The organism is Nonomuraea sp. B1E8 (assembly GCF_039871515.1).
Lineage (GTDB): Bacteria > Actinomycetota > Actinomycetes > Streptosporangiales > Streptosporangiaceae > Nonomuraea.
The window spans coordinates 1-113,578 of record NZ_JBDPLS010000010.1 but is presented as its reverse complement, the minus strand read 5'-3'; the positions used below and the strand labels follow the sequence as shown (position 1 = coordinate 113,578).

Annotated in this window: 102 protein-coding genes and 1 pseudogene (1 of these 103 cut by a window edge); 49 read left to right on the top strand and 54 right to left on the bottom strand. The window is 70.3% G+C overall.

Annotated elements, in window-relative coordinates:
* The 3 genes from rho to thrC form a co-directional block, all read right to left on the bottom strand.
* A protein-coding gene (rho, locus tag ABGA98_RS29980) for a transcription termination factor Rho (protein WP_347621762.1) crosses the window boundary here: on the bottom strand, positions 1–690 show its 5' portion. 1,359 nt of this gene lie to the left of the window's left edge; 690 of the gene's 2,049 nt are visible here — the first part of the coding sequence; it begins with the start codon at positions 688–690; its stop codon lies off the left edge, out of view.
* A gap of 457 nt (positions 691–1,147) precedes the next feature.
* Positions 1,148–2,056, bottom strand: a complete 909-nt coding sequence (gene thrB / locus ABGA98_RS29975) for a homoserine kinase (protein ID WP_347621761.1) — start codon at positions 2,054–2,056, stop codon at positions 1,148–1,150.
* 52 nt (positions 2,057–2,108) lie between these two features.
* A complete protein-coding gene (gene thrC, locus ABGA98_RS29970) occupies positions 2,109–3,167 on the bottom strand; it encodes a threonine synthase (RefSeq protein WP_347621760.1) in 1,059 nt (352 codons plus the stop codon).
* Between the two features lie 300 nt (positions 3,168–3,467).
* Here thrC and ABGA98_RS29965 point away from each other — a divergent pair, with 300 nt between their 5' ends.
* The gene (locus tag ABGA98_RS29965) at positions 3,468–4,877 is read left to right on the top strand and encodes a glycosyltransferase (RefSeq protein ID WP_347621759.1); all 1,410 of its coding nucleotides are present in this window, start codon (positions 3,468–3,470) and stop codon (positions 4,875–4,877) included.
* A 39-nt stretch (positions 4,878–4,916) separates the two neighbouring features.
* On the opposite strand, the gene ABGA98_RS29960 is transcribed toward ABGA98_RS29965, so the two are convergent.
* The 6 genes from ABGA98_RS29960 to ABGA98_RS29935 all read right to left on the bottom strand — a co-directional run bounded on the left by ABGA98_RS29960 (position 4,917) and on the right by ABGA98_RS29935 (position 13,268).
* Positions 4,917–6,629 carry a glycosyltransferase gene (locus ABGA98_RS29960; RefSeq protein ID WP_347621758.1) on the bottom strand — a complete coding sequence of 571 codons (1,713 nt, stop codon included), beginning with the start codon at positions 6,627–6,629 and terminating at the stop codon, positions 4,917–4,919.
* Positions 6,626–7,678, bottom strand: a complete 1,053-nt coding sequence (locus ABGA98_RS29955) for a family 2 glycosyl transferase (protein WP_347621757.1) — start codon at positions 7,676–7,678, stop codon at positions 6,626–6,628. The genes ABGA98_RS29960 and ABGA98_RS29955 overlap by 4 nt, the downstream gene beginning before the upstream one ends.
* A 311-nt stretch (positions 7,679–7,989) precedes the next feature.
* Positions 7,990–9,279 (bottom strand): homoserine dehydrogenase, encoded by a 1,290-nt coding sequence (locus ABGA98_RS29950; protein ID WP_347621756.1) that lies wholly within the window; start codon positions 9,277–9,279, stop codon positions 7,990–7,992.
* On the bottom strand, positions 9,276–10,661 hold the full coding sequence (lysA, locus tag ABGA98_RS29945; RefSeq protein ID WP_347621755.1) for a diaminopimelate decarboxylase: 1,386 nt from the start codon (positions 10,659–10,661) through the stop codon (positions 9,276–9,278). Before lysA ends, ABGA98_RS29950 begins: the two co-directional genes overlap by 4 nt.
* Positions 10,662–10,786: 125 nt before the next feature.
* Positions 10,787–11,410, bottom strand: a complete 624-nt coding sequence (locus ABGA98_RS29940) for an anticodon-binding protein (protein ID WP_347621754.1) — start codon at positions 11,408–11,410, stop codon at positions 10,787–10,789.
* Positions 11,411–11,420: 10 nt separating this feature from the next.
* Positions 11,421–13,268, bottom strand: coding sequence for a hypothetical protein (locus tag ABGA98_RS29935; RefSeq protein WP_347621753.1), 1,848 nt, complete (start codon positions 13,266–13,268; stop codon positions 11,421–11,423).
* Between the two features lie 71 nt (positions 13,269–13,339).
* On the opposite strand from ABGA98_RS29935, the gene ABGA98_RS29930 reads away from it, so the two are divergent.
* Both ABGA98_RS29930 and treS read left to right on the top strand, forming a co-directional pair.
* Positions 13,340–14,974, top strand: coding sequence for an asparagine synthetase B family protein (locus ABGA98_RS29930; RefSeq protein ID WP_347621752.1), 1,635 nt, complete (start codon positions 13,340–13,342; stop codon positions 14,972–14,974).
* Between the two features lie 261 nt (positions 14,975–15,235).
* Positions 15,236–16,969 (top strand): maltose alpha-D-glucosyltransferase, encoded by a 1,734-nt coding sequence (treS, locus tag ABGA98_RS29925; RefSeq protein WP_347621751.1) that lies wholly within the window; start codon positions 15,236–15,238, stop codon positions 16,967–16,969.
* 9 nt (positions 16,970–16,978) lie between these two features.
* Here the strand turns inward: treS and ABGA98_RS29920 are convergent, their stop codons facing one another.
* From ABGA98_RS29920 to ABGA98_RS29910, 3 genes are read right to left on the bottom strand one after another with little or no spacing between them, the layout of a single operon-like run.
* Positions 16,979–19,246 carry an FtsX-like permease family protein gene (locus ABGA98_RS29920; RefSeq protein ID WP_347621750.1) on the bottom strand — a complete coding sequence of 756 codons (2,268 nt, stop codon included), beginning with the start codon at positions 19,244–19,246 and terminating at the stop codon, positions 16,979–16,981.
* Positions 19,247–19,253: 7 nt separating this feature from the next.
* Positions 19,254–19,982 (bottom strand): ABC transporter ATP-binding protein, encoded by a 729-nt coding sequence (locus ABGA98_RS29915; protein WP_347621749.1) that lies wholly within the window; start codon positions 19,980–19,982, stop codon positions 19,254–19,256.
* A complete protein-coding gene (locus ABGA98_RS29910) occupies positions 19,979–20,485 on the bottom strand; it encodes a PadR family transcriptional regulator (RefSeq protein ID WP_347621748.1) in 507 nt (168 codons plus the stop codon). Before ABGA98_RS29910 ends, ABGA98_RS29915 begins: the two co-directional genes overlap by 4 nt.
* Positions 20,486–20,614: 129 nt before the next feature.
* On the opposite strand from ABGA98_RS29910, the gene ABGA98_RS29905 reads away from it, so the two are divergent.
* The 9 genes from ABGA98_RS29905 (at position 20,615) to ABGA98_RS29865 (ending at position 29,584) form a co-directional block, all read left to right on the top strand.
* Positions 20,615–21,862: an ABC transporter substrate-binding protein gene (locus ABGA98_RS29905; protein WP_347621747.1), complete on the top strand. Its 1,248-nt coding sequence runs from the start codon at positions 20,615–20,617 to the stop codon at positions 21,860–21,862.
* Between the two features lie 7 nt (positions 21,863–21,869).
* The gene (locus tag ABGA98_RS29900) at positions 21,870–23,192 is read left to right on the top strand and encodes an ABC transporter substrate-binding protein (RefSeq protein ID WP_347621746.1); all 1,323 of its coding nucleotides are present in this window, start codon (positions 21,870–21,872) and stop codon (positions 23,190–23,192) included.
* Positions 23,193–23,204: 12 nt separating this feature from the next.
* Positions 23,205–24,581: an ABC transporter permease subunit gene (locus tag ABGA98_RS29895; RefSeq protein WP_347621745.1), complete on the top strand. Its 1,377-nt coding sequence runs from the start codon at positions 23,205–23,207 to the stop codon at positions 24,579–24,581.
* 59 nt (positions 24,582–24,640) lie between these two features.
* Positions 24,641–25,540: a carbohydrate ABC transporter permease gene (locus ABGA98_RS29890; RefSeq protein ID WP_347621981.1), complete on the top strand. Its 900-nt coding sequence runs from the start codon at positions 24,641–24,643 to the stop codon at positions 25,538–25,540.
* Positions 25,541–25,638: 98 nt separating this feature from the next.
* Positions 25,639–26,316, top strand: coding sequence for a uracil-DNA glycosylase (locus tag ABGA98_RS29885; RefSeq protein WP_347621744.1), 678 nt, complete (start codon positions 25,639–25,641; stop codon positions 26,314–26,316).
* A gap of 10 nt (positions 26,317–26,326) precedes the next feature.
* Entirely contained in the window at positions 26,327–26,647 is a 321-nt protein-coding gene (locus tag ABGA98_RS29880; protein WP_347621743.1) for a hypothetical protein, read from the top strand.
* Positions 26,648–26,808: 161 nt separating this feature from the next.
* A complete protein-coding gene (locus tag ABGA98_RS29875; RefSeq protein WP_347621742.1) occupies positions 26,809–27,099 on the top strand; it encodes an MTH1187 family thiamine-binding protein in 291 nt (96 codons plus the stop codon).
* Between the two features lie 341 nt (positions 27,100–27,440).
* The gene (locus ABGA98_RS29870; protein ID WP_347621741.1) at positions 27,441–28,628 is read left to right on the top strand and encodes an FAD-dependent oxidoreductase; all 1,188 of its coding nucleotides are present in this window, start codon (positions 27,441–27,443) and stop codon (positions 28,626–28,628) included.
* Between the two features lie 59 nt (positions 28,629–28,687).
* Entirely contained in the window at positions 28,688–29,584 is an 897-nt protein-coding gene (locus tag ABGA98_RS29865) for an RNA polymerase sigma-70 factor (protein WP_347621740.1), read from the top strand.
* A 49-nt stretch (positions 29,585–29,633) separates the two neighbouring features.
* Here the strand turns inward: ABGA98_RS29865 and ABGA98_RS29860 are convergent, their stop codons facing one another.
* Positions 29,634–29,849 (bottom strand): heavy-metal-associated domain-containing protein, encoded by a 216-nt coding sequence (locus ABGA98_RS29860; protein WP_347621739.1) that lies wholly within the window; start codon positions 29,847–29,849, stop codon positions 29,634–29,636.
* Positions 29,846–30,283, bottom strand: coding sequence for a nuclear transport factor 2 family protein (locus ABGA98_RS29855; protein ID WP_347621738.1), 438 nt, complete (start codon positions 30,281–30,283; stop codon positions 29,846–29,848). Before ABGA98_RS29855 ends, ABGA98_RS29860 begins: the two co-directional genes overlap by 4 nt.
* A gap of 75 nt (positions 30,284–30,358) precedes the next feature.
* Here ABGA98_RS29855 and ABGA98_RS29850 point away from each other — a divergent pair, with 75 nt between their 5' ends.
* Together ABGA98_RS29850 and ABGA98_RS29845 are read left to right on the top strand one after the other, a co-directional pair.
* Complete coding sequence (locus ABGA98_RS29850; protein WP_347621737.1) at positions 30,359–30,943, top strand: TetR/AcrR family transcriptional regulator; 585 nt, start codon at positions 30,359–30,361, stop codon at positions 30,941–30,943.
* A gap of 105 nt (positions 30,944–31,048) precedes the next feature.
* Positions 31,049–32,644, top strand: coding sequence for an FAD-dependent monooxygenase (locus ABGA98_RS29845; RefSeq protein ID WP_347621736.1), 1,596 nt, complete (start codon positions 31,049–31,051; stop codon positions 32,642–32,644).
* 32 nt (positions 32,645–32,676) lie between these two features.
* Here the strand turns inward: ABGA98_RS29845 and ABGA98_RS29840 are convergent, their stop codons facing one another.
* Together ABGA98_RS29840 and ABGA98_RS29835 are read right to left on the bottom strand one after the other, a co-directional pair.
* The gene (locus tag ABGA98_RS29840) at positions 32,677–33,627 is read right to left on the bottom strand and encodes a hypothetical protein (protein ID WP_347621735.1); all 951 of its coding nucleotides are present in this window, start codon (positions 33,625–33,627) and stop codon (positions 32,677–32,679) included.
* Between the two features lie 149 nt (positions 33,628–33,776).
* The gene (locus ABGA98_RS29835; protein WP_347621734.1) at positions 33,777–34,187 is read right to left on the bottom strand and encodes an ATP-binding protein; all 411 of its coding nucleotides are present in this window, start codon (positions 34,185–34,187) and stop codon (positions 33,777–33,779) included.
* A 165-nt stretch (positions 34,188–34,352) separates the two neighbouring features.
* Here ABGA98_RS29835 and ABGA98_RS29830 point away from each other — a divergent pair, with 165 nt between their 5' ends.
* Both ABGA98_RS29830 and ABGA98_RS29825 read left to right on the top strand, forming a co-directional pair.
* Positions 34,353–35,165 carry a helix-turn-helix transcriptional regulator gene (locus ABGA98_RS29830; RefSeq protein ID WP_347621733.1) on the top strand — a complete coding sequence of 271 codons (813 nt, stop codon included), beginning with the start codon at positions 34,353–34,355 and terminating at the stop codon, positions 35,163–35,165.
* Positions 35,155–35,367 (top strand): DUF397 domain-containing protein, encoded by a 213-nt coding sequence (locus tag ABGA98_RS29825; RefSeq protein WP_347621732.1) that lies wholly within the window; start codon positions 35,155–35,157, stop codon positions 35,365–35,367. The genes ABGA98_RS29830 and ABGA98_RS29825 overlap by 11 nt, the downstream gene beginning before the upstream one ends.
* Before the next feature lie 79 nt (positions 35,368–35,446).
* On the opposite strand, the gene treZ is transcribed toward ABGA98_RS29825, so the two are convergent.
* The 3 genes from treZ to glgX are packed head-to-tail and all read right to left on the bottom strand — an operon-like array spanning position 35,447 to position 41,391.
* Positions 35,447–37,171, bottom strand: a complete 1,725-nt coding sequence (treZ, locus tag ABGA98_RS29820) for a malto-oligosyltrehalose trehalohydrolase (protein WP_347621731.1) — start codon at positions 37,169–37,171, stop codon at positions 35,447–35,449.
* Positions 37,161–39,305 (bottom strand): malto-oligosyltrehalose synthase, encoded by a 2,145-nt coding sequence (gene treY / locus ABGA98_RS29815; protein WP_347621730.1) that lies wholly within the window; start codon positions 39,303–39,305, stop codon positions 37,161–37,163. The genes treZ and treY overlap by 11 nt, the downstream gene beginning before the upstream one ends.
* Positions 39,298–41,391: a glycogen debranching protein GlgX gene (gene glgX, locus ABGA98_RS29810; RefSeq protein ID WP_347621729.1), complete on the bottom strand. Its 2,094-nt coding sequence runs from the start codon at positions 41,389–41,391 to the stop codon at positions 39,298–39,300. Before glgX ends, treY begins: the two co-directional genes overlap by 8 nt.
* A gap of 190 nt (positions 41,392–41,581) precedes the next feature.
* Between glgX and ABGA98_RS29805 the strand changes: the two genes are divergently transcribed.
* Positions 41,582–42,154 (top strand): hypothetical protein, encoded by a 573-nt coding sequence (locus tag ABGA98_RS29805; RefSeq protein WP_347621728.1) that lies wholly within the window; start codon positions 41,582–41,584, stop codon positions 42,152–42,154.
* 19 nt (positions 42,155–42,173) lie between these two features.
* Complete coding sequence (gene pip, locus ABGA98_RS29800) at positions 42,174–43,133, top strand: prolyl aminopeptidase (protein ID WP_347621727.1); 960 nt, start codon at positions 42,174–42,176, stop codon at positions 43,131–43,133.
* On the opposite strand, the gene ABGA98_RS29795 is transcribed toward pip, so the two are convergent.
* On the bottom strand, positions 43,099–43,647 hold the full coding sequence (locus ABGA98_RS29795; protein WP_347621726.1) for a phosphatase PAP2 family protein: 549 nt from the start codon (positions 43,645–43,647) through the stop codon (positions 43,099–43,101). The two genes, pip and ABGA98_RS29795, sit on opposite strands and share 35 nt — an antisense overlap.
* A gap of 193 nt (positions 43,648–43,840) precedes the next feature.
* On the opposite strand from ABGA98_RS29795, the gene ABGA98_RS29790 reads away from it, so the two are divergent.
* Positions 43,841–44,635, top strand: a complete 795-nt coding sequence (locus tag ABGA98_RS29790) for a universal stress protein (RefSeq protein WP_347621725.1) — start codon at positions 43,841–43,843, stop codon at positions 44,633–44,635.
* On the opposite strand, the gene ABGA98_RS29785 is transcribed toward ABGA98_RS29790, so the two are convergent.
* On the bottom strand, positions 44,632–45,747 hold the full coding sequence (locus ABGA98_RS29785; RefSeq protein WP_347621724.1) for a glycosyltransferase: 1,116 nt from the start codon (positions 45,745–45,747) through the stop codon (positions 44,632–44,634). The genes ABGA98_RS29790 and ABGA98_RS29785 overlap by 4 nt on opposite strands.
* Before the next feature lie 142 nt (positions 45,748–45,889).
* Here ABGA98_RS29785 and ABGA98_RS29780 point away from each other — a divergent pair, with 142 nt between their 5' ends.
* On the top strand, positions 45,890–47,089 hold the full coding sequence (locus tag ABGA98_RS29780; RefSeq protein ID WP_347621723.1) for an RNA-guided endonuclease TnpB family protein: 1,200 nt from the start codon (positions 45,890–45,892) through the stop codon (positions 47,087–47,089).
* A gap of 14 nt (positions 47,090–47,103) precedes the next feature.
* Here ABGA98_RS29780 and ABGA98_RS29775 read toward each other — a convergent pair whose 3' ends face one another.
* Positions 47,104–48,078, bottom strand: a complete 975-nt coding sequence (locus ABGA98_RS29775) for a glucosyl-3-phosphoglycerate synthase (RefSeq protein WP_347621722.1) — start codon at positions 48,076–48,078, stop codon at positions 47,104–47,106.
* 24 nt (positions 48,079–48,102) lie between these two features.
* The gene (locus tag ABGA98_RS29770) at positions 48,103–48,348 is read right to left on the bottom strand and encodes a hypothetical protein (protein ID WP_347621994.1); all 246 of its coding nucleotides are present in this window, start codon (positions 48,346–48,348) and stop codon (positions 48,103–48,105) included.
* Between ABGA98_RS29770 and ABGA98_RS29765 the strand changes: the two genes are divergently transcribed.
* Positions 48,241–49,161 (top strand): Gfo/Idh/MocA family oxidoreductase, encoded by a 921-nt coding sequence (locus ABGA98_RS29765; protein WP_347621980.1) that lies wholly within the window; start codon positions 48,241–48,243, stop codon positions 49,159–49,161. The two genes, ABGA98_RS29770 and ABGA98_RS29765, sit on opposite strands and share 108 nt — an antisense overlap.
* Positions 49,158–50,264, top strand: coding sequence for a zinc-binding dehydrogenase (locus ABGA98_RS29760; RefSeq protein ID WP_347621721.1), 1,107 nt, complete (start codon positions 49,158–49,160; stop codon positions 50,262–50,264). Before ABGA98_RS29765 ends, ABGA98_RS29760 begins: the two co-directional genes overlap by 4 nt.
* 1,181 nt (positions 50,265–51,445) lie before the next feature.
* Here ABGA98_RS29760 and ABGA98_RS29755 read toward each other — a convergent pair.
* Positions 51,446–52,231, bottom strand: a complete 786-nt coding sequence (locus tag ABGA98_RS29755; RefSeq protein WP_347621720.1) for a sugar phosphate isomerase/epimerase family protein — start codon at positions 52,229–52,231, stop codon at positions 51,446–51,448.
* On the bottom strand, positions 52,228–53,262 hold the full coding sequence (locus ABGA98_RS29750) for a zinc-binding alcohol dehydrogenase (RefSeq protein ID WP_347621719.1): 1,035 nt from the start codon (positions 53,260–53,262) through the stop codon (positions 52,228–52,230). Before ABGA98_RS29750 ends, ABGA98_RS29755 begins: the two co-directional genes overlap by 4 nt.
* Positions 53,263–53,654: 392 nt before the next feature.
* Here ABGA98_RS29750 and ABGA98_RS29745 point away from each other — a divergent pair, with 392 nt between their 5' ends.
* The gene (locus ABGA98_RS29745) at positions 53,655–54,827 is read left to right on the top strand and encodes an ROK family transcriptional regulator (RefSeq protein WP_347621718.1); all 1,173 of its coding nucleotides are present in this window, start codon (positions 53,655–53,657) and stop codon (positions 54,825–54,827) included.
* Between the two features lie 4 nt (positions 54,828–54,831).
* Here the strand turns inward: ABGA98_RS29745 and ABGA98_RS29740 are convergent, their stop codons facing one another.
* A complete protein-coding gene (locus ABGA98_RS29740) occupies positions 54,832–55,581 on the bottom strand; it encodes a helical backbone metal receptor (RefSeq protein WP_347621717.1) in 750 nt (249 codons plus the stop codon).
* A 67-nt stretch (positions 55,582–55,648) separates the two neighbouring features.
* Between ABGA98_RS29740 and ABGA98_RS29735 the strand changes: the two genes are divergently transcribed.
* Entirely contained in the window at positions 55,649–56,560 is a 912-nt protein-coding gene (locus ABGA98_RS29735) for a TIGR03619 family F420-dependent LLM class oxidoreductase (protein ID WP_347621716.1), read from the top strand.
* On the opposite strand, the gene tpx is transcribed toward ABGA98_RS29735, so the two are convergent.
* Together tpx and icmF are read right to left on the bottom strand one after the other, a co-directional pair.
* Positions 56,530–57,030, bottom strand: a complete 501-nt coding sequence (tpx, locus tag ABGA98_RS29730; RefSeq protein ID WP_347621715.1) for a thiol peroxidase — start codon at positions 57,028–57,030, stop codon at positions 56,530–56,532. The genes ABGA98_RS29735 and tpx overlap by 31 nt on opposite strands.
* Before the next feature lie 193 nt (positions 57,031–57,223).
* A complete protein-coding gene (gene icmF, locus ABGA98_RS29725; protein WP_347621714.1) occupies positions 57,224–60,436 on the bottom strand; it encodes a fused isobutyryl-CoA mutase/GTPase IcmF in 3,213 nt (1,070 codons plus the stop codon).
* 104 nt (positions 60,437–60,540) lie between these two features.
* On the opposite strand from icmF, the gene ABGA98_RS29720 reads away from it, so the two are divergent.
* The gene (locus tag ABGA98_RS29720; RefSeq protein WP_347621979.1) at positions 60,541–61,590 is read left to right on the top strand and encodes a glucose 1-dehydrogenase; all 1,050 of its coding nucleotides are present in this window, start codon (positions 60,541–60,543) and stop codon (positions 61,588–61,590) included.
* A 49-nt stretch (positions 61,591–61,639) separates the two neighbouring features.
* On the opposite strand, the gene ABGA98_RS29715 is transcribed toward ABGA98_RS29720, so the two are convergent.
* Together ABGA98_RS29715 and ABGA98_RS29710 are read right to left on the bottom strand one after the other, a co-directional pair.
* Positions 61,640–62,542, bottom strand: a complete 903-nt coding sequence (locus tag ABGA98_RS29715) for a CHAP domain-containing protein (protein WP_347621713.1) — start codon at positions 62,540–62,542, stop codon at positions 61,640–61,642.
* 217 nt (positions 62,543–62,759) lie between these two features.
* A complete protein-coding gene (locus ABGA98_RS29710; RefSeq protein WP_347621712.1) occupies positions 62,760–63,530 on the bottom strand; it encodes a protein phosphatase 2C domain-containing protein in 771 nt (256 codons plus the stop codon).
* A 76-nt stretch (positions 63,531–63,606) separates the two neighbouring features.
* Here ABGA98_RS29710 and ABGA98_RS29705 point away from each other — a divergent pair, with 76 nt between their 5' ends.
* The 8 genes from ABGA98_RS29705 to ABGA98_RS29670 all read left to right on the top strand — a co-directional run bounded on the left by ABGA98_RS29705 (position 63,607) and on the right by ABGA98_RS29670 (position 73,750).
* The gene (locus tag ABGA98_RS29705) at positions 63,607–65,541 is read left to right on the top strand and encodes an N-6 DNA methylase (protein ID WP_347621711.1); all 1,935 of its coding nucleotides are present in this window, start codon (positions 63,607–63,609) and stop codon (positions 65,539–65,541) included.
* A gap of 326 nt (positions 65,542–65,867) precedes the next feature.
* Positions 65,868–66,758, top strand: a complete 891-nt coding sequence (locus ABGA98_RS29700; RefSeq protein ID WP_347621710.1) for a serine/threonine-protein kinase — start codon at positions 65,868–65,870, stop codon at positions 66,756–66,758.
* Between the two features lie 168 nt (positions 66,759–66,926).
* Complete coding sequence (locus tag ABGA98_RS29695; RefSeq protein ID WP_347621709.1) at positions 66,927–68,225, top strand: ABC transporter substrate-binding protein; 1,299 nt, start codon at positions 66,927–66,929, stop codon at positions 68,223–68,225.
* Positions 68,222–69,184, top strand: coding sequence for a sugar ABC transporter permease (locus tag ABGA98_RS29690; RefSeq protein WP_347621708.1), 963 nt, complete (start codon positions 68,222–68,224; stop codon positions 69,182–69,184). Before ABGA98_RS29695 ends, ABGA98_RS29690 begins: the two co-directional genes overlap by 4 nt.
* Complete coding sequence (locus ABGA98_RS29685) at positions 69,181–69,984, top strand: carbohydrate ABC transporter permease (protein WP_347621707.1); 804 nt, start codon at positions 69,181–69,183, stop codon at positions 69,982–69,984. Before ABGA98_RS29690 ends, ABGA98_RS29685 begins: the two co-directional genes overlap by 4 nt.
* On the top strand, positions 69,981–71,351 hold the full coding sequence (locus tag ABGA98_RS29680) for a GH1 family beta-glucosidase (protein WP_347621706.1): 1,371 nt from the start codon (positions 69,981–69,983) through the stop codon (positions 71,349–71,351). Before ABGA98_RS29685 ends, ABGA98_RS29680 begins: the two co-directional genes overlap by 4 nt.
* Positions 71,352–71,386: 35 nt before the next feature.
* Entirely contained in the window at positions 71,387–72,382 is a 996-nt protein-coding gene (locus ABGA98_RS29675; protein WP_347621705.1) for a LacI family DNA-binding transcriptional regulator, read from the top strand.
* A gap of 78 nt (positions 72,383–72,460) precedes the next feature.
* On the top strand, positions 72,461–73,750 hold the full coding sequence (locus ABGA98_RS29670; RefSeq protein WP_347621704.1) for a phospholipase D-like domain-containing protein: 1,290 nt from the start codon (positions 72,461–72,463) through the stop codon (positions 73,748–73,750).
* Here ABGA98_RS29670 and ABGA98_RS29665 read toward each other — a convergent pair.
* The gene (locus tag ABGA98_RS29665; RefSeq protein WP_347621703.1) at positions 73,747–74,313 is read right to left on the bottom strand and encodes a carboxymuconolactone decarboxylase family protein; all 567 of its coding nucleotides are present in this window, start codon (positions 74,311–74,313) and stop codon (positions 73,747–73,749) included. The two genes, ABGA98_RS29670 and ABGA98_RS29665, sit on opposite strands and share 4 nt — an antisense overlap.
* Positions 74,314–74,373: 60 nt before the next feature.
* On the opposite strand from ABGA98_RS29665, the gene ABGA98_RS29660 reads away from it, so the two are divergent.
* Positions 74,374–75,843 (top strand): nitrilase-related carbon-nitrogen hydrolase, encoded by a 1,470-nt coding sequence (locus ABGA98_RS29660; protein ID WP_347621702.1) that lies wholly within the window; start codon positions 74,374–74,376, stop codon positions 75,841–75,843.
* Between the two features lie 4 nt (positions 75,844–75,847).
* Here ABGA98_RS29660 and ABGA98_RS29655 read toward each other — a convergent pair whose 3' ends face one another.
* The 5 genes from ABGA98_RS29655 to ABGA98_RS29635 all read right to left on the bottom strand — a co-directional run bounded on the left by ABGA98_RS29655 (position 75,848) and on the right by ABGA98_RS29635 (position 81,629).
* Entirely contained in the window at positions 75,848–77,362 is a 1,515-nt protein-coding gene (locus ABGA98_RS29655; RefSeq protein WP_347621701.1) for a glycoside hydrolase family 13 protein, read from the bottom strand.
* 4 nt (positions 77,363–77,366) lie between these two features.
* Complete coding sequence (locus tag ABGA98_RS29650; RefSeq protein ID WP_347621700.1) at positions 77,367–78,302, bottom strand: carbohydrate ABC transporter permease; 936 nt, start codon at positions 78,300–78,302, stop codon at positions 77,367–77,369.
* Complete coding sequence (locus ABGA98_RS29645; RefSeq protein WP_347621699.1) at positions 78,299–79,156, bottom strand: sugar ABC transporter permease; 858 nt, start codon at positions 79,154–79,156, stop codon at positions 78,299–78,301. Before ABGA98_RS29645 ends, ABGA98_RS29650 begins: the two co-directional genes overlap by 4 nt.
* 13 nt (positions 79,157–79,169) lie before the next feature.
* Positions 79,170–80,519: an extracellular solute-binding protein gene (locus ABGA98_RS29640; RefSeq protein WP_347621698.1), complete on the bottom strand. Its 1,350-nt coding sequence runs from the start codon at positions 80,517–80,519 to the stop codon at positions 79,170–79,172.
* 93 nt (positions 80,520–80,612) lie between these two features.
* Entirely contained in the window at positions 80,613–81,629 is a 1,017-nt protein-coding gene (locus ABGA98_RS29635) for a LacI family DNA-binding transcriptional regulator (RefSeq protein WP_347621697.1), read from the bottom strand.
* Positions 81,630–81,867: 238 nt separating this feature from the next.
* On the opposite strand from ABGA98_RS29635, the gene ABGA98_RS29630 reads away from it, so the two are divergent.
* A complete protein-coding gene (locus ABGA98_RS29630) occupies positions 81,868–85,140 on the top strand; it encodes a discoidin domain-containing protein (protein WP_347621696.1) in 3,273 nt (1,090 codons plus the stop codon).
* Between the two features lie 12 nt (positions 85,141–85,152).
* On the opposite strand, the gene ABGA98_RS29625 is transcribed toward ABGA98_RS29630, so the two are convergent.
* Complete coding sequence (locus ABGA98_RS29625; protein WP_347621695.1) at positions 85,153–86,028, bottom strand: sugar kinase; 876 nt, start codon at positions 86,026–86,028, stop codon at positions 85,153–85,155.
* Positions 86,029–86,219: 191 nt separating this feature from the next.
* On the opposite strand from ABGA98_RS29625, the gene ABGA98_RS29620 reads away from it, so the two are divergent.
* The 4 genes from ABGA98_RS29620 to ABGA98_RS29605 all read left to right on the top strand — a co-directional run bounded on the left by ABGA98_RS29620 (position 86,220) and on the right by ABGA98_RS29605 (position 88,808).
* A complete protein-coding gene (locus ABGA98_RS29620; RefSeq protein WP_347621694.1) occupies positions 86,220–86,954 on the top strand; it encodes a hypothetical protein in 735 nt (244 codons plus the stop codon).
* A 141-nt stretch (positions 86,955–87,095) separates the two neighbouring features.
* Entirely contained in the window at positions 87,096–87,800 is a 705-nt protein-coding gene (locus ABGA98_RS29615) for a DUF4344 domain-containing metallopeptidase (RefSeq protein ID WP_347621693.1), read from the top strand.
* A 17-nt stretch (positions 87,801–87,817) separates the two neighbouring features.
* Complete coding sequence (locus ABGA98_RS29610; RefSeq protein ID WP_347621692.1) at positions 87,818–88,522, top strand: maleylpyruvate isomerase N-terminal domain-containing protein; 705 nt, start codon at positions 87,818–87,820, stop codon at positions 88,520–88,522.
* Positions 88,523–88,553: 31 nt separating this feature from the next.
* Positions 88,554–88,808 (top strand): DUF6343 family protein, encoded by a 255-nt coding sequence (locus ABGA98_RS29605; protein WP_347621691.1) that lies wholly within the window; start codon positions 88,554–88,556, stop codon positions 88,806–88,808.
* Here the strand turns inward: ABGA98_RS29605 and ABGA98_RS29600 are convergent.
* Entirely contained in the window at positions 88,779–88,982 is a 204-nt protein-coding gene (locus tag ABGA98_RS29600; RefSeq protein ID WP_347621690.1) for a DUF3040 domain-containing protein, read from the bottom strand. The genes ABGA98_RS29605 and ABGA98_RS29600 overlap by 30 nt on opposite strands.
* Before the next feature lie 463 nt (positions 88,983–89,445).
* Positions 89,446–89,856 (bottom strand): DUF6463 family protein, encoded by a 411-nt coding sequence (locus ABGA98_RS29595; RefSeq protein WP_347621689.1) that lies wholly within the window; start codon positions 89,854–89,856, stop codon positions 89,446–89,448.
* Positions 89,857–90,078: 222 nt separating this feature from the next.
* On the opposite strand from ABGA98_RS29595, the gene recQ reads away from it, so the two are divergent.
* On the top strand, positions 90,079–91,887 hold the full coding sequence (gene recQ, locus ABGA98_RS29590; protein WP_347621688.1) for a DNA helicase RecQ: 1,809 nt from the start codon (positions 90,079–90,081) through the stop codon (positions 91,885–91,887).
* Between the two features lie 446 nt (positions 91,888–92,333).
* Here the strand turns inward: recQ and ABGA98_RS29585 are convergent, their stop codons facing one another.
* Positions 92,334–92,939, bottom strand: coding sequence for a TIGR03086 family metal-binding protein (locus tag ABGA98_RS29585; protein WP_347621687.1), 606 nt, complete (start codon positions 92,937–92,939; stop codon positions 92,334–92,336).
* 95 nt (positions 92,940–93,034) lie between these two features.
* Here ABGA98_RS29585 and ABGA98_RS29580 point away from each other — a divergent pair, with 95 nt between their 5' ends.
* The 3 genes from ABGA98_RS29580 to ABGA98_RS29570 all read left to right on the top strand — a co-directional run bounded on the left by ABGA98_RS29580 (position 93,035) and on the right by ABGA98_RS29570 (position 95,284).
* Positions 93,035–93,616: a hypothetical protein gene (locus ABGA98_RS29580; RefSeq protein WP_347621686.1), complete on the top strand. Its 582-nt coding sequence runs from the start codon at positions 93,035–93,037 to the stop codon at positions 93,614–93,616.
* A 321-nt stretch (positions 93,617–93,937) separates the two neighbouring features.
* Positions 93,938–94,504, top strand: a complete 567-nt coding sequence (locus ABGA98_RS29575; protein WP_347621685.1) for a TetR/AcrR family transcriptional regulator — start codon at positions 93,938–93,940, stop codon at positions 94,502–94,504.
* A gap of 27 nt (positions 94,505–94,531) precedes the next feature.
* Positions 94,532–95,284: a cupin domain-containing protein gene (locus ABGA98_RS29570; protein WP_347621684.1), complete on the top strand. Its 753-nt coding sequence runs from the start codon at positions 94,532–94,534 to the stop codon at positions 95,282–95,284.
* A gap of 6 nt (positions 95,285–95,290) precedes the next feature.
* Here ABGA98_RS29570 and ABGA98_RS29565 read toward each other — a convergent pair whose 3' ends face one another.
* From ABGA98_RS29565 to ABGA98_RS29550, 4 genes are read right to left on the bottom strand one after another with little or no spacing between them, the layout of a single operon-like run.
* Positions 95,291–97,051 (bottom strand): SUMF1/EgtB/PvdO family nonheme iron enzyme, encoded by a 1,761-nt coding sequence (locus tag ABGA98_RS29565; RefSeq protein WP_347621683.1) that lies wholly within the window; start codon positions 97,049–97,051, stop codon positions 95,291–95,293.
* 10 nt (positions 97,052–97,061) lie between these two features.
* Complete coding sequence (locus tag ABGA98_RS29560) at positions 97,062–97,937, bottom strand: putative Ig domain-containing protein (RefSeq protein ID WP_347621682.1); 876 nt, start codon at positions 97,935–97,937, stop codon at positions 97,062–97,064.
* A gap of 4 nt (positions 97,938–97,941) precedes the next feature.
* On the bottom strand, positions 97,942–99,009 hold the full coding sequence (locus tag ABGA98_RS29555) for a hypothetical protein (protein WP_347621681.1): 1,068 nt from the start codon (positions 99,007–99,009) through the stop codon (positions 97,942–97,944).
* Entirely contained in the window at positions 99,006–100,664 is a 1,659-nt protein-coding gene (locus ABGA98_RS29550) for a BTAD domain-containing putative transcriptional regulator (RefSeq protein ID WP_347621680.1), read from the bottom strand. The genes ABGA98_RS29555 and ABGA98_RS29550 overlap by 4 nt, the downstream gene beginning before the upstream one ends.
* A gap of 149 nt (positions 100,665–100,813) precedes the next feature.
* Between ABGA98_RS29550 and ABGA98_RS29545 the strand changes: the two genes are divergently transcribed.
* A complete protein-coding gene (locus ABGA98_RS29545; protein ID WP_347621679.1) occupies positions 100,814–101,029 on the top strand; it encodes a DUF397 domain-containing protein in 216 nt (71 codons plus the stop codon).
* 81 nt (positions 101,030–101,110) lie between these two features.
* Here ABGA98_RS29545 and ABGA98_RS29540 read toward each other — a convergent pair whose 3' ends face one another.
* Positions 101,111–101,989 (bottom strand): helix-turn-helix transcriptional regulator, encoded by an 879-nt coding sequence (locus ABGA98_RS29540; protein WP_347621678.1) that lies wholly within the window; start codon positions 101,987–101,989, stop codon positions 101,111–101,113.
* 132 nt (positions 101,990–102,121) lie between these two features.
* Between ABGA98_RS29540 and ABGA98_RS29535 the strand changes: the two are divergent.
* Positions 102,122–102,304 (top strand): annotated as a pseudogene (locus ABGA98_RS29535) (LysR family transcriptional regulator); the annotation flags it as partial.
* 16 nt (positions 102,305–102,320) lie between these two features.
* Here the strand turns inward: ABGA98_RS29535 and ABGA98_RS29530 are convergent.
* Complete coding sequence (locus tag ABGA98_RS29530; RefSeq protein WP_347621993.1) at positions 102,321–102,725, bottom strand: hypothetical protein; 405 nt, start codon at positions 102,723–102,725, stop codon at positions 102,321–102,323.
* Between the two features lie 325 nt (positions 102,726–103,050).
* A complete protein-coding gene (locus tag ABGA98_RS29525; RefSeq protein ID WP_347621677.1) occupies positions 103,051–103,440 on the bottom strand; it encodes a hypothetical protein in 390 nt (129 codons plus the stop codon).
* A 170-nt stretch (positions 103,441–103,610) separates the two neighbouring features.
* On the opposite strand from ABGA98_RS29525, the gene ABGA98_RS29520 reads away from it, so the two are divergent.
* Together ABGA98_RS29520 and ABGA98_RS29515 are read left to right on the top strand one after the other, a co-directional pair.
* On the top strand, positions 103,611–105,053 hold the full coding sequence (locus ABGA98_RS29520) for a protein kinase (RefSeq protein ID WP_347621676.1): 1,443 nt from the start codon (positions 103,611–103,613) through the stop codon (positions 105,051–105,053).
* Positions 105,054–105,382: 329 nt separating this feature from the next.
* Positions 105,383–106,198: a hypothetical protein gene (locus tag ABGA98_RS29515; protein ID WP_347621675.1), complete on the top strand. Its 816-nt coding sequence runs from the start codon at positions 105,383–105,385 to the stop codon at positions 106,196–106,198.
* Between the two features lie 26 nt (positions 106,199–106,224).
* On the opposite strand, the gene ABGA98_RS29510 is transcribed toward ABGA98_RS29515, so the two are convergent.
* Complete coding sequence (locus tag ABGA98_RS29510; protein WP_347621674.1) at positions 106,225–107,073, bottom strand: alpha/beta hydrolase; 849 nt, start codon at positions 107,071–107,073, stop codon at positions 106,225–106,227.
* Between the two features lie 79 nt (positions 107,074–107,152).
* Here ABGA98_RS29510 and ABGA98_RS29505 point away from each other — a divergent pair, with 79 nt between their 5' ends.
* A complete protein-coding gene (locus ABGA98_RS29505; RefSeq protein ID WP_347621673.1) occupies positions 107,153–107,740 on the top strand; it encodes an ABATE domain-containing protein in 588 nt (195 codons plus the stop codon).
* Positions 107,741–107,807: 67 nt separating this feature from the next.
* Here ABGA98_RS29505 and ABGA98_RS29500 read toward each other — a convergent pair whose 3' ends face one another.
* From ABGA98_RS29500 to ABGA98_RS29485, 4 genes are all read right to left on the bottom strand, one after another.
* Positions 107,808–108,137, bottom strand: a complete 330-nt coding sequence (locus tag ABGA98_RS29500; RefSeq protein ID WP_347621672.1) for a hypothetical protein — start codon at positions 108,135–108,137, stop codon at positions 107,808–107,810.
* Positions 108,138–108,357: 220 nt separating this feature from the next.
* Positions 108,358–108,939 (bottom strand): HAD-IA family hydrolase, encoded by a 582-nt coding sequence (locus tag ABGA98_RS29495; protein WP_347621671.1) that lies wholly within the window; start codon positions 108,937–108,939, stop codon positions 108,358–108,360.
* Positions 108,940–108,962: 23 nt separating this feature from the next.
* On the bottom strand, positions 108,963–109,235 hold the full coding sequence (locus ABGA98_RS29490) for a CPBP family glutamic-type intramembrane protease (protein ID WP_347621670.1): 273 nt from the start codon (positions 109,233–109,235) through the stop codon (positions 108,963–108,965).
* Between the two features lie 142 nt (positions 109,236–109,377).
* A complete protein-coding gene (locus tag ABGA98_RS29485; RefSeq protein WP_347621669.1) occupies positions 109,378–110,775 on the bottom strand; it encodes a hypothetical protein in 1,398 nt (465 codons plus the stop codon).
* A gap of 520 nt (positions 110,776–111,295) precedes the next feature.
* Here ABGA98_RS29485 and ABGA98_RS29480 point away from each other — a divergent pair.
* Positions 111,296–111,655, top strand: a complete 360-nt coding sequence (locus tag ABGA98_RS29480; protein WP_347621668.1) for a metalloregulator ArsR/SmtB family transcription factor — start codon at positions 111,296–111,298, stop codon at positions 111,653–111,655.
* A 257-nt stretch (positions 111,656–111,912) separates the two neighbouring features.
* Here ABGA98_RS29480 and ABGA98_RS29475 read toward each other — a convergent pair whose 3' ends face one another.
* Together ABGA98_RS29475 and ABGA98_RS29470 are read right to left on the bottom strand one after the other, a co-directional pair.
* On the bottom strand, positions 111,913–112,593 hold the full coding sequence (locus tag ABGA98_RS29475; protein ID WP_347621667.1) for a helix-turn-helix domain-containing protein: 681 nt from the start codon (positions 112,591–112,593) through the stop codon (positions 111,913–111,915).
* Positions 112,594–112,700: 107 nt separating this feature from the next.
* A partial coding sequence (locus ABGA98_RS29470) for a reverse transcriptase domain-containing protein (RefSeq protein WP_347621666.1) occupies positions 112,701–113,578 on the bottom strand: 878 nt, incomplete at its 5' end.

The window sequence follows — 113,578 nt, the reverse complement described above, 5'->3', positions numbered from 1 at the left end:
ACGACCACCGTCACGGCTGCTCTCCGAGCGGTCGCCGCCGGAGCGGTCTCCCCGGTCGCCGCGTTCTCCCCTGTCGCGCCGCTCGCCGCGGCTGCGGCGCTCGCGGCGGCTCTCGCCGCGGCTGCGGCGCTCGCGGCGGCTCTCGCCGCGCTCGGAACGCTCGGGGCGGGTGTCGTTCTGGCCGGTCTCCGCGGGCTGCGCCTGCTGCTGCTCGACGACCGGCTCGGCCGGGGCGGCGACAGGCTCGGGCGCGGCGGCGGTCACGGGGCTCGCGGAGTTCGCGGCCACGGGCTCGGCGGCGGCGGGCTGCTGGGCGGCCTGCGGTGCGGGCTCCTCCGCGGTCTTGCGCGACCGCTCTCTGCGCGTCCGCGTGGGCCGCTCCGCGGCGGGCGTCGCCTCCGCCGGGGCCGAAGCGGACGCCTCGGACACGGCCGCGGGAGCCGATGCGCCTTCGCCGGAACCGCCACCCTGCTTCTCCTGGATGGCCGCGATGAGCTGGCTCTTCCGCATGCGCCCGGTCCCGCTGATGCCCAGCTCGGCCGCCATCTTCTGCAGCTCGGGCAGCACCTTGGCCGACAGGCCGGTGCCGGAGCGACGCGCACGCGGCTTGGCCGGAGCGCGGGTGGGGGTGTCGCCGGACGCGGGCTCAGCGCCTGATGCGTCGGAGAGGAGTTCGGTGGTGTCGCTCAACTAAAAGGTCCTTCCCAGGGGTCGGGCGCCGGTTTTGTTCTGCCGGGCGTCCCGGAGGTGCTTGCGATCCGGCGGGACAGACCGGGTCGGGGTGCACTCTGCGATCTTCGGCTGTCGCTGGAGACGGCCGCCACTCTTGGGGAGGGGCTCGTCCAGGCCGCCACAGGACCGTGGCGCGTGGCTGACACCCCCCAGATTGCTGTCGCCAACCAGATGTCGAGATGATTCGAACGCGCAGGTCCCCGTCGTCGCCACCTCGCGTTGAGCCAACCGGGTGTGGGCCAACCGGAGGCAACGGATTCCGGGGAGACAGCCGCGCTGCTCACGCCTCGCGACGTGAAGCATGATGCAGCGATGTGTGGCTGACAAGCACGCACCCACCAAGGGGGCATCTGGTGCGGCTATCAGCCTAACATCACCAGCGCACACGGCTATTCCCTGAAGGTCTAAAGAGGCATCAGCGTGTCTCGGGGAACTGAACGTTCGCACCAACCGGGTCGACGTCCATTTGCTGGATGTGCCAGTCATTACCCACTTCTGGCGCGATCAAATCCTGCGAATCCGAGGTGGAGAACGCAAGAACCGCGGGACCCGCTCCCGAAACGACCGCGGGCACACCCACCGCACGGAGACGTTCTACCAGATCCGCGCTCTCCGGCATGGCAGGCGCGCGGTAAGGCTGGTGGAGCCGATCTTCTGTCGCGGCGAGCAGAACCTCTCGCTCGGGCCGTCGGGTCAGCGCGGCGATCAGCAACGCGGCCCTGCCGGCGTTGAAGGCAGCGTCCTTGTGGGGCACGTCCTTCGGCAGCAACCCCCGTGCGGCCTCCGTGGACAGCCGGGTCGACGGGACCACGACCACCGGACGGATGCGCTCGTCGGGAGCCAGTTTCACCATACGCGGCACCCCCGTGTGGTCGCACCAGGCCACGGTCAGCCCGCCGGCCAGGCAGGGGGCGACATTGTCGGGATGGCCCTCCATCTCGGTGGCCAGCGCGAAAACCTGGTCGTCGGAGAAACCTGTCACGCCGGCCAGCGCCCGCGCGGCGAGGATGCCCGCGCACACGGCCGCCGACGACGACCCGAGCCCGCGGGCGTGCGGAATCCTGTTACGGCACCGCAGGCGGATCCCGGCCGGTTGGGGCACGCCCATGCGGGCGAACGTCGTGCGCATGGCTTTGACGATCAGATGGCCCTCGCCGAGGTCGACCTCACCCGCGCCCTCGCCCTCGACGGTGACGGCGACCCCCGGCTCCTCGGTGAGCGCGGCCTCGACCTTGTCGTGCAGGCTCAGTGCCAACCCGAGCGTGTCGTAGCCCGGCCCCAGGTTGGCCGATGTGGCGGGCACGCGGATCTGAACAGTGCTCACGTTTGCCTCATGATTCCTCACTTCCCCCGTGGTCCCCGCGCCTGGTGTGGCGTCAGGCGAGGTTGAGCGCCGCCGCCGCGGCGTGGACGTCGATGGGGATCACCACGGGCGCCGGCGCGCCCGAGATGGCCCAGTCGGGGTCTTTCAGGCCGTTGCCCGTGACCGTGCAGACGACGCGCTGCCCTGGCTCGACCATGCCCTGCGCGTGAGCCTGCAGCAGGCCCGCCACGCTGGCCGCCGACGCCAGCTCGACGAACACGCCCTCTTCCTGCGCCAGCAGTTTGTACGCCGCCGCGATCTGCCGGTCGGTCACCGCCTGGATGGCCCCTCCGGACTCGTCACGGGCCGAGGTGGCCAGCGACCAGGAGGCCGGGTTGCCGATGCGGATCGCGGTGGCGATCGTGTGCGGGTGGGTGACGGGCGCCCCCGCCACGATGGGCGCCGCCCCGCTGGCCTGGAAGCCGAGCATGCGCGGCCGCTTCGCCGCCACCCCGTCGTCGGCGTATTCGCGGTAGCCCATCCAGTAGGCCGAGATGTTGCCGGCGTTGCCCACCGGGATGCAGTGGATGTCGGGGGCGTCGCCCAGCGTGTCGACGATTTCGAACGCCGCCGTCTTCTGCCCCTGCAGCCGGTACGGGTTGACCGAGTTGACCAGCGCGATCGGGTAGTTGGACGACAGCTTGCGGGTCATCTCGAGACAGTCGTCGAACGACCCCTCGACCTGCAGCAGCGTGGCGCCGTGCACGAGCGCCTGGGCCAGCTTGCCCATGGCGATCTTCCCCCGTGGCACCAGCACGGCGCAGGTCAGCCCGGCGCGGACGGCGTAGGCCGCGGCCGAGGCCGAGGTGTTGCCGGTGGAGGCGCAGATGACCGCCTTGGCGCCCTCTTCGACCGCCTTGCTGATGGCCATGGTCATGCCACGGTCCTTGAAGCTGCCGGTCGGGTTGGCGCCCTCGACCTTGAGGTAGACATCACACCCCGTCAGGGCGGAGACGCGGCGCGCGGGCACCAGCGGCGTGCCGCCTTCGAGCAGCGTGACGACGGGCGTCTTCGTGGTCACGGGAAGACGCTCTCGGTATTCCTCGATGAGGCCACGCCACGACCTGCTCATGATGGACTCCCTACCTGCGGTGTTCGGCACAGAGTGTACGGGGTGCGGACGACCGTCGCGGAGCCGCGTCCACGGGACGGACACAAGGACGGGCACGGGACGGGCACAACACGGACGCAGGCCACGTACCCCTGCCCCGAACAGTCGTTGGACAGGGGCACTATTCAGGAAATTCTCAGCATCTCCCGATAAGGTCTCGGCCAGGGGGTCACCACCATGAACGCGCGTCCTGCTCTGAGGCAGAACGACTATTCACCAGTAGCGGTTCCGCGGCTCGGCGCCTGGTCACCGGATCTGTCCGTGAGCGTGGTGATACCGGCTCACGGCGGGCAGGGGCTCGATCTGACGCTGGCCGCTCTGGCCGCGCAGACGTACCCGGACCATCTCATGGAGGTTCTGGTCGTCGACGACGGCAGCGATCCGCCGATCCGGCTGCCCGAGATCAGGCCGGTCAACACCCGCGTCGTCCGCGTGCGCGACGGCTGGGGCATCTCCAACGCCGTCAACACGGGCGTCAAGGCCGCCGACGGCGAGATCATCCAGCGCCTCGACGCCGACATGGTGGCCTGCCGCGAGCACATCGAGGCCATGGCCCGCTGGCACCACGTGACCGACTATCTGGTCAGCATCGGCATGAAGAAGTTCGTCGACACGCCGCCGGTCACGCCGCGCCAGGTCTTCGCGGCGCGGCGCCTGGACGAGGTGTTCGACCTGGCCGAGGCCTTGCCGAGCTCCACCGAGGCGACGATCGCCAAGACCGACGGGTTGCGCAAAAGCCGCAACCCCTACCACGTGTGCACGGGTCCGACCTTCGCCCTGCCCAGGGAGATCTTCCACGCCGTGGGCGGTCTCGACCCGAACGTGGTGCGGGGCGAGGACACCGAGTTCTCCTACCGGCTGGCGATGCACGGCGTGGTGTTCGTGCCCGAGATGGAGGCGCAGGCCGTGCACCTGGGGCTGCCCTCGCAACACCGTGACAGGGAGCGCGCCGTGCGGGCGGTCGAGCCGTATCTGGCGCACCGGATCCCGCTCCGCAGGGACCTGCGGAAGGACCGCGGGCGGCGGTGGCTGGTGCCGTACGTCGAGATCGTGCTCGACGTGACCGACACGTCCGAGTCCGTGGTGCGCCGGGCGGTGGCGGCGGCGCTGGACGGCAAGCTGCAGGACGTCGTGGTGACGCTGGTCGGGCCGTGGTCGCGGCTGGACGACGAGCGGCGCGTGAGGCTGTCTGACCCGTGTTTCGAGCTGCGGCTGATGCGTGATCTGTTCGCGCACGACGAACGCGTGCGCCTCATCGACGAGGCCGCCCCGACGCCCGCGCCGACGCCGTTCCGCTACCGAGGGCCGGTGGACGTGCCGCTGCACCGGGCGACGCTGGAGCGCATGATCGAATCGGTGCAGAAGGACCTGGCGGGCATTCTGATCGTGGATCTGCCCGACGGGCGCTCCGCCCGGCTCGAACGCACCTCGGCGCTCGGCCGCGCCGTGCTCCTGACGCCATCGGTGGCCTGGGCGGGCGCGGACCTGGACGAGGTGATCGACACCACCCATGGGGTACGCCACGAGCCCTCGGACCGCTACTGGCCCGCGCCGCCCGCGCCCGCGCCCGCGCCGGAGCCGGTCACCATTCCCGCCCAGGTGACGGTGCCCGCGGAGCCGTCCGAGAAGACCCTGCTCAGACGCCTGAAGTCGGCCCTGCGCCCCGGCTGACCGCGCGGAGTGCCGCTCGGCCCCGGTCGCGCGGGGCGGTCAGCCGCGCAGGCGCTTGCGGAGGGCGCGTCTCATGGTGGTGGACACCATCGCGCGCAGGCTCTGCTGGGCGCGGTTGGCTGCGGCGATCTGGCGGCGCAGGGTGCCGACCTCGCGGCGCAGCTCGACGGTGCTCTTGCGCCAGCGCCCCGCCTCCTCTTTCCACTTCGCCACCTGCGCCCGCAGCCGCTCGTTCTCGGCGGCCCGCCTGGCCGCCTCGGTCTGCGCCTCGACGCGGGCCTTGTACGCCGCCCGGCGCCTGGTCGGCGGCTCGGGCTCGGCGGTGAACCCGTAGGTCTCGCCGTCGACCCAGGCGACTCCCGACACCGCGTCCACCACGTCGTCGAGATCCTCGTCCGGGACCGCCACGATGCGGGCCCTGGCGAAGGCCGACGTACGTTCCAGCCGGGCCGCGACGACGCCGTCCGCCGACTCTCGCAGCAGCACGTTCACCAGGCCGAGGCCCTCGTCGCGGGCCAGGTCGAGCAGGCGGGCGAGGGTGTCCTCGCCGGGCGCCCAGCCGGGCGGCAGGCGCAGCACGAAGGGCACGGCCGGGTCGATCTCTTCCGCGGACGCCAGGCGCACCCGGTGTTCGTGCTCGTAGTGGCCGCGGACCAGCACGAGTTCGAGATCGGGGTCCTTCAGCGGAGCGCGGCGCTCGCCGCCGAGCCGCTCCCAGGGGCCGACGAGGAGCACGGAGAGGTCGGGGACGGTGCCGGCGAGCAGGGCGTCCACCGCCGGCCGCACGGTGTCGTAACCCACGGTGCCGTCCATCACCGCGGTGACGTACGGGATCTTCCAGCGCCGCGCCGGATGGCCGCGCAACCAGCGGTAGGCCGGGATGCGGTCGGCCACGAAGGCGTGGCTCACCCGGTCGATCGGCTGTTTGTCGCGCATCCGCATGGTGGGCCCGAGGTGGTAGGCGCGGGCCCGCGGCTCGGGGACGAACACGGCTCCGGCCTGGTGGAGGCGGTAGCCCAGCTCGGTGTCCTGGCCGAGGATCAGGTCGTCGTCCATCGGGCCCGCCGCCGCGATCAGGCGGGCGTTGACGGAGGTCGCGCCGCCGACGTGCAGGCTGAACGGGCGTTGCGGGTTGGCGGTGAGCCCGTCGGTGCGCTCGACCAGGTCGACGATCCAGGCGTGCGGCTCGGCCGGCTCGAACGCCGCCTCCAGGTCCTGGGGCAACTCGGCGGGCGGTTCGGCGTCGGTGAACCTGATGTAGCCGGTCACGACGGCGTAGGGGGCGGCGTGGTGCCAGCGCATGTGCGCCTCGATCGCTCCCTGTGTGAGCACCACGTCGGAGTCGAGCCAGAAGATCACGTCGCCGGTGGCCTCGGCGAGCCCGGCGTTGCGGGCGGTGGCCCGGCCGGGCTTGTCGCAGACGACCAGCCGGGCGGCCGTGTCCCCGGGCAGGCGCAGCGGGGGCGAGGTGCCGTTGTCGACGACGATGATCTCCGTCAGCTCCGCCGGGTACGTCTGCCGCGCCAGGCCCTGCAGCACCAGGTCGAGCTTGTCCTGGCCGCCGTAGGCGGGGATGACGACGCTGACCGTGAGCTCCGGGGTGACGTTCTCGGGAGGGCCGAGAACCCGGTAGTCGTTGCCGCGCACCCTGACGTGACCGGCGGCCGCGTGGCGGGTCGCGTGCGTGGGCTGGGGCGTGGGCTGGGGCGTGGGCTGGGCGGACGCGCCGGCGGCGCCCCCTGGAGGCGTCATGCGGCCTCCAACAGCAGGCTCGGCCGGAAGCCGCGCCACTGGTTGGCGGCGACCTTGAGGAAGTGGGCGAGATTCAGTTGCCAGGTGTGGTCGGCGCTGAGCCCTCTGCGCAGGACGTAGCCCAGCCCGTGGGTGCGGTAGATTCGCGCGCCGGCCTTTTGCGCGGCTTTCAGAAACTCGAGATCAACAGCGCGAGGCACCGCAGGAAATCCCCCTATTTCCTCAAATTTTGAACGAGAAACCATGATGGTTCCTCCGGCCACGTGATCGGACCACACCTCGCTCGGATAGCGCGCCCCGCTCGCGAACGTCGTACGCCTGATCGTCGCCTTGAGCGGCTCCAGGTAGAAGAACTCCGCGGTCGTGCCCACCACGTCGGCGCCGGCGTACGACATCGCCATGAACAGGTCGGCCAGGTGGCGGGGTCCGTACCAGTCGTCGTCGTCCCACTTCGCCAGGTGGTCGCCGCCGGCCATCGCGGCCGTGCGGTTGAGCACCTCGCCGAACGGCACCGACGCCTCCGCCTCGATCCACCTCACCGGCAGCGAGCAGGACTCGACCGCCTCGCGCACCTGCTCGAACCCCACCCCGTGCAACCCGAGCAGCACCTCGGCCTCGACCTCACGCTGGCGTTCCATCCGCGCCAGCGCCGCGCCGATCAGGCTTGCCCGTTTGCTCGACATGACGATGCTGATCTTCGGGGGGATCGTGACCGGGTGCGCCAGCCGGCGCAGGCGTACGCTGTGCTCCTCGCGCCGGAGGTCGGCCAGGGAGCGCGCGGTGCCGTCGGCGGCATGGCTGAGCCAGTCGCGGTCGGTGAGCAGCTCGGCGAGGCCGGCCGGCACCCAGGGCGCCGCGCGTTCGGCCGTCAGCGGGACACCGGCGGCGGCCAGGCTCAGCACGCCGTCGAGCGGCACGTCGGCGGCGGGCCACTCGACCTCCAGGCCGCGCAGCGGGCGTAGCGCGGGAACGTCGGGCGGCTGCCCGTCGACCAGCCAGCTCCCGTCGGCCCAGTGCAGGCGGCCCAGCCCTTGCTCCGGCGTGCGCACGAAGCCGCTGGGGGTGGCGGGGCCAGCGGATGGCCCAGTAAACGGCCCGGTAGACGGCCCGGTGGACGGCCCAGCGGCGGACCCAGTGGATGCCGGGGCGGCGGACATGAAGGGTCGCTCCTCGAACGCTCGGGACTCAGTCGGCGCCTACCCTACGCCCGATGTCCTGGTCAGGTAGCAACTATCCGGCACAATCGGCAGCCCCTATGGCTTGAGGGATAAGCACGATATTTCCAGATTTGGTCTGTGCCGCCGGTGGACGAGCACCTGGTGAAGCCACGCGATGACCGTTCTTCGGGAAGTGAGGTGCGCTAGTCGTCGCCCTCCACCCGCATGACGCTGGCCACCGCGCGGACGATGTCGAGCTCGCGCAGCCCCTCCATGGTCGCCGACAGCGCGGCGTCGGTGGCGCGATGGGTGACGATGACGAGCTGGGCGTCGTCGCCGTGACCCTCCTGGCGCACCGTCTGGATGGACACGTCGTGCTTGGCGAACAGCTCCGCCACCCGCGCCAGCACGCCGGGCTTGTCGGCCACGTCGAGCGCCACGTGGCAGCGCGTGACGGTCTCCCCTATGGGGTGCACGGCCAGGTCGGCGTAGGTGGACTCGTCGGGCCCGCGGGTGCCGGCCAGGCGGTTGCGGGCCACGGCCACGAGGTCGCCGAGCACGGCGGAGGCCGTCGGCGCGCCACCGGCGCCCTTGCCGTAGAACATGAGCTGCCCCGCCGACTCGGCTTCGACGAAGACCGCGTTGTACGCCTCGCGCACCCCGGCCAGCGGATGCGACCTCGGGATCATCGCCGGGTGCACCCGCACCCCGAAGGAGCGGCCGTCGTCGGAGCGGGCGCAGATGGCCAGCAGCTTGATGACGTAGCCCATGTCCTTGGCGGAGGCGACGTCGGTGGCGGTGATCTCGGTGATGCCCTCGCGGTGCACCTCGGCGGCCGTGACGCGGCTGTGGTAGGCGAGCCCGGCCAGGATGGCGGCCTTGGCGGCGGCGTCGAAGCCCTCGACGTCGGCCGTCGGGTCGGCCTCGGCGTAGCCGAGGGTCTGCGCCTCCTCCAGGGCGTCGGTGAAGGACGCGCCCGTGGTGTCCATCTTGTCGAGGATGTAGTTGGTGGTGCCGTTGACGATGCCCAGGACCCGCTTGACGTGGTCGCCCGCCAGCGACTCGCGCAGGGGGCGCAGCAGCGGGATGGCGCCGGCCACGCTGGCCTCGAAGTAGAGGTCGCCGTTGCCCTGGCGGGCGGCTTCGTACAGGCTCGCGCCGTCCTCGGCCAGCAGCGCCTTGTTGGCGGTCACCACCGACTTGCCGCCCGAAAGGGCGGCGACGATCAGTGAGCGGGCCGGCTCGATGCCACCGATGACCTCGACCACGATGTCGACGTCGTCGCGGGTCACCAGCGCCTCGGCGTCGGCGGTGAACAGCTCGGGGCCGACCTCGACGTCGCGCTTGCGGCCCAGCCGCCGCACGGCGACACCGGCCAGCTCGAGCGGGGCGCCGATGCGGGCGGCCAGGTCGTCGGCCTGCTCGTGCATGAGCCGGATGACCTGGGTGCCGACGACGCCGCAGCCCAGCAGCGCCACTTTCAGCGGTTTCACAGCTGCCCCCTCAACAGGTCGTCCTCGGTCTCACCCTGCACGATCACGCGGGACTCGCCGCGCGACACGGCCACCACGGCGGGTCGGGGCAGGTAGTTGTAGTTGCTGGCCAGCGAACGGCAGTAGGCGCCGGTCGCGGCCACCGCGATCAGGTCGCCGGGGGCGAGGTCGGCGGGCAGGTGGCAGTCGCGCACGATGATGTCGCCGCTCTCGCAGTGCTTGCCGACCAGGCGGCTGAGCATGGGCTGGGCCTGGCTCTCGCGGCTGGCCAGCACGGCGGTGTATTCGGCGCCGTAGAGTGCCGTGCGCACGTTGTCGCTCATGCCGCCGTCGATGCTCACGTAGGTGCGCAGGCCCTCGACGTCCTTGACGGTGCCGACCTCGTAGAGGGTGATGCCGCCTGGGCCGACGATCGTGCGGCCGGGCTCGACCGTGAGGCGGGGCACGGGCAGGCCCGCGTCGACGCAGACCTTGGTGACGATCTCGCGCAGGCCGTCGGCCAGCTCCTTGATGTCGGGCGCCTCGTCGCCGTCGACGTAGGCGATGCCGTAGCCGCCGCCCAGGTCGAGCTCGGGCAGCACCACGCCGTGCTCGTCCTTGATCTGCACGAGGAGGGTGGTCAGCCGGCGCGCGGCCACCTCGAACCCGGCGGTGTCGACGATCTGGGAGCCGATGTGCGAGTGCAGCCCGACGAGCTCGAGCTGCGGCAACGCGAGGATGCGGCGCACGGCCTCCGCGGCGGCGCCGGAGTTGAGCGACAGCCCGAACTTCTGGTCGTCGTGGGCCGTCGCGATGAACTCGTGGGTGTGCGCCTCGACCCCGGTGGTCACCCTGACCATCACCTTGGGCCGCTTGCCGAGCCGCTCGGCGTGGTAGCCGAGGCGGGCGATCTCCTCGAACGAGTCGACCACGATGTGCCCGACCCCGGCCTCCAGCGCCCTGGTCAGCTCGGCGGCGGACTTGTTGTTGCCGTGCATCGTGATGCGCCCTGGCGGGAACCCGACGCTCAGCGCGACGGCCAGCTCACCGCCGCTGGCGACGTCGAGCCCGAGACCCTCGTCGCGCAGCCAGCGCACGATCTCCTTGCACAGGAACGCCTTGCCGGCGTAGTGGACGTCGGAGTCGGCGAACGCCGTGGCGTAGTCGCGCATGCGCGAGCGCACGTCGTCCTCGTCGAGGACGTAGAGCGGGGTGCCGTGCTCGCGGGCCAGGTCGCGGACGTCCACGCCGCCGACGGTGAGCGCGCCTTGCTCGGCGCGCGTCGACGTTCGGGACCAGATCGCGGGATTGATGCGGTTGATGTCGGCGGGCGCCAGCGGCGGGCGCTCGTGGGGCATCATCTCGGCGTGGCGGTCCCCGGCGGGATGGGCGTATCGACTCACCCGATCGAGGCTATCGGAACCGCCACACCTCCCAGGACTCGTGACCACGGATCGAGACGCGATCACGCCCTAGAAGGGATATTTTTACGCCATTTCGCCGTTTGGCCGGATATTTTTGTGAGCCATCACAACCGATCAGGCCCGATGAGCACCCTGCCGACCGCCTCCGCCAGCCTCACCCGCGCCGTGTGGACCGGCTCCGCCGGGGCGTCCCCCATCGGAACGGCGGGCGCGCGCTCGTGCGCGTCGTGATAGGCCAGCGCCAGCCGCATGAGGTACGCCTCCCACCGCGGATCCCTGCTCACCAGCCGCCCGGGCAGCTCGGCCAGCACCCGCAGCACCCTCCGATCGTACGGGTCGGCCGGCAGCCCGGCGGGGAAGCCACCGGACGGCACTCCCAGCTCGCGGGCCCACCGCCGCACCGCGCAGGTCCGCGCGTGGCCGTAGCGCACCACGAAACCGGGGTTGTCCCAGGTGCGCGGGAAGTCGGGCCACCCGGGATCGGGGATGTCCAGCGGCTCCACAGTCTCGACCAGCTCACCCGGCACGCTCACGACGATCCGCAGGAACCCGTCCTCGCGCACGTCCACGCGCGACACCCCGCCGAGCTCGCGTACCCGGGCGGCGAGCGTCGCGGGCGGGACGCGCCGCCGCAGCGCGGCCGCCGAGACGTACGCGGCCTCCCGCTCCCACGTCCCCTCGGGCTCCGGCGGCTCCCCCAGCACCTCGGCCAGCTCGCCGGGCGTCATGACGACGGCCTCAGATGAGGGCGTGCGGCTCGGCGGAGCCGTACTCGACCAGGAGGGCGGCGCCCAGCAGCCAGCGGTCCTCGTCGCGCACGCGCACGTAACCGAACCGGTCGGCCGAGAACACCTTGATCCCGTCGGTGCGGCACTGCCGCATCAGCACCTCGTCCCATCCGTCGGTGAGGTCGGCGAACCGCAGCTCGCGCAGCGTGTTCCTGCGCGCGAGCAGGGTCGCGCCGGCGATCTCGGGAAGGTAGGAGTATTCGGCGTCCGGCTGCTTGAGCAGCGTGGCCTGCGGCTTGCGCAGGTGGGCGTAGTAGGCGGCCTTGCCGACGATGTCGGCGGTGCTGAACAGGAACGCCCGCCGCAGGTCGGACAGGTAGTGGGCGCTGTAGACGTCGCGCGGGTCCATGACCGCCACCAGGTCGGCCTCGCACAGGTCGATGCCGGCGTTGAGCATCGCGCCCTCGGTCATCGACGGCTGCGGCCTGCGGTAGATCACGTCCACGTCGGGCAGCACGTCGCGGGCCCGCAGCTCGGCCTCCGGCGGCCCGATGACGATGAGCTGGTCGACGCCCGACTGCTTGGCGACCTGCGCCAGCGCGTGCTCCATCAGGAAGGGGTCGAGGATGGGCAGCAGCACGGAGGTGTTGAGCGTGGCGCGGGCGCTGGGCAGGCCGATCGCGTCGAGCATCTCGTCGATCCGCTCGGTCATCGTGCCCATCTGGTACGCCCTGCGCAGCGCCACGTGCGCCCGCCGCGCGTCGGGTTCGGTGCCGATGGGCGTGCCGCAGGCGGCGATCTCGGCCAGCCGCCACTGGGGCGTGCCCGGCGGGCAGTCGGCCGCGGCCGGCCAGCGGTAGGAGGTGAGCACGTCGGGGTAGGCCAGGTGGCCGGGCAGGAGCTGGTCGAGCGTGAGCACCCGGTCGATGCGCCCGCCCGCCAGCGGCAGCGGGTTGTGCACCCGGGGCTGCACCCCGAACTGCAGCCGCGGCCACGCCACGGTCAGGTCGGTCGTGAAGCGGTGCTCGAACAGTTCGGCCGCCGCGGCGTAGGCGGTCACGTCGCCCCCGGTGTGCCAGAAGACCGTGCGGATGCCGCGCTCGGCGCACCAGGCCAGCAGCGCCTTGAGGCCGTCGCCGGGCTCGCCGGTGATCTCCTCGGCCCACGGGCCCTGCGTGACGGACTCGACCACGAGCAGGTGGGGCACCTCCAGTGGGAGCACCCTGGCGAAGTCACGCGGCGTGAAGCCGGTCGTCTGCCGCCACTCGTAGCGCAGCAGCGCCTCGGCGTGCGGGTCGGCGATCACCGCCGCCGTGAGGTGCGGCCGCGTGTTGGGACCGGTCGGCACCCGGAACGGCTTGAGCTTGAACGAGGCGCCGCCGAGCGTCCTGGTGGTGCTAGTGGCCTGGAACGCCGCTCCAGGGCGCTCGTCCTTGGCCTTGCCCGCGCCGGCGACGGGCTTGCGCTTGGGCGCGGACGGCCGCTTGACCGGCTTGGCGGCGCCCCTGAGACCCTTGGCCAGCCGCATGGGGTTGTTCTTGCCGCTCTTGATGGCGTCGCCGAGCCGGTTCCACCGCGCGACCTTGATCGAGGACAGTTTCCAGTTGGCCACCTCGGCCTGGAAGCGCTGCTCGGCCAGCTCCTTGCGGAGCTTGTCGGCCGCCGCCCGCTCGGCCTCCAGTCGTTCCTCGGCCTCGCCCAGTTGCTCGGCCAGCGCCCTGGCCTCCTCGGCGCTCTGCTCGGCCGCCGCCAGCTTCGCCTGGGCGGCGTCCAGCAGCCTCGCCAGCTCGGCGGCGCGCTCGGCCTGCGCCACGGCATCCCGCAACGCCCTCCGCGTGCTCTCCAGCTCAGTAGTCAACCGGCCCTCCGCTCTCTCGGCCCGGCAAAGGATACTCTTTTGCAGCAAGCGTCTCGAAGGGATGAGATCCGGTGCAGTTCAACGTGCGGCCCTACGTATGCGGCGCTCTCGGCCGGATCGACACCGCCATGCTCGGCAAGCTGACCGCCGCGGGCCCGAAGGTCCGGCCGGCCCTCCAGACGCCCGAGGCCGCACTGTTCAGCTCCACGCCGCTGCCGCCCTACCACCGCGCCGACGGGAGGTTCGCGTTCTCCTGGGGCGAGCGCAAGCCCGCCGGGCCGGACGACTGGATGGCGGTCGCGGAGACGTACGAGACCCCGGGCCTGATCGGCGACGGCCGCCGGGTGACGCTCCACACGGGGGCGCTGGGGCTGGTCGACGTCTACTACGTGCGCCACGGCGACGCGGTCTACTTCTCGTCCCTGATCCAGCCGCTGCTCAGCCTGGTGCCGATCGAGATCGACTGGGCGGCGTGGGCCTCGATCATCCAGGTGACGTTCCCGATGGGCGAGGCGACCCCGTACACCGAGGTCAAGCGGCTGCCGGGGTCGAGCGCGCTGGTGTTCGAGCACGACAGGCCGATGATCGAGCGCAGGCTGCCGCGCTGGCTGCGCACCGAGCCCTACGAGGCGTGGATCAGCCCGCACGAGATCGTGGAGTTGCTGCGCGACGTGTACTCCGGCTACGAAGGGCGCAAGCTGCTCGTGCCGGTCAGCGGCGGCTACGACTCACGCCTGCTGGCGAGCGTGGCCAAGGCCCGCGGGGCCGACGTCGAGTCGTGGACCACCAGCCCCGACGACGGCACCGACACCGACATCGCGTTCGCCCAGTCGATCACCAGGGAGCTGGGCATCCCGCACCGGGTGATCACCCAGGACGCCGCCGACTATCCCGCCGACGCGGTCGACGTGGCCCGCAGGCTCGAATACCTGACGCCCCACCACGCCTGGTACGCCCCCTTCGCCAAGGAGGTGCACGGCTCCGGCCGCATGCTGATCGACGGGCTGGCGGGCGGGCCGCTGCTGAAGAACTTCATGGTCAGCGGGGCGGCCCTGGAGGCCAGGACCCAGGCCGAGCGCTCGGCCGCCGTGCTGAGGTCGCTGTCGCTGGGCGCGCCGTCGCAGCCGTTCCTGTCCAAGGCGGCGGCGGAGTGGATGGAGGAGACCGTCCGCGAGCAGTTCCTGGCGGCCACGTCCATGCTCCACGGGCACCGGGCCGAGCTGCCGCTGTCGGTGCTGCACACCAGGACCGTGCGGGGCATCGCGCGCTCGGTGGTCAACCTGGTGGGCCCCGAGGCGTCGTTCGCGGCGCCGTTCATCCATCCGGCCTTCTTCGACGCGGCGCTGTCGGTCGGCGTGGCCCGTAAGGACAAGGGCCGCTTCTACCGCGAGGTGCTGCACGCCGCCAACCCGCGAGTCGCCGCGCTGCCGTCGACCAACGTCGTCAAGCAGCCGCTGCGGCGGGTGCCGCTGCGGTCGACGGCCGTTCCTGCCCGAAATTATTCGCACCGGATGCTGGAGACCCTGGTGAGCCGGGTCCCGAGTCTGCTGTCGGATGAGCTGCACGAGGTGATCGCGGGCGGCCCTGACGCGCTGACCAGGTTCAACGGGTGGAACGATCGCTTCTGGGTGCGCGGTTTGGTGCTGTTCGGGCTCTGGCTGAGCGACTTCGAGAACGACCTCTCGGACGTCGCTCCACCTTTTTAGTGAACTCTGGGTAACAGGGCGATTACGTACGGATCTCTCGGGTATGAACCCGGCACAGCAGAAGCGGGTTCCGGAAAGCCAACGGGCTGGTAGTGTTCGGCCCGTAAGCGCCGCACAAACGGGCACCAGATCACAAATCCGGTCTCGTTCATGGGCATGGGGTTCGCAGGGATGACGACTCCAGGCGGCGCGGTCACCAGATAAGAACGCCGGGGTAACCGGTGACTTCGTCCTGCCCACATCTCTTCCTGTGAGCGACATATGATCAACGCATCCCCAACACCGGAGCCGATCTCCGAGGCGTTCGTCTCGGAGGATCCAGCCTGGTACAAGCGGGCGGTGTTCTACGAGATCCTCGTCCGGGGGTTCAAGGACTCCAACGGCGACGGCACCGGCGACCTGCGCGGTCTCATCGAGAAGCTCGGCTACCTCGAGTGGCTCGGCGTGGACTGCCTGTGGCTGCTGCCGCTGTACGAGTCGCCGCTGCGCGACGGCGGTTACGATATTTCGGACTATATGAAGATCCTGCCGGACTTTGGGGATCTGGGCGATTTCGTCCAACTGATCGAGCGGGCGCACGAGCGCGGCCTGCGGATCATCACCGACCTCGTGATGAACCACACCAGCGATCGGCACCCCTGGTTCCAGGCGTCCCGGCACGACCCCGAAGGGCCGTACGGCGACTTCTACGTGTGGTCCGACCACCCCGGCGCCTATCCGGACGCGCCGATCATCTTCATCGGCGCCGAGGAGTCCAACTGGACCTACGACCCGGTGCGCAAGCAGTACTACTGGCACCGTTTCTTCCACCACCAGCCGGACCTGAACTATGACAATCCGGCCGTGCAGGAAGCGATGCTGGAGGTGCTGCGCTTCTGGCTCGACCTGGGCATCGACGGGTTCCGGCTGGACGCGGTCCCCTACCTGTTCGAGCGCGAGGGCACGGCCTGCGCCGGGCTGCCGGAGACGCACGCCTACCTGAAGAAGATCCGCGCGGAGGTCGACCGGCTCTACCCCGACCGGGTGCTGCTGGCCGAGGCCAACGGCTGGCCCGAGGACGTCGTCGAATACTTCGGCGACCCCACCACGGGCGGCGACGAGTGCCACATGGCCTTCCACTTCCCGCTCATGCCGCGCATCTACATGGCGGTGAAGAAGGAGACCCGCGAGCCGATCTCCGAGATCATGTCGCGCACGCCGAAGCTTCCCGAGTCGGCCCAGTGGGGCATCTTCCTGCGCAACCACGACGAGCTCACGCTCGAGACGGTGACCGAGGAAGAACGCGACTACATGCACAGCGAATATGCCAAGGACCCGCGCATGCGGGCCTACCTCGGCATCCGGCGCCGGCTCGCCCCGCTGCTCGACAACGACAGGGACCGGATCGAGCTGTTCACGGCGCTGCTGCTGAGCCTTCCGGGCTCGCCGGTCATCTACTACGGCGACGAGATCGGCATGGGCGACAACATCTGGCTGGAGGACCGCGACTCGGTCCGCACGCCGATGCAGTGGAGCCCCGACCGCAACGCCGGGTTCTCCAGCGCCGACCCCGGACGCCTCTACCTGCCCGCGGTCATGGACCCGATCTACGGCTTCCAGGCGGTCAACGTGGAGGCCCAGCAGCGCCATGAGGGCTCACTGCTGCACTTCACCCGCAAGATGCTGGAGATCCGGCGCAAGCACCCGGTGTTCGGCGTCGGGGCGTACACCGAAATGTGGTCGTCGAACCCCTCGGTGCTCACCTACGTGCGCGAGGACCGCGACGACGCGATGTTGTGCGTCAACAACCTGTCGAAGTTCCCGCAGCCGGTCGAGCTCGACCTGCGCCGTTTCGAGGGCATGGTCCCCGTCGAGGCGCGCGGCGGGGTGCGGTTCCCGCCGATCGGCGAGCTGCCCTACCTGCTCACGCTGCCGGGGCACGGGTTCTACTGGTTCGCGCTGAAGCGGGAGGAGTCCGCGCGGCCGGGCGCGGTGAGCGGGCCCTCAACGCGGTGAGCGGGCCCCTCAGCGCGCGGTGACGGGCACCTGGGCGCGGGCCGCGCGGCGGGCCGGGATCAGCGCGACCGCGAGGGCCGCGCCCACGGCGATCACCACGGCGACGGCCAGCGTCAGCGGCGAGGGCGGCCGGCCGATGCCGGCGCCCACGCCGCTGGTGTGGCCCTGCAGGTCGATCAGCCCTGTGACGACGGAGGCGCCGGCGGCGGCGCCCGCGCCGACGCCGAGCACGACCAGCAGCCCGGTGCCGGTCACGAGGGTGGCCATGACCTGCCGGGGCGTCAGGCCCATGGCCTTCAGCACGGCCAGGTCGAAGGCGTGGTCACGCAGGCCGAGCGCGCTCGCGGTGAGCAGGTTGGCCAGGCCGATCAGGGCCAGCACGGCGATCAGCGCCACGATCACGACCCTGATGATCGACAGGCGGTCCGCGGGGTTGACCGCGGCCTGCACGTCCAGGCCCTCGGCCGACTCGGCCAGCAACCGGCCGCGCACCTCCGCCCGGTCGGCGCCCGGCCTGAGCGCGAGCGCGTAGTATTCCGGCGGCACGGAGTCTTTCGCGGCCAGGCTGTCCAGCCCCACCGAGAGCACCACGCCGTCCTGGTCGGGCTCGACGGTCCTGCCGACGATCCTGACGATCAGCGGCGAGCCGCCCACCGTCAGCCGTACCCGGTCGCCGATCTTGATCCCGAGCAGGTCGAGCAGGCCCTGCCCGGCGACGGCCTCGCCCTGACGGGCATATCTGCGGCCCTCGACCACGGGGAACGGGTAGGGCTCCGTGGAGCTGCCGACGGCCCGCACCCGCACCGAGCGGGCCTCCCCCGGCGCCAGGGCGTTCACGTCGGTGCCCGGATAGACCGCGGCCACGTCCTTGTCGCGCCCGGCGATGCGCCCGGCCTCCGACGCCTCCAGCTTGCCCGGCCTGACGTACAGGCCGGCGTGCTGGCCGACCTGCTCGGGATGGCTGAGGAAGTTGTCGAGCGTGGCCCACACGCCGAGGCCGATCGTGATCATCATCATCGGCACGGCCAGCCCGAACGCCGTCAGGAACGCCGGCACCCGCCTCGTGAAGGCGTCCCTGGTGCCGAGGACGAGGGCGGGCGGGAGGCGTACGAGAAGGGCGAGCCTGGCCAGCCTGGACAGGTGGCCGCGCGGCGGCGAGGCGGGCGCCGCGGGGATCGGCGGAGTGCGGCCACCGCGCCACGCGGGCAGCCCCACCGCGGCCAGCACCACCAGCGCGGTGCCCGCGACGATGGCCAGCACCGGCACCGGCGCCACGGAGGTCGGGCCGAGCACCGCCGCCATCACCCCCCAGCCCGCCAGCGCGCCGAGCGCGACCCCGAGCAGGCCGAGCGCGCCGTGCTCGACCACCAGCAGCAGCGTGATCTGGCCCCTGGTGAAGCCCATCGACTTGAGCGTGGCCAGGTCGCGCAGCTGGCCGAGCACCCGGCCGCCGGCCGCGTTGGCCAGCGCGAGCGCGGCCGCCACCAGCCCGACCACCCCGAACAACGCCAGCAGCGTGCCGAGCAGCCGGTTGTCCAGCTCCATGGCGCTCCTGACCTCGCGCCAGGTGTAGACGCGCTGGAGCCGGTCCTCCAGCATGACGACCACGCGCTGGGAGACGACCTGCGCGGCGTCGGGATCGGCCAGGCGCAGCCCGGTCACCCACTCGCTGCGGCCCATCATGGGCTCGATCCGGTCGAGCATCTCGGGCAGCACGTAGGCCAGCCCCGGCGTCCACTCGGGGTAGAAGCCGTGCTCGGCGGTGTCGGCGATGCCGCGTACGTACAGGGTGTGGCGCTCGCCGCTGAGCGCGACGATCGTAAAGGGCGCGCCGACCCCCAGCCGCAGCGACGACGCGAAGGACCGCTCGACGACCACGCCGTCCGGCTGGGCGGGGTCGAGCCAGTGGCCCTCGGCCACCAGCGGGCGCGCCACCCCCGCCGGCCGCGCCGGCATCGCGCGCAGCGCCGCGGGCTCCCGCTTGCCGTCCTGGCCCACGGTCACGGGCGCCGAACGGTAGGGGCCCGCGATCTGCGTCACGCCGTCGATGCCCCCAAGAGCGACCTCGGGGCTGTCACCGGTGTAGAACCACACATGGGCGCCGTCGGTCTGGGCCGACAGGCTCCGCCACGGGTTGGTGCCGTCCTCCAGCAGGGTGGCCGCGGTGATCAGCGCGGCCACGATGCCCGCCACGGCCAGCACCGTCAGCACCGCCTGGCCCTTCCTGGCCCGCAGGTCGGCCTTGATCCACCGGCTGCCCGCCAGCGCGGTGCTCATCGGTCGCTCACCGGAGGTCGATCACTTCGCCGGCGGTGCCCGTGCGCCTGCGGGAGATGCGGCCGTCGTCGACGATCTCCCCGTCGAACAGCGAGACCACCCGGTCGGCCAGGGCGGCCACGCGGGCGTCGTGGGTGACCATGACGATGCTCTGGCCCTCCTTGTGCACCTTGCCGAGCAGGCGGAGCACGTCGCGCGTGTTGCGGCTGTCGAGGTTGCCCGTGGGCTCGTCGGCCAGCAGCAGGCTGGGCTCGTTGGCCAGTGCCCTGGCCAGCGCCACCCGTTGCTGTTCGCCGCCGGAGAGCTGGGCCGGCGCGGCGTCGGCCCTGTCGGTCAGGTCGAGCGCGCCGAGCAGGCTCTCCCTGCGCTCGCGGGCCACCTTGGGCGAGACCCCGGCCAGCAGGGCGGGCAGCTCGACATTGTCGCCGACGGTCATGTTGGCGACGAGGTTGAAGAACTGGAAGACGAACCCGATCTTCCTGCGCCGCAACAGCGCCCACGCGCTCTCCGAAAGGGTGTCGACGCGCTTGCCGTCGAGCCAGATCTCGCCGCTGGTCCTGGCGTCGAGCCCGCCGAGCATGTGGACGAGCGTGGACTTGCCCGAGCCGGACGGACCCATGATGGCGACGAACTCGCCCGGCTCGACCTGCAGATCCACCCCGCGCACGGCGGGCACGGGAATGGCACCATCCTGGTAGATTTTGACCAGATTGACCGTTTTCAGCACGGTGCTCATGCCAGATCCTCCTGGCAACGTTCGAGCCAGTCAAGATCCGCCTGGAGGTGGAGCATGGCGCCCTCGATGAGCAGCGTCGCCACCCGGTCGGACGGGGAGGTGCGGTCGAGGAGGTCGTTGAGGTCGCTCATCAGCGACAGGTAGTGGCGGCGCTGCCTGTTGATCAGCGCCATGCGGTCGGCGATGCCGGTCAGCGGGGCGAGCACGAGCTTCATGAAGAACTCGTCGCGCACCCTGGGACCCTCGGTGGGCTCGTCGACCCAGGTGGTGAGGTGCTCGCGGCCCTTGGCCGTCAGGTAGTAGACCTTCTTGTTGGGCCGGTTGGACTGCTCGACGTCCACCGCCCTGACCAGGCCGTCCTTCTCCAGCCTGCCGAGGGTCACGTATATCTGGCCGATGTTGGGGGAGGGGTAGGCGCCGCCGAAGGTCTGCTCGAGAGCTTGTTTGAGCTCGTAGCCGTGAGCCGGCTCCTTGGCCAGGAGCGCCAGCAGGTGAAGCCGCACCGCCCCACCTCCCCGCTGTGTTACGCATGCGTTACGAAGATATCCGTTGACCTACAGATTACCGCTGTGCATAACATGAATGCATCTACCTAACACGTATGTAAACCCTCTGAACACCCGGAGGAAACAGTGCTCCGCCCGCTCGTGCTCCTGCTGGCCGTGGTCCTCACGGCCGGATGCGCGGCGGCGAGCGACGAGGGCGGCGGCGCGACGGGGACGGGCGGCACCGGGCCCATCACGTTCGCCACCGGACGCGACACCACGGCATACCTGCAGCCCCTGCTGGACCGCTGGAACCAGGCCCATCCGGCCGAGAAGGTGACGCTGCTGGAGCTGCCCGAGGCCGCCGACGAGCAGCGCGCCCAGATGGTGGCCAACCTCCAGGCCCAGAGCAGCCGATACGACGTGCTCGGGCTCGACGTGGTGTGGACCGCCGAATTCGCGGAGAACGGCTGGATCATCCCCCTGGAGCGCGGGTTGTTCCCGCTCGACAGGTTCCTGCCGCCGGTCGTGGAGACGGCTGTCTACAAGGGCAAGCTCTGGGCGGTCCCCTACACGAGCAACGCGGGGCTGCTCTACTACCGGACCGACCTGGTCGGCAAGCCGCCGAGGACGTGGGCCGAGCTTCGCGACCAAGCACGAAAGATCACGAAAAAGCATGACATAGACGGCTATGCCGGGCAGTTCCTGGCGTACGAAGGGCTCACGGTCAACTTCAGCGAGGCCGTGCAGTCAGCCGGCGGCCAGATCGTCAGCCGCGACGGCAAAGAGGTGACCCTCGACCCCGCCCAGGGCGCGACCGCCCTCGGCTTCCTGCTCCAGGGGCTGCGCGAGGGCTGGATCCCCGAAGAGTCGCTGAGCTACAAGGAGGAGGAGTCGCGCCTGGCCTTCCAGGAGGGCAGGCTGGCCTTCGCCCGCAACTGGCCCCACGCGTACGGCCCCGCGAAGGCCGAGCTGGGCGACAAGGTCGCGGTGACCAGGCTGCCCGGGCTCGACGGGCCGGGGTCGAGCACGCTGGGCGGCGCCAACCTGGCCGTCAGCGCCTTCTCCAAGCACCAGCACACCGCGCAGGAGTTCATCCGCTATTTCACGAGCCTGGAGAACGAACGCCGGGTGCTCACCGAGGGTTCGTTCCCGCCCGTGTGGACCGAGCTCTACGACGACCCCGCCCTCATCAAGCGCTTCCCCTACCTGCCAGTGCTCAAGGAGAGCATTCTCGCCGCCAAGCCACGGCCGGTCAGCGCCAACTACAACCAGCTGAGCCTGGTGATCGCCAGTTCGGTCGCCAAGGCCCTCGCCAACCCTGCCACCGAGTCCGCCGACGACGTCGCGGCCTCCATGAAGTCCGAACTCGAAGAGATCATCAGAACCCAGTGAGGCAGCCATGCGAAGAAGCAGAGCAGCAGCGATCCTGGCCGGGCTCGCGGTAGCCGTCGCCGCCTGCGGCAACGCGCCGACGACGACGGAGCCCGCCGCCTCGGGGTCGGCGCCGGCCACCGGCGGCGACAAGACGCTCGAAGGCGTGACGCTCGAGGTCGCGGCCAAGTGGACCGGGGCCGAGCAGAAGAACTTCGAGCAGGTGCTCAAGGCCTTCACCGACAAGACGGGAGCCAAGGTCACCTACGCCTCCACCGGCGAGGACACCGGCGCCTACCTCGGCCCCCGCATCCAGGGCGGCAACCCGCCCGACGTGGCGATCCTGCCGCAGCCCGGCCTGGTCCAGCAGTACGCCGACCAGGACGCGCTCAAGCCGCTGAACGACGCCGTCATCAAGGAGATCGACACCAACTACACCCCCTACTGGAAGGAGCTCGGCTCCGCCGACGACAAGGTCTACGGCGTGCTGATCAAGGCGGCGCACAAGTCGCTGGTCTGGTATCGCTCGCAGGCGTTCGAGGACGCGGGCGTACAGGCGCCGACCAACTGGGACGAGCTGGTCAAGGCCGCGCAGACCGTCGCCGACTCCGGCACGCCGCCGTTCTCCTTCTGCGGCGCCTCCGGCTGGACGCTGACCGACCTGTTCGAGAACGTCTACCTCTCCACCGCGGGCCCGGAGAACTACGACAAGCTCTCCAAGCACGAGATCCCGTGGACCGACCCCACCGTGGCCACCGCTCTGGAGAAGATCCAGCAGATCGTGAGCAAGCAGGAGTTCCTGGTCGACGGCGTCTCCGGCACCATGCAGACCGACTTCCCCACCTGCGTGAGCAAGGTCTACGGCACCAAGAAGGCTGCCATGGTCATCGAGGCCGACTTCGTGGCCGTCGAGGCCGACCAGTCGGGCGCCAAGGTCGGCGAGGAGGCGAAATACTTCCCGTTCCCCAAGGTCGGTGACACCGCCCCGGTCGTGCTCGGCGGCGACGTCGCGGTGGCCATGAAGGACTCCCCCGGCGCCATGGCCCTGCTGCAGTTCCTGGCCTCCAAGGAGGGCGGCGAGGTCTGGGCCAAGCTGCCCGGCTACCTGTCGCCCAACAAGAACGTCTCCCCCGACAACTACCCCGACGAGCTGACCAAGCAGCTCGGCCAGACGATCGTCTCGGCCGGTGACACCGTCCGCTACGACATGTCCGACCTGGCGCCGAGCGCGTTCGGCGGCACCGACGGCAAGGGCGAGTGGAAGGTGCTGCAGGACTTCCTGCGCGACCCGAGCGACGTCAAGGGCGCCCAGGAGGCGCTCGAAGCCGAGGCCAAGAAGGCCTGGAAGTAAAGAGGTAAGGCCGTGACCGAACGGTTGGACGGCCCGCAGGGCCCGCCCGCGAACGCCGCGGGCGGGCCCTCCACCGGACCGGCTGAAACCCCCCTACGCAAGCGACGCCTCGGCCCTTCCCCGGCGGTCGCCATCGCCTTCCTCCTCCCCGCGGCGCTGCTGCTGGGCATCTGGGTGATCTATCCGATCGCCTACTCCATCTTCAGGAGCCTGTTCGACGCGACGGGCACCGGATTCGTGGGGCTGGGCAACTACACCACGATCTTCACCGACGCCGGCACCCTCACCACCATCCGCAACAACCTGATCTGGGTGGTGGTCGCGCCCATCGTGGTCACCACGATCGGCCTGATCTTCGCGGTGCTGACCGAGCGGATCAGGTGGGCGACGGCGTTCAAGCTGATCGTGTTCATGCCGATGGCCGTCTCGCTGATGGCGGCCGGCGTGATCTTCCGGCTCGTCTACGAGGAGAGCCCCGACAAGGGCCTGGCCAACGCCGTGCTCACCACGGTGCACGACACGTTCTCCTCCTCGCAGGGCTACCCGGAGGCCCGCCCACGCGGGGGCGACGAGTCTCCGGTCGCCGAGCAGGGCGGCGCGGTCGTCACCAAGCAGCCCGCCCAGGCAGGCCGGCCCGTGCTGATGCCGATCGTCGGCGTCAAGCCGGAGCTGGTGCCGGGCGACGCCCAGCCCGCCAAGGCCCCCGCGGCCGGCGACGGGCTCTCGGGCACCGTGTGGTTCGACTTCACCCCCGGAGGCGGGGGCACGAACAACGCGGTCGACACCGCCGAGAAGGGCCTGCCCGGCATGGCCGTCGAGGCGGTGCGCGACGGCCAGGTCGCCGCGACCACGACGACGGCCGACGACGGCTCCTTCAGCTTCGAGGGGCTGCCCGCCGGCTCCTACGTCGTACGGCTGCCCGAGTCGAACTTCGAGGCCGCCTACGGCGGGCTGAGCTGGCTCGGCCCCACGCTCATCACCCCGGCGATCATCGGCGCGTTCGTCTGGGTGTGGGCCGGCTTCGCCATGGTGCTGATCGCGGCCGGGCTGGCGGCGATCCCGCGTGACGCGCTGGAGGCGGCCCGCATCGACGGCGCGAGCGAGTGGCAGGTGTTCCGCAAGATCACGGTGCCGCTGCTCTCGCCCGTGCTGCTCGTCGTCTTCGTGACGATGATCATCAATACGCTGAAGGTGTTCGACCTGGTCTTCATCATCGCGCCGGCCTCGGTCCAGCCCCAGGCGAACGTGGTCGCGCTGGAGATGTGGCGCGTGTCGTTCGGCGGCGGCAACAACCAGGGCCTGGGCAGCGCGCTGGCCATCTTCCTGCTCATCCTGGTCCTTCCCTTCATGATCATGAACATCCGCAGGTTCAGGAGGGAGGACACGTGAGCGAGCCCATCGACAGGCCCGGCACGCCGGACGCCGCGGGATCCGACGGGGAGGGGCACATGACCACGGCAACGGTCACGGCGCCGACCGGAACGAACGCGGGAGCGCCGCGCAGGAGCCTCGCCGGCAGGCTCGTCGACCGTCTCGGCGGCGGGGCGGTCCAGGTCGTGATGGTGCTGCTCGGCATCTTCTGGCTGGTGCCGACGCTGGGCCTGCTCGTCGTCTCGATGCGGACGTCGGAGGTCAACAACGCCGAGGGCTGGTGGACGATCTTCACCAAGCCGGCCGAGCTGACCATCGACAACTACGCCAACCTGCTGGGCAGCGGCTTCACGGCATCCTTCTGGAACACCGTGCTGATCACGGTGCCGACCACGGTCCTGGTGATCGGCATCGCGGCGATGGCGGCGTACGCGTTCGCGTGGATGGACTTCCGCGGCCGTGACACCGCGTTCCTCGTCGTCGTCGGGCTGCTGATCGTGCCGATCCAGATCGCGCTGATCCCCGTCGCGTCCCTCTATGGCGCCGCCGACATGTTCGGCTCGATCGCCGGCGTGGTGCTGTTCCACGTGGCGTTCGGGCTGCCGTTCGCGATCTTCCTGCTCCGCAACTTCTTCGTCGGCATCCCCAGTTCGCTGCTGGAGGCGGCGCGGATGGACGGCGCGTCGGAGTGGAAGATCTTCGCGTCGGTGGTCTTCCCGCTGGGCAAGCCCGCCATCGCCTCGCTGGGCATCTTCCAGTTCCTGTGGGTGTGGAACGACATGCTCATCGCGCTGGTCTTCGCCGACACCGGGAACCAGCCGATGACCAAATATCTGCAGTCGCAGATGCGGCAGTTCGGGTCGAACGTCGACATCCTCTCGTCCGGCGCGTTCCTGTCGCTGATCATCCCGCTGGTGCTGTTCTTCGCGTTCCAGCGGTACTTCGTCCAGGGCATGATGGCCGGCTCGGTCAAGTGACCTCGCGGGCGCCCGCCGTACCGATGTGATCATTCCGGTACGGCGGGCGCCCGCGTTTTGCCCGCAAGCCGTACCAGACATGGCTAAGCTTCACGGCCATGGCTGGTCGTCCCCTTCATGAAGTCGTCGAGGCCGGATGGGCGCGGGCGCTTGAGCCCGTCGCCGCGCAGATCGCCCAGATGGGCGAGTTCCTGCGTAAGGAGATCGCGGAGGGCCGGCAATATCTCCCGGCCGGCGCGCACGTGCTGCGCGCCTTCAGCCAGCCCTTCGACGACGTCAAGGTGCTGATCGTCGGCCAGGACCCCTATCCCACGCCCGGCCACCCCGTCGGGCTGTCGTTCTCGGTCGCGCCCGACGTGCGGCCGCTGCCGGGCAGCCTGGTCAACATCTACAAGGAGATGGAGAGCGACCTCGGCCTGCCCCGGCCGGCCAACGGCGACCTCACGCCGTGGGCCGAGCAGGGCGTGCTGCTGCTCAACAGGGTGCTGACCGTGATGCCCGGCAAGCCCGCCTCCCACCGGGGCAAGGGCTGGGAGCAGGTCACCGAGCAGGCCATCCGCGCCCTCGTCGCGCGCGACAAGCCGATGGTCGCCATCCTGTGGGGCCGCGACGCGCGCAACCTGGCGCCGATGCTCGGCGACGTGCCGCGCGTCGAGTCCGCTCACCCTTCGCCCCTGTCGGCCCGCAGCGGCTTCTTCGGCTCGCGGCCGTTCAGCCGCGCCAACGAGTCGCTCGTTCAGCAAGGTGCGACGCCTGTGGAGTGGAAGCTCCCCTAACATCATCGCCATGAGTGATGAACCGAAGTTCCTGCGTCTCACGGTCGAGCTGACCGTCGAGGTGCTCGATGTGGACGCATTGCAGGCGGCGGCGCTGGCCGAGGTCCGGCACCCCGACGCCGATCTCACCGAGGAGGAGCGCACCGAGCAGGCCGAGCTCGTCTCCTCCGACGACTCCGGCGCCTCCGCGCTGCAGTGGCTGATCGAGCCCGACCACGTGCTGCAGCTCGTCGACCACATCACCGAGATCGAGCCGCGTGAGGCCGTGCTCGGCGTGGAGCCGTCCGAAGGGCCGAGCGAGGAAGAGGAAGAAGAGCACGACCACGGGTGACGTCCGGCGGCATGGTCAGCGGCGGCCACGGCGTTCGACGGCGTCGTGGCTCTTCGCGAAGCTGCCGCTACGATCGAGAGCCCCGGCATGCCGGGCGCGGAGGAGCGGGAGCGACTGAGCGGCTCCTGCTCGAATCGGTCGTTCACCGCAGGAGGCACGTAGTGATCGTCGCATTCTCCATCACCCCGCTGGGCGTCGGCGAAGGGGTCGCCGAGCCCGTCGCCCGCGCCGTCCAGGTGGTCCGCTCCAGCGGGCTGCCCAACCGTACCGACGCGATGTTCACCACGATCGAGGGCGAGTGGGACGAGGTGATGGACGTCGTCAAGCGCGCGGTGGACGCGGTGGCGGAGGTCGCGCCCCGCGTGAGCCTGGTGCTGAAGGCCGACCTCAGAGAGGGTGTCACGGACGGCATGACGTCCAAACCGGAGTCCCTGGAACGCCATCTCTCCTGATCTCACTGGGGGCGGCCGGGGTCACCCAGGCGAACGCGTACAGACGAGGTTGAACGCGGACGGCGGCGGTTTGCCGGGAGTTTGTGCCGCTGGCGTGGTAATCGGAAACCCCACTCGTCCCTCAGCCTGATGGACGTCACCTCGCGCAGTGCTACGGGTAGCACATCGCATCGGCGGCTCAGGCAGGAGGGCAGCCCCGCATTTCACGCGGCGACCGGCGTCACGCAGCGATACAAAGACTCAGGGGGCTATTTCTTATGGTGTGATCTGCCTCACATGCTGTTACAACGATCGGTCACTCGGTGTCTTGATGCCAAACCCCGAGAAACGAAAGAGGCACCATGACCGAGAGCATCGATGCGGTCGTGATCGGCGGCGGATACGCCGGCGTCATGGCGGCCAACCGCTTGACGCAGCGTAACGATGTGACCGTGACCCTGATCAACCCGCACCCGGCCTTCGTCGAGCGGCTTCGCCTGCACCAACTGGTGGGCGGGTCCCACGACGCGGTCGTCGACTATAAAGACGTCCTGGCCAGGGGCGTCCGGCTGGTGGTCGACACCGTGACCAGGATCGACGCGGCCGGGCGCTGTGTGAGCTTGGCGAGCGGCGGTACGGTCGGTTACGACTATCTGATCTACGCCGTGGGCAGCGGCAGCGCCCACCCGCGTGTGCCCGGAGGGGCCGAGTTCGCCTACCCGATCGCCACCCTGGAAGAGGCACAGCGGCTGCGGCCGGTCATCGACGCCGCACCTGCAACGGCTGCGGTGACGGTGGTCGGGGGTGGTCCGACTGGTATCGAGACCGCTGCAGAGCTGGCGGAGGCCAACCGGACCGTGACTCTGGTGTGCGGCGGGATGCTGGGCCCGTACCTGCATCCCCGGGTTCGGCGCTCGGTTGCCAAGCAGCTGGCCAGACTCGGCGTGACCGTGCTCGTCGGGCCCAAGGCGAAGGTGACGGCGGTGACGCACGACACCGTGCAGCTCGGTGACGGCCGCGAACTGCCGAGCGAGGTGACCATCTGGACCGCAGGGTTCGGCGTGCCGGACCTGGCCGCGCGCAGCGGGCTGAGCACCGACGCCGTGGGCCGTCTCCTTACGGATGAGACGTTGACCAGCGTGGATGATGCGCGCATCGTCGCGGCCGGGGATTCGGCGGCACCGTCGGACCTGCCGTTGCGGATGAGCTGCCAGACCGCTCGTCCGCTGGGTGCGCACGCCGCCGACACGGTGCTCAGCCGGATCGCGGGCGAGCAGCCTGGGGCCATCAACGTGGGCTACTTCGGCCAGTGCATCGCCCTGGGTCGTCGTGTCGCCACCGCCCAGCTCGCCTCCAGGGACGACACCGTGAACAGGTTCTCCATCGGTGGTCGCCTTGGCGCGATGATCAAGGAGGGCAGTTGCAGGGGCATGGTCAAGGAGCTGGCGCGCGAGGGACGTAAGCCAGGAGCGTTCACCTGGTGGTTCAAAGATGACAAGCGCCAGCAGTTGCTGCAGGCAAAGCGCGGCGAGGCGCTGGCCACCCGCTGAATGAGCAGCTTCAAGGCGTCCGGCGGCCAGGGCCGGCCACGAAGAGGAGGGAGCCAGATATGAGCGATCCTGCCACTGACCCGGCGACCGAAGCTTTCGTCGCCCACCGCAAACTGCTCTTCACCGTCGCCTACGAGATGCTCGGGTCGGCGACCGACGCAGAAGACGTCCTGCAGGAAACCTGGCTGCGGTGGGTCAAGGTCGACGTGGGCCAGGTGCGCGACCAGCGCGCCTACCTGGTCCGGATCACGACCCGGCAGTCGCTCAACCGGCTTCGCACAAAAAGGCTCCGTAAGGAGGCCTACGTCGGGCCCTGGCTGCCTGAGCCGTTGCTCACCTCGCCGGATGTGGCTCAGGACATCGAGCTCGCTGAGAGCGTCTCGATGGCGCTCATGATTGTCCTGGAGACGCTGTCACCTACCGAGCGCGCCGTGTTCGTGCTGCGCGAGGCCTTTGACGTCGGCTACGACGAGATCGCGGCCGCCGTCGGCAAGAGCCCCGCGGCCGTCCGCCAGATCGCGCATCGTGCCCGCCGGCACGTCGATGCCCGCCGCCCTCGTCAGGCGGTCTCCCCGAGCCAGACACGAGCGGTGTTGGAGTCGTTCCAGCGAGCGCTCGAAACCAGGGACCTGCAGGGGCTGCTCGACGTACTCGCCCCGCAGGTCGTCCTCATCGCCGATGGCGGCGGCGCCAAGCAGCAAACACCGCGGCCCATTACGGGCTCCGAGAAGGTGGTCCGCTTCATCGTCGGCGGCCTGGGCAAGGCCGACGTCTCCCTCGCCTGTGACCCCACCGTCGTCAACGGCAACCCGGCACTCCTCGTACGCGTGGACGGCGAGATCGACGGCGCCCTGGCGGTCCGCGTTGAGAACGCCCGCATCACCGGCCTCTACTACGTCCGCAATCCGGAGAAGCTGACCCACGTCGAATCCGAGACCCCACTCACCCTGCGATGAACACCGGCGGCGGAACAGCCGCGGCCCGGCCCAGACGTGCGCTTGCGCGCTAGGCACGGGGGTCGGTGAGCTCGTAGCCCGCCTCCTCGACGGCGGCGCGCACATGCGCGAGGTCCAGCTCCCGGTCGCTGGTCACCGTGACCCGGTCCGCCTCGACGTCCACTCTCACGGCGGTGACGCCGGGGACACGTTCGAGTTCCTCGGTGACGGCGTCCGCGCAGTGCCCGCACGCCATGCCGATCACGGTGTAGGTGCTGGTGGTCACGCCGGCGCCTCCTGGTCGCTGAGCGCCGTCGCCTGGTCGGCCTTTCCTCCTGCGGGGACGGTGCGGGTGAGCATGTGTGCCCTGCGCATCCGCCCGTCCTCGGTGAACTGCCCGAAGAAGTACACCTCCATGGCGAACTCTTTCTTGCGCTGCTGCACGTGCAACGTGTAGCGCGCGGCGATCCGGTCGCCGTCCGCCACTGCTTCGTGCACCTCCATACGGCTGCTGGGCCGGTTCTTGCGCACCGGGCGGGTGTGCGCAATGAGTTTGTCCCGGTCCATCCGGTGGCCGTCGGCTATCTCGATGATGTCCGTTGTGTGGTAGCGGTCCACGATCGCCGCTGGATCCTCGTCGTCGCGCAGGAGCTCTTCGGAGAGGGAGGTGAAGAACTCCGTGATGAACTCTGCGGGGTTGCTGTCGCTCAATGGACGCATGGGGACTCCTGTCCGCGATAACTTTGACAGGATGTAAGCTATGCACAAGTGGTTAACTTTGGCAAGGTGTAAGAAATGAGTTCACCCCCGGGCCGCACTCGCCGTGCCGACGCCCGACGCAGCAGGGCGGTCATCCTGGACGCGGCGATCCGGCTGCTCAACGCCCGGCCCGACGCCAGCGTCGACGCCATCGCCACCGCCGCGGGCGTGACCCGCCAGACCGTCTACGCCCACTTCCCCTCGCGCCAGCGGTTGCTGGCGGCGGTGCTCGACCGGCTCACCGAGGAGACCGTGGACGAGATGGACGCCGCCGACCTCGACACAGGGCCGGCCGCCGACGCGCTGCTGCGGCTGATCGACGCCGGCGCCAGGACGGCCGGGCGCCATCCCGCGCTGATGCAGAAGCTCAGCACGCTGCCCGTTCCTCCAGGAGAGGACCAGGCGCGGCACACGGCGGTCGCCGACCGGCTCAAGCGCGTCATCGAGCGCGGCCTGCGGACCGGGGAATTCGACGATCGCCTCCCACCGGACTGGCTGGTCGCGGCCACCATCACGCTGAGCCACGCCGCGAGCGAAGAACGGACCGCCGGACGCCTGTCCGCCGCGGAGGCCGACGAGGCTCTCCGCGTCAGCCTGCTCCGGTTGCTCGGCGCGAAATGATCGCTACAGCCGGATCATTTCGAGATATATCTTGACCATCGCCTGGGACGCGACATATCGTGTTGCCCGTCAACGCGATAGTACGTGTTCTGGAGGTGGCGGGCAATGGAGCAAGAGCGGGTGCCGATCCTCGTGGTCGGCGGCGGGTATGCGGGGCTGAGCGCGGCGGCGCTCCTGGCCTGGCGGGGTGTGCCGGTCATCCTGGTCGAACGGCACCCGGACACCTCCATCCAGCCCAAGGCCTTCGGCGTCGGACCGCGGGCGATCGAGCTGCTCCGCCCCGTGCCGGGCATCGAGCAGGAACTGAGCGACATCTGGGCGGGCATCGGCGACAACCTGCGCATCGCCATCGCCAAGGACCTCGCCGACCCGGACCCTCACATGATCATGGAGGACGAGGCCGAGGAGCTGGCCTTCCTCACCGACATCACCCCCGTCGCCGTCGTGGGCGCACCCCAGGCCGAGATCGAACGGGTGTTGCGGCGCAGGGCCGAAGCGCTCGGCGCCGACCTGCGCTTCTCCACCGAGCTGGTCTCGCTCGACCAGGACGAGGACGGCGTGACGGCGCTGATCCGCGGCGAGGACGGGGAGCGCCTCGTGCGGGCGGACTACGTGGTGGCCGCCGACGGCTGGCGCAGCCCCGTACGCCGGATGCTCGGCGTGCCCACCTCGGGCAAGGGCGAGCTGGGCACCATGTGCTCGATCATGTTCGACGCCGACCTGACCGGGCTCGTCGAGGACCGTATGGTCACGCTCTGGTATCTGCAGAACGACGTCTTCACCGGCGCCATCCTCACCGGCACCGGAGTGGGGGCGCACGTGCTGGGCGTCAACCACGCCGACGGCGAGAGCGCGGCCGACTTCACCGACGAGCGCTGCGTCGAGCTGGTGCGGATCGCGACCGGGCGGCCGGATCTCGACGTGCGCATCCTGGACAAGACGACGTTCGCCCTGGGGCACGTGCTCGCCGACACCTATCGGGCCGGCCGGGTGTTCCTCGCCGGCGACGCGGCCCACACCATGCCGCCCACCGGCGGGCAGGGCGGCAGCACGGCGCTCCAGGACGGCTGCGACCTGGCCTGGCGGCTGTGGCTGGTGGTCACGGGCCAGGCCGGTCCGGACTTCCTCGACACGTACGACGCCGAACGCCGCCCCATCGGCGCCATGACCGCCGACGCCCAGCTCGCCAACCTGGGCGTCCGCATGCCTCCCGGCGCCCGCGAGGGCTATCCGGAGCCCCTCGAGGACCCCGCGGCCTGGCTCATCGGACACCGCTATCACTCCACGGCGATCCTGAACGAACCCGGCGACGACGGCTCGATCCTGGAGGATCCCCGCGTCCCGCAAGGGCGCCCCGGCAGCCGGGCCCCGCACGTGGTGCTCGACTGGGAGGGGCAGCGCATCTCCACCATCGACCTGTTCGGCTCCGGCTTCGTGCTGCTGGCCGCCAAGGAGGAGGGCCAGGCCTGGGTGGACGCCGGCCGCCAGGTCAAGGAACGGCTCGGCGTGCAGCTCACGCGGCTGCTCGTCGATGCCGAGCTCATGGACGTGAAGGGACGCTTCCAGGAGGTGTACGGCGTCAACAGGGGCGGCGCCGTACTCGTCCGGCCCGACGGATATGTGGCCTGGCGCTCGCCCGACCCCGTCGAGGACCCGGCAGCCACCTTGGAGAGGGTCATGCGCCAGATCCTCAGCCGCTGACCCGCCACAGCCAGGCCACCCGGCGAGGGTCGTCACGCGGCGAGGGTGGAGGACGGAGGGTGCATGCCCGCCAGGGAGGCGTGGGCGGGGCCCTGGGTGGCGCAGAGCCAGTCGTTGGTGGAGCCGGTGAAGCCCAGGGGCGGCCCGACCTTGAGGCAGGTGATCTGGCCGGTGCCGGGCGCGGGACCGACCTTCAACCGCCGGACGCCCGTGGGGCTCACGGCGTCGGCCTCGTAAGGGGTCAGCCGGACGCCGAAGGGGAGACCGCCGTCGGGCTGGTCGCACGGCTGGATCTGGAGGAAGTCGTCGATCCGGCGCTCGGTTGCCTCCGGATGGGCGGTGAGGTGGGCCAGGTGGTCGGCGACCAGGCGGCTGGCCACCGTACGCAGGAGGTTGGTGGCGCACAGGTTGTGAGCGCAGGCGGCGCCGTCAAGGGTGATCTCGGGCAGGGCGAAGCGGCACAGGCCGCGCGAGGTCACCCGGAGGCAGGAGCTGTCACCGGAATCCCAGGGCGCGCAGGCGGCGACCTCGTGGGTGCGGACGTCCCAGGCCAGCCAGTCGTCGTTGAGGTGGAACGTCGCAGGCTCGCCGGCGCACTGCCCGCAGGTGAGGATGGCGGCACCGGTCAAGGGGTCGATCAGCAGCCCGTCGCACTCGCGCGCCAGGGCTCTGGCCGCGGCCCTGGCCGCCTGCGCACTCGCGGGCAGCAGGTGCGGGGGCGCCGTGGCGGACACCACGACATGATGTTTCGCCCGCCGAAGGCGACGCCTCTCCTCGTCGCCGAGGTTGGCGCCGGTCGGTTTCCACGGGGTCGGATGGTACGTCGCGGTCAGGGCCCGGCTGCGCATGGCGCTGACCACGGCCTTCCTGTGAGGGCCGGCGACGCGCCAGGGCAGGAACGCGTCGACGTCGAACCGCAGGTGCTCCATGGCCACGACGAACCGGGACGTCAGCGCGCGGGGCAGGGGCAGGGTGATCTTCATGGCGACCTCCGGACGTATCGAAACGGTGAGGCGCTCAGGATCGATGAGGCCGGGAACCCTGTGGCAAGTAGAGCGACGTTCTGTGGATGACGCAGGGTTGTCCACAGAACAGCGGACGTCCACGCGCGGAACCACGCCGTGGCACGACATCAACGCAGCAGAGCCCACACCACGCGCTCGTTCACGCCGTTGACGTAGTGACCCCAGTTGCCGCACGTCATCCTGTCCACGATCAGAAGACCACGCCCTCCGTCGTCATCCGGCTCCCGTAGCGCCGGGACTGTTTCGCCATGACCCGGATCGGCGACCGAGAGAATGAATCCGTCGTGTTCCATGAATAGGCTTATCCGCACCCATCGATGCTCGTCGCTCATGCCGTACTCGATGGCGTTGGTGACCAATTCGTCAACGATCAACCTCAGATCGTCGACGCGCGGGTGCCGTGTTCCCACCCAGCCCGTGATCAGGTCCCTCGCTCTGGCAGGGATGCGCCGGGAATCTGCCCGCCCGATTACGAACGTGTGCCGTCCGAATTTCGGAGCCCGGGTTGCCACCTGCATGGAATCACCTCGAAACCTACATGCCGAAGCACGTCTGTGCGGCTAGGGATCCCCAGCATGACCTCCGGCCGTCGTGGATATCCACGGAAACTCCCCGCCAACGTACTCACAACTTGTGTTCAATATGTACGTGGGGATGTACGCAAGGCCGAGGGAAGGCAAGACATGGCGGAATATCACGTCAAATCAGCCGAAGCCACCAGGGAGGAATATCGGCAACGAATGCGCAATTATCGGACAGCCAAAGGTCTTACGCATGCCGGACTCGCAATGCTTCTCCCTGCCAGCGAAAGCCTCGTGGGGGCCGTGGAACGAGGCACCAGGTCACCAACCGAGGGTTTCACCCGAGCCCTGGAGAAGGCCCTCGGGCTGGACGGCGAATTGCTGGAGCTGCTTCCGGCCATCAGGTCACTCGCGCCCAAATGGTTCCGGCGGTGGCCGGCCATCGAGGCGAGCGCGCGGGTCATCAGAACCTACGAGCTGGCACTGATCCCAGGTCTTCTCCAGACCGGGGACTACGCGCGGGCCATTTTCAACGGCGAACCGAACGCGATACCCCCGGAAGCGGAGAAGCGCGTCAAGATCCGGCTACAACGTCAGGCCATCCTGTCAAGGCCGAACCCTCCCGCCACTTCCTTCATTCTGGACGAAAGCGCCTTGCGCCGGCAGGTCGGCGGCCGTGAGGTGATGCGGGCGCAACTCCGGTATCTGCTGGACATGATGACCCGTCCGTGTATTACCGTGCGGGTTGTCCCCTTGTCCTCCGGAGCGACGGCAGGTCTGATCGCTCCCTTCGTGATCGCACAGGACGACACGGAGACCGTGGGGTTCCTCGAGAATGCGGAGAGTGGAGAGGTCGCCAATCATCCAGACATGGTCCACTGCCTGTCCGAACGATGGGAGTTCCTGTCCGGCCTGGCACAGCCAACGTACGAGACCAAGAAGATCATCTGGGAAGTGATGGAGAATGGCCCCTGAAGAGGAGTTGGCGACTGCCACGTGGCGCAAGGCTCTGGCCAGTGGGGGGACCGGTGGCAACTGCGTGGAGGTAGCTCCCCTCAGCGGCGGTCGCGTCGCCGTGAGAGACAGCAAGAACCGCGGTGGCCCGGCTCTTGTGTTCACCGCAGCGGAGTGGGCTGCCTTCAAGGACGGCGTGTCCCACGGAGAGTTCGACTTCTGACCAGCACCACCGTTAGGGGGCCTGCGCCTTCGTAGGTCCCCCCTTTCATGCGCTACCCTCACACCGCCTGTCCGTACTCTCATGCCTCCGGGGGTGCAAGCGGGCGGCAGATCAGCAGGGACTGGCCCGGCAGGCGCACACCCTCCCCATCGGCCGCCACCGGCTCGTCCGAGGCCAGGACGATCGTGCCCGGCGTGAGGGGCAGCGTCACCGAGTCCGTGGCGAAGTTCACGAGTACGGCCAGCGACCCCCGCCACATGATCAGCCAGGTGCCGTGCGGGTCCGTCTGCACGCGCACCCGGTCGAGCCGCGGGTCCGACAGTTCGGGCAGGGCCCTGCGCAGCGCGATCAGGTCGCGGTACCAGCACAGCAGCGACCAGTGCGCCTCCTCCTTCACCTCGCCCCAGTCGAGTTTGCAGCGCAGGAACGTCTCCTCCTCGGAGGGGTCCGGCGCGTTCCACGCGTACCCGAACCCCTCGAACTCCCGCTCGCGCCGCGCCGCCTCGGTTTCGCGCAGCCGGGGCTCGACGTGGTCGGAGAAGAACAGGAACGGCGAGCGCGCCCCCCACTCCTCGCCCATGAACAACATGGGGGTGAACGGCGAGGTCAGCAGCAGCCCTGCGCCCAGCTTGAGCGCGGACATCGGCAGCCGGTCGCCCTGCGGCCGGTTGCCGATCTGGTCGTGGTTCTGCAGGCAGGCGACCAGCCGGTGTCCGGGGACGCCCGCGTAGGAGCGCCCGTGTGAGCGCCCGCGGAAGCTGGAGTGGGACCCGTCGTGGACCACTCCCGACGTCAGCGCCTTGGCCAGCGCGGGCAGCCGCGCGAAGTCCCGGTAGTAGCCGTGGGACTCGCCGCTCACCGCGCAGTGCAGGGCGTGGTGGACGTCGTCGTCCCACTGCGCCGTCATGCCGAGCCCGCCGGCCTCCAGCGGGCGCACCATGCGGGGGTCGTTGAGGTCGGACTCGGCGATCAGCGTCAGCGGCCTGCCGACGAAGCACGCCAGCGCGTCCACCTCCTCCGACAGCTCGGCCAGCAGGTGTCTGGCGCGCTTGTCGTGCAGCGCGTGCACGGCGTCCAGCCGCAGCCCGTCGATGTGGAAGTCACGCAGCCACTGCACCGCGTTGCCGATGAAGTAGCGCCGCACCTCGTCGGAGCCGGGCCCGTCCAGGTTGACCGCTTCGCCCCAGAAGCTTCCCTCAAATCCGGCGAAGTACGGGCCGAAGGGCCGCAGGAAGTTCCCCGACGGCCCGAGGTGGTTGTAGACGACGTCGAGGATGACCCCGATCCCCGCCCGGTGGCACGCGTCCACGAACGTCTTGAGCCCGTCGGGCCCTCCGTACGTCTCGTTGACCGCGTACAGGTCGACCCCGTCGTAGCCCCAGTTGCGCCCGCCCGGTACGGGAGCGACCGGCATGATCTCCACGAAGTCGACGCAGAGCTCGACCAGGTGCTCCAGCTTTTCCACGGCCGCCGCGAACGTGCCCTCCGGCGTGAACGTGCCGACGTGCAGCTCGTAGATCACCGCCCCGCGCAGGTCGCGGCCCTTCCAGTCGTGGTCGGACCAGAGGAAGCGGTCGTGGTCGTAGACGGCGCTCGGCCCGAAGACGCCCTCGGGCTGGCGGCGCGAGCGCGGGTCGGGGTAGGGCCCGTCGCCGTCGACCAGGAAGGCGTACGTCGTGCCGTGGCCCGCCTCGGCCACGTCGGCCGACCACCATCCCCCCTCGCCGGGGGACATCGCCCGGCGCCCGTCCATGACGTCCACCTCGACTGCCGTGGCTTTCGGCGCCCAGACCTCAAAGATCATGTCTCTCCAGGAGTGCGACCGGATACTGACCGAGCAGGTGCGCGAGCGGAATGCGCCCGGTGTGCCGAACGCCGGTGAGCAGGTCGCGCCAGACCCCCGTGGGCAGCGTCAGCGTCGTGGCGCCCCAGCCCGTCGCGGCCAGGCGTACGGGGAGCCGGGTGGCGACGGCGACCGCGCGCGGCCGCTCGCCGGAGCCCTCCCCGCCCCTGGCGAAGGCGATCACGTGCTCCGCCGCCCGCCCTTCCGCCGGCAGCGGCAGGTACGCCCCCGCGCCGCCGAGCCGCCGGCGCAGCCGCAGCGCCTGGGTGGTCACCAGCTGTTTGGCCGTGTCCCATGCGGTCACGGGCTTGGGCGGGAAGGACACCGGACGCCGGTTGTCCGGGTCGACCAGCGAGAAGTCGGTGATCTCGTTGCCCTGGTAGACGTCGGGCACGCCGGGCATCATGAGCTGGACGAGCTTGGCCCCAAGGGAGTTGCACATCGCGTACGGCTCGATGCGCGCGGTGAACTCCCCCACGGGCAGCCGCACGGCCGCCTCAGCGAAGTCCCGCAACTTCCGCTCGTAAGACGGATCCGGATTCACCCAGGAGATGGCGGTTTTCGCCTCGCGAGCGGCCTTCAGCAGGTAGTCCGTGAACCGCTCGGCCGAGATCGGCCACGCCGCCATCAGGTTCTGCCAGGCCAGGTAGTCGAGGCACGGGTCGAAGCTCAGCGCCGACGACCACTCCGACACGGCGGCGGCCCACTCCTCCGGCAGCTCCGACAACACCGACAGCCGGGCCCGCACGTCTTCCGACCGTTTCGTGTCGTGCGTGGACAGGGTGGTCATCGTGTACGGCCACAACCCCGCGCAGAAGTCGTGGAAGTCCTCCACCGGGACGCCGAACACGTCAGGCTCGCCGCCCACCTCGTTGAGGCAGGCCAGCGGGTACCACCGGTAGAGCGCCGTGTCCTCGACGCCCTTGGCCATGACCGGGCCGCAGGTCTGCTGGAAGCGGATGATCGCCTCGGCGGAGCCGTACAGGACCTCGCGGACGAGGGGGCGCACGGCGGGAGAGCACGCCTCGGCGGCCATCTCGACGATCTCGACGGACTCGGGCGGGGGCTCCTCCCCCGGCACGATGTACGCGCGGTAGACCGGCATCGCGGCGAGCAGCTCGCGCACGGCGGCGGGATCGCAGGAGGCGGCCCTGGCCAGCCGCTCCACCTCGGAGCCGAAGAACAGGTCGAGCACCTCGCGCTTGGCCCGCGCCATCACCGGACGGTAGTCCGCCGGCTGCCCGGTCCGCTCGCTGAAGAGCCGGACGAGCGGCTCCTTGCCCGCCGGGTCGACGAACAGGCCGTTGACGCGGTTGAGCACGTCGTAGCCGGTGGTGCCGTCGCAGGCCCAGTCGTCCGGCAACCGCTCGGGACCGATGAGGATCTTCTCCACGACCGTCCACGCGCTGCCCGCGCGCCTGCGCAGCCGTTCGAGATAGCCGCGCGGGTCGGCGAGCCCGTCGGGATGGTCGACCCGCAGGCCGTCCACCAGCCCCTCGTCGAGCAGCCAGAAGATCACCTCGTGCGTGGCGAACAACACCGCGGGATCCTCGACCCGCAGCCCGATTAACGACGACACGTCGAAGAAGCGCCGGTAGCCGGGGCCCTCGCGCCAGCCGACCAGCCGATAGTGGCCGGGGTGGGGGAAGGCGTGCTCGTGGTAGCGCAGCACGTCGCCGTCGACGACGGGCTCGACGTCGTCCCCCAGCACGGGCAGCGCCACCGTCCCGTCGACCCAGTCGATGTCGAACCACCGCGCGTACGGCGAGGCGGGCCCGTCCTTCAGCACCGACCAGAACTGCGCGTTCACCGTGTTCATGTGGTTGGGCACGATGTCCACGACCACGCCCAGGTCGTGCGCGGCCAGGTGCTGGGCCATCTCCCTGAACCCGGTCGCCCCGCCGAACTCGTCCCTGATCCTGGAGTGGTCGGTGACGTCGTAGCCGTGGCGCGACTCCGGGGTCGACTGCAGGACCGGCGACAGGTAGACGTGGCTCACGCCGAGGTCGCGCAGGTAGCCGGCGATCTCCGCCACCTGGGCGAACCCGAAGTCGGGCGTCAGCTGCAACCGGTAGGTCGACGTGGGCCTAGACACGGCGCAGCACCTGTACGCTGCGGCCCGGCACCGCGACCGCCTCGCCCGCCTGGCACATCCGCGCGCCCACGTCGATGGGCATGGCCGTGTCGATCTCTGTGTGCCACATCTCGCCGTAGTCCTTGGGGATCGTGAACTGGAGCGTGTCGTGGTGCGCGTTGAACAGCAGCAGGAACGAGTCGTCCCTGATCGGGCGGCCGCGCCGGTCGGGCTCGGTGATGGCGTCGCCGTTGAGGAAGACGGCCAGCGACTTCGCGTAGCCCACGTTCCAGTCGCTGTCGGTCATCTCCTCCCCCGAGGGGGTGAACCAGGCGATGTCGCTCAGCCCGCGTACCGGCTTGCCGTAGAAGAACCTCCTGCGGCGGAAGACGGGATGTCGCTTGCGCAGCTCGGCCAGGCTCTGGGTGAACTTCAGCATCAGCCGGTTCGCCCGCACGTCCGACCAGTCGACCCAGGTCAGCGCGTTGTCCTGGCAGTAGCCGTTGTTGTTGCCCTGCTGCGTGCGGCCCAGCTCGTCGCCGTGCGAGAGCATCGGCACGCCCTGGGAGAGGAAGAGCGTGGTGAGGAAGTTCCGTTTCTGCTGCTCGCGCAGCGCCTCGACGGCGTCGTCCGCCGGGCCCTCCGCGCCGCAGTTCCACGAGCGGTTGTCGTCGGTGCCGTCGCGGTTGCCCTCCTTGTTGGCCTCGTTGTGCTTGCCGTCGTACGAGACGAGGTCCTGCAGGGTGAAGCCGTCGTGGCAGGTGACGAAGTTGATCGAGGCGGCGGGGCGGCGGCTGTCGGCCTGGTAGAGGTCGCTCGACCCGGTGAAGCGGGAGGCGAACTCCGGCATCGTGGCCGCCTGCCCGCGCCACAGGTCGCGGATCGTGTCGCGGTAGCGCCCGTTCCACTCCGTCCACCGCGACGGGAAGTTGCCCACCTGATAGCCGCCGGGACCCACGTCCCACGGCTCGGCGATCAGCTTGACCTGCGACAACACCGGGTCCTGCTGCACCAGGTCGAAGAACGAGCTCAGCCGGTCGACCTCGTGCAGCTCCCGCGCCAGCGTCGAGGCCAGGTCGAAGCGGAACCCGTCGACGTGCATCTCGATGACCCAGTAGCGCAGCGAATCCATGAGCATCTGAAGGACGTGCGGCGAGCGCATGAGCAGGCTGTTGCCCGTGCCGGTGGTGTCGACGTAGTAGCGCTTGTCGTTCTCGACCAGCCGGTAGTAGTCGGGGTTGTCGATGCCCTTCAACCCCAGCGTCGGCCCGAGATGGTTGCCCTCGGCGGTGTGGTTGTAGACGACGTCCAGGATGACCTCGATGCCCGCCTCGTGCAGGCCCCGCACCATCGCCTTGAACTCCAGCACCTGCCCGCCGCGCTGCCCCTGGCTGGAATAGCGGTTGTGCGGCGCGAAGAACCCGATCGAGTTGTAACCCCAGTAGTTGGACAGGCCCCGCTGCTCCAGGATGTGGTCGGTGACGAACTGGTGCACCGGCATCAGTTCAAGGGCCGTCACGCCCAGCTTCGTCAGATGGTCGAGGATCTCCGGGTGGTGCAGTGCCGCGTACGTGCCGCGCAGATGCCTGGGGATCTTCGGGTGGCAGATCGTCAGCCCCCGCACGTGAGCCTCGTAGATCACGGTGTCGTGGTACGGCCTCGCGGGCGGCCGGTCGTGCCCCCACCCGAAGAACGGGTTGATCACGATGGACCGCGGCACGTAGGGGGCGGAGTCGAGGTCGTTCCTGGTGTCCGGCTGGCCGAAGCGGTAGCCGTACACCGCCTCGTGCCAGCGCACCCCGCCCTCGATGGCCATCGCGTACGGGTCGAGCAGCAGCTTGGCCGGGTTGCACCGCAGCCCGTGCGCCGGATCGTAGGGCCCGTGGACGCGGTAGCCGTAGCGTTGACCCGGGCCGATCCCCGGCAGGTAGCCGTGCCAGATGAACCCGTCCACCTCGGTGAGCGGCACCCTGGACTCGGTGTTGTCCTCGTCGAACAGGCACAGCTCGACCTTGTCGGCGACCTCGGTGTAGAGCGAGAAGTTGGTGCCCGCGCCGTCATAGGTCGCCCCGAGTGGATAGGGGTCTCCCGGCCAGATCTCGATCATCGAGGCTCCCTTGCGGTCTCTCCCCATGTTCTGTTCCCCTGCTCCCCCGGACAAGCCCGGACCCCAGTGATGACCTTCTACCTTCCCCCCATCGCCTCTTCATTACTCCGCTGAACGTTCACCCAGGTCAAAAGGGTGCGCCGCGCCCACCCGATGCGCGGGCGCGGCGGCGGTCCGACAAGATGGACGGATGAGCGTTGAGTTGATGGTCTGGGACGAGCCTGAGCCGATCGGCAGGGACCAGGCGCGCGCCACCTACCTGGCGGTCAAGCGGAGCGAGCCCGGCGGAGGTGACGTGCCGGCCGTCGCCAAGGAGCTGCCCGGGCGGATCACGGCCTATCCGGGCCACGTGCTGGTGACGATGGACCTCGACACGATGGACGAGCTGTCCGCCAAGGTGTTCACCATCGCGCGGGCGCACGGGCTGGTCTGTTACGACCCTCAGCGCGACCTCGTGCACAACGTGGCGCCGCTGGGCGTCTACGAGGGCATGCAGCTGCACACGGGCGACGGCATGGTCGTCCACGACCCCGACCTGGCGTTGGTGCACGACGTGCTGGGCACGCTCTCCCCGCAGAACCCGTTCGCCGCCCTGGTGAACTTCGGCCGGCACTTCCTGCAGGTCTCCCCCGGCTACGAGCTGGAGTACAAAGAGGGCACGCTCGTCAGCACGACGGTGCCGGACCTGGCGCAGGTGCGGCAGGTGTTCCACGAGTACGCGACCGGCGACCGGTCGTTCCTGACCCGCCACACGTGGGCGTGAAATGGCAGGATCGGGTGGCATGAGAACTCTGTACCCGCCCATCGAACCGTACGACTCCGGCCTGCTCGACGTGGGCGACGGCAACCAGATCTACTGGGAGGTCTGCGGCAACCCGGAGGGCAGACCCGCCGTCATGCTGCACGGTGGCCCCGGCGGCGGGTGCAGTGCGAAGCACCGGCGGCAGTGGAATCCCGAGCTGTACCGGATCGTCCTGTTCGACCAGCGCAACTGCGGCCGCAGCCGGCCGCACGCCTCCGACCCCGCCACCGACCTCGCCGCCAACACGACGTGGCATCTGGTGGCCGACATGGAGCGGCTGCGCGAGCACCTGGGCATCGACGCCTGGCAGGTGTTCGGCGGCTCGTGGGGCAGCGCGCTGGCGCTGGCGTACGCCCAGACGCATCCTGAGCGGACGACCGAGCTGGTGCTGCGCGGGATCTTCACCCTGCGGCCCCAGGAGCTGAGGTGGTTCTACCACGAGGGCGCCGCCCAGCTGTTCCCCGACCTGTGGGAGCGTTACGTCGCGCCGATCCCCGTCGAGGAGCGCGGCGACCTGATCGCGGCGTTCAGAGCCCGGCTGGAGGGCGACGACGCGCAGGAGCGGCTGGCGGCGGCCAGGGCGTGGGCGCAGTGGGAGGGGGCCACGGTCTCGCTGCTGCCGGATCCCGAGCGGGTGGCGGAGTTCGGCGAGGAGGAGATGGCCGTCGCCTTCGCCAGGATCGAGAACCACTACTTCCACCACGGCGGCTGGTTCGAGCCCGAGCAGCTCATCAGGGACGTCGGCAAGATCCGGCACATCCCCGCGGTGATCGTGCAGGGCCGCTACGACGCCTGCACGCCCATGGCCACCGCCTGGGAGCTGCACAAGGCCTGGCCCGAGGCCGAGTTCCACGTGGTGCCCGACGCGGGGCACGCCTACTCCGAGCCGGGCATCCTGGACCGGCTCATCGCGGCGACAGACGGCTTCGCGCGAGCCTGACCGCAGGGGTGACCGCTCCCACCGCCAGCAGCGCGAACAACGGCGCGAGCACCAGCCCGAGCACGAAGCCCGCGGCGACGTCGTGCGGATAGTGCACGCCGACGAACACCCGCGAGAACGCCATGACGGCCGCCAGCGGGAACACCACCCAGGCCAGCGCGCGCCAGACCAGCACGAGCGTGGCCGCCGCGCCCGCCGAGATCACGGAGTGGTTGCTGGGGAACGACCAGTCGTCCAGGGGCGGGCAGGCGGCGATCGTCGCCACCCCGCCCCTGCACGGCCGGTCCTCCCGGACGATGAGCTTGACCACCTCGCTGACGACGTACGCCAGCACCACCCCGGCCGGGCCGGCGATCACGAGCGCCAGGTCACGTGCGGGCCCTCGCCACGCCCGCCAGGCCGCCACCCCGAACAACGCCACGAACACGAATAACCCGGCGTCCGTGCCCACCTCGGCGAGCACGTGGAGCCACGCGGGCGTGGCCAGGGCGAAGTCGACAATCTCGTCGTACACAGGCGTCCAATCGGTGAATGAGCGATGGACACGACCTTACGAACAGAGATCATCAGATGCCTCCATCATGAGATGGAAAATCCGGAAAAGCCTCGGCCGAAAGTCCGAGAGCCTTCGTCCGGATGGGCAGGCGGCGGATCATGGTGTGGGGAGCACCGCGTACTCCCTGGTGGGAGCGGGTAGGGAGGCAGTCGTGATCGGTGAGCACGTGATCGTCGGATACACGAACGACGCGGGCGGGCGCGACGCGCTCGCGCTCGGCGCCGCGATCACCCACCTCACCGGCGGCGAGCTCACGGTCGCCACGATCTACCCGCCGGCCAGCCCGGGGCTGGCGGTGGAGGCGCAGGCCAACCTGGCGCACGCGGCGGACGAGCTGGGCGACGCGCAGGCCGAGTACATCACGTTCGAGAGCCGGGGCACGGGTCGCGGGCTGTCGGTGGTGGCCAGCAGGATCAGAAGCGACCTGATCGTGGTCGGCTCGGGGTCGGGCGGCCGGCAGGGCCGCATCACGATCGGCTCCACCTCCAACCACCTGCTCCACCTGTCGTCCGAGGCGGTCATGCTGACGCCCGCCGGGCACGAGCCCGCCGGCGAGCTCGCCCGGCTCACGCTGGCCTACGTGCACCGGCCGCAGTGCGACGAGGCCGTCGAGCGGGTGGCGCAGGCGGCGCTGCGGCTCGGGGTGCCGCTCCGCCTGATCACGCTCGACCTGCGGACGGACGACCAGGGCAGGCTCAGGGACGACCTCGCGCTGGCCGTCCGGCTGGCCTGGGAGACCACGGGCATCGAGGCCGGGTCGGAGGTGGCCGAGGGCCACGACGTGGTCGCCGCGATGGAAGACGTCGCCTGGCTGCCGGGCGAGCTGCTGGTCTGCGCGGCCAGCGAGGACGCGCAGCCGCACCGGGTGTTCCTCGGCGAGCTGGCCATGAAGGTGCTGCAGGCCGCCCCCTGCCCCGTCACCGTGCTCCCCCGCGGCTTCTCCTAGGGGCGCGTGACCTGCTCGTACAGCTCCAGGTAGCGCTCGGCCATGACGGACGGGGAGAAGCGGCGGCGGGCCTCGCGGCGGCACTCCTCCGGGTCCAGCTCGTCCACCCGCAGGACCCACTCGGCCAGTTCCTCCTCTGTGTCGGCCAGGAAGCCCGTACGGCCGTGGTCGATGATCTCCGGCAGGCAGCCGCGGCGCAGCCCCACCGGCGGCACCCCGAGCGCCAGCGCCTCGACGACGGCCGTGCCGCCGGGTTCGTCCCACTGGAGGGGGAAGAGGGCGGCCCTGGCGGAGGCGTACAGGTGGTCCCTGGCCTGGCCGCCCACCGCGCCGACCCACCGGACCAGCTCCTCGTCGAGATAGCCGGACACCTGGTCGAGGTGGTAGCGCACGTCCGGGTGGTGGTGCAGCGGGTGGTCCGGGTTCTGGGCCACCACGTCCAGCTCGGCCGCGGAGCCACGGCCGCACACCGGGCCGGCCAGCACCAGCGGCAGCCCGAGCTTCTGGCAGATCCTGGCCGCCACGTGCTGGCCCTTGAGCCCGCAGATGCGGCCCATGACGATCAGGTGCTCGCCGCGTTCGGCCCGCACGTCGCCGTCGGCGAGCGGGGTGGCCAGGTGGATCGCGCCGAGCGAGGCCGCGCGCAGGGCCTCGGGGGCGCGGGCGAGCTGCGACTCGGACACGCCGTTGACCGCGACCGACGGCGGGAACGAGCCGTAGAAGGCCGGATGTTTGCGCAGGTCCCAGTGGAGGGTGTGCAGGACGGGCGGCCCGCCGAACGCGGACAACACCGCGGGCCCCACCACCTCCAGGTGGTCGTGGACGAGGTCGATGTCGTCGCGGGCGCGCAGCTCGGCCACCACCCTGGCCTGGTGCGCGTGGGCGATGCCCATGACCTGGTTGTACGGCTTCTGCAGCTCCGGGAACCGGCCCTCGTCGTAGACGCGGACCAGCTCGTCCACCTCGAGCGTGCTCGATCCCGCGGCGGCCAGGACGACGCTGACGCCGCGCTCACGCAGCGCCGGCACGAGCGTGGCGACGACGTTCTCGATGCCGCCGTATCCAGGGGGCGGAATGGGAAGCCACGGCCCCGCGTTCATGAGGACTTTCATCTCTCGTTCCTTCGCTGGAGACCCCGGGCTTCAGCCCTGGGGAGGAAAGCGAACCGCCGCGTAGCGGCGCACAGGACGTCAGTCCGCCGTCAAGGCAGAAAAGCGTTAAGCAGGCGCGGAGTCGACTGCTAAGATCTTGAGTGTGCGGACGGCGTACAAGTGCCGGGCCTACCCGACCCCCGAACAGGCAGCGGTGCTCAACCGCACGTTCGGCTGTGTGCGCGTGGTGTGGAATCAGACGCTCGCCTGGCGGCACCGCCGCTGGCACACCGAACGGGCATCCACGAACGTGCCGCAGGCCAACGCCTTCCTCACCCAGCTCAAGCGGACCGAGGAGTTCGCCTGGCTGAACGAGGTGTCCTCGGTCCCGCTTCAGCAGGTGCTGCGCACTCAGCAGAAGGCGTTCGCCAACTTCTTCGCCGGACGCGCCCGATATCCGCGCTACAAGTCCCGCACCGGCCGCCAGGGCGCCGAATACACCCGCTCCGGGTTCCGCTACCGCGACGGGCAACTGTTCCTGGCCAAGATGAACACGCGACTGGCGTTCGTGTGGTCGTGGCCGGACATCGACCCGGCCACGATCAACCCGTCCACGGTGACCGTCTCCCGCGACCCGTGCGGACGCTGGTACGTCAGCTTCGCCGCCGAGGCCCACGACCCGGATCAGGCCGCCCCTGCCGGCGGCGTGCTCGGCGTGGACCTGGGGGTCAAGGACTTCGTGGTCACATCCGGCGGCGAGAAGATCGCCAACCCTCGCAGCCTGGCCGAACGAGAACGCAACCTGGCCCGCTACCAACGCCGGATGGCCCGCAAACAGCGCGGCTCGAACAACCGGGCCAAGGCGAAAGCCAAGGTCGCCCGCGCCCACCGCAAGGTCCGCGCGTCCCGGGCGGACTTCCTGCACCGCACCTCGACGCGGCTGGTCCGCGACCACGACGTGATCGTGATCGAAGACCTGGCCGTGAAGAACATGGTCCGCAACCGGAGCCTGGCCAAGGCCATCTCCGACTGCGGCTGGGGCACCTTCCGCCGCATGCTCGAATACAAGACGGCCAAGTACGGACGCCACCTGATCGTCGTGGACCGCTGGTTCCCCAGCTCGAAGACATGCTCCGACTGCGGACACCTGCTTGCAACGCTCTCGCTCTCCACCCGGACGTGGACCTGTCCGGGCTGCGGCACCCTGCAAGACAGGGACGTCAACGCCGCGAAGAACATCCTGGCGGCAGGTCTTGCCGTGTCTGCCTGTGGAGGTGATGTCAGACACTCCGGGTCCGCCCGGGTGCAGTCGCCCACGAAGCAGGAAACCCAACCTGTGAAGGTTGGAATCCCCCGCCTTTAGGCGTGGGGAGGAAGTCAAGCCACATCCTTTTCCAAGACGAGGGAGGCGAGCGGAGGTCGCTCGGCCACGGCCACGTCGACCAGATCGGCCCGCCCTTCGAGCCCGAACTGCAACAGCGTGCGCGCAGGAGGCTCCGGCGCGAGCACGCGGTCCTGCCGTTCCAGGCGGGACCAGGCGGTTTGCAGGATCTGCCCGGCCATGCGGCCGAGCGCGTCGATCGGCTGGTGGGTGTGCGTACGGTGCCCCAGGTCCACCTGGGCCATCGCGTCGAGCCCGACGAGCTGGAGCAGGTCGACGAGGAGCCCGAACTCCACGCCGTACTCGGTGACGAAGGGCACCCGTTCCAGCACCCGGCGCCGCGCGGCGTACTCGCCGCCGAGCGGCTGGGCGAATCCGGCGAGTTCCGGCCAGAACATGTTGAGCAGCGGCCTGGCCACCAGTTCGGTCACGCGGCCGCCGGCACCACGCCGCACGACCCCGTCCTCCCCCGTGTACGGCCGCTCGTAGGCCGCCTTGACGAACTGGATGCCGGGGTCGGTCAGCAGCGGCCCGAGCAGTCCCGTCACGTAGTGCGCGCCGAAACTGCGCAGGTCGGCGTCCACGAACACGACGAGGTCGCCGCGGGAGGCGGCCAGCCCTTTCCACAGCGCCTCCCCCTTGCCGGTCAGCGGCGGCAGGTGGGCGAGCACCTCGTCCTGCGCCACCACCCGGGCGCCCGCCTGGCGTGCGCGCTCGGCGGTCGCGTCGGTGGACCGGGAGTCGACGACGAGGATCTCGTCGACGAGCGGCGTCCGCTCGACGAGGTCGCGGCGGATCGCGGTGACGATGTCCCCGACGGTGCTCTCCTCGTTGCGAGCGGGCAGGACGACGCTCACCGTCGTGTTCCCTTTGGCCGGGATTAATGCGTCGACCGGCCACTCGGCCGCGGTGCTCGAGTGCGGGCCGTACCATTTCTGGACCTTGGACAAGGCGCGCAAATCTGTCTCCATGCCGTCAGCCCCGATCTCATGAGGTCACGGCATCTGCCCGATACAAGCGCCTATGAACATGTTTGTTTGATAGCTGCCTGATGTGGCATATGCGGGATTGTGTCCCCAATGACTCGCATCGGCATCGTAGGCGCCGGAAATGTCGCCGCTCGCCACGCAGACGTGCTGTCCGGATTCCCCGATGTGACGATCGCCGGAATCGCCGACACCGATCTCGACCGGGCGGAGGCCTTGGCGGCGCGGCACGGCGCCCCCGCCTATGGCGGTCATGAGGCCCTGCTCGCAGCCGGCGGTTTGGACGCCGTCTACGTCTGCGTGCCGCCTTTCGCGCACGGAACCCCAGAATTCGATGTTTTGTCGTTTAATCTCCCAATTTTTGTGGAGAAGCCGCTTTCCTTGGATCTCCTCACCGCGGAGAACATCTCCTCAGAAATCGACAGACGATCCTTGCCGTCCGCCGTCGGGCACCACTGGCGTTACCTCGACATCGTCGAGCAGGCGCGCGACCTGCTGGCCGGCCGACCCGTACGCCTCGCGCTCGGCCACTGGCTCGACAAGGTCCCCCCGGTCGGCTGGTGGCTGAAGGCCGGCATGTCCGGCGGCCAGATCGTCGAGCAGGCCGTGCACGTGCTCGACCTGGCCCGCCTCCTGGTGGGCGAGGTGACGATGGTGCACGCCGTACCCTCCGAGAGCGACGGGGCTCCCGGGAACGACGAGGTCGACCGGGCCACTGCGGCGGTGATGCGGTTCGCCGGCGGCGCGGCCGGGCTGCTGGCCACCTCCTGCCTGCTCACCCACAAGCACCGGGTCGGGCTGGAGGTGTGCGCCGAGGGCATCGCCCTGGAGGTCAGCGAGACCCGGCTGCTGGTCGACGGCCGGCGCGTCATCGAGGACGACGGGCAGGCGAAGACGCGGGTCGACCGGGAGTTCGTCAACGCCGTGCGGGGCGGGCAGGCGGATGTGCGGGTGCCGTACCGCGAGGCCCTGCGCACGCATCGCCTCGCCCTCGCCCTGGCCCGCTCGGCCGCCGAGCGCGCTCCCGTGTTCCTCGAACCGAGCACCATCCTTGAGGTGACGCCATGAGCAGCACCCTCGTCAGCATCGAGGCGCCGGGCGAGGTTCGCCTGGTCGAGGAGAAGCTGCCCGACGTGCCTGAGGGCGGGTTCATGGTGGAGACCGTGTACAGCGGCGTGTCCGCCGGCACCGAGCTGACCTACGTCAAGGGCACCAACCCCTACCTGCACTCCAGCTGGGACCCGGCGCTCGGGCTGTTCACGGAGGGCGTGCCGTCGGTGGCCTATCCGGTGCGCGGCATCGGCTACATGCAGGTCGGACGCGTGGTCGAGGCGCGCACCCGGGCGGTGACCGCGGGGACGCTGGTCGCGATGTGTTACGGGCACCGCACCGCGTACGTGGCCGACCCGCTGACCGACAGGTTCGTGCCGGTGCCGGACGACCTGGGCCCGCTGCTCGGCATCTACGTCGCCCACATGGGCCCGATCTGCGCCAACGGCCTGCTGCACGCGGCTCACGACCTGTACGGCCCGGCCGTCAGGGAGCTCGGCGACGGCGTGCGCGGGCGGCGGATCGCGGTGGTGGGCGCCGGCGTGGTCGGGCTGCTGACGGCGAGTTTCGCCCTGTCCTCCGGCGCGGCCGAGGTCGTGGTCGTGGACGAGACCCCGGAGCGGCTGGCGGTCGCGGAGGCGCTCGGCGCGAACGTGCTGGCCGACGGCGACGACCCGGCGGTGGTGCTGAAACGCCGCTGGCGGCACGGCCAGAACGACCGCGGCGCCGACGTGGTGTTCCAGTGCCGCGGTCAGTGCCGGGCGCTGGCCCTGGGGCTCAGGCTGCTGCGCCCGCAGGGCACGCTGGTGGACCTGGCCTTCTACACGCAGGGGGCGCACGAGGTGCGGCTCGGCGAGGAGTTCCACCACAATGGGCTGTCGCTCCGCTGCGCCCAGATCGGCCGGGTGCCGCGCGGCCTGGCACACGCCTGGGACAGGGAACGCCTCTCGCACGAGACGATCCTCCTGCTCAGGGAGCGCGGCCGGCTGCTACAGGACCACGTGATCACAGACGTCGCCGGCTTCGCCGAGGCTCCCCGGCTGCTCTCCGACCTCGCCGCCCGCCGCAGGCAGGCCCTCCAGGCCGTGCTCCGCCACGACGTCGAGGATGAGAGCCGCTGACCAGCTGAAGTCGCGGCAGCCGTGGCCGCGCAGCGTGAACGGGTCGAAGTATTCGCGGAACCCGGCGCTGGACACCGCGCCGATCATCCCTTCGGCGAGCGGCGCCGCCAGGTCGGGGCGGCGGTCCTTGAGGCCCTGCCAGACGAGCCAGGCCAGGTTGATCCAGCTCGGGCCGCGCCAGTAGCGGGCGGTGTCGAACTCGGGTGCGGCCGGCGAGTAGCTGGGCAGCACCCCGTCCTTCAGCGCGAACCGGTCGAGCGCGGTGCCGATCAGCGCGTTGACGATCTCGCGCGGCAGCCCGGGCAGCAGGAGCGGGGTCAGCCCGGCGGCGCTGCTGGAGCGGATCAGGCAGCCCGTCCGCACGTCGCGGGCGTGGAAGAGGCCGTCGTCGTAGAGGTGCTCGACCATGGCTGCGGTCACCGCGGCCGCCTCGCGCTCGTGGGGCGCGGCGTCGAGCCCGCACGCCTCGGCGATCTTGGCGAGGGTGGACTCGGCGACGCCGTACGCGGCGTTGAACAGCGGGTCCTCGACCTGGAACGCGCCGGGGTCGCGGTAGCCGGAGTCACGGTAGGCGCGGGCCAGCGCGACGTACCGCTCGTAGTCGCGGTCGGTGGGCCGCTCGTCGGCGCTGACGGCGTCGAGGTCCCTGCGGACGAAACCGGCGGTGCCCGGCTCGACCGCCTGGAGCGGCAGGTCCCAGGCCGGGCTGTTGTCCATGCCCGACTCCCAGGGATGCACGATCGAGATCAGTCCCTCGGGCGACCGCCTGGCGGCGCGCAGGAACTCCTGCTGCGCCACGAGCCGCGGGTAGATCCGGCGCAGGAACGCAACGTGGGGCTCGGCCAGGTGCGCCTTCCACGCCGCCAGCGCGTGGACCGGCGGCTGGACGAGGCCGGAGGTCGCGGAGCCGGACGGAGCGCGCGAGCCCCAGAATCCAGGGCCGGGGAAGTAGGCGCCGTCGGGCACCGCGGGGTTGAACACGATGTGCGGCACCCTGCCGTCACGCCACTGCGCCCCGAACAACGACAGCAGCTCCACGCGGGCCCTGCGCGGCGACCAGCGGGCGTTGCCGATGGCGACGAAGGCGGAGTCCCAGCTCCACTGGTGCGGGTACAGACGGCGGGAGGGGATCGTGTAGCTGCCGTCCCAGTTGCTCACCAGGACGCGCACGGCCGCGCGGATCACAGGTATTTCCTGATGAAGGCCGCGGTCTGGGGAAGGACGATCTCGGGCTCGCCGCGCAGCCGGCATTCGAGCGCGAGATAGCCGTCGTAGCCGACGGCGTCGAGCGAGGCCAGTTGGGCGCCCCAGTCGATATGGCCGGTGCCCGGCTGGTTCCTGTTGGACTCGCTGATCTGCATGTGCGCGATGTAGGGGGAGGCCTCGGCCAGCGAGCGGCAGGGGTCGTCCTCCTCGATGTTCATGTGGTACGTGTCGCCGACGATCCTGATCGTGTCCATCGAGCAGTAGGAGACCGCCTCGGCCAGGGTGTTGACCATGTGGTTCTCGTAGCGGTTGAGCGGCTCCAGCATGATCAGCACGCCGTTGCGCTGCGCGTGCTCGCCGAGGATGCCGAGCGCCTCGGTCAGCACCTCGCGGTCCTCGGCGGCGCCGCGCGGCGGCTCGAAGGGCGGCAGCCTGCGCGAGAACTGCCCCCAGGAGGCGGGGGTCATGACGCCGATGCCGCCCAGCTCGCCGATCACCGTGAGCTGCGACCTGAGCTGCTGGATGGCGTCCTTGCGCTTGGCCGGGTCGAAGTCGCCGATGAAGTGCGGCATGTCCACGCACACGGTCGGCATGACCACGCCGTCGGCCAGCGCCCGCTTGAGCTCGGTCAGACGGCCCGCGAAGTGGAAATCGCCCTTGCCGCGCAGCTCGATGGCGTCGAACCCGGCGTCGACCGCGAACGCGTACTTCTCCTGCAGCGTGCGGCCGGGAAGAAGCTGCTCCTGTACGGCGAGCTTCACTGTGCCTCCTCAAAGTCGAAGACGAGCTGGAGCACCTCTGACGGGTGCTTGTCGAGCAGGTCGTAGGCCTCGGCGGCCCGCCCGGCGGGGACGACGTGCGTGACGAGGTCACGCGCCTCGACCTCGCCGCGGTGCACGAGCTCCATGAACGTGCGCTGCAGGCGTTCGACGTCCCACCGGTGCGCCAGCCACGAGGCGACGCCGCCGATCTGGGAGGAGACGAGCTGCACCTGGTTGTGGTGGAACTCCTCGCCCAGCCGCAGCCCCATGCCGTCGCCCTGGTAGAAGCCCGCGGCCACGACCCGGCCGCCCTTGCGCACGGTCCTGATCGCCTCCTGCAGGCCCTGGTGGGTGCCGCTGAGCTCGATGGCGGTGTCGGCGCCCTCGACGCGCTTGCGCATGAACTCGGCGACCGATCCCGAAGTGACGTCGAACGTCTCGGCCGCGCCGAACGCCCTGGCCAGTTCGAGCCGGTCGGCGATGGCGTCGGCGGCCACCACCCTGGCGCCGCTCAGCACGGCCAGGCGGGTGGCGAGCAGCCCGATGACGCCCTGGCCGAAGATCGCGATCTGGTCGCCGAGGTGCACGTCGGCGGCATGCACGGCGTTGAGCGCGATGGCCCCGACCCGGGCGAGCACGGCACTCAGCGGGTCGGCGCCGGGCGGCAGCACGTGGCCGACGAGCTTGCCGGCCGGGACGACGGCTTCGGCGCGGTGGCCCCAGATGCCCCAGACGAGGCTGCCGACAGGGGGATCGGCGACGTCGGGCGCCGCCTCCACCACCTCGCCGACCTCCTGGTAGCCCCAGCCGGACAGCGGGTAGGCATGCGTCCGGCCGTCGACGAAGAGCCGGCGCTCGGTGTCCCACTTGCGGCTGAGGTAAGGGTTGGTGCCTCGATAGGCGGTGAGTTCGGTGCCCGCCGAAACCCCGGAGTAGATCGTGCGTACGCGCACGGAGCCCGGCACGAGATCGGCGGGTGGCTCCAGATTGACGCGGACTTGGCCTGGCTCTTCAAAGGTGATGACGCGCATTCCCCACACTTACGCTTTACGATCAAACAAAAGTCAAAGATTTAGTCGTTGTTTGCACACCCTAGTTGCGCTCGTAACAGTCGTAAGTCTACGACTTCGATCTGGAGGTGGCTGATGAAATTGGGGTCTCTGACGACGTGTCTTGCGGAAAGCGACCTTACCGGCATCGCTCGATCAGCGACAGTGCAAGGCTTCGAGGCCCTCGACGTGGCGGGCCCGCGGTCTTCTGATGACCGAAATAACATCAGAGTAGATCGTTTCGCCGACGCCGAATGTGATCGTGTCCGGCGTGTCTTGGCGAAGACCGGACCGACGCTTTCCCCGATCGCCTGCCACGAGAACAATCCGCGCCCTCCGCGAGGGTCGCAGGTGAACGCCCGGCGCCGCGGCCCATGCTGACGGCAGGGCAGATCCTCCAGCTCATCCGCCAGGGCACCTGCCGGACGCGCAGAGAACTGATCGAGCACACCGGCCTGTCCCGCTCGACGATCACCGACCGGGTCGACCGGCTCATCGACGCCGGCTACATCCACGAGCCGGGGGTGGCCGTGTCCGGAGGCGGGCGGCCGCCCTCGGTGCTCGCCGTGGACGCCACCAGGCGGCTGATGCTGGTGGCCGATCTGGGCGCCGCCCACGCCAGGGTGGCGCTGACCGACCTGGCGGCCAGGCCGCTGGCCGAGGAGCGCACCGCGATGCGCATCGAGCTCGGGCCCGAAGCCGTGCTGTCGTGGGTGCGGCAGGCGTTCCAGCGCCTGCTCGACAGGGCCGGGCGGGCGCCGGGCGAGGTGTGCGGGATCGGCCTGGACGTGCCGGGCTCGGTGGACCACGGCACCGGCCGGCTGATCAGGTCGTTCCTGATGCCGGGATGGGACGATCACCCGGTCGGGGAGGCCTTCGGCGCGGCCTACGACGTGCCGGTCATGGTCGAGAACGACGCCGACGCGATGGCGCTGGGCGAATGGTGGTCGACGTGGCGGGACACGAAGTCCCTGGTCCTCGTCAAGGTGTCGACCGGAATAGGCACCGGCATCGTGCTCAACGGGTCGATATATCGCGGCGTTGAGGACGCCGCCGGGAATCTTGGGCATGTGCGGCTGCACGAGACCGACGACCGCGTCTGCACCTGCGGCTCGCGCGGCTGCGTGGCCTCGCTGGCCGGCGGCCACGCCGTGGCCGCCGACCTGGGCCACGGGTCCAGCCGCGACGTCGTCCGCCTCGTCCAGGCGGGCGATCCCGCGGCCATCGCGCGCACCCGGGAGGCCGGGCGCACCCTGGGCCTCGTGCTGGCCACGGCGGTCAGCCTGCTCAACCCGGGCGTGCTGGTGCTGGCCGGCGACATGGCCGACACCAGGGAGCACTACCTGGCGGGCATCAGAGAGGTCGTCCACCGGCGCAGCCTGCCGTACACGACCGCGAACCTGGAGATCGTCACCACGTCGCTGGGCGAGCGGGCGGGCATCGTCGGGATGGCGGTCATCGTCATGCGGCACGTGCTCTCCCCCTCCGCCGTGGACGCCGCGCTCGGCCTCCACGGGCCCGCCGGCCGGGGGCGCACGACGGGCTGACCGGTCAGCCCAGGGCGCGGCGGAGCAGGGCGGGCGCCCGCACGAGCGACGGGCCGTACCACGTGAGCAGGCGGCCGCTGACCAGGGCGCAGGTGAGCCCGGGAAAGGCCTCGGGCCCGTCGGTCTCGGAGAACGCGTACGGCTCGTCCGGCAGCACCACCAGGTCGGGCCCGCACCCGGCCAGCTCGGACAGCGGGATCCTGGGATAGCGCTCGGCGTGGCCCGCGTAGAGGTTGTCCACGCCGAGGTGCCGCAGCACGTCACCGGTGAACGTGTCGCGTCCCACCACCATCCACGGCCGCCGCCAGATCGGCACGATCGCCGTGCGGCGCGGGCCCTCGGCGGGCGCGCGCCACGCCCGCTCCGCCGCGTCCAGCCACCCGGGCCGGCCGGTACGGCACGCGTACGCGAACATCCGGCCCAGGGAGGCGAAGGCCTCGTCCAGGGTCTCGATCCTCGTCACCCAGACGGGGATGCCCGCCGCGCGCAGCGCCTCGATGTCGGGCGGGCGGTTCTCCTCGGCGTTGGCCAGCACCACGTCGGGTCGCAACGATCTGATCGCGTCGAGGTCGGGGTTCTTCGTGCCCCTGACCCTGGCCACGTCGAGATCGGCCGGGTGGGTGCACCAGTCGGTCGCCCCTGCCAGCGCCTCGGGCACGGTGGCCGCCACCGACTCGGTCAGCGACGGCACCAGCGACACGATCCGACGTACGGTCTCCGGAACCCTCACCTGCACACCGGTGTCGTCTTCCACAGCACGAGCCTAAAGCGATACGGACCCGTAGAATCCACGCCATGCGCGACCTGGGCGGAAAGAGCTGATGGACGTCGGGCTGGCCGTGCCGCAATACGGCAGGTTCGCCGCGCTGTCCAGCGTGTTGCGGGTGGCGCGGGAGGCCGAGTCGATGGGGTTCGCCGGCCTGTGGGCGGGCGACCGGCTGCTGACGCCGCTGCGCCCCAAGGACCGCTATCCAGGTGGCGACGGCCGGATCCCCGAGGCGCACCGGGTGTTCCTCGACCCGTTCGCGGTGCTCGCGGTGGCGGCCTCGGCGACCTCCGCCATCCGGCTGGGCACCAGCGCGCTCAACGCCTGCTGGTATCCCCCGGTGGTGCTGGCCCGCTCGCTCACCACGATCGACCATCTCAGCGGCGGCCGGCTGGACGTCGGCCTGGGGCTCGGCTGGTCGTCCGACGAGTACGCCGCCGCCGGCGTGCCCTGGCGGGACCGGGCGAGCCGCTATGACGCCACGCTCGACGCCCTGGAGGCGATCTGGCGCGACGATCCCGTGTCGTTCGAGCACGAGCCGTGGACGATCGTGCCCAGCCATATCGAGCCCAAGCCGGCCCGCCGCCCGCCGATCTACCTGGGCGGTTTCGCCGCACCCGCGCTGCGCCGCATCGGCCGCAGGGCCGACGGCTGGCTGACGGCCTCGCTGCCGATCCCGATGCTCACCGCGATGTGGCGGACGGTGGGCGAGACGGCGGAGCGGGCCGGGCGTGACCCCGGCGCGCTCCGCATGGTGCTGCGGACCAACCCCGAGATCACGGAGACCGGCAGGCCGCCGTGGAGCGGCACGGTCGCCCAGATCTGCGACTATCTCGCCGCCGCGGCGGAGGCCGGGGTCCACGCGGTGATCATCGACCTCCAGCACACCGCCACGGGCGACGAGCACCTACTGGAGCTGGCCGCGGAGTTCATGGCTCACTTGAGAGCGGCCAGCGCACCCTCGTAGTCGGGCTCCTGCGTGATCTCCGGCACCAGCTGGGAGTAGACCACCTTGTTGTCGCCGTCGAGCACGACGACCGCGCGCGCGGCCAGCCCGGCCAGCGGCCCCGACTCCTGCGCGACACCGTAGTCGGCCAGGAACTCGCGGCCCCGCATGAGCGAGAGCGTGGTCACCTTGTCGAGCCCTTCGGAACCGCAGAACCGCTTCTGCGCGAACGGCAGGTCGGCGGAGATGCAGAGCACGGCCACGCCGGGGTGCTCGGCCGCCACCTGGTTGAAGCGGCGCACCGAGGCCGCGCAGACGCCGGTGTCGAGGCTCGGGAAGATGTTGAGCACCTTGGTCTGCCCGCCGAAGTCGGCGAGCGTGCGCTCACTCAGGTCGTCGCCGACCAGGCGGAACGCGGGCGCGCTGTCGCCCGGCTTGGGGAAGGAGCCGCCTACGGTGATGGGGTTGCCCTTGAACGTGACGTCGGACATGAGTGCCTCCTGGTAGCGATGTTCGATTCACTGGATATCAGGTTGTGCCGGAGATCCACGAACCAGGGGGTCAGGCCCACCCGTGGCGGGCGGCGTGCCGGCCGAGTTGCACGCGCGTGCGTACGCCCGCGAGGTCGGGTAAGGTCATCCGCCGGCGAGAACCCGCCCCGAAGGAATCCCGCCAGCGGACCTTTCAGACGTTGCGGCGGTACTGGCCTCCGGCCTCGAACAGCGCCTCGGTGATCTGGCCGAGCGAGCAGGCGCGGGCCGCGTCCATCAGCACCTCGAACGCGTTCTCCTCCGACATCGCCGCCTCACGGAGCCGGGCCAGCTGGGCGGGCGCCTCCGAGCGGTTGCGCTCGTGGAAGGCGCGCAAGCGGTCGAGCTGCGACTGCTTCTCCTCCTCCGTGCCCCTGGCCAGCTCCAGCTTGTGCGGGTCGGAGTCCTCTCCGTGCGCGCCGTTGCGGAAGGTGTTGACGCCGACGATGGGCAACGAGCCGTCGTGCTTGCGCATCTCGTACACCATCGACTCGTCCTGGATCTTGCCGCGCTGGTAGCCGGTCTCCATCGCGCCCAGCACGCCGCCCCGGTCCGACAGGCGCTCGAACTCGCCGAGCACCGCCTCCTCCACCAGGTCGGTGAGCTCGTCGATGATGAACGAACCCTGCAGCGGGTTCTCGTTCCTGGCCAGGCCCCACTCCTTGTTGATGATGAGCTGGATCGCCATGGCCCGGCGCACCGAGTCGGCCGACGGCGTGGTCACGGCCTCGTCGAAGGCGTTGGTGTGCAGGCTGTTGCAGTTGTCGTAGACGGCGATCAGCGCCTGGAGCGTGGTGCGGATGTCGTTGAAGTTCATCTCCTGCGCGTGGAGGGACCGCCCCGAGGTCTGGATGTGGTACTTCAGCTTCTGCGATCGCTCGCCGGCGCCGTACCTCTCCCGCATGGCCACCGCCCAGACGCGGCGGGCCACCCGCCCGAGCACGCTGTACTCGGGATCCATGCCGTTGGAGAAGAAGAAGGACAGGTTGGGGGCGAAGTCGTCGATCTTCATGCCCCTGGCCAGGTACGCCTCCACGTACGTGAAGCCGTTGGCCAGGGTGAAGGCCAGCTGGCTGATGGGGTTGGCCCCGGCTTCGGCGATGTGATAGCCGGAGATCGAGACCGAGTAGAAGTTGCGCACGCCGTTGCGGATGAACCACTCCTGGATGTCGGCCATCATCCGCAGCGAGAACTCCGTGGAGAAGATGCAGGTGTTCTGCCCCTGGTCCTCCTTGAGGATGTCGGCCTGGACGGTGCCCCTGACCGTGGCCAGGGTGCGGGCGCGCAGGTCGGCGTCCTCCTGCTCGCCGGGGTCGCGGCCGTGCTCGGCCCGGAACCGGTCGCGGGCCTGGTCGATGGCGGCGTTGAGGTAGAAGGCCAGGATCGTGGGGGCCGGCCCGTTGATCGTCATGGACACCGACGTGTTGGGCGCCGCCAGGTCGAAGCCGTCGTAGAGCACCTTCATGTCGTCGAGCGTCGCGATGGAGACGCCCGAGGTGCCGACCTTGCCGTAGATGTCGGGCCGCAGGTCGGGGTCGTGGCCGTACAACGTGACCGAGTCGAACGCGGTGGACAGCCGGGTCGCGGGCTGGCCCTCCGACAGCAGCTTGAAGCGCCTGTTGGTGCGGAACGGGTCGCCCTCGCCGGCGAACATCCTGGTCGGATCCTCGTCGGCGCGCTTGAACGGGAACACTCCGGCGGTGAAGGGGAACATGCCCGGCAGGTTCTCGCCGCGCAGGAACCGCAGCAGGTCGCCGTGGTCGGTGTAGCGGGGCAGGGCGACTCTGGGGACGCGGTTGCCGGAGAGCGTCTCGCGCCAGAGCGGGGTGTGGATCTCGCGGTCGCGGATCTTCACCACCAGCTCGTCGGCGGTGTAGCGCTCCTTGACGGCGGGCCAGGCGTCGAGCAGCGCCCGGCTCTCGTCGCTGAGCTCCCGCTCGGCCTGGGCTTCGAGCTCGGCCAGCCGCCCGTCGCCCTCCTCCAGCAGCGACCGTACGGCGGCGAGCTGCTGGCGGCGGCGGGCCACCTCCGCCTGGGCGAGGGTCTCGGCGTGGTACGCGCGGACCGTCTCGGCGATCTCGGCCAGGTAGCGCGCCCTGGCGGGCGGGACGATGGCGGCCGAGGCCCTGGAGGTGCGCTCGGACACCCGGGGCAGCAGCCCGGCGCCGGCGCCGGACAGCAGGAGCGGTTTGAGGTGCTGGTAGAGGGCCGTCACGCCGCTGTCGTTGTAGCGGGCGGCGATGGTGCCGAAGACCGGCATCTCGTCCGGGGACACCCCGAACGCCTCGCGGTTGCGTACGAGCTGGCGGCGCACGTCACGCAGGGCGTCCTCCGCGCCGCGCCGCTCGTACTTGTTGATCACCACGGCCTCGGCGAAGTCGAGCATGTCGATCTTCTCCAGCTGGGAGGCCGCGCCGAATTCGGGCGTCATCACGTAGATGGGCACGTCGACGTGCGGGACGATGCCGGCGTCGCCCTGGCCGATGCCGGGCGTCTCCACGATCACCAGGTCGTGGCCGGCCGCGCGGCAGGCCGTGATCACGTCGTCGAGGCAGGCGGGCACCTCGTTGGCGGCGCCGCGGGTGGCCAGGGAGCGGAAGTAGGTCTGGGGTCCCAGGCTGTTCATCCTGATGCGGTCGCCGAGCAGCGCGCCGCCGCCTCGCCTGCGGGTGGGGTCGATGGCGATGATCGCGATGCGCAGCTTGTCGTCGTTGTCGACGCGGAACCTGCGGACGAGCTCGTCGGTCAGCGAGGACTTCCCCGAGCCGCCCGTGCCCGTGATGCCGAGCACCGGCGCCCTCGCGTCGCCCTCCTTCGACCCCGCGGCCCGCAGGCCCTCCATCAGGTCGGCGGGGGCGCGCCCGGACTCCACGAGCGTGATCGCCCGGGCCAGGGCCGCCTGGTCGCCGGAGACCACGGCCTCCGCCGAGGGCGGGTCGTCCAGCTCGACGTCGCACTCCTCGATCAGCTTGTTGATCATCCCGGGCAGCCCGTAGCGCTGGCCGTCCTCGGGCGAGAAGATGCGGGCGACGCCGCGCGAGTGCAGCAGCTCGATCTCCTCGGGGACGATCACTCCTCCGCCGCCTCCGTACACCCTGACGTGGCCCGCGCCGCGCTCGCGCAGCAGTTCCACCAGGTAGGAGAAGAACTCCACGTGCCCGCCCTGGTACGAGCTGATCGCCACGCCCTGGGCGTCCTCCTGGATGGCGGCCGTGACGATCTCGTCGACCGACCGGTTGTGCCCGAGATGAATGACCTCGGCCCCCTGTGACTGGAGGATGCGTCGCATGATGTTGATCGCCGCGTCATGGCCGTCGAACAGGGCCGCGGCGGTCACGAAACGGACTGGGTGTACCGGGACGTGCACGCCTGTTCACTCCTTCGTGAGGGTGTCACCTCCGAAGATACTAGGACGTCCTACTATTTCCCAAGCCGTCCGGGGTAGGGTCCCCGCAGGAGGGGGTGAGCGTGATGCGTGCACTGACGTTCGCACCGGGCAAACAGGGGACACTCGGCGTCGAGGACCTACCCGAACCCCAGCCCGGCCAGGGCGAGCTGCTCGTCCAAGGGCTGGCCCTGGGCATCTGCGGGACGGACCGCGAACTGGCCGCCGCCGAATACGGCTGGCCGCCGCCGGGCAGGGAACGCCTGGTCATCGGGCACGAGTCGCTGGGCCGGGTGCTCCAGTCGCCCCAAGGATCCGCCTTCTCACCCGGAGACCTGGTGGTGGGCGTGGTACGCCGCCCCGACCCCGTGCCCTGCGGGGCCTGCGAGCGGGGCGAGTTCGACATGTGCCGCAACGGCCGCTACACCGAGCGGGGCATCAAAGACCTCGACGGGTACGCCAGCGAGCGCTGGGTCGTCGAAGCCGGCTACGCCGTGCGCCTCGACCCCTCGCTGGAGAGCGTCGGCATGCTGGTCGAACCCACCTCCGTGGTCGCCAAGGCGTGGGAGCAGATCGAGCGCATCGGGTCGCGGTCCTGGTTCGAGCCACGCACGCTGCTCGTGACCGGCGCGGGGCCGATCGGGCTGCTCGCCGCGCTCCTCGGCCGGCAGCGAGGGCTCGAGGTGCACGTGCTCGACCGCGCCCCCGAAGGGCTCAAGTCCAGCCTGGTGGAGGACCTGGGCGGCACCTACCACTCGGGCACGGGGCTGGAGCCGTTCGCCGACGCGAAGCCGGACATCATCATCGAGTGCACGGGCGTGGGGCAACTCGTCATCGACGCCATGCGCACCACCGCCGCCACGGGCATCGTCTGCCTGTGCGGCCTCACCCCTGGAGGGCGTACGCACCGGGTGGACGCCGGGGTGATCAACCGGGACATCGTGCTGGAGAACGACGTGATCTTCGGCACCGTCAACGGCAACCTGCGCCACTTCAGGGATGCGGCGGCGGCGCTGGCCCAGGCGGACATCGCGTGGCTGGAGCGGTTGATCACCCGGCGGCTGCCGCTGGAGCGCGCCCTGGAGGCCTTCGAGCCGAGCCACGACGTCAAGGCCGTCATCGACTTCCCGTCCTAGCGCCCACCGGGCTCGCGCCGCGCCCCTACCGGTAGGGCGTGCGCGGGGGTCAGGGCCGACCTGGCCGGCGCGCCGTGCCGCTACCGGACGTACGGCGGCCGGCGTCAGCGGGTTCGTACGGACGGCGCCGGGTGGGCGTGGCCTGCCTGGTGCCCTGATGCGCCGGGCCGGCGGGGACGCGGATCCTCGCGGGGCGGGCGGGCTGCTCGGGGGCAGGGTGGCGCTGGGCGGGGCCGGGCTGGGCGGCCCGTGCCTTCTCGCCGGCCATCGGAGATCGCGTACCGGAGGAGGCCTTGGCGGGACGGCGGGTGGTTGGCGCGTTCCAGGGCCAGGTGAAGCGGCGGTGGGTGCCGCGGCGGCGCCCGGTCACGCGCAACGTGAGCACGATCGTGGTGAGCACCATCGCGGCGAGCAGCGCGTGCGGGGTGCCCAAGACGTCCAGCGGCGAGCCGTTGCCCGTCCCCGGTCGCGGCGCGGACACGAACGGCCGCTCGGTCGACCTGATCTCGTCGAGCCGCTCGGCGTTCGCCTTGACTAATCGCGGGACGCCGTAGCCGACGACCTTGTCCGTCTCGCGGGTCTTGCGCTTGAGCCACTCGCGGTCGACGTTGGCCTCGATCGTGTGGATCTTCTTGCCGGCGACGCGCTCCACGACGCCCACATGGTCGACACCCTTGTAACTCTTGCCGCCGCGCCAGTCGAAGAAGACCAGCGCTCCCGGCTCGGGCTTCCGCGTCCACGCGTCCTGCTTGATGAACCAGGCCGCGTGGGAGGGTGTCCACGCGAATTCGCCGACGTATTCGGTGAGGCCGGCCTTGTCCGCGGCCCAGGCGAGGAACATGTCGCACCATGGCGCGTTGCGATACTGGGTGTCTTGGACGCGATCCGCATACCACTGACCGAACTTGGTGACCTGGCCGCTCTTCTCCCTGTAGCCGAGTTCCTGCCGCACCGTCTTCAGTAGCTCGTCCGCGATCGGGTCCAGGGTGACACCTCCCAGATAACCGGCGAATCACGATGGACTGTAGTAGTGCCATCGCGCATACGCGTGCGTCACTGCGAAAGTGTCTTGCTATGAGGCGAAATTTCGGCCGTGTGGCCACCGGGATGTCAGCACACTGACGAGGCTGAGCCGAGCGAACGAGACTCCTGGGCTCTGGTGCGAAGGGTCAGGAACCTGCGCCCACGCGGTAGACGCTCACCTCTCCGGCGCCCGGCGCGACGACGTCGGCCACGATCACGGTCACGTTGTCGGGTGAGCCGCCCTCGTTGGCCAGATCTATCAACCGCTGGACGGCCGCGCCCGGGTCTGCCACCGTGGTCAGCACCTCGTGCAGGACCTCGGGCCCGAGCACGGTCGTGAGACCGTCGGAGCAGAGGAGGTAGCGATCATCAGGCTCGGCTTCGCGCAGCGCCATGTCCGGCTCCGCCCTGCCCTCGCTGCCCAGCACCCGCAGCACCATCGAGCGCCTGGGGTGCACGGCCGCTTGGTCCTCCGTTATCCGCCCTTCGTCCACCATCGACTGCACAAGTGTGTGATCCTTGGTCATCTGGTAGAGAGCGCCGTCGCGAAGCAGATATCCGCGGGAGTCACCAAGATGAGCCAGGGCGAACCGGTAGCCGTCCCACAACATGGCGGTCACCGTGGTCCCCATCCCCCTGCGCGTGGGGTCGATCTCGGCCAGCTCGACCAGCCTGCGGGCCGCCTCGTGCACGGCGCCTTCCAGCGCCGCCTCCAGGTCGGCGCCGCTCTCGGGAAGCGTGGCATCCAGCTCCCGCATGACGGCGATCGCCGCCGAACTCGCCAGCTCGCCGGCGGCGTGCCCACCCATCCCGTCAGCCACCACGAGCAACCGGCCACTCGCATAGCCGGAATCTTCGTTCTGCTCCCTGCGGCGGCCCACGTCTGATCCGGCGGCATAGCGGATGTTGTGCTTCATACCCTGCAGTAAATCATTGGTTGAAAGACTTCACAAGCAGATGCGCTGAAGACTCTTGTGAACTACTGTGGGCCCCATGAGCCACGACCCGACCGTCAACGCCGGGGACATCGCCCGGCTCGCCGGTGTCGGGCGTGCCGCGGTGAGCAACTGGCGCCGCCGCCACGACGATTTCCCCCACCCTGTCGGGGGCACCGCCAACCAGCCGCTGTTCTCGCTGCGGCAGGTCGAGTCCTGGCTGCGTCGCTACGGGAAGTCCTACCAGGTCTCCCTGGGTGATCGGGTGTGGCAACGCCTGAAAGCCGCCGGCGATTTGCGACTGGGCGAGCTGGTGGCCCAGGCCGGGGTGCTCCTGACCCGCCATGCGCAGGCCGCCGCCTCCTCTCCCGACCCAGGAACCTACGCCGACGAGGGGCCCGGCCGCGACGGCGCCCCCCAGGCCGGGGACGATCCAGGCGTCGAGCGGGCCGCCGGGGGCGCCAGCGCGGTGGACCACCCGGTCGGGCTCGACCCGGAGCTGGCCGGGCTGATCCTGGAGCTGGCCGGGCAGCACGGCCCGCTGACCGCGTACGAGTTCCTGTGCGAGCGCTACCTCGAAGCGCACTCCAGGCAGCTCTCCGTCACCCGCGACGACGTGGCCGAGCTGATGGTCCGGCTCGTCAGCCCGGACGGCGCCACCATCCTCGACCCTGCCTGCGGCGTCGGGACGCTGCTGCTCGCCCCCGCACGATCGGTCCATGGCCAGGACGGCGATGAGCGCAGGATGCCCGCCAGGATGCTGGGCCAGGAGCTCAGCGAGACGTCGGCGGCCATCACCGCCTCCCGGCTCCGGCTGCGCGGCATCGAGGCCACGGTCGTGGCGGGCGACTCCATGCGCCACGACGGGTTCGCCGGAGAGCGAGCCGACGCGGTGGTGTGCGACCCGCCGTTCAACGAACGTGCCTGGGGTTACGAGGAGCTGACCGGCGACCCGCGCTGGGAGCACGGCCTGCCGCCGCGCGGCGAGCCCGAGCTGGCCTGGGTGCAGCACTGCCTCACCCACGTCAGACCGCGCGGCCTGGTCGCCATCCTCATGCCCCCGGCGGCCGCCAGCCGCAAGGCCGGCCGCCGCATCCGCGCCAACCTGCTGCGCGCCGGCGCGCTGCGGGCGGTCGTCGCGCTGCCCGGCTCCGACCTGTGGCTGCTGCGCCGCCCCACGTCGGGCGAGCGGCCGCCGTCCGACGTGCTGATCCTCGACGCCACGGCCGACCTGTCGCTGGTCGAGCCGGCCTGGCAGGCCTACCTGGAGGACCGTTCCGACCAGACCGTACGCATCATCGACCTGCTGGCCGACGAGGTCGACATGACCCCGGCCCGCCACCAGCGGCGCGACGACGTCGGGCGGGCGTTCGCCGAGGCCCGCGACCGATTCCTGGCGGCCGCCGCCGTGCCGCCCGACCTCAAGGTCCTGGAGCAGCCGCTCGACCAGCCCGCCACCACGCTGGGCGACCTGATCAAGGAGGGCCTGGTGACCTCCGCGCAGGCCCCGCCCAAGATGGCCGCCGACGGCGGCGACATCCCCGTGCTCACCACCGACGACGTGCTCAACGGCACCTCGCCGTCCGGCCTCACCAGCACGCAGCAGGGGCTGGTCGCGATCCGCCCCGGCGACGTGGTGGCCTCCTATTCGGCGGTGCGGGTGATGGCCGACGACGGCGCGGTGCTGGGGCCCCACCTGACCCTCTACCGCGTCGACGCCGGGCGGCTCGACCCCGACTTCCTGGCCGGTTTCCTGCGGGCCGCGGGCGGCCGGGCGACGACCGGCTCCAGCAGGTTCGACGTGCGCCGCACCCGGCTGCCGCGCCTGTCGCTACGGGAGCAGCAGGCCTACGGCGCGGCGTTCCGGCAGCTCGCCGTGCTGGAGGACGCCCTGCGCGAGACCGCCGTCCTGGGACAGACGCTCATCAGGCTGGGCCTCGACGGGCTCGCCGACGGCCACCTGCACCCGCCCGCTCATGGCCTCACCTCGTGAGGCGGGCACCTGCTCATGGCCTCACTCCGCTCCCGCCGCTCCTCCAGGCGACGGCACTCCTCGCGAACCCATGGCCTCACTCCGTTCGGCGGGCTCGTCGCCCTACGCCGCCGCCTTCCCCCGCTCTGGTCGCTGCGCTCCCGCCGCTCCTCCAGGCGACGGCACTCCTCGCGAACCCATGGCCTCACTCCGTTCGGCGGGCTCGTCGCCCTACGCCGCCGCCTTCCCCCGCTCTGGTCGCTCCGCTCCCGCCGCTCCTCCAGGCGACGGCACTCCTCGCCGTCCTGACGGTGTAGTTTTTTTCCGAAAAGGCGGCAGGAGGGCGAATGGTCATCGGCGACCGCTATGAGCTCGACGACCTTCCCCTAGGGCAGGGCGGCATGGGCGCGGTCTACGCGGGCCACGACCGCCACCTCGATCGCCGGGTCGCGGTGAAGCTGCTCAGGTTGCCCAGCGGGCCCGACGAGGAGCTGGAGCGCAGGTTCATCCGCGAGGCCCGCATCCTGGCCAGGCTGGAGCACCCCGGCGCCCCAGTGCTGTACGACTTCGGCGCCCACGATCAGCGGCTCTACCAGGTGATGCAGTTCATCGAGGGCGTCACAGTGGCCGACGTGGTCAGCGAGCACGGCCCGCTGCCCGTGTCGTGGGCGGCGGCGATCGCGGCCCAGGCGTGCGCGGTGTTGTCAGCGGCCCACGCGCTGTCGATCTGCCATCGCGACCTCAAGCCGACGAACCTCATGCTCTGCCCCGACGGCAGCGTGAAGGTGCTGGACTTCGGGCTGGCCATGCTCCGGGACGCGGACGTGACCACGTTCACGAGGATCGGCCAGATCCTGGGCACGCCGGCGTACATGGCGCCCGAGCAGATCCAGCACGGCGTCGCCGAGCCGCGCAGCGACCTCTACTCGCTCGGCTGCGTCCTGCACGAGATGCTGGCCGGACGCCAGCTCTTCACCGGTCCCACCGACTACGTGGTCTTCGAGAAGCAGGTCAAGGAGCGTCCGCCCGCCCTGCCCGGGCTGCCGGGAGAACTGGGCGCGCTGCTGGCGCAGCTGCTGGAGAAGAAGCCGGACGACCGGCCCGCGGACGCCGACGAGCTGTACGAGCGGCTCGACCCGTTCGCCGTCGGCCTGCCCATGTTGCCCGGCTTCCTGACGAGGGCGCCGAGCCCCGGCCGGATGTACGCCCGGATGGCCGGCCGCGTGCTCAGCGGCTGACCAGGCCCCGAACGACGCCCGCCGGACACCGGTCCGGCCGCCCGTGAGAACGCTCTCTTAATAACGCCGATTGTTATGCGGGATGCGTTGACAGGGCCGTACAGACGCCTGGAATCTCTTGAGAGAGCGCTCTCTCCACCCTTCAGCACCTACCCAGGAGGGTTTCCGATGACCCCTCGTATCCGGCGGATCGGCCTGTCCTTGCTCGCCGCGTCCGCGCTCACCCTGGCGGCCGCGTGCGGCGGCGGCGGTGGCGGGGACTCCGCCGCAGAGGCGAGCGCCAACCCCGGTGAGAAGATCAAGCTGACCGTCGACCTCTTCGGCGACTTCGGGTTCAAACCTCTCTACGAGGAATACAAGAAGACGCACCCCGACATCGAGATCGTCGAGAACGTCACGCAGTTCAACGACCACCACACCAACCTGGTCAAGCGGCTGGCCACGAACTCGGGCGCGGGCGACGTCACGGCCGTCGAGGTCGGCTACATCAGCACGTTCACCGCGCAGCCCGCCAAGTTCACCGACCTCAAGCAGTTCGGGCTCGACAAGCGGCAGGCCGACTACCTCGACTGGAAGTGGCAGCAGGGGCTGAGCAAGGACGGCTCGCAGGTGCTCGGGCTCGGCACCGACGTGGGCGGCCTGGCCATGTGCTACCGCAAGGACCTGTTCGAGAAGGCGGGCCTGCCGAGCGACCGCGAGAAGGTGGCGGCGCTCTGGCCGACATGGGACGAGTACATCGCGACCGGCAAGAAGTTCGCCGCGGCGGACGTGGCCGGCGCGAAGTTCGTCGACTCCCCCGGCGAGATCTTCCGCGCCATGGTCAACCAGGCCCCCGTCGGCCTGTACGACGCCCAGGACCAGATCATCGTGGACTCGAACCCCGACGTGAAGAAGGCCTGGGACCTGTCGAACCAGCTCACCCAGGAGGGCCTGACCGCGAAGCTGGCGGCCTTCTCCCCGCCGTGGAACACCGGCTTCGCCAAGGGCTCGTTCGCCACGATCATCTGCCCGGCCTGGATGACGGGCTTCATCCAGGAGCAGGCCAAGGACGCCTCCGGCAAGTGGGACATCGCGGCCGTGCCCGGCGGCTCGGGCAACAGCGGCGGCTCGCACCTGATGGTGCCGAAGCAGAGCAAGCACCCGAAGGAGGCGGCGGAGCTGATCGACTTCCTCACCTCCAAGGAGAACCAGGCCAAGGTGTTCAAGGAGGAGGGCACGTTCCCCTCGATCCCGGCGCTCTACGACGACCCGGAGATCCAGAACTTCACCAAGCCGTTCTTCGGTGACGCCCCCATCGGCAAGATCTACTCCGACGCGGCCAAGGCGCTCAAGCCGCAGCACCTCGGCCCCAAGGAGGCTGACGTCCGGGTCGCCATCGGCAACGGGCTCGGCCGGGTCGAGCAGGGCAAGCAGACGCCGGACGAGGCGTGGGCGCAGGTGCTCGAGGACGTCAAGAAGATCAAATGAGCACTCTTCCCCTCGCGGTCACGCGACGGCGCGGGCAGGGCGTGCGGCACACCCTCGACGTGAGGGTGTCGCCGTACGCCTACGTGGCGCCGTTCTTCCTGCTGTTCTGCGCGTTCGGGTTGTTCCCGCTCATCTACACGGCCTGGGTGAGCCTGCACGAGTGGACGTTGTTGTCGGAGACCCAGACGTTCGTCGGGCTGGACAACTTCGCGACGCTGCTCGCCGACGACTACTTCTGGAACGCCACGTTCAACACGCTCTCCATCGGCGTGTTGTCGACGGTGCCGCAACTCGCGCTGGCCATCTGGCTGGCGCACCTGCTCAACCGGCGGCTGCGGTTCCAGACGTTGTTCCGGGTCTCGCTGCTGCTGCCCAACGTCACGAGCGTGGTGGCGGTGGTGGTGATCTTCAGCCAGCTCTTCGGCCGCGACTTCGGCATGATCAACTGGGTCCTGTCGTGGTTCGGCGTCGGCAGCATCGACTGGGCGGCGGGCACCGCGAGCTCCCACGTCGCCCTCTCGGTGATGATCATGTGGCGCTGGACCGGCTACAACGCGCTGATCTTCCTGGCCGCCATGCAGGCCGTGCCGCGCGAGCTGTACGAGGCCGCCACCCTCGACGGGGCGAACAATTTCACGCAGCTGCGCAGAATCACCATCCCGATGATCCGGCCGACGATGATCTTCGTGGTCATCGTCTCCACGATCGGCGCCATGCAGATCATCGCCGAGCCCATGTTGTTCGGCCAGAGCAGCGGCGGCGGGGGCGGCATCGCCACCGGCGGGCCGGACCGGCAGTTCCAGACCCTGGCGCTGTTCGTCTACGAGCAGGGCTTCGCGAACTCGACGTTCGACTTCGGCTACGCCTCGGCAGCGTCCTGGCTGATGTTCCTGGCCGTGGTGATCGTGGCCGGCATCAACTTCCTGATCACCCGCAGGGCGAAGGGAGGGCTCGTATGAGGCTGCGCTACCTGACCCTGACCGCGGTCGCGTTCTTCTCGGCGTTCCCGCTCTACTACAGCGTCGTGGTGGCCTCCCGGCACAACTCGGCGCTGGCCGAGGTGCCGCCGCCGCTGCTGCCCGGCGGCAACTTCTTCGCCAACGTCGCCCGGGTCTTCGACACCGTCCCCTTCGGGCTCGCGCTGCTCAACTCGATCATCGTGGCCGGATCGATCTCCGTCGCGGTGATGTTCTTCTCGACGCTGGCCGGGTTCGCCTTCGCCAAGCTCAGGTTCCGGGGCAAGAACGCCATGCTGGTGATCACCGTGGCGACCATGATGGTCCCGGCGCAGCTCGGCATCATCCCGCTCTACATGCTCATGGTGAAGCTGGAGTGGACCGGCACCAACTACGCGCTGATCGTGCCGGCGCTGGTCAACGCGTTCGGCGTGTTCTTCATGACGCAGTACCTCTCGCGCGCCCTGCCCACCGAACTGCTGGAGGCCGGGCGGGTGGACGGGTGCACGACGTGGGGCCTGTTCTGGCACGTCGTGTTGCCCGCGGCCCGGCCCGCGGCGGCCGTGCTCGGCATGCTGACCTTCATGTCGGCCTGGAACGACTATTTCTGGCCGCTGGTCGTGCTGAGCCCGGACAACCCGACGGTCCAGGTCGCCCTGTCGACGCTGGCCAGCGGATACGTCAACGACTACGTGCTGGGCCTGGCCGGAACGGCGATCGGCACGCTGCCGCTCGTTGCCGTCTTCGCCCTGTTCGGCAAGCACATCATCGGCGGAATCATGCAAGGAGCTGTGAAGGGATGATCTTTCCCGAGGACTTCGTCTGGGGAGCCGCCACGGCCTCGTACCAGATCGAGGGGGCGGTCAAGGAGGACGGGCGGGGCCAGTCGATCTGGGACGCCTTCTCCCACACCCCCGGGAGCGTGGCGGACGGTGACACCGGCGACGTGGCGTGCGACCACTATCACCGCTACCGGGACGACGTCGGGCTGATGCGCGAGCTGCGGCTGGCGGCCTACCGGTTCTCGATCGCCTGGCCGCGCATCCAGCCCGACGGCGCGGGGCCGATCAATCCCCGCGGCCTGGCGTTCTACGACAAGCTCGTCGATGAACTACTAGCCGCCGAAATTTCGCCCTACGTCACGCTTTATCACTGGGATCTTCCCCAAGCTCTCGAAGAACGCGGCGGCTGGACCCACCGCGACACGGCCCACCGGTTCGCCGACTACGCCCAGGCCGTACACGACCGGCTCGGCGACCGCGTCAACGACTGGGCGACGCTGAACGAGCCCTGGGTGGCGGCGTTCCTCGGCTACGGCAACGGGGTGCACGCCCCCGGCCGCCGTCTGCCGGCCGACGCCATGCGCGCCGCGCACCACCTGCTGCTCGGCCACGGGCTGGCCGCGCGGCGGCTGCGCTCCGGAGGCGCGCGGAGCATCATGCTGGTGGTCAACTCGGCGCCGGTGCTCACCCCCGCCCAGGTCAACAACCCCTCCGCGGTGCCGGACGAGGCGGACGCGGCCGTCGCCCACCGCATCCACGCGCTGCTGACCCGGCAGTTCCTGGACCCGGCGGTGTACGGGAAGTACCCCCAGGAGGTGCTGGACGCGGCGGCCCGCAACGGCGGGACCGGCCACATCCAGGACGGCGACCTCGCGCTCATCAACGCGCCGATCGACCTGGTGGGCGTCAACTACTACAACCCGTGCGTGGTCGAGGCGGGCCCGGGACTGCCCGCGGACGCCGCGTGGCCGGGCTCGGAGGACGTCAGGTTCGCCGCGGCGGACGCGCCGACGACCGCGATGGGCTGGCCCATCGTGCCGGACGGCCTGTCCAGGCTGCTCGTACGCCTCTCGCGGGACTACCCGCAGGTCGGCCTGATGGTCACGGAGAACGGCGCGGCCTTCGAGGACGTCGTGGAGGACGGGCGCGTGCACGACGACGAGCGGGTGGCGTACCTGGACGGGCACCTGCGCGAGGTGCACCGGGCCATCGAGGCGGGCGCGGACCTGCGCGGTTATCTGGTCTGGTCGCTGCTCGACAACTTCGAGTGGGCGGAGGGCTACCGGCGGCGTTTCGGCATCGTCCATGTGGACTATGCGACACAGACCAGGACGCCCAAGGACAGCGCCCTCTGGTACCGGGACGTGATCAGCCGAAACGGCCTGTAGATTTTTTCCATGCTCTCCCTTCTGCCGGTCCAGCCATGAGACGTCCGACGCTGGAAGCGGTCGCCGCCCGGGCGGGCGTGTCGCGCGCCACCGCTTCCCGGGTCGTCAACGGGCAGACGACGGTGGCGCCGCACATCCGTGACGCCGTGCTGCGCGCGATCGACGAGCTGGGCTATGTCCCCAACTCCGCCGCGCGCAGCCTCGTCACCCAGCGCACCGACTCGATCGCCCTGGTCGTCAGCGAGCCCGGCACCCGCGTCTTCTCCGAAGACCCGATGTTCTCCACGGCGATCAGGTCGGCCTCCATGGAGCTGGAGGCGGTCAACAAGCAGGTCGTGCTCATGATGGCCTCCTCCGCCAAGAGCCACGCCCGGGTGGAGCGCTACATCTCCGGCGGTCACGTCGACGGCGTCATGCTGATCTCCATGCACGGCGCCGACCCGCTGCCGTCGGCCCTGTCGCGGTTGCGCGTCCCCGTGGTCTCCTACGGCCGGCCGGCCGTCCCCGTGGAGATCCCCTACGTCGACAACGACAACATCGGCGGCGCGGAGGCGGGGGTGCGGCACCTGGTGGAGACGGGGCGGCGCAGGATCGCCACGATCGCCGGCCCCCAGGACATGATCGGCGGCCAGGACCGCCTGACCGGCTACCGCAACGTGCTGCGCGACTCCGACCACCGCTCGATCGTCGCCGTCGGCGACTTCACGCGGGAGTCGGGGGCGGTGGCGATGCGCCAGCTCCTGCGCGACGACCCCGAGCTCGACGCCGTGTTCGTGGCCAACGACCTGATGGCGGTCGGCGCGCTGCAGTCGTTGCGCCAGGCCGGCCGGCGGGTGCCCGACGACGTCGCCGTGGTGGGCTTCGACGACATAGAGGCGGCGAAATACACCGAGCCGCCGCTGACCACGCTCCGCCATCCGGTCGCCGAGCAGGCGGCGGCCATGGTCAGGCTGCTGCTCAACCTCTTCGAGGGCGGGGCGAGCGAGCCGGTGATCCTGCCCACCGAGCTGGTGATCCGCGAGTCGGCCTGACCGCGGCCTTGACAGCTCCGGCCACTGACACGACAGTCGATCTCGACGATCATGCCCCACTCTCCGAAGGGGACCCCCATGACCACGAGATCCGTCACCCGCCGCGTCACCGTGGCGTTATGCCTGGCCGCCTCGCTCCTGGCCACCGGTCACCCGGCCGCCGCCGCCCCCGTTCGGACGGCGGTCACCGGGCCGCCCGTCCTCGACGCGCCGGTCTTCAACGATCCCACCGCCGACTCGGGCGTGCCCGGCACGCCGAGCGCCGCCCAGTCCGCCGTCATGGACCAGCTGATCAGGCTGATCCAGGCGGTGCAGCCCGGCGGCGACATCCGGTTCGTGATGCACCAGTTCTCCGCCGGCCAGCGGTCGAGCGAGGTGGCCGGCGCGCTGGTCGCCGCCCACGAGCGCGGCGTGCGGGTGAAGGTCATCCTCGACAGCCGCGAGGACGCCTCCAACGACGCCGTCGAGGCCCAGCTGACCGCCGCGCTCGGCACCTCGGAGAGCGCCGGCTCGTGGGTGGTGGGCTGCGAATATCCCGACCCGTCCGCCGACGACCGCGGCTGCATCGCGCGCAACTACCAGCACAACAAGTTCGCCCTCTTCTCCAACGTGCTGGTCGAGGGCACCGTGCACCCCAAGGTCGGCTTCCAGACCTCGTCGAACCTGTCCGACTGGTATCTGTACAACTCCTACAACGACGCCTACACCTTCACCGACGCCACGGTCTATGACGGCTACCTGAAATACTTCGACGACCTGCGCGCGGGCCGGCGCACGTCGGTCAATCCCGGCTATTTCTGGACCACCCCGACCGGCACTCCCATCCGGGCGATGTTCTTCCCCCGCCGGGTGTCGTCCGGCGACCCCGTCGTCAACATCCTGCGGCTCGTCGAGTGCTCGTACAAGACGGCCGACGGCGTCACCCGGCAGACCGACATCCGCATGGCGCTCACGGCCTTCAACAAGAACCGCAAGGCCATCGCGAACGAGCTGCTGCGGCTGAGGGGCGAGAACTGCTGGATCGACATCGTCTACTACGAGAACGCCGGCAACGCCATGACGAACGTCGACAGCGAGATCAGGAAGGTCCTCGCCACCCAGGCGTCCAACGGGAAATACATGCAGGTCACGCCCTGCCGGTTCACCGTCGGCTCGCGGAGCGTGGTGCCGCACACCAAGCTCATGATGCTGGACGGCTTCTACGACGACGACATCACGCCCCGCGTCTACACCGGAAGCGCGAACTTCACGTACCTGGAGAACGCCGACGACGCCTGGTTGCGGCTCTCCGGCCGCGACCTGCACGACCGGTACGAGGCCTGGTTCAAGAGCATCCGTGGAGCCTGCGGCGGCCCGCCGCCCAATTAGACACGGAAGACGCGGAGCTGGAGCGCCAGCGTCGTGTAGTAGCCGACCAGGGTGGTCAGCTCGAACAACACGCTCTCCTCCAGCTTCGCGTATTCGTCGTCGTCGAGGTCGCCTCTGGCCACCAGGGCGCGGGCGACGTCGAGGACCGCCTGCTCGTCCGCGGGCAGCGACAGGGGCGACCCGTCGCGCAGCGCCTGGAGCTGGTCGCCGGTGAAGCCCAGGTCGCGGGCGATCGGCTCGTGGGCGGCCCGCTCGAACGCGCTGTCGTGGTGGCCGGCGACGACCAGGATCGCCAGTTCCCGCGCCCGGTCGGTGAGCGTCGATCGGTAGCGGACGGCCGCGCCCAGTTCCTGCAGCGCGTCGCCGACCGGTGGGCTGAGCAACATCGCGTTGAACGGGCCCGTCAGCCCGCCCTCGGGATCCACCATGAACGTGCCGCGCGGGCCGGCGGTGATCTTCTCGTAGAGGGCGCGGGCGTGCGGCGCCAGGTCGTGCGGGGGCGTTCTGCGCAGGCGGGCCATCAGGCGATCGTAGCGCTGGACGGCGGTGTCACCCCGCGGCATGTTGACACCGTATACGTCGGTGTTTACGGTGTATACACGCCAACGGACGGGGGACGCTTCATGGCATCACGACTCAGGGTGCCGGCCGCGCTGGCGGCCTCGGCGCTGCTGTTCTACTTCGGCACCGGCTTCGCGCCGATCCCGGCGCTGACCTGGCTGGCCCCGCTGCCGGTGTTGCTGCTGGCGCCGCGGGTGAGCGCGAGGGCGACCTTCTGCGTCGCCTTTCTGGCGTACCTGCTGGGCGTGAGCAACCAGTTCGAGTTCTTCCTGAAGACGCCGTCGGTGCCGCTGCCCATCGGGATCACCATCGTCATCGGCAGCTCCCTGCTGTTCGGGCTGGTGGCCTGGCTGTTCCGGGCGCTCCTCCTGCGCGGGCTGCCGCTGCTCGCCGCGAGCGCGCCGCCCGCCGTATGGGTGGCGTTCATGTACGTGACCGTCCTCGCCAACCCGACGGGCATCGTCTGGCCGCTCGCCACGTCGGTGGCCGACGTGCCCGTCGTGATCCAGATCGCCTCGGTGACGGGCGCGTGGGGGGTGACGTTCTTCGTGCTCATGGTGCCGGCCGCCATCGCGGCGGTGGCCTGGCCGGGAGCGGTCCCTGGGGCGCGGCTGCGCACCGGCGTCGCAGGGGTGGCGGCGTGCGCCGTCGTGCTCGGCTTCGGGGTGCTGCGCCTGGCCGACGCGGGCGGACCCGTCACGCAGCGGGTGGTGGTCATGTCGGCGAGCCGCTACCAGTGGGCCCCCGACGCGGCCGGCCCGGGAGGCCAGGCCCTGATCAAGGACTACGCGGCCCAGATCGCGGCGCTGCCGGAGGGCACGATGGCCGTGCTGCCGGAAGGCGCTCTGGGCACCGACGAGGACAGCCTGGCCGGCGCGCTCCAGCCGCTGCGCGCGGTCGCCCGCGAGCGAGGCGTCGACGTGGTGATCGGGATCGTGCACACGACCCCGGAGATCAAGTACAACTACTCGGTGCACCTCCCGGCCGACGGGTCCGCGCCGGTCTCCTACACGAAGTGGCACTTCGCCCCCGGGGCGCCCTTCCGCCGCGGCGACGCGCTGGTCTTCGCGCACGGACACGGGCGCGACGTCGGCCTGGCCAACTGCATGGACCTCAACTTCCCCATGCCGATCCGCGGCTACGCCCTGGCGGGGGCACGCCTGCTGGCGACGCCGGCCGCCGACGAGTTCGGCAACGGTCGCCAGCACAGCCGCAACGCGCTGCTGCGCGGCGTCGAGAGCGGGCTCTCGGTGGCGTGGGCCGCCCAGCAGGGCACGCCGATGATCTCCGACCCGTGGGGACGGGTGCTCGCCGAGACCGACACCGAAAGCGGCCGCAGCGCGTTCGTCATGGCCGCCGCCGGCGTGCCCGAGGGGCCGGGCACCACCGTCTACGCCCGCTTCGGCGACTGGTTCGCCTGGTTGTGCCTGGCGCTCGCGGCGGCCGGCGGGTTGCGGCTCCTCAGGCGCGGACGATCCGCACCCGAGGCGGCCGGGACCCGCCGGGCCGTCCACACCGCGCACAGCGCGTGAGCGGTCAGCTCGTGGTCAGCCAGACCGTGGTGTCCGAGGGCAGGGCGCCGTCCTCCAGCGGGCCGCTGGCCAGGACGACCTCGCCGGCGGGCCTCGGCACCGGGTCGGGGCCCAGGTTGGTGACGCAGGTCAGGCCCGACTCGCGGCTGAAGGCCAACACGTTCTCCCCCAGCGGAAGCCAGGTCATGGTGCCGTCGCCCAGCCGGTCGCGCCGGATGGCCAGGGCCGTCCTGTAGAGGGTGAGCATCGACCCAGGATCCGTGCGCTGGGCCTGCGCGGTGAGCCTGCGCCAGCTCTCCGGCTGCGGCAACCAGGGCGTGCCCGTCCCGAAGCCGTACGGCGGCTCGTCGCCCGACCAGGGCAGCGGCACCCGGCAACCGTCGCGGCCCGGGTTGGCGCCGCCCGACCTGGCGAACATCGGGTCCTGGCGGAGCTCGTCCGGAAGGTTCTCCACCTCCGGCAGGCCCAGCTCGTCGCCCTGGTAGACGTAGACCGAGCCGGGCAGTGCCATCGACAGCAGGGCCGCCGCCCGCGCCCGCCGGTAGCCCAGCTCCGGGTCCGACGGGGTGCCGTGCAGGCGCCCGCCGTGCTCGAACGTGGTGTCGGCGCGGCCGTATCGGGTGACGGGCCTGGTCACGTCGTGGTTGGACAACACCCACGTGGGCGGGGCACCGATCGGGGTGTGGGTGGCCAGCGTCAGATCGATGACCCGGCGCAGCTCGGCGGGGTCCCACGGGCAGGACAGGAAGTCGAAGTTGAAGGCCGTGTGCAGCTCGTCGGGGCGCAGGTAGCGGGCGAACCGTTCCTGGTCGGGCAGCCAGACCTCGCCGATCAGGACGCGCTCGCCGTACTCGTCGGCCACCTCGCGCCACCGGCGGTAGACGTCGTGGACCTCGTCGAGGTCCTCGTAGCCGGTGTCCGACTTGTACAGCAGGGCCGCCGAGTCGATGCGGAAACCGTCGACGCCGCGCTCGAACCAGAACCGCAGCACGTCCTCGAACTCCCTGTGCACCTCCGGGTTGGCCCAGTTGAAGTCGGGCTGCTCGGGGGCGAACAGGTGCAGATACCACTGCCCGTCGGGCACCTGGGTCCAGGCGGAGCCGCCGAAGATGGACTGCCAGTCGTTCACGGGCTCGTCGCTGAACCAGAACCGGTCCCTGGCCGCCGGGTTCGCCAGCGCCTCCTGGAACCAGACGCTCTGCGTCGAGCTGTGGTTCGGCACCACGTCGATGATGACCTTTATATCCAGCTCGTGCGCCTCGGCGATGAACCGCTCCGCCTCGGCGAGCGTGCCGAAGTCCGGCTCGATGTCCCGGTAGTCGGCCACGTCGTAGCCGCCGTCGGCCATCGGCGACGGATACCACGGGTTCAGCCAGATGGCGTCGATCCCCAGGTCCTTCAGGTACGGCAGGCGGGTGCGCAGGCCGGCGAGGTCACCCACGCCGTCGCCGTTGCCGTCGGCGAAGCTACGCAGGTAGACCTGGTAGATCGCGGCTCCCCGCCACCACGTTTGCGACATGCGCTCATCCCTTGATGCTTCCGGCGGTGAGTCCCGCCATGATGTGCCGTTGGAAGATGAAGAAAACGATGATCATGGGGATGCCGGCGATGACCAGGCCTCCCATGACCTGGTTCTGGGTCACCGCTCCCGCCGTCTGCGACAGGCCCACGCTGATGGTCATCTTGTCGCTGTCGGTCATGACCAGCAGCGGCAGGACGAAGTCCTTGAACGCGGTGACGATCGTGAAGATGGAGACCACGCCGAGGATCGGCCTGGAGACCGGCAGCACGACCGACCACAACACCCGCAGAGGGCCGGCGCCGTCGATCTGCGCCGCCTCGATCAGCTCGCGGGGAATGGAGTCGAAGAACCGTTTGAGCAGGAAGATGTTGAAGCCGTTGGCCGCCGCGGGGAACCACAGGCCCCACGGGTTGTTGAGCAGTCCCAGGTCCACGATCGTGACGTAGAGCGGGATGAGGATCACCATCGGCGGGATCATCAGCGTGGCCAGCATGGCGCCGAGGATCACGTTGCCGAAGGCCGGCCGCAGCTTCGACAGCGCGTACGCGGCCGTGACGTCCACCGCCATGGAGAACACCCACGCGCCCAGCGCATAGTAGACGGTGTTGGCCAGCAGCGTGCCGATGTCGAACAGGTCCCACGCCTCGGCGAACGCGTCGGTCGTCGGGCGGGCGGGGAAGAGGGACGGAGGCATCTCGGCGATCTCCTCCGGCGTCTTCATGGCGCCGGTGACCATCCAGTAGAGCGGGAAGACGAAGGCCAGCGTGAACAGCACGATGACCGCGGCCAGCACCAGCCAGTAGATCCGCCGCCCCCACCTGCTGTTGAGCTGGTGCGGCGAGACGATCGTGCGGAACTGCACGTGGATGGGTCTCGGCGCGCGCTTCTTCCCGGCCCTGCGTCGTGCGGCGGGCCGGACGTCCGTTGCGGAGGTCATGCCTGGTCCTCCCTGGTCGTCCGGAGCTGGAAGGCCGCGAAGACGAGGAGGGCCAGCATGAGCATCATGCCGAGCGCCCCCGCCTGGCCGTAGTTCATCTGCGAGAAGGCGAACTGGTACATCAGGTACGCCACCGAGACCGTGGCGTTCTCCGGCCCGCCGCCGGTGAGCATGTACGGCTCGATGAAGACCTGCATGGTGGCCACGATCTGCAACATCAGCATGAGGAGGAGGATCAGCCGGGTCTGCGGGATGGTGACGTGCCTGATGCGCTTGAGGATGCCGGCCCCGTCGAGCTCGGCGGCCTCGTACAGCTCGGGCGGGATGTTCTGCAGGGCGGCGAGATAAATCAGCGTCGCGCTGCCCATGTTCATCCACGTCGAGACGAGCACCAGCGAGATCAGCGCCGTGGACGAGCTGTCGAGCCAGGCCAGCGGCGGCAGGCCGACGGCGCCGAGGATCTGGTTGAACAGCCCGGGCCCCGGATCGTAGAACCACCGGAACAGCAGCACCGCGACGATGGGCGGCAACATGACCGGCAGGTAGACGACGAAACGCAGGTAGGCCCGGGCGTGGCGCAGTTCGTTCAGCACGAGCGCGACGACGAACGGCACGGCATAGCCGCACAACAACGCGAGGAGCGTGAACTCCACGGTGTTCAGCCAGGCCTCGCTGAAGGCGGGGTCCTGGACGGCTGCGGCGAAGTTGTCCAGGCCCACCCATTCGGGCGGGTTGATCAGGTCGGTCTTCTGGAAGCTCAGGACGAACTCCCTGACCATCGGATACCAGGCGAACACCGCGAAGCAGGCCAGCGCCGCGCACAGGAACCCGTAGGCCGTCAGATTGCGCCTCACGATTCCCACAGGGTCAGCCCTTGGCCGCCAGCAGGGAGTTCGCCTTGGTCTCGGCGTCGGCGAGGAGCTGGTCGATGCCGGCGTCCTCGCGGCTCAGCACGCCCGACATGGGCACGTCGAGGATGGCGTACAACTCCTGCGCGTGCACCGGCTCGGCCTTCGGCGGGATCGTGGCGGCGGCCCGCACGTACGGCTCGTAGTTCTCGACCGGCAGCGAGGCGTTCTTCACGCGGTCGGCCTGGATCGCCTTGCCGGTGGGCGAATCGCCGTAGACGTCGTTGTCCGGCACGCCGACCGGGTTGCCGAGGGCCTTGCCGCGGGCGAAGTCGAAGCGGCCCTTGCCGACGGTGTTGAAGCGGAAGTCGAGCCAGGCCAGGCCCGCCTTGGCCTCCTCAGGGGTGGCCTTCGGGTTGATCATGAAGGCTTCGCCGCCGCTGAGCGACGCCTTGGCCTCGGGGAATCCGGTGATGCCGTAGTCGGCGACGTTGCCCTTGAACTTGTTGACCACGTCGGTGACCACGTCGGGCGCGCCGAGCATCATGCCCACCTTGCCGCTGCCCATCGCCATCATCAGCGACTCCCAGCCGACCAGGAGCTTGTTGCCCATGCTGTCGTCCACCCAGCGCATGTCGTGCAGGGTCTGCAGCACGGCCCTGCCCTCAGGGGAGTTGAAGGCGGCCTTCGTGTTGTCGGGGGTCAGGATGTCGCCGCCGCGGCCGTAGATCGCCTGGGTGAAGTGCCAGCCTCCGGTGTTGCCGCCGGAGTATTCGCCGTAGCCGACGTAGCCCTGGCCGAGGGCGGCGATCTTCTTGGCCGCCTCGCGGACCTCGGCCCACGTCGTGGGCGGGCTGTTCGGGTCGAGCCCCGCCTTGGCGAACAGGGCGCGGTTGTAGACGAGGCCGACGCCGTAGTGCACGTTCGGCACGCCGTACACCTTGCCGTCCTTGGTGACCAGCTCGCGGACGTCGGGGCGCAGGTCGTTCCAGTTCTTGATCGTGCTGGTGTACGGGGTGATGTCGAGTGCCTGGCCCTTGCCGATGACGTCGGCGTAGTTGGTCACGGGAACCACGAAGACGGTCTCCATCTGGCCGCCCGCCATCTTGGGGCCGAACGTCTTGGGGTCGAAGCACGGCTGCTGGTCCGTGCTCTTGACCGTCACGCCGGGGTGGTTCTTCATGAACGTGGCCACGTCGTCGTCCCAGGCCTGCCGCTCCTTCGGCGCCGACTTGGCGGGCTGGCAGGCCACCGTGATCGTCACGGCCCCGGCGCCGCCGGCGGAAGGGGAGGCGGGCTCGCCCGAGCCGCAAGCCGTGGCCGCGAGCCCGAGCACGGTTACGAGCAGGAGTCCGGTGGATCTCTGCATGGTCTGACCCTTCTGATGCGAGGTGCCCACACCATAAGATCGCCCACCGAAGTCTGCAATATTTCGACGGACTATTGCAAGATAACGACTACGTCACGAACGGCCTCGCGTCAACGGCACCCCGCCGGGGGCGCGGGCCGTGGAGGCCCGCACCACCAGCTCGGGCTCGAAGAGCAGCTCGTCCGCGGGCACGACCGCCTTGTCGATCTGCGCGACCAGCAGGTCCACCGCGGCCCTGCCCATGGCGTCGATCGGCTGGCGGACCGTCGTCAGCGGCGGCTCGGTGCAGTTCATCAGCGCGGAGTCGTCGAAGCCGATGACCGAGATGTCCGCGGGCACGGCGAGCCCGGCGCGGCGGGCCGCCCTGATGGTGCCGAGCGCGAGCAGGTCGCTGGCGCAGACCACGCCGGTGACGCCGCGCCTGACCAGCCGGGCCGCGGCCGCGTGCCCGCCCTCCAGCGAGAACATCGTGTGCTCGACCAGCTCGGGATCGCATCCCTCCGACAGGAACGTCTCCAGCTTGCGCCGCGACGGCATGTGGTCCTTCGGCCCGAGCACCATGCCGATCCGCTCGTGGCCGAGCGCGCGCAGGTGGGCGACGGCCATCTCGGCGGCCACCACGTCGTCGCAGGACACCTGCGGGAAGTCGAGCCGGGCCACGGCCGCGTTCACCAGCACGGTGGGCAGCTTGCGCTCGTGCAGCAGCTCGTAGTGCCCGTGCGCGGCGTCGGCCTGCGCGTAGAGCCCGCCGGCGAAGACCACGCCGCTGACCTGCTGCTGGAGCAGCAGGTCGACGTAGTCGGCCTCGGAGACGCCGCCGACCGTGCGCGTGCACAACACCGAGGTGAAGCCCTGCTGGGCCAGGGCGCCGCCGACCACCTCGGCGAAGGCGGGGAAGATCGGATTCTGCAGCTCGGGGAGCACCAGGCCGACCAGCCGGGCCCGGTCGCCGCGCAGCTGGGTGGGGCGTTCGTAGCCGAGCACGTCGAGGGCGGTGAGCACCGCCTCGCGGGTCGCGTCGGACACCCCCGGCTTGCCGTTGAGCACGCGGCTCACGGTCGCCTCGCTCACCCCGACCTTCTTGGCCACCTCTGCGAGTCGTCGTGTCATGCGCAAACTATACGGCCTGGAACGCAAGCGCTTGCAACGGCTTACGTGAATCGAACGCTGTCGCTTGCAGCGCCTTGTTGGTGTTCTTCGACGGACAAGGGCTGTCCTGACCAGCAACGAGGGCCTGGAAGGCACCACGGGAGCCAGTCAATTCCTTGCGAAACATCGTCGAAATATTGCGGCTATCTGCTCGGCATCTTATGGTTCGGCCAACCGCCTGACCCGAAGGGCCACCCCCATGAGAGCACTCATCGCCGCCCTCACGTTACTCACCGGACTCCTCGCCGCCCCCGCGCACGCCGTGGCCGACACCGACCTCGCCGCCGGGAAGACCGCCACCGCCAGCAGCCACGCCGACGTCTACCGCGCCGCCAACGCGACCGACGGCGACCAGGCCACCTACTGGGAGTCGGCCAACCACGCCTTCCCGCAGTGGATCCAGGTCGACCTCGGCGCCGCCGCCGACGTCAGCAGGCTCGTGCTCAAGCTGCCCGCCGGCTGGCCCCGCCGCACCCAGACGCTGGCCGTCCAGGGCAGCGCCGACGGCACGACCTTCACCACGCTCGCCGGCTCGGCCACGTACACCTTCGAGCCCACCGCGACGATCGCCCTCACCGAGGCCAGGACCCGCTACGTCCGGCTGGCGTTCACCGCCAACACCGGCTGGCCGGCCGGGCAACTGTCCGAGTTCGAGATCTGGGGCACCCGCCCCGACGGGCCCGGCGACCCTGGCGACGGCGCCAACCTGGCCCTCGGAAAGCCCGTCGAGGGCTCCTCCCACACCCACACCTACGTCGCCGCCAACGCCAACGACGACGACCTGAGCACGTACTGGGAGGGCGCCGCCCACCCCGGCACGCTCACCGTGAAGCTCGGCGCCGACACCGACCTGCGCTCCGTCACGCTCAAGCTCGACCCCGCCCAGGCCTGGGCCAGGCGTACGCAGGCCATCCAGGTCCTCGGCCGCGCGCAGGGCGCCACCGGCTTCACCAGCCTCGTCCCCCAGGCCACCTACACCTTCGACCCGGCCACCGGGAACGCGGTCACCATCCCCGTGACCGGCAGGGCCGCCGACGTCCGGCTCACGATCACCGCCAACTCCGGCGCGCCCGGCGGCCAGATCGCCGAGTTCCAGATCTACGGCACGCCCGCGCCCAACCCCGACCTGACCGTGTCGGGCCTCACCTCCTCGCCCGCGTCGCCGGTCGAGACCGACGACGTCACGCTCTCGGCCACGGTAAGGAACGCCGGCACCGAACGCTCCGCCGCGACCACGGTGAACTTCTATGTGGGCGACGACAAGGCCGGCAGCGCCGACGTGGCCGCGCTCGCCGCGGGGGCGTCGGCCACCGTGTCCGCGGACGTCGGGACGCGTACGGCCGGCACCCACGAGCTGTCCGCCAGGGTGGACGAGGACGGCGAGGTCACCGAGCAGGACGAAACCAACAACGCCACGACCGGCACGCTGAGCGTGAAGCCCGCCGACACGGCCGACCTGGTCGCCTCCCCCGTCTCCTGGACGCCGGGCAACCCCTCCGCGGGCGCCACCGTGACGTTCACCGTGGCGATCAGGAACCAGGGCACGGTCGCCTCCAGCGGCGGCTCCCACGGCGTCACGCTCACCGTCGCCGACGACTCCGGCGACGTCATCAGGACGCTGACCGGCTCCGCGACCGGTGTGATCGCCCCCGGCGCCACCACCGCCCCGGTCAACCTCGGCACCTGGACCGCAGCTGACGGAAGGTACACCGTCAAGACCGTGCTCGCCGCCGACCCCGAGGAACTGCCGGTCCGGCGCGACAACAACACCAGCACGCTGCCGCTGTTCGTGGGCCGCGGCGCGAACATGCCGTACGACACCTACGAGGCCGAGGACGCCGTGCTCGGCGGCGGCGCCACCCGCGTCGGCCCGAGCAGGGAGATCGGCACGACCGCCGGCGAGGCGTCAGGGCGGCGCGCGGTGACGCTGGACAGGACCGGCGCCTACGTCGAGTTCACCACCAAGGCGCCGGCCAACACCCTCGTCACCCGCTTCTCCATCCCCGACGCCCCGGGCGGCGGCGGCATCGACTCGACGCTCAACGTCTACGTCGACGGCACGTTCCACAAGGCCATCGACCTGACCTCCCGCTACGCCTGGCTCTACGGTCCCGAGGCGAGTCCCGGCAACGATCCCGGTTCGGGCCCGCCCCGGCACATCTACGACGAGGCGAACCTGATGCTCGGCTCCACCGTGCCGGCGGGCAGCAAGATCAGGCTGCAGAAGGACGCGGCCAACGGCTCCACGTACGCGATCGACTTCGTGGACCTGGAGCAGGTGGCCCCGGTCGCCAACCCCGACCCGGGCACGTACGCCGTGCCGGCCGGGTTCTCCCACCAGGACGTGCAGAACGCGCTGGACCAGGCCCGCATGGACGCCGGCCTGGCCGGCGTCTACCTGCCCGCGGGCGACTACCAGACCTCCGGCAAGTTCCAGGTGTACGGCAAGGCGATCAGGATCGTCGGCGCCGGCCCGTGGTTCACCAGGTTCCACGCGCCCTCGGGGCAGTCCAACACCGACATCGGCTTCCGGGCCGACGCCACGGCCAACGGCACGACGTTCGCGAACTTCGCCTACTTCGGCAACTACACCTCGCGCATCGACGGCCCCGGCAAGGTGTTCGACTTCACGAACGTGGCGAACATGACGATCGACAACATCTGGGTCGAGCACCAGATCTGCATGTACTGGGGCTCCAACACCGACAACATGACGATCAGGAACTCGCGCATCCGCAACGTGTTCGCCGACGGCCTGAACATGACCAACGGCAGCACCGGCAACCACGTCACCAACGTCGAGACCCGGTCCACGGGCGACGACAGCTTCGCGCTGTTCTCCGCGACCGACAACAACGCGGGCGAGCAGCACGGCAACGTCTACGAGAACCTGACCTCGCTGCTCACGTGGCGGGCCGCGGGCGTGGCCGTCTACGGCGGCTACGGCAACACGTTCAGGAACATCCACGTGGCCGACACGCTGGTGTACTCCGGCGTCACGATCAGCTCACTGGACTTCGGCATCCCGATGCACGGGTTCGGGGCCGACCCGCCCACGGTCTTCGAGAACATCTCGCTGGTCAGGGCCGGCGGGCACTTCTGGGGACAGCAGACGTTCCCGGCGATGTGGCTGTTCTCCGCGTCCAAGAAGTTCCAGGGCATCCGCGTCAGCAACCTGGACATCGTGGACCCGACGTACAGCGGGATCATGTTCCAGACCGGCTACCAGGGTCCGGCGCCGCTCAACCCGATCGAGGACACGATCTTCACGAACGTGTCCATCAGCGGGGCGAAGAAGAGCGGTGACGCCTTCGACGCCAAGTCCGGGTTCGGCATCTGGGTGAACGAGCTGCCCGAACCCGGTCAGGGCCCGGCGGTCGGGTCGGCCACGTTCAACGGCCTGCGCTTCTCCGGCAACGCCCAGGACGTCAGGAACACGACCTCGACCTTCACCCTGGACATCGATCCGTGATGCGCCTTCCTGTCAGGTGAGGTCCGACCTGGTGGGCAGGCCCTGCCAGTCGCTCGCGCTGGTCACCGCGGCGGCGCTCAGCAGCGCCCCGCGGTGCAGGCGTTCCTGGGGGATGAGGCCGTCGAGCGCGGCGCTGATGTAACCGGCGGTGAAGGCCTCCCCCGCCCCTGACGTGTCCACGACGGGCACCTGCCAGCCGGGCACGTCGTACCGCATGCGGTCGGCCCGTACGCTCGCGCCCTTCGCCCCGCGGTCCACCACGACCTCGCGCTCGGGGGTGAGCGCGGGCTTGACCAGATCGAGCTCGTTCTGGCGGAGGAAGAGCAGGTGGGAGCGGCAGGCCAGCTCGCCGAGCACGTCCTCGGCCTCGCGTACGGACGCCCACAGGTCCGGGACGTACTCGACGGCGAAGGAGATCATCACGTCGGCGTTCCTGGCGGCGTTCACGGCGACCCGCACGGCCTCGAGCGTTTCCCTGCCGAGGCCGGCCGTCAGGCCGGTGACGTGCAGCATCTTGGCCGCGGCGATCCGGTCGATGGGCACGTTGCCCGGCGCCAGCCGCGAGCCCGCCGAGCCGGCGCGGTACTGAGCCGCCCTCGGGTCCCGGCCGACGCGCGTCTCCCTGAGGAGCAGCCCTGTGCGCAGCCCCTCGGACACGCGCATGTCCAGCACGTCCACGCCCTCGCCCTTGAGCACGGTGAGCGCCCTGGCGCCCAGCTCGTCGTCGCCCACCTTGCCGAGGTACGCGGGCCGGTGCCCGAGCCGGGCCAGGGCGATCGCCAGGGTGAACTCGGGCCCGCAGACGTCCAGCCTGGCCTCGCTCTCGTGGCGTACGCGGCCGCTGGAGACGACGCCCAGCGGCTCGCCCAGGGTGTAGACGTCGGTCATGACCTCAAACTGTAGTGGCTCAAGTCACCCAAACAGACTTTTTTCCCGCATAAGTGCAGGTTAAAGCGTGATCAAAAATTTTCTCGAAACTTGGGCCAACCTTTTCCCGAACGAGTGCCTCTAAGCAGTAGAGGAGCCGGCACCCCGGGCCGGTTCTGGAAGTCAATACGGGGAGAGGAATCAGCACCCTCATGAAGAAGATCACAGCAGGCCTCATTTCCGCCGTCGCCGGCGGCACCATGCTCGTGTCCGGCGCGGGTGTGGCGTCGGCCACCACCTACGACACCGAGCTTCGGATCCGCGACATCTCGCCGAACCCCGTCGTGGTCAAGGGCAACTCCGAGACCAAGGCGTACTTCGACGTCGGCGCCAGCCGCGACGTCGAGAAGGTCGTGCTCAGCGTGGAGCCGGCAAGCTCCAAGTTCCGCACCATGCGCACCAAGGGCGTCGACGACCTCGAGGGCTGGCGCTACGCCATCGCCTTCAACAAGAACGACCCCGAGGGCAAGTGGAAGGCCACGGCCGTCGCCTACGACGAGGACGGCAGCCGGATCGCCACCGACTCCGCGTACTTCTACGTGGACGTCCGCGAGGGCCGGGCCGACACCCGGATCACCCGGTTCAACGCGTCCCCGTACAAGGTGCGCAAGGGCCGGTCGATCTACTTCTCCGGCAAGCTCCAGGCCGACGACGGCCGGTGGGAGGGCGTCCGCGGCGAGCGGGTCAGCATCTACCACCGCGCCAGCGGCTCCAGCGCCTGGAAGTGGGTCGACTCCGCCAGGACCGGGCGGCACGGCAAGTTCTACGGCAAGGTTCGCGCCTACCGCAGCGGCAGCTTCAAGGCCGTCTACCGCGGTGACCGCGAGCTCCAGCCGACCACGAGCCGCACGGACTACGTGCGGGTCTACCGCGGCTGGCACTGGTAGTTCAACCATCTGAGGCCCGGTCCCCTGTCGGGGGACCGGGCCTCAGGCTTTCCGGATTCGTGCACGATCCGAGGTTTATCGATCACGCGAATGTTGCATGGACTACCCCATTGCGTTGATCGACCCCGAAGGAGCCGCCGGATGCCGCATCCCGTGATCGCCCTCGTCCTGAGCATGACGAGCACGCTCGGGACGGCCCCTCCATCCGAAGTGTCCGTACGCTACGACCCCGCCGGCTCGCCGCGCGCCGAGCAGGCCAGGAAGCTCCTGAAGGACAGCGGCGCGCTGAAGACCGAGATCCGGGTCCCCCAGCCCGTCAAGGTCGTCGCCAAGGACTGCGGCTCTCCCACGGCCATCTGGGATCACGCCGAGCGCCGCATCACGATCTGCTACCAGCTGGTCGACAAGGTGCGTACGACGATGAAGGGCATCGCGGAGACCGAGGAGGTCGACGCGAAAGCCGCGGCCGCCCGCATGGACGGCGCGCTGAGCATGCTCTTCCACCACCAGCTCGGCCACGCCCTGACCACGCTCAACGGCATGCCGGACAACGAAGGCCAGGCCGACCAGTTCGCGGCGCTCACGCTCGCGGCCGACGCGCCCAAGCGCGTGGTGTCCGCCGCCGAGGCCCGCCACCTGCTGGCCGGGCACACCGACGTCGACCACCTGTCGGGCCTGACCCAGTCGGCCACGTTCGCCTGCCTGTTGTACGGCTCCGACCCCGCCAGGCACGCCGAGATCGCCAGGGGCGGCTGGGTCCCCGCCGAGCGGGCGCCCTCCTGCGCCGGCGAATACGCCCGTGTCAAGACGGCCCTCGGCTCCATGGCGGTGAAAGCCGGCACCTGACGGGTAGCGTCCGGGGTATGGCTCACGACCTGCTCAAGGATTACGACCCGTTCGACATCCTCGACGCCGAGGCGGCCCGGCTCGACCGGTTCTTCTCGGGGCTCGACGAGGCCGGCTGGTCGAGTCCCTCGCGCTGCGACGGCTGGTCCGTCCGCGACGTGCTGGGCCACCTGGCGGGCGAGGAGCTGTACAACCACGCATGCCTCGACGGGACCGTCCAGGACCTGCTGACCCGCCTGTCCGCGGAAGGCGTGAGCGGCTACAACGACTTCAACGAGTGGTCCGTGCGCAGGCGCCGGGAGCTGCCCGTCGGAGAGGTCCTGGAGGAGTGGCGGGTCAAGAACGGCGAGACGCGCCGGCGCATGCGGGAGCTCGGCCCCGACGCCCCGCTCGACACGATGGCCGGCCATTACCCCAACGGCCTGCAGGCCTTCCACTACGACTCCGAGTACGCCACCCACGCCGACGACGTCGGCGCCCCCGTGCCCGCCGGCGAGGCCGAGGGCAGGACAGCGTGGCGGGTCGCCGTGGGGCGGTTCGTGCTGGTGGAGCAGGAGGCCGAGGTGCAGGTCGAGCAGGCGGCCGGGCAGATCCGGGCGTCCGTGGACGGAGTCGCCGCGACGTTGTCGCCCGCGCAGTTCGTCGAGGCCACGGTGGGCCGGCTGCCCGCCTCGATCGGCGTCGACCCGCGCGTCGTCGCGGCGCTGAGATGCCTGGCCTGAGCCCTTCGAGCCGCTGGGAGGAGATGGGGTCATGTGGTTGCGCGACCGCTCAGGAACGGAGCCGGTGACCGCGCGCAGCCCGCTGCGCGCCCGGCGGATCCTGTCGTGGGTGGCACTCGTGGTCGCCGTCGTGGCAGGGGTGTTCTTCCTCGTACGCGCCATGAGCACGGGCGAGGAGGTCTGGCGCTGGGAGGCCGCGATCGCCGCCGCGGTGGCCGTCGTCGCCGCCGTCGACCTGGTGGTGCTGCGCCGCCGGTCAGGTAGCCAACACGGCGACCAGCAGTGACACGATCACCACGGCGGCGGCGAGGTAGATCATCCAGGCGCGGGGCACCCGCCTGCGCACGCCGCGGGCGTCCTTGTTGATCTCGGCGACGCGCCTGGCGAGCTCGGGGTCCTCCTGCTCAAGGGCACCCTCGATCTCGGCGAGGATGCGGCGCTCCCTTGGGGAGAGACTCATCGCGATCACCTCACACCGGTGACCACCTCTTACCCGCCGTGGGGGCGGACATGCCACCCGTCCGGGTGCGGGGCGTTCTCATTCCGGTACCTCCGGAGCGAGCTCTTCCGCTCGCCGAGCAGCCGTTCGACCACAGCCTGGCCGATACCGCGTCCGCCACCGGTTACTACATAGGAATGTCCCATGACACAACGCTATTAGCCGTTCACACATATAGGACAATGCAATTCCCGGCGACGTGACCTTTATCACGAATTGCCGCCACATGAAGGAATGGGCGCGTCGTCCGCTGTACGACTGATCGGGCACTCGCGATCATCCAGACCGCCGGGTAGGGCGTGCTCTATTACGCGTTCCGGGCATTCACCCGCCGGGGAGGTCGCCCTCGTCAGGCCCGCCTGCGCAGCGCATCGACCGGTTGCGAAGTCATCGCGGCAGACGACGTCGACCGTGGCGGCCGGCCCTACGACGGGAGCCTGCTCGCGGAGGCCGGCCGCCTGGCGGTGAGACTCGCCGCGATCAGCAGTCCGGCGGGAATGAGCCCGCCGAGGAACCCGCTCGGCCCGATCAGGAAGACGGCCAGCGCCACCCACCCGAGCATCGCCCAGCCCACGTATGCCGGGACCCGCTGACCCTGTCTCCCCATCCGCGACACCAGCAGCCCCAGCAGCACGAGGACCACGACGAACCCGCCAGGAAGGGCCCAGAACGTCGTCAGCGATTCGGTGCTTCCCGTCCGGTTGCGCAGGTCACCGGCGAACCAGCTCGACCAGGGGGCAAGGCCGGCGAACACGGCGGTGTGCAGCGCCGCGATGAGGATCATGGTGTGGCCGGCCCAGACGGTGAGCCGGCTCGGGGGCGTGTCAGTGCTCATGACAGCCATCCTCACCGGGCCGTAACCTGGGACACTCCCCTGCGGGAGTGATCCGCGTCCCCCGCTCCGGGGAGGAGCCGCGACGACCGTGCCACGGGATCACGTGACTCACCGTGGAGCGAGCCGACCGGCGCGAGCGTGCCGGCGAGGCACCCGCCTGATCTTCCGATCGCCGTCGGCGAACTCACGAAAAGCCGTCCCCCGAACACGTAAGGTAGCCGCATGGATACACCCCTCGAGGTCCTCCACCGCGTGTTCGGCTACGACTCGTTCAGGGCGGGTCAGCAAGAGATCATCGACCATGTCGTGACCGGCGGCGACGCGCTCGTCCTCATGCCCACCGGCGGCGGCAAGTCACTGTGCTATCAGATCCCCGCCCTGGTGCGACGCGGTGTGGGGGTGGTCGTCTCGCCCCTCATCGCGCTGATGCAGGACCAGGTCGACGCACTGCGGGCGCTCGGCGTGCGGGCGGGGTTCCTCAACTCGACACAGGATTTCGACGAGCGCCGGCTGGTGGAGTCGGAGTTCCTGGCGGGCGAGCTCGACCTGCTCTATCTCGCCCCCGAGCGGCTGCGCGTCGATGCCACGCTGCGGCTGCTGGCCAAGGGTGACATCTCGATCTTCGCCATCGACGAGGCCCACTGCGTGGCGCAGTGGGGTCACGACTTCCGCCCCGACTACCTCGAGCTGTCCAAGCTGCGCGAGTCCTGGCCCGACGTGCCGCGCATCGCCCTGACCGCCACCGCCACCCCGGCCACCCGCACCGAGATCTCCGCCAGGCTCGGTCTCGACGAGGCCCGCCACTTCGTCGCCGGCTTCGACCGGCCCAACATCCACTACCGCATCCTCCCCAAGAGCGAGCCCAAGCGGCAGCTGCTCGACTTCCTGCGCACCGAGCATCCGGGCGACTCGGGCATCGTCTACTGCCTGTCCCGCTCCTCGGCGGAGAAGATCGCCGAGTTCCTGGCCGCCAACGGGATCGCCGCGGTGCCCTACCACGCGGGTCTCGACGCCCGCACGCGCGCCGCCCACCAGGCCCGCTTCCTGCGCGAAGACGGGCTGGTCGTGGTGGCCACGATCGCGTTCGGAATGGGCATCGACAAGCCCGACGTGCGCTTCGTCGCCCACCTCGACCTGCCCAAGTCGGTGGAGGGCTACTACCAGGAGACCGGGCGAGCCGGGCGCGACGGCCTGCCCGCCACCGCGTGGATGGCCTACGGCCTGCAGGATGTGGTGCAACACCGGCGGATGGCCATGGAGGGCGACGAAGCACACCGCCGCCGCCAGGTGCACCACCTCGACGCCATGCTCGCGCTCTGCGAGACCGTGGGCTGCCGGCGGATGATGTTGCTCGACTACTTCGGCCAGAAGAGCTCGGAGCCCTGCGGCAACTGCGACACCTGCCAGACGCCGCCCGAGTCGTGGGACGGCACGACCGCGGCCCAGAAGGTGCTCTCCACCGTGTGGCGGCTCGACAAGGAGCGGCGCCAGAAGTTCGGCGTGGGGCAGACGGTCGACATCCTGCTCGGCAAGAAGACCGCCAAGGTGCTCCAGCACGGCCACGAGACGCTGACGGTGTTCGGAGTGGGGGCCGATCTGGGCAACGCGGAGTGGCACGGGGTCGTGCGGCAACTGCTGGCCCAGGGGCTGCTGGCGGTGGAGCCCAACCACGGCGCGCTGGTGCTCACCGACGGCAGCGCGGAGGTGCTCAGGGGGCGGCGCGAGGTGCCGCTGCGCCGCGACACGCTACGCCCGGCCCGCGCCAGGACCGCGCCGGCGAAGGCCCAGGTCGCGGCCGAGCTGCCCGAGGAGGCGGCGCCGGTCTTCGAACGCCTGCGCGCCTGGCGCGCCGCCGCCGCCAAGGAGCAGGGGGTGCCCGCCTACGTCATCTTCCACGACGCGACGCTGCGCGAGATCGCCACCCGATCGCCGTCCTCGCTGGCGGAGCTGAGCCAGGTCAACGGCGTGGGCGAGAACAAACTGGCCAAATACGGCGAGCAGGTGCTGGCCACGTTGCACGAGGATCCCTGACGCCCGGCCATCGGGATCGGGTGGCGGCGACCAGCCGGGTCGGGTGGTGGCGACGGCCGCACGAAGAACGGTCGTCGCCACCACGTTGCTCGGCCCTGGCCGCGGCGATCCGCCGGGTCGCCGCGCCGACCGGGCCGGACGGATATCCGCCCCCCTATGACACGGAATGCCCCGTGTGATGGTCCGGTGGTGACCGGTGGCCACTTACGATCTTCCCACCGTATCGGATGGATCGTTGGGGGTTCGCGGAGAGTCATGTCCGGGTGACTGCTCTGTACAGCACGATCGTACGGCGTTTTGTGTGGTTTTGGTGGGATGGGCGGCGCTCGATTGCCTCGGGTGGCGCCCACGACGCTTCCCTCTCTAAGGGGCCGTTCCACGCGGAACACCCGAGATCTCCCGTTCATGGACGAAAGCACGCCGCGCCCGCATGTCCATGGCCGGGGTCATGTCCCCAGGTGTGCGCGCCAGTCCGGGTCGCGGCCCAGGAAGGCGAGCAGATGGTCCTGCGCGGGCGCCTGGCGCGGAACGACCACGCGCGCGGCGAACCTGCCCGGGCGGTCCGCGGGCGTGACGAACACCCTTGCCAGCTCCAGCAGTTCCTCGGCCATCGCGGGCGGGATCGGGCGGTGCTCCCCGCACGACCTGGCCACGTCCCAGCCGTGCACGGCGATCTCGATGGCGCCGACCGCGGCCACCATCGGGCTCGACACATGCCATCCGCCGATGGAGACGGGCTCGTCGGCCAGCAGGGCCGTCCAGAGGCCGAGCACCGCAGTCGCGTCGTCCCTGAGGAGCAGGGCCGGATTGACGGCCGCCGGCCGGGGAGCGGCGGCCCCGCAGAGCTCGACGGCACGGGACGCCGCCGCCTCGTTGAGGCTCCGCAGCGAGTCGTCGACGTGGTCGAGCAGCCGCTGCAGGCTCCAGCCGGAGCAGGGTGTGCCCCGGCAGAGCACGTCCGGCGTGACGACCCGCAGGCTACCCACGGCGTACTCGATCGCCCGCTCCAGCAGCGCCACACCGGCGGCCAGTGCCCGATTCTGCTCTCCCATCATCGCCTCCTCGGACAGGAAGACCCGGCCACGGCGGGAAATTCATCGCAACCTTCCGGGCCGATCAGAAGTAGACAGGGTGAGGAGGTTCGATCATGAGGTGGCTGACATGCGGGGCGGCCGTGCTGGCGGCGGTCGTCCTGGCCGGATGTTCGACCGCGGCGCCCGCTTCCGGCCCCGCCCCGAGCGGCGTGGCGAGCACGACCCCGGGCGGCGTGCCGACCGGGGTGGCGAGCGCGACCCCGGGCGGCGTGCCGACCGGCGTGACGACCCCGGCCCCGAGCGGCGCCGTGAGCACGCCCCCGGGCACCGGCCGGAGCGGCGGGTGTAAGGACGCCGTGGCGCCGCCGGACGGAGGGTTCCCCGAGGTCCAGGGCACGGCTCAGGACGCGGAGCTGTGGGGGCTGCTCTTCGTGAAGAGGACCCCGATCCGCCATGGCGACGAAATCAAGATCGTGTGGCGGATGACCGGTGAGGGGCCGCTGCGCGTCAAGGCCACGCTGCCCGGCGGCGCCGCCGCCACGCTCGTCTGGGGGCCCGAGGAGCACGGCGGATCCACCTGGCGGCGGCCCGGTCAGGAGTGGGGCACCGGGTTCGTGTTCCCCGAGCCGGGATGCTGGAAGATCGAGCTGACCCGTACGCGGGGCTCGGGGCACGTCTGGCTGGCCGTGGACTGACTCCGCGCCACTCCGGGGCCGGGGCCGGGAGGGTCAGGTCTGGGGCAGGGCGCGGTCGATGAAGGTCGTGACGTCGTCCAGGACCTCGTCCTTGTTGGTCTCGTTGAACACCTCGCCGCCACCGTACGGCTGCTCGCCGAGCACGGCGCCGACGTCGCGTTCACCTACGTCAGCTCCGACAAGCAGGCGCAGGCCGTCGCCGACGAGGTACGCGACAAGCGCGCGCCCCGTGCCGGCGGCGGGTGAACCTTGACGAACAGCCGAACGCAGGCGATCCAGCGGCCTTGCGAGATTGTACCTATTAGTATGTACACTATCCGGGTGAGCACCAGGGAACGACTCGTCGAGAGCACGCGCGAGCTGCTATGGGAACGCGGCTACGTCGGCACCAGCCCGAAAGCCATCCAGCAGCGCGCCGGTGCCGGTCAGGGCAGCATGTACCACCACTTCACCGGCAAAGAAGAGCTCGCACTCGCCGCCATCCGCCGCACCGCCGACGAACTGCGCGCCGCCGCCGACGCGCAACTGTCCGCCCCCGGCACGGCCGTCGAACGCATCTCGGCGTACCTGCGCCGCGAGCGCGACGTGCTACGAAGCTGCCCCATCGGCAGACTCACCCAGGACCCCGACGTCATGGCCGCTCCCGCCCTTCGAGCGCCGGTCGAGGAGACGTTCGCCTGGCTGCGCGCCCGCCTGGCCGAGGTTGTGGCCGAGGGCCTGAACCGCGCGGAACTGGACCGGAACCTGGACCCGGCCGCCACCGCGTCCGCGATCGTCGCGGCACTGCAGGGCGGATACGTCCTGGCCCGCGCCGCCGGTACCACAGAACCCTTCGACCAGGCGGTCGCAGGCATCCTGGCACTCATCGGCGCCCACACCGTCAAGTAGCCACCGCGGAAAGAGGACCACGCCACCATGCGCATATCCCGAGGGCCCGCCACCAGCGTCGCCGCTCCGTCCCGATGGATCACCGGCGACGCTCGGGTCGAGGCGGTCACCACACCTGACGCAGGGGCGACCCCCCAGATCGACAGCGTCCACTTCGCGCCCGGCGCCCGCACCGTGTGGCACCGCCACCCGCTCGGACAAGTGCTCATCGTCACCGCCGGCACCGGGCGCGTGCAGCGCCGCGGCGGCCCCGTCGAAACCATCCACGCCGGCGATACCGTGCACATCGAACCCGGCGAATGGCACTGGCACGGCGCCACCCCGACCGCCGCCATGACCCACCTGGCCATCGAACCGATCCCGCACGACGGCACCGGCACCGAGGCCGGATCTCCGGTCACCGACAGCGAGTACCACTGCGGCGGCGCCGACGAAAGCGAGGACATCCCGCCGGTCAACCGCACAGTACTGCTCGACCAACCCCTGGCGACGCCTCAGCACACCCACCGGGTCGAGATCCGGCGCATCACCATCGCGCCCGGCCACGCCGGCGGCCTGCACATCCACAACGGCCCGGTGTTCGGCAGCATCGAGACCGGTTCGGTCGTCTACCAGATCGAGGGCGAACCGGCGTCCGTGCTCCGCGCCGGGGATGCGTTCTACGAGCCCAAGGGCGTCCGGATCGCACGGTTCGACGCGCAGGACGAGGGTGTGACGTTCCTCGGGTACTTCCTGCTCGACACCGGCGAGAAACCCGAGATCGAGTTCCCCGACCTCTAATGGGAGCTACTGAGGATGCTCTTGGGGCAGACTCGGTGCCTGATAGCCGACTGGTGAGTGAGCACTCCCGGCCTCCGGACCATGCCATGAGACCGGCCTTTCCTCGTACGAGATGTCCGCGGCACACCGGAATCCCACCGACTCGCTCTTGTAGTCGATCTCCGCCGCCCTCTGCGCCGACACGGCGCCGAAGGCGGCGACCGGGTCGCTCCAGCCGCCGCCGCAGACGGCGCGGGTCTCGGCGTCCCGGCCCTTGGCCTGGGTCGCCCGGCTGTGGGAGACCCATTCGCTGACGTTGCCGGCCAGGTCCGCGACGCCGTACGGCGACCGGCCGTCGTACTGTCCCCCGGCGAAGGTGGTGACCGGGCTGGTGGTGCGGAAGTCGTTGGACGGGTACCGGTGGTGGTTGCACAGGTCTTCCTGCCACACGTCCCCCCACGGGTAGGTCCGGTCGTCCTTGTCGCCCCGTGCGGCCTTCTCCCATTCCAACGGTCGAGGCAGTCTCTTTCCCGCCCACAACGCGTAGCACAGCGCGTCCCGCCACGTGATCTGCACGACCGGATGATCGGGCATGGTGGCGCAGGCGGCGAGCAGGTCCGGGGGCGCGGGGTAGTTGGTGGCTTCGACGAACTCCGCGTACGCCTGGTTCGTCACGGGCGTGATGTCGATGTCGAACCCGGGGACGAACACGTTGCGCGGCGGGTCGTCGAGCGGGGCCAGCATCCTCAGGTTCTGCGTGCCGGCGTCGATGCCGGCCGCCATCAGCGCCTGCCGGGCCTGGTTCTCGCTCAGCCCGTGGACGAAGACGCCCGGCGGCACCCGCACCATGCCCTCGCGCGGCGGGGTGGCGTACCGCTCGTACATCTGGCTCTCGCACACCGGGCAGGTGGTCGCCGGCTCACCTGCCACGTACCCACATGACCGGCAGAAGGCGTGCTCGGCTTCCCGGGCGAGCACGTCGGCGCGCAGGTCGGCGGCGCCGAGCACCGCCTTCACGTCACAGGCCGCCGGGCGCTCAGCCGGTGACGGGGCGAGCATCCGGCACACGAGGTCGAGGACGTGCGCCGGGGCGGTGGGCTGGGCGGCGGTGAGGTCGCTGCGGAGGTGGGCGAGGGCGGCCCGCTCGCGCGGGTACCGCCCGGTCAGGCACTCGTGGAGGATGACGCCCAGCGCGTAGATGTCGTCACCGGGGTCGTCCAGCAACGGATCGGCGCGGCGCTGCGGCGACCAGTAGTCCACGACCCCCGCGGTCAGCTCGGTGGCGTGCTGGGCTCTGACGAGCCCCCAGTCGATGAGCTGGATCTCGTTGCCCGAGGTGAGCAGGATGTTGTTCGGCTTGAGATCGCGATGGCGCACGTCGCGTTCGTGGGCGTACGCGATCGCCGAGGCGATCTGGGCGCCCATCCGGACGGTCTGGCTGAGCGACTGCCGGCCTTGCCTGGTCAGGTCGCCCAGCGGCGGTCCGTCGACGTAGGACAGGTAGAGCACCGGTCCGAGGTCGTCGAGTCTGCGCAGCGCGTAATGCGCGCGTGCGATGTGCGCCTCCGGTGGGGCGCCGCCGAGCCGGTGGACCCAGATCTGGCATTCCTGGAAGAACGCCTCCAGCACCGCCTCACCGGCCCTGGCCAGCACCTCGTCTTTGATGCGTTTGACGACCTTCATTCCTCCGAAACCGTCCTCGCACACGCCGACCTCGGCGAACCCGCCGTGGCGCACCTCCACCACGGTCTCGCCGCTGGGGAACTCCATGCCCGTCACCAGGCCCATACGTCACCTCTCACTCCCTGAACCTTCTGATGGCCCTTGTCAGCAGGCCCTCTCGTGGCCCCGACCCCGGAGTGCCCAGCAGCAGGGTCAGCATGGTGAGGGCGAAGAGCAGGTATCCGATCCACGTCACGATCGTCACCAGCCAGTCGAGCACCTGCCAGAACAGCGAGTCCGGCGCCTCCTTCACCACGAGCCGGACCTGCTGGCGAGCGGTCGCGCCGCCGGCGTCGGTCAGGGTCACGGTGAAGGTGAAGGTGCCGGCGGTAGGGCGGCCGGCGAGGATCCCGTCGGGTGCCAGCTGGAGCCCGTCGGGCAGCGCGCTGCCGCTCCACCGGTACGGCGGGCGCCCGCCGCCGGCGGTGAACGTGTAGGTGTACAACCGGCCGGCCACCGCGCCGTCGAGCAGCGTCACCGGACCGATGACGCGGGGCGGGAGCGGCTCGACGGCTCCCGCCCCGGACGGACGGACGCTCAGGCCGAGCTCCCGCACCTCGGAGAGCCGGCCGGAGCCGTCACTGACCCGTACGCTCACGCTGCTCGTCTGCTTACGGGCCGGTGTTCCCTCGATGACCCCGTCCGTACTCAGCCGCAGCCCGGCGGGCAACGTGCCGCCGACCGCCCGCCAGGTGTACTCGCCGTCGCCCCCTTCCACGGCGAGGGTCAGCCGGTACGGACGTCCCACGATGGCCTCCGGCGCCGAGCGGGTCGTGATGCTGGGCGCGACGTCCGGCTGCCCGCTGCCGCTGATGGCGCTGACCACGCTGAGCACGATCGTCACGACCATCAGCGTGGCGATGATGGTGAGCAGCATGTCGACGAAGCGAAGCTCGACGGGGTGTTCGGTGCCCGGCGTGCGCCGCCGGACGAATACCGGTGTCGTGGTCATCGCGTCAGCTCCGGGGCGTGTGGGCGCCGGGGCGGGTGATCACGAGCTCCCGGGTGAGTTCGGTGCGGATCTGGTCGAGGCGCTGATCGACCGAATGCAGCAACGGCACGAGTTGCTGGAGTTGCTCAAGGTGGGCCAGCCGGCCGACGTCGAGCGTGGCCACCCGGTTCGCGGACTCCTGCATGACCCCCCTGGTCACGCGGAGCTCACTGACCAGCCTGCCGATCTCGCCGTTGAAGGCCGCGGGGGTGGCCGGCGGCGCTCCCGGGATCAGGGCGAGCATCTCCGTCGTCGCCTCCTCGACCTCGAGCAGGATGCGCTGCTCCCGGGAGTTGGTCCAGGTCAGCAGCAGATGGCAGAGAACGCCGGCGCCCAGCGCGAACAGCGTCACCCCGAACGCGTCGGCGAGTGGCGGGATGACCTCGGAGACGAGGGTGTTGCGCAGGTCGGCATACCCCGTCGTCGCCCCGACGCTGTTGCCGAGCCCTCCCACGGCACGCGACATCTCCGACGCCGTACCGAGGAATCCCAGCGCCGGCAGTGCCCACACCAGCGCACGCGCGGGGACGTACAGCACCTCGCCCAGAGCGTGATCAAGCTCGGAGCGGGCGGACAGGGCGGTCGTGGCGCCGTCCTGTCCGGCGTCGGCGCTGTCCGCGAGCGACTCGACCCGTCGCGCGATGAGGCAGTTCTGGAGCGGTGAGTCGCGCAACTGCGTCACCAGCAGCCCGCGCAGATCGGCCGCCTGCGACGTGGACGGCGCCGAGACGAGTTGGCCGCGGACGAAGGCCACCGCCTGCCGCTCCTGAGAACCGGTCATCAGGCGGGCCACGGCGAACAGCACCGTCCACAGCGATATCGCCACGACCAGGACCGCGATCCCGCTGACCGCCCCGCCACGGTCGAGCAGCGCGCCGATGACCGGCAGCCGGCCGAGAAGCCCGAGCGGCGAGGCGAGCCCGGTGAGCAGGAGGGCGAAGATTCCCGATATCACGAACGTCCGGGGCTTTCGCCTGGCCGGGAAGGAGGGGGTCGGCTGGCTCGACTCCTGGCCGTACTGGGTGGTCGTCATTGATCATCACCTCGGGACGTCGTGGTTTCGAGTGGGTCCCGGAACTCGAGCCGCCAGCCGCGGAGCTGACCGTCCGCGGACGCTCCGACCTGGACGATGATCACGTCGCCGTCCTTGATCCTGGAGCGGTCCTCGACGCGCTCGGTGCGGGTCGTGCCGCGACGGCGGATCAACGGTCCGTTCTTGCTGGCCCGTACGAGCCACCATCCGCCGTCGCTGTGCTCGATCCAGGCGTGGCGCCTCCCCACGATGCTGGGCCCCCCGGAGGCCAGCACGATGTCCGGTGGCGGATCGTCGGTAACCGCCCGGCCGAGGCTCACCCGAGCCCGTGGGGTGCGGCCGTCGCGCAACGGGTAGAGCGACACGCGGCCGTCGGGATCGGTGAGCCGGAGGTGCTCGCGGTCGGGTGGGACGGGTGGTGCCGGGACCGGCCGGGTGAGCCGTACGGTCACGGCGTTCGCCGCCGGCCAGCAGTCGCGCCACAGTTCCGGGCGGACGGTGACCACCAGGTAGGACCCGCTGTCCGCCAGCCGGCCCGCGTGGGTCAGCAGATCCTCGGCGAAGGCCACGTCAGGGCGGTCGGTCGCCGTGTCGTTCAGGGTCAGCAGGTAACCGCAGGCGTCGCGTGGCGGCGGCAGCAGCGCGCCACTCGGCCGGTCCCAGTGTTGGGTCACGTCCAACACTGTGAACCCATCGCCCCGGGACCGGTCCCCGAGCAGACGGAGCGCGGCGGTGCGGGCTTCCACGGGGTCGCCGACCAGAACCGCCAGGTGCTGCTCGGCCAGGATCCGCCCGGCCTCGTCCGCCGGATCGGGCGAGTCGCGGGCGGCCTCCAGTTCCGTGGCCCGCACCGGCAGCACCGCCGCCGGCAGGGGCGGACCGGCGTGGTGGGCGGGCCGGACCGGCCACTGGCCGGCGACCGGCCGGAGGCGCTCGTCGTTGCGGAGGATACGTTCGTGCAGCTCCGCCAGAGGTCGTGGTACGTCGAGGCCGATGGCCTTGAGCCGGCGGCGGTGCTCGTCGTGGACCCGCAGCGCCTCGGCCTGCCTGCCCGCGAGGTGGAGGGCGTACATGTGGAGCCCGGCGACGGTGGTGTCCTCCGGCCGCTCCAGGAACAGCCGGGCGACGTCGGCCATGCGTTCGTGATGGTGGCCCCGGCGAAGCTCCAGCTGCACGAAGGCCAGCTCGGCCGCGTAGCGTTCCTCGTTCAGCGCGTGCCGGTAGCCGTCGATCACCTCGCCTCGCAGATCGGCGAGCGGCTCACCGTCGGACAACTCCAGGGCCTCGCCGAGCAGGTCCGCGGCGCGCTGGTCGTCGGCGTCGCGGGCCTGAGCCACCAGCGCGCGGAAACGATGCACGTCGACCGCGTCGGCGGGTACGTCGAGCCGGCACAACCGGTCCTTGCTGACCAGTGCCTGGCCCAGGCCGATGCCGTCCAGTCGGCTGCGGAGTCTGGTCATGAACTTGTCGAGGTCGCCGGAGGCGCAGTCGGGAACGTCGTCCCAGATCCAGTCGAGCAGCTTCTGACGCTGGACGGCCCGGCCCTTGGCGGCCAGCAGGCCGGCCAGCAGCCGCCGTTCCCGCTCGGTGCCCAGGTCTATGCGCGCGTCGCCGACCTGCGCCTCGACTGCGCCGAATAACCGGAACCTCACCATTCGCGTGTTCCTTTCGCTGATAAGTCGGGGTGGCAGCGCTTCACCCAGCCGGCCGCCCTGTGACTCGCCCAGCCGTTCGCCCAGGTGAGAAGGGGACTGTTGCTCGTGCACGGCGACAAGAGGTCGCCCGCCGAGAAAGGGAGATGGTCATGGACGACAACAACACGAGCTGGGTGCGGATCGACGGAGCGTGCTTCCGGAAGAGCTCCTTCAGCGAGGGTGGTGGCGACTGCGTCGAGGCCGCCAAGGTGGAGGGGATCGCGGTGCGCGACTCCAAGGACCCCGACGGCCCGGCGCTCTGGTTCACCCTGCAGGAGTGGGCGGCGTTCCTGCTCGGGGTCGCGGCCGGCGAGTTCGACATCTGACGGCCTGGTGAGCGGCGGTCGGGTGCCACGCCGTGGCGGGCGTGGCACCCTCCGCTCCGTCCCGGGCGGTACGGCCGGTGCTCAGTCATCGGTCAGGGCGCGGACGTCGGCGGCGACACGTGCGAGGAACCGGCCGGCCTCGTCGTCGAACACCGCCATGCGCCGGAGCAGGCGCCAGCGCTCCCGGTAGAGATCGACGTCCTCGGGGGCCCTGACGGCGACGTTCGCGTGGATGGTGTCGACCGACACCACCGTGCCATCGGCATCGCGGTCATAGATGACGAACCCGTGCGAGGTGAAGGTGAGCGCCTCGGAGTCCTGCGGGATCAGCCCAATGGAGACGTTCTCCAGGGTGGCGATGGAGGCGATCTGGTTCAGCTGTGCCACCAGCAGCATCGGCTCGCCGGGGCGCCAGCGCAGCGCCGCCTCGGTGATGAGGAACTCGAAACGGCGCTCGCCTTCGTACAGCGCGAGCTGGCGCCGCAGTCGTCCGGCCACGGCGGCCGCGAGGTCGTCCGTGGAGTACGGCACCTGGAACAGGGAGAAGACGCGGCGAGCGTACTCGGCGGTCTGAAGCAGCCCCGGGACGACGGACGGCTGGAAGACGCGTACGGTCCGGGAGAGCCTCTCCTCCTCCTGGACGTCGTCCTGCAGGTGTCCGCGCTCGCGCAGGGCCGCGCGCCACGGGTTGATCTGGGTGTGCGCCGCCTCGGTGAGCGCCGTGAGCCGGTCCCGTGTCTCCGCCGATCCGCCGACCTCCTGGCTCCACGCCGTCACCAGCGGAAGCGATGGAAGGGTACGGCCCGCCTCGATCCGCGACACCGTGGACTGGCTCACCCCGATCCGCTGCGCCAGATCACGTCCCGACACCCCCGCCAGCTCGCGCAACCGTCGCAGCTCCGACGCGAGCCGCATCGCGGCCTGCCGCGATGCGGTGCCCTCCGCTTCTGCGTGCGGCAAACGCCCCCATCCTCCCTTTGCGGCGATGTGACCCATTCTGATTCACATCGATGCCATGGGATTCTCGGCGTTAGGCGTCGTCGGTGTCAAGCGGCCGGCGATCGGTTGTACCTGCCCGTGCGAAAACCTCTGATGACACGATTACAGCGGGGTGGGCCGCGATCCATCGCACGGAGGGTACGAACGCCGATGAGCCTTCGTCAGTACGAGTACGCCTTGGCGGTCGCCGAGGAGGGCTCGGTGACGGCGGCAGCCGAGCTGCTGCGCGTCGCTCAACCGTCGGTATCCCAGCAGATCCGCGGCCTGGAGCGGGAGCTCGGCGTGCAACTGTTCACCCGCACGCCGAGCGGGCTGGTGCCCACCGTGGTCGGCCGCGCGTTCCGCGGGAGGCGGAGGTCGCCGTCAACGCGGCGCGGCGCGGCGGGCCAGGGCGACGGCGCGGGCCGGCGCCGACGAGCTGGTGGGCGAGCTGCTGGTCGCCGCGCAGATGGGCCTCGGCACGCGGCGACGAGGAGTTCGTCGTGGTGCTGGGCGCCGGGCACCGGCTGCTCGCCGAGGACCGGGTCGAGCTGCGCGATCTGGGTGCGGAGCCCTGGGTGCGCTTCGACCGCGACAGCACGCTCGACTGCGTGATGCAGGACGTGCTGCGCGACAACGAGCTGGCCCCCGCCACGGTCGCCCGCGCGTCCCAGACCGGCACCGCCATCCGCTGGGCCGCCCACGGGCTGGGGGTCACGCTCGTCCCGGCCACCGCGGTGCCCCAGGACTACGAGCACCTCAGGAGGTGGCGTACGACGGCCGCGCCGATCCCGCGGGTGCCGCCCGTGACAAGGGCCCGCTTGCCCGCGAGTTCTGGTGTCGCCGCTTCTTTTCCGTCCACGGTCATTCCGTCGGTCCTCTCGTCGGTGAAAAGGCGTGCACGATCCGCGATTTTCGCGGCGTGCATCTCGTTCAGCTGTTTCACGCTACGTCCGGTAAAGAACGAGAGGCAAAGACGAAATACCGACGGGCGCCACAGGAGATTCCTATGGCGCCCGTTTCACTCCCCCGCGACTGACTTCTCAGTAGATGCGGTACTTCTTGCCGCAGTTGTCGAACTTGCCGGCCCAGCAGGTGAACGTGTACACCTTCTTGATCCCCCGGCCGCTCCAGGCGCCCGCGACCTTGCCGTCCCACGCCTTGTTGAACCTGGTCCAGTGGCCGTTCCGGTACACCTCGAACCAGACCCAGCCCTTCTTGCCACCGACCTTGTCCACCCCGTACCACTTCGTGAAGACCTTGCCGTGGTTCTTCCACGTCTTGCCGAACGTGTACGCCTTGCCGTCGCTGGAGAAGAACTTGCCCCAGGTCGTCGTGGAGTGCGTGCTCGCCTGGGCGGCGGCCGGGCTCAGGGCGAGGCCGGTGACGGCCATCGAACCGGCAAGAGCGGCGATTGCGAAGGTCTTACGCATTTCGGGTTCCTCCCCCGTGTCGGTGTGATCCGGTGAGAGGGACATTACGGAGGCTCTCGGGGATCGACTGCGGACGAATCCACACAGCGGATGTGATCGGCGCCACAGCCGCGTTCCGGGGCTCCGTAAGATCGCTGCTGTTGCGTTGATCCGGCGAGCAGGGAGCCACGATGAGCGGCCCCGGCGGCTTCGGCCCCCTGGCGATGGACGACCGCGAGTCGATCGGCCCCTACCGGATCGTGGGCCGCATGGGCGCCGGTGGCATGGGGGTCGTCTACGCGGGGATCGCGGCCGACGGCGCCAAGGTCGCGGTCAAGGTCATCCATCCGGGGTTAGCCGCCGATCCGCAGTTCCTCGCCCGTTTCGTCCGCGAAGTGGAGCTGCTGTCCCGGGTACGCGGGCGCTGCACGGTCTCGGTGCTGGCCGCCGACACCACGGCGATGCCTCCCTGGCTGGCCACCGAGTTCGTGCCCGGCCCGACGCTCGGCACCCACGTGCAGCAGAACGCCCCCCTGCCCGCGGACGAGCTGCTCCCGTTCGGCGTGGACATCGCCGAGGCGCTCACCGACATCCACCGCGCCGGCATCGTGCACCGCGACCTCAAGCCCGGCAACGTCATCCTGTCCGCCTCCGGCGCGAAGGTCCTGGACTTCGGTATCGCCCGCGCCCTCGACGAGAGCGGGCTCACGGGCACCGGCGCGCTGATCGGGACGCCCGGCTGGATCAGCCCCGAGCAGTACAGAGGCGACGTGGCGGACGCCGCCGCCGACGTCTTCGCCTGGGGCGCGCTGATGACGTACGCGGCGACGGGCCGCCCGCCGTTCGGCACCGGAGCACCCGACGTGCTCGCCTACCGCGTCATGAGCGTCGAACCCGATCTGTCCGGTGTGCCCGCGCCGCTCCGTGACCTCGTCCGCGGCGCGCTCGCCAAGGATCGTGCGTCCCGGCCCACGGCGTACGAGCTGCTCGCCCGGCTCACCGCGCCCGGGCCGGGCACGAAGATCATGCCGCCACCACCGCCCCCGCGCGGCAGGAGGCTCGCGGTGCCGCTGTGGTCGGCGGCGGCCGTCGTCGCGGCGCTCGCCACCGCGGGAGCGGTGTTCGCGGCCAACTCGGGCGGCACTCCGGAGGCGCTGCCGAGCCCGGACGCCGCGCCCGCGTCCACGTACGAGGAGAGCCAGGAGCCCGGCCCGAGCCGGACGCCGGAGGAGACGCCGACGGCCGGCGAGTCCCCCGAGGACACTCCCAGCACCACCGAACCGCCCAGGAGAAAGACCTCCACCCCGGCGGAGAAGGCGCGGGCCCGCCCCACCAGGACGGGCATCGCCTGCGCGTCCGACGCCTCCATCCTGCGGCAGGCCGCCGTGCTGAACGGCGGCAGCCTGCCCGGGGACGCCGTGGTCGCGGGCAAGCGGTGCGTGGGCCAGTGGGTCGCGGCCCGGCTCGACTCCCCCGGGGTCGGCGGCATCGACCTCATCGCCCGGCGGAACACGGAGCGGTTCCTCGACGCGGACATCGGCAGCAACTTCTGCTCGCCGGAGTCCCGGCCGGCGCTCCTCGCGAACGCGCCCGCCCGCATCCGGGCCTTTCTCTGCCCTCGCGGTTTCCAGTGACGAAGGTGGACATTCGGGCGATCGGCGTCGAGATTGTTCGGCAGGCGCGGCCATCGCCCGACCCGCGCCGAACGTACGACGCGAGGGAGCGCGCATGAGGATCGTGGACCTGACCGACGGATACATCGCCTTCGACCTCGACTGCCCGACGAGCGCGGGCGGCACCAGGCTGGCCCCTGACGTCACCCCTGGCGAGGCCGGGCTGCTGGCGCGGGCAATGACGTACAAGCTGGCCCTGCTCGGCGAGCGGATCGGCGGGGCCAAGGCGGTGCTGCGGGCCCGAGGACCGTGCGGCCGTCCTGGCCCGCTACTGCGAGGAGATCACTCCGATGGTCGAGAAGGGCACTTTCGTCACGGCCTCGGACCTGGGCACGCATACGCGGGACTTCGCCTCGCTGCCCGGTCACCGTACCGGCTCGGTGATGCACCAGGAGGTCGGCGGCGAGCTGGTGGACCCGTTGGTGACGGGCCTCGGCGTGGTGGTCGCCGCGCAGAGCGCGCTCGGCGGGCTGGACGGGCGCACGTTCGCGGTGGAGGGGTTCGGCAAGGTGGGCGGCGCCGTCGTACGGGAGGCCGCGCGGCGGGGCGCCCGGCTCGTCGCCCTCTCGACGCTGCACGGCTGCGTGAGCGACCCCGCCGGGCTGGACGTCGCCGCGCTCGAGGAACTGCGCGCCGAGCGCGGCGACGCCTGCGTGACCCTGCTCGGCCTGCCGGTACGGCCCGCCGAGGCGCTGTACGAGGTGGCCGCGGACGTGCTGGTGCCAGGAGCGCCGACCGGCACGCTGAGCGCCGGGCGCGCCGCCGGCGTGCGCGCCCGCGTGATCGCACCGGCGGCGAACGTGCCCTACACCAGGGCCGGGCTGCGCACCCTCGCGGAGCGCGACGTGGCGGCGCTGGCCGACTTCGTCTGCGGGGCCGGCGCGACGATCGGCTACCTCGCCGAACGCGCCGGCCGGTTGCCCGACGCCGCCTCCGCGCGGGACCTGGTGGAGGAGCGCATCGCCCGGTTCACCGGGCAGGCGCTGGAGCATCCCGGCGGACCGTTCGCGGGCTCGTGCGCGCTGGCGGAGGAGTTCCTCGCCACCTGGCGCGACCCCGCCGACCTCGCCGGCGGCCCGCCCCTCGCTCCCGAACCGGGACGGTGAGCGGGGCCGCTTCCCGGTGAGCCCTGTCAGCCGAGGAAGTCGAGGAGGTGGGCCAGCAGGGCCTCCGGCCGCTCTTCAGGGATGAAATGGCCGCATTCGGGGATCTCGGCGCCTGTCACGTCATCGGCGTACTCACGCCAGATCTCCAGGGTCGGCATCCGGGCAGGCAGACCCACGGAGCCCCACAGGGCCAGGACCGGCATCGTCAGCCGGCGGCCGGCGGCGGCGTCCTCGTCGTCCAGTGCGAGATCCTGCTCGTGGGCGCGGTAGTCGTCGAACCCGGCCCGCAGGGCGCCGGGGCGGGAGAACGCCCGCACATAGGCGTCCACGGCCTCCGGGGCCAAGCCGTGCCGGGTGTAGGTCCAGCGCTCGAAGAAGTACTCAAGATAGCCGCGCACGTCGTTCCCGACCAGCCGCTCGGGCAGGTCGGGCTGCAGGTGGAACAGCCAGTGCCAGTAACCGGCCGCGATGGACGCGTCCAGCCGGCGGAACATTGCGCGGGTGGGGACCACGTCGAGCACGGCGAGCCGCTCGACCTGCCCTGGGTGGTCGAGCGCCCAGCGGTGGGCGACGCGCGCGCCGCGGTCGTGGCCCACCACCGACGCCCGCTCGAAGCCGAGCAGGCTCACCAGCTCGGCCATGTCCTCGGCCATCCGCCGCTTGTCGTAACCGGTCGCGGGCTTGTCGCTGTGGCCGTATCCCCGCAGGTCCGGAGCGACGACCGTGTGATCGGCGGCCAGCCGGCCGAGCACCGGCCGCCAGCAGAGGCTGGTCTGCGGCCAGCCGTGGAGCAGCACCACCAGCGGGCCGGAGCCGGCGCGCGTGTAGTGCAGGCGTACGCCGTCGACGAGGGCCACCCCTGTATCAGTCTGCACCTTCGTGAACGCCTTCCAAATCTAACCATCTCAAGAGGTTAGTGACGTTAGCACGTGCTCTCCGGCCGACAATGAAGGCATGGCGGCAACCGACTACTGGATCCGGGACGGGGGAAGGGTGTGTCTCGATCTGGTGAACACTCTGCGTGATCGATGGAGCTCGCCCCGCGACACCCTGGCCGCGCCGTCGGACCTGGTGCGCTGGCTGCACGGCGCCGGGCTGCTCACGACGCGGCGTCTCCCCGACCCGGCCGGCGCCACGCTGCGCTCGGCGCGGCTCCTGCGGGAGGCCATTGACCGCGCCGTGTTGAGCGCGGCCGGGGGACGCCTGCCCGACCTCGGCGACATCGAGGTGATCAACGAGGCGGTGACGGCGGCGCCCCGCCCCCTGCCCCAGCTCACGATCGCCGACGGCCGCCTCGCGTCCGGGGACACCGGCGCCCCGGTGAACGACGTGAGCGCCGCTCTTGGGCTCGTCGCCCGCGACGCGATCGAGCTGCTGTTGTCATCAAAGGTGCGGCGGGTGCGGGTGTGCGCCTCCGACCGTTGCGCGCTGCGCTTCCTGGACCAGTCGCAAGGGGGCAGGCGCCGCTGGTGCTCGATGAGCCGATGCGGCAACCGCGTCAAGGCTCAGCGCCACCACCTCCGCACCCGCGCCCCCGGCTGATCGGCGCTACCGCATGATCCCGGACGTCAAAGACTCAGGACACGAATCTACAGCCGCGTGTCGCTGGTTAACCAGCAGGATCCTCGACCAGTTGCAGCGCCACGGTGGCCGTCATGTACTTGCCCTGCGACCCGATGCGGTAGCGGGCGTTCTCGGGAATCTTGCCGCCCTTGCCATCCAGGAGCTTGGAGCCGGCCGTGCCTCCGTCGACCTTCCTGCCGTCGACGTAGAGCTCGCCGATGGCCCCGACGATCCCGGAGTTCTTCGCCAGAGCGGTCAGCGCCTTATGCACGTCCCCGTACCGGGGCTCGGCCTCGGCGGTGGCGGGCTGCACGCTGCCCAGCGCCATCATCGCGCAGGCCAGCCCGGCGATGCCGAGGACCCTCGTGTGATTCATGCTCGTGAACCTTCCTTGCTGGAAACATCCGGAAGGCGCCAGCCACATGCCCGGAACTCGCCGAGCCGGGGCCCCTCGACGCCGGCCTCATGTCTAGAGCGGCGAACGTTTCCGTACCGTTTCCGGCTCCTGAGACCTCGGGAGCAAGACGCCCAGCGGGTCTCCGGCAGATCCGAAAGGTATGGGCGGCGAGTTTCTGACACGCCGGGTGAATGCTCGTTCAGCCTACATTAAGGACAATGTCCTTCAATTCAGCCAGAGTTTCGATTCGATAGGCAGCCTGCGCGAAATCATGTGATGTCGTGAAGTCGTTGTGGACAACAGCACAATCAATACCGGCCGCCACGGCTGAGTTCAGCCCTCTGGATGAATCCTCAACGACCAGCGCCTCTTCTTTGGTGGCTCCGAAGCGCTTCATGCCGATCAGGTACGGCTCCGGATGCGGCTTGGCGAACTGGCAGTCTTCACGAACAACGACGAAATCCATGAACCGCTTGATCTGGCGCTTCTCATGGATGAGTTCGAAATCCGCACGTTTGGCGGTCGTCACGATGGCCATACGGACGTGTTTTGACAGTTCAGCCAGAGCTTCAACGATGCCTCCGATCTCGATGGCTTCTGTTCTCAGATATTCTTCATAGTAATCATTACGGACCTGACGCTGCCTGCTGATGGTCTGTTCATCGATACCGGCCGCCCGGGCCTGTGCCCATGTGCCCACTCCCTGACTCATCTCCCGGAGGTACCGGTCCTTGTCCAACGTCAGGCCGATGTCCGCCAGGAGGGCTGGTGGCGCGAACACGAGCGGGAAGCTTCTTCAATGGCTCAGGCCAGTGCGGCGGCCAGCAGGAAGATCGTGATTCCGTGCGCGAGGGCGGCCGCGATGACACCGGGTCGAAGCCGCAGGAAGGCGCAGATCAGCCCTTCGTACAGGGTGAAGGCCAGCAGTGGCCAGCCCACATCGGTCACCGTCGAGGCCAGGAAGGCGTGGCAGGCGGCGAACAGCAGGGCCGACAGCGACGCCGCGCGAACGGCTCCGGCATGCTGCTCCAGCCTGCCCTGCAGAAACCCGCCGTAGGTCAGGAGGTCGGGCAGCACGAAGACGTCTCCGTTTCTTCGAAGAAGGGGGAGGCAGGGGAGGGCGGGGCGATCGCCTCGCCCTCCCCTGCGAGCCGTGGGGGAACGACAGTGGTGGGCGACCACCGGGGCCGTGGTGTGGCCGTGGGTGGGGCCGTGGCGGTCAGGGACGTACGGAACCGGCCGAGTCCATGCCGGTGGCCGGGAGCGGGATGACGGCGCGTACCTTGCCGCCCGCGCTGTGCTGGATCGGTTCGCTGCCGCGTTCGAGGCGCACATGGCCGAGGTGGTGGCGGGCCAGCAGGTCGCGCATGCGGGTTTCGATCTGGTGCCAGAGGGTTGCGAGGTCGGCGCCAGGTACGGGATGCAGCCGGATGCGTAGCGTGGCCGGCGCGGTGTGGACGATCTGGAACAGCTCCAGGCCGGGCACCGCTTCCAGCAGCGTGGCCAGCGGTAGCGGAGCGAGGGTGATCGGCGCCTGTTCCCCCGCCGCGCCGGGGAAGGTGAGCAGGTCGGCGGCGCGGCCCTGGACGCGGACGGCCGGGCCAGGGCTGCCGCACGGGCACGGGTCGGGCCGGAGCACAACGCTGTCACCGAGGTCGTAGCGCAGGATCGGCTGCACGTGGTTGGCCAGGTTGGTCAGCAGCACGGTGTGCGACGGCTCGCCCGGCGCCACCGGCCGGTACTGCTCGTCGACGGGTTCGAGCACGGCCCAGTCGGCGTTGAGGTGCATCCAGCTCTCCGAACAGCCGTAGGACAGGAACGGGCACTCGTTGCAGGCGTAGCTGGTACGCACCTTCGCCCCCAGCGCGGCCGCGATGCGTGCGTACTCGCCGACGGGCAGTCCTTCGGCGGTGAGCATCACCAGGGCGGGGTTGATGTGCAACCGTCCGGCTTCGGCCTCGCCGGCCAGCAGCGCGCCGATGCTGGCGTAGGGGGCCAGCACCGCCGGGCGAAAGGCGTTGAGCTCGGCCACCAGGTCCTGCAGCGGCTGGTGCACGCTGAGGGCGGCGACGCGGGAGCGGCCGCGCAGCCGGGCGGCGGCCACGGTCGAGGCGAAATGCCCGCCCTCGGGTATCACCAGCGCCATCCGGACGCCGCCGCGCGCGATCCTGGCCACGTCCCGCACGCTCAGCCAGCCGGCCAGCAGCCGCGCCATCATCGCGGAGGTCACCGCCGTCGCGCGGGCGTCTTGCAGGAAGATACCGTGCGTGCCGGTGGTGCCGGAGGTGGTGGACAGCGTGTAGCGGCCGGCGAACGGCTGCCCGATGCGCGCCGGGTCGTCGGCGAAGGCTCGTGCCTGGGCCAGGGTGACGGCACGGTCGGTGACCCAGTCGTCGAAGGCGGCCATCAGCCCGGGCTTGCTGGTGGGCGGCAACAGGGCCAGGTCGGCCACTCCGGCGGGCAGGTCCCGGTACAGGTGCCGGTAGTAGGGGGAGCGGGTGCGCGCCCAGGCGACGAGCTCGGTCAGGCGGGCCCGCTGCCGGGCGGCCATCGCCTGCTCGCCGCCCGCCTTGGCCGAGCGGGCGTCCGTCAGCAGCCGCAACGTCGAGGTGTTCATGGTGCTGTGGTGTCCCTTCTGGCCGGCGGCGCCGCAGCGGCGCCGCTGGTGGGTGATGGAGGGCCGGGCACGGCGCGACAGGAGTCACGGCGTCGGCGGCCGACGGCACCGGGGGCGGGCCGAGCGGCGCTGCGCTCGCTGGCCCGAGGCGGGCGGTGAACGCGCGCACGGGCAGCAGCGCACAGGGGGGAGCGGCGGCAGCTCAGCTGCGGGCAGGGCAGCCGTGGGCGCGGCAGCGTGGTGGGATCCACGTGGAGGAGTCCTTCCCGGGCGGTGGAACCCGGCCGGGCATCCGCGAGGGGGCTCGGCCAGGCATGACTGCGTGGCCGAAGGTCTCGCCCACCGGCCGGTGACCGGTCCCCGCCGCCGGAGAACGCGAGGTTCTCAGCGTGTCGACGTGCGGGCGTTGCGGGCTACTCCCCTTCGGAGTGACTCCAATCATCCACATATTTCGGAAGTCGCGCAAGTATCAAAGCGTAGGGTGAGTGGCAGGTCATCGGCGTAAGACAATGGAGAGACGATGTCGACCTCCCCCGTACCGGGTTCACCCGGCGCCGAGCACCCACCGCCGACCACCGCGCAACTGAGGGCGGCGGCCGAGACGTTCGCTCTGCTGGCCAGCCCGATCCGGCTCCACCTGATGTGGCTGATCACCCACGGTTCCTACGACGTCAGCACGCTGGCCACGCACGTGGGCATCAGCATCGCCACGGTCTCCCAGCACCTGGCCAAGCTCCGACTGGCCGGCCTGATCACCGCACGCCGCGACGGCCGCCGGACGCTGTACGCGGTGGAGGACCCCCATGTGATCACGCTGATCGGCCAGATTTTCGATCACATCGCCCCCGACGGAAGCCTGGCGCCCGATCCTCCTCGCTAGTCGCTGTCCCCGAGCTCCGCGAGGGCAGCCTTGAGCAGGGTAGCCAGCCCGCGGCAGCGACGTGATCGACAGCAACCCGCCTGCGTCGACCGCAGATGGCCCGCCCCGGGGCGTGACGCACCGGCGATCAGCGTCGGGTCGCAGGTCCTCGATGTAGCCGGGGGTGTGCCGGGTGAACTCCCCCCGACCGGTGCGACCGCGACGCCCCCTTCGTCATGTGATGCGTGCCGGCCGGGTCCCCTCCGCCCGGCCGGCCGTCACGAGGCCACGGTGACGTAGTCGAAGTCGTCGTCGGAGAGCGTGCGCCGCAGGATCCGCAGCACCTTGGCCGCGTCGTCGTGCGGCCCCTCCACGTAGAAGGGCCTGCCGTCACGGCCGAACGTGATCGCCGACTTCTCGTCCCACGCGCCGAGAGCTCCGGCCACCGGCTCGAACTCCTCGTCGGGCTCGAACCCGAGCGTGCGGGCGTAGTCGATCGACCCGAGCACGAGGTGCCTGGCCAGCTCGATCGGCGCCTCCTGCCACCCCGCGTACTCGCCGAAGAAGTATTCGCGAAAGCGCCGCAGCTCGAGGTCGTCGAGCACGTCGGGCCCGATGGCGTTCTTCACGCCCAGGCAGTAGACGTCGGCGAGGTAGCCGCAGACCGTCATCCGGTCCCACGTGTGCCGCCGGGCCACGAGCACGCACACCATGCCCTCCGCACCGGAGCCGGGGGCTTCGTCCACCCAGCCGCGCGCGGGATCGACGTCGAGGCCGTCGCTCCAGCCGGTGTTGATCCAGCACCCGACCACCTCGGGGTCGCCCGTGGGGGCGGTCTCGGCGGCGATGGCCCGCACGAGCGGCGCGACGACCGACGGCGCGACCTTGAGCGCGCGGGCGATCTCCTTCGGGGAGCGGCCCTGGAGGCGCAGCTCGCGTACGCGATCTTTCAAGTCCATTGGTAGTCAGGGGCGCGGTGCCGTGAAGGCCCGGTTCCCCATCCCCCTTTCAATTCCGTACGTGCGGTTTTCCCGCATACGGCTTACCGATGATCTTCTTGACATGGTTACGCTGCCTTCGGATAGCGGATCGTGCCCCGCAGGCGATGCAGGCCGTGCCCGTTGAACCACTCCTCAGTCCATTGCGCCGCCTGACCGGCTCGCAGGTTACGTCCCCGCTTCTTGATCATCAGACGGCGCAGACGCCAGACCACGTAATCGTCGATCTGGAGGAACTCGCGGGAGGCGTTCCCGGTTCGGAAGTAGTTGCCCCAGCCGCGCAGGACCGGATTGAGATCCGCGATCACGTCACGGACATCCGTTCCCGACCGGCGGCGGTCGGTCCGCTCCCGGACCTTGGACCGGAGTCTCTTCATCGCCGTCTGACTCGGCCAGCGGTGCAGGTAGAAGCGGACGGTGCCGTACTTCACCCACGACCGGCCAGAAAAACGGGCGCGGAAGTGGCAGCCGAGGAAGTCGAGTCCTTCCCGGCCCTCTCTGAGGTCAACGATCTTCGTCTTGTCCGGGTGCAGCCTCAGCCCCAGCGATGCGAGGATGCCCTCGACCGCTTGCAGGGCCGCTCTGGCCTGGGTTTCGCTACGGCACAACACGACACCGTCGTCGGCGTACCGCACCAGCTCGCCCACACCGCGCCTGGTCAACTCGGTGTCCAGAACGTGCAGGTAGACATTGGACAACAGCGGCGAGATCACGCCACCCTGAGGGGTTCCCGCGACCGTCCGCCGGACCTCCCCTTCCGCCATCACCCCTGCTTGAAGCCACTGCCGCAGCAGCTTGAGCACCCGCCGGTCCGACACCCGCCGCCCCACCTCGGCAAGAAGACGATCGTGATCGATCTCGCCGAAGAAGTTGACGATGTCGAACTCCACCACGAACACCCGGCCTTCGATGAAGCCGGTACGCAGCCGCTCCATCGCCTGCGTCG

Coding starts and splice junctions, on each gene's coding strand:
- thrC (WP_347621760.1), bottom strand. CDS start 3,167: ATGAGCAGGTCGTGGCGTGGCCTCATCGAGGAATACCGAGAGCGTCTT.
- ABGA98_RS29960 (WP_347621758.1), bottom strand. CDS start 6,629: ATGACGCCTCCAGGGGGCGCCGCCGGCGCGTCCGCCCAGCCCACGCCC.
- ABGA98_RS29940 (WP_347621754.1), bottom strand. CDS start 11,410: ATGACGCCCGGCGAGCTGGCCGAGGTGCTGGGGGAGCCGCCGGAGCCC.
- treS (WP_347621751.1), top strand. CDS start 15,236: ATGATCAACGCATCCCCAACACCGGAGCCGATCTCCGAGGCGTTCGTC.
- ABGA98_RS29920 (WP_347621750.1), bottom strand. CDS start 19,246: ATGAGCACCGCGCTGGCGGGCAGCCGGTGGATCAAGGCCGACCTGCGG.
- ABGA98_RS29915 (WP_347621749.1), bottom strand. CDS start 19,982: ATGAGCACCGTGCTGAAAACGGTCAATCTGGTCAAAATCTACCAGGAT.
- ABGA98_RS29900 (WP_347621746.1), top strand. CDS start 21,870: ATGCGAAGAAGCAGAGCAGCAGCGATCCTGGCCGGGCTCGCGGTAGCC.
- ABGA98_RS29890 (WP_347621981.1), top strand. CDS start 24,641: ATGACCACGGCAACGGTCACGGCGCCGACCGGAACGAACGCGGGAGCG.
- ABGA98_RS29885 (WP_347621744.1), top strand. CDS start 25,639: ATGGCTGGTCGTCCCCTTCATGAAGTCGTCGAGGCCGGATGGGCGCGG.
- ABGA98_RS29880 (WP_347621743.1), top strand. CDS start 26,327: ATGAGTGATGAACCGAAGTTCCTGCGTCTCACGGTCGAGCTGACCGTC.
- ABGA98_RS29870 (WP_347621741.1), top strand. CDS start 27,441: ATGACCGAGAGCATCGATGCGGTCGTGATCGGCGGCGGATACGCCGGC.
- ABGA98_RS29865 (WP_347621740.1), top strand. CDS start 28,688: ATGAGCGATCCTGCCACTGACCCGGCGACCGAAGCTTTCGTCGCCCAC.
- ABGA98_RS29855 (WP_347621738.1), bottom strand. CDS start 30,283: ATGCGTCCATTGAGCGACAGCAACCCCGCAGAGTTCATCACGGAGTTC.
- ABGA98_RS29850 (WP_347621737.1), top strand. CDS start 30,359: ATGAGTTCACCCCCGGGCCGCACTCGCCGTGCCGACGCCCGACGCAGC.
- ABGA98_RS29845 (WP_347621736.1), top strand. CDS start 31,049: ATGGAGCAAGAGCGGGTGCCGATCCTCGTGGTCGGCGGCGGGTATGCG.
- ABGA98_RS29840 (WP_347621735.1), bottom strand. CDS start 33,627: ATGAAGATCACCCTGCCCCTGCCCCGCGCGCTGACGTCCCGGTTCGTC.
- ABGA98_RS29835 (WP_347621734.1), bottom strand. CDS start 34,187: ATGCAGGTGGCAACCCGGGCTCCGAAATTCGGACGGCACACGTTCGTA.
- ABGA98_RS29830 (WP_347621733.1), top strand. CDS start 34,353: ATGGCGGAATATCACGTCAAATCAGCCGAAGCCACCAGGGAGGAATAT.
- ABGA98_RS29825 (WP_347621732.1), top strand. CDS start 35,155: ATGGCCCCTGAAGAGGAGTTGGCGACTGCCACGTGGCGCAAGGCTCTG.
- treZ (WP_347621731.1), bottom strand. CDS start 37,171: ATGATCTTTGAGGTCTGGGCGCCGAAAGCCACGGCAGTCGAGGTGGAC.
- glgX (WP_347621729.1), bottom strand. CDS start 41,391: ATGATCGAGATCTGGCCGGGAGACCCCTATCCACTCGGGGCGACCTAT.
- ABGA98_RS29805 (WP_347621728.1), top strand. CDS start 41,582: ATGAGCGTTGAGTTGATGGTCTGGGACGAGCCTGAGCCGATCGGCAGG.
- pip (WP_347621727.1), top strand. CDS start 42,174: ATGAGAACTCTGTACCCGCCCATCGAACCGTACGACTCCGGCCTGCTC.
- ABGA98_RS29785 (WP_347621724.1), bottom strand. CDS start 45,747: ATGAAAGTCCTCATGAACGCGGGGCCGTGGCTTCCCATTCCGCCCCCT.
- ABGA98_RS29775 (WP_347621722.1), bottom strand. CDS start 48,078: ATGGAGACAGATTTGCGCGCCTTGTCCAAGGTCCAGAAATGGTACGGC.
- ABGA98_RS29770 (WP_347621994.1), bottom strand. CDS start 48,348: ATGACCGCCATAGGCGGGGGCGCCGTGCCGCGCCGCCAAGGCCTCCGC.
- ABGA98_RS29760 (WP_347621721.1), top strand. CDS start 49,158: ATGAGCAGCACCCTCGTCAGCATCGAGGCGCCGGGCGAGGTTCGCCTG.
- ABGA98_RS29750 (WP_347621719.1), bottom strand. CDS start 53,262: ATGCGCGTCATCACCTTTGAAGAGCCAGGCCAAGTCCGCGTCAATCTG.
- ABGA98_RS29745 (WP_347621718.1), top strand. CDS start 53,655: ATGCTGACGGCAGGGCAGATCCTCCAGCTCATCCGCCAGGGCACCTGC.
- ABGA98_RS29735 (WP_347621716.1), top strand. CDS start 55,649: ATGGACGTCGGGCTGGCCGTGCCGCAATACGGCAGGTTCGCCGCGCTG.
- tpx (WP_347621715.1), bottom strand. CDS start 57,030: ATGTCCGACGTCACGTTCAAGGGCAACCCCATCACCGTAGGCGGCTCC.
- ABGA98_RS29720 (WP_347621979.1), top strand. CDS start 60,541: ATGCGTGCACTGACGTTCGCACCGGGCAAACAGGGGACACTCGGCGTC.
- ABGA98_RS29710 (WP_347621712.1), bottom strand. CDS start 63,530: ATGAAGCACAACATCCGCTATGCCGCCGGATCAGACGTGGGCCGCCGC.
- ABGA98_RS29705 (WP_347621711.1), top strand. CDS start 63,607: ATGAGCCACGACCCGACCGTCAACGCCGGGGACATCGCCCGGCTCGCC.
- ABGA98_RS29700 (WP_347621710.1), top strand. CDS start 65,868: ATGGTCATCGGCGACCGCTATGAGCTCGACGACCTTCCCCTAGGGCAG.
- ABGA98_RS29695 (WP_347621709.1), top strand. CDS start 66,927: ATGACCCCTCGTATCCGGCGGATCGGCCTGTCCTTGCTCGCCGCGTCC.
- ABGA98_RS29690 (WP_347621708.1), top strand. CDS start 68,222: ATGAGCACTCTTCCCCTCGCGGTCACGCGACGGCGCGGGCAGGGCGTG.
- ABGA98_RS29685 (WP_347621707.1), top strand. CDS start 69,181: ATGAGGCTGCGCTACCTGACCCTGACCGCGGTCGCGTTCTTCTCGGCG.
- ABGA98_RS29680 (WP_347621706.1), top strand. CDS start 69,981: ATGATCTTTCCCGAGGACTTCGTCTGGGGAGCCGCCACGGCCTCGTAC.
- ABGA98_RS29675 (WP_347621705.1), top strand. CDS start 71,387: ATGAGACGTCCGACGCTGGAAGCGGTCGCCGCCCGGGCGGGCGTGTCG.
- ABGA98_RS29670 (WP_347621704.1), top strand. CDS start 72,461: ATGACCACGAGATCCGTCACCCGCCGCGTCACCGTGGCGTTATGCCTG.
- ABGA98_RS29665 (WP_347621703.1), bottom strand. CDS start 74,313: ATGCCGCGGGGTGACACCGCCGTCCAGCGCTACGATCGCCTGATGGCC.
- ABGA98_RS29660 (WP_347621702.1), top strand. CDS start 74,374: ATGGCATCACGACTCAGGGTGCCGGCCGCGCTGGCGGCCTCGGCGCTG.
- ABGA98_RS29655 (WP_347621701.1), bottom strand. CDS start 77,362: ATGTCGCAAACGTGGTGGCGGGGAGCCGCGATCTACCAGGTCTACCTG.
- ABGA98_RS29650 (WP_347621700.1), bottom strand. CDS start 78,302: ATGACCTCCGCAACGGACGTCCGGCCCGCCGCACGACGCAGGGCCGGG.
- ABGA98_RS29640 (WP_347621698.1), bottom strand. CDS start 80,519: ATGCAGAGATCCACCGGACTCCTGCTCGTAACCGTGCTCGGGCTCGCG.
- ABGA98_RS29635 (WP_347621697.1), bottom strand. CDS start 81,629: ATGACACGACGACTCGCAGAGGTGGCCAAGAAGGTCGGGGTGAGCGAG.
- ABGA98_RS29630 (WP_347621696.1), top strand. CDS start 81,868: ATGAGAGCACTCATCGCCGCCCTCACGTTACTCACCGGACTCCTCGCC.
- ABGA98_RS29625 (WP_347621695.1), bottom strand. CDS start 86,028: ATGACCGACGTCTACACCCTGGGCGAGCCGCTGGGCGTCGTCTCCAGC.
- ABGA98_RS29620 (WP_347621694.1), top strand. CDS start 86,220: ATGAAGAAGATCACAGCAGGCCTCATTTCCGCCGTCGCCGGCGGCACC.
- ABGA98_RS29615 (WP_347621693.1), top strand. CDS start 87,096: ATGCCGCATCCCGTGATCGCCCTCGTCCTGAGCATGACGAGCACGCTC.
- ABGA98_RS29610 (WP_347621692.1), top strand. CDS start 87,818: ATGGCTCACGACCTGCTCAAGGATTACGACCCGTTCGACATCCTCGAC.
- ABGA98_RS29605 (WP_347621691.1), top strand. CDS start 88,554: ATGTGGTTGCGCGACCGCTCAGGAACGGAGCCGGTGACCGCGCGCAGC.
- ABGA98_RS29600 (WP_347621690.1), bottom strand. CDS start 88,982: ATGAGTCTCTCCCCAAGGGAGCGCCGCATCCTCGCCGAGATCGAGGGT.
- ABGA98_RS29595 (WP_347621689.1), bottom strand. CDS start 89,856: ATGAGCACTGACACGCCCCCGAGCCGGCTCACCGTCTGGGCCGGCCAC.
- recQ (WP_347621688.1), top strand. CDS start 90,079: ATGGATACACCCCTCGAGGTCCTCCACCGCGTGTTCGGCTACGACTCG.
- ABGA98_RS29585 (WP_347621687.1), bottom strand. CDS start 92,939: ATGGGAGAGCAGAATCGGGCACTGGCCGCCGGTGTGGCGCTGCTGGAG.
- ABGA98_RS29580 (WP_347621686.1), top strand. CDS start 93,035: ATGAGGTGGCTGACATGCGGGGCGGCCGTGCTGGCGGCGGTCGTCCTG.
- ABGA98_RS29570 (WP_347621684.1), top strand. CDS start 94,532: ATGCGCATATCCCGAGGGCCCGCCACCAGCGTCGCCGCTCCGTCCCGA.
- ABGA98_RS29565 (WP_347621683.1), bottom strand. CDS start 97,051: ATGGGCCTGGTGACGGGCATGGAGTTCCCCAGCGGCGAGACCGTGGTG.
- ABGA98_RS29560 (WP_347621682.1), bottom strand. CDS start 97,937: ATGACCACGACACCGGTATTCGTCCGGCGGCGCACGCCGGGCACCGAA.
- ABGA98_RS29555 (WP_347621681.1), bottom strand. CDS start 99,009: ATGACGACCACCCAGTACGGCCAGGAGTCGAGCCAGCCGACCCCCTCC.
- ABGA98_RS29550 (WP_347621680.1), bottom strand. CDS start 100,664: ATGGTGAGGTTCCGGTTATTCGGCGCAGTCGAGGCGCAGGTCGGCGAC.
- ABGA98_RS29545 (WP_347621679.1), top strand. CDS start 100,814: ATGGACGACAACAACACGAGCTGGGTGCGGATCGACGGAGCGTGCTTC.
- ABGA98_RS29525 (WP_347621677.1), bottom strand. CDS start 103,440: ATGCGTAAGACCTTCGCAATCGCCGCTCTTGCCGGTTCGATGGCCGTC.
- ABGA98_RS29520 (WP_347621676.1), top strand. CDS start 103,611: ATGAGCGGCCCCGGCGGCTTCGGCCCCCTGGCGATGGACGACCGCGAG.
- ABGA98_RS29515 (WP_347621675.1), top strand. CDS start 105,383: ATGGTCGAGAAGGGCACTTTCGTCACGGCCTCGGACCTGGGCACGCAT.
- ABGA98_RS29505 (WP_347621673.1), top strand. CDS start 107,153: ATGGCGGCAACCGACTACTGGATCCGGGACGGGGGAAGGGTGTGTCTC.
- ABGA98_RS29500 (WP_347621672.1), bottom strand. CDS start 108,137: ATGAATCACACGAGGGTCCTCGGCATCGCCGGGCTGGCCTGCGCGATG.
- ABGA98_RS29485 (WP_347621669.1), bottom strand. CDS start 110,775: ATGAACACCTCGACGTTGCGGCTGCTGACGGACGCCCGCTCGGCCAAG.
- ABGA98_RS29480 (WP_347621668.1), top strand. CDS start 111,296: ATGTCGACCTCCCCCGTACCGGGTTCACCCGGCGCCGAGCACCCACCG.
- ABGA98_RS29475 (WP_347621667.1), bottom strand. CDS start 112,593: ATGGACTTGAAAGATCGCGTACGCGAGCTGCGCCTCCAGGGCCGCTCC.